This window comes from Stappia sp. BW2, from assembly GCF_008107695.1.
Lineage (GTDB): Bacteria > Pseudomonadota > Alphaproteobacteria > Rhizobiales > Stappiaceae > Roseibium.
On sequence record NZ_VIRG01000052.1, the window covers coordinates 57672 to 152839 of the forward strand.

Genomic DNA, 95168 nt, shown 5'->3' on the forward strand with positions numbered 1-95168 from the left:
CGCTGCGAAGTCCGGGTGAAGGGCCCCAACATCATGCCGGGCTACTTCAACGATCCGGAAAAGACGGCTGCCGCCTTCGATGACGAAGGCTTCTTCATCACCGGGGATGCAATGCTGTTCGTCGATCCGGCAGACCCGAACAAGGGCATGCGCTTCGATGGACGGATATCGGAAGACTTCAAGCTGCAGTCCGGCACATGGGTGCGGGCAGCGCAGCTCAAGATCGACATGCTGTCCCGCCTCGCGCCGCTGGCCGCCGATCTGATCATCACCGGCGCCGACCGCAAGCAGATCGGCGTAATGATCTTCCCAAACATTGCGGAACTGAAACGGGAAGGGTTCGACCTGCAGGATGACAGCGGCGCTTTTCACTGTGGGCTGTTGCAGGGGGAACTGCACCGGCGGCTCAGTGCCCGTGCCCGCGAAATCAGCGGCAGCTCGACGCTGGTGTCCCGCGCCATCGTTCTGTCCGAGCCGGCCTCCATGCCGGAAGGCGAAATGACCGCCAAGGGCAATCTGAACATCCGCAAGGTTCTGGCACGCCGCGAGCGGCTGCTGGAACGACTTTACACCGACGATGACCCGGCTGTGGTCACACTCTGATTGAGGAGCGCTTGAAATGGTCGATATCACCAAGGTTCGCGCCATCGACATCCATACCCATGCCGAAGAGCCCTGCGGCTGCCACTCGGACGATGGCTATGACGATCTGCAGGCGACGATGGCAAAATACTTCCGCGCGCCGTGGAGCCATCCGCCGACCGTGCCGGAAACGGCGGCCCATTACCGCGAACAGAACATCGCGGCGGTGATCTTTCCGGTCGATGCCGAACGTGAGACCGGCTACCGTCGCTACAAGAACGAGGAAGTGGCGGAGCTTGCCGCCGAGAATGACGATGTGCTGATCCCCTTCGCTTCCATCGACCCTCACAAGGGCAAGATGGGTGCGCGCGAGGCGCGCCGCCTGATGAAGGATTTCGGCATCAAGGGGTTCAAGTTCCACCCGACGATGCAGGGCTTTTATCCGAACGACCGCATGGCCTACGAGCTTTATGAAGCGATTGCGGAAGAAGGCTCCATTGCGCTGTTCCACACCGGTCAGACCGGGGTCGGCAGCGGTATGCGCGCGGGCAACGGCATGCGCCTGAAATACTCCAACCCGATGTATATGGACGATGTCGCGGTCGACTTTCCCGACATGAAGATCATCCTCGCGCATCCTTCCTTCCCCTGGCAGGAAGAGGCTCTGGCGGTCGCTCAGCACAAGCCGAACGTCTATATCGATCTCTCCGGTTGGTCGCCGAAGTATTTCCCGGAAATCCTGGTGAAATACTGCAATTCGATCCTGAAGAAGAAGGTGCTGTTCGGCTCCGACTGGCCGATGATCACTCCGGAGCGTTGGCTGGCGGATTTCGAGAAGATCGCCATCAAGGACGAACTGCGTCCGGACATCATCAAGGGCAATGCGGCAAGGCTGCTGGGGCTGGCATGATCGCCCCGGACCTTACCCATTTCTGCGACCTCGAGGTCGAGCTGGGTCCTGTCCGGGAAATGGGCAAGGGCAGGGCGGGAACGCGGCGGATAATCCCGATCATCGGTGGCCGTGTGACCGGTCAGGTGTCCGGAACGGTGCTCGACATGGGCGCCGACTGGCAAACCATCCTTGATGACGGTTCGGCCGACATCGACACCCGCTATGCCTTTGAGACAGACGACGGCGCGGTGATCGAGATCATCAACAAGGGTGTGCGCCACGGTCCGCCGGACGTTCTGCAAGCTCTTACCCGGGGCAAGGATGTCGACCCGGCGCTCTATTACTTCCGCACGGTGGCGCGGCTGGAAACGGGAGACCCGCGTTACGAGTGGGTAAACCGTTCCCTGTTCCTCGGCACCGGCCGCCGCCTGGCGTCTGCCGTGCTGGTGTCGCTGTTTCGGGTGGAGTGAGGGAGTGAATGATGTCCAAGGTCTCGCAAGTTCCCGGAACGAAGTTCTTGGCCACCTATCTCCTCATCCTGAGGAGGACCTTCAGGTCCGTCTCGAAGGATGGGCCACTTGCGCCAGAGTTTGCCGCCCATCCTTCGAGACGGGCTGGCGCCCTCCTCAGGATGAGGGGGAAATTGCAGCAACCGCTCGTATTGCCGATCCATTGAAAGCCTGTAGCCCATGAAACCCTTTGCCGCACCGCTTGACGATATCCTGTTCTGCCTGACCCACATTGCCGGGGCGGGAGAACTACCGGACTTCGACGCAGACCTTGCCGCCGAGATAGGCGGCCACTTCGCCGCCTTCGCCGAGGGGCAACTGGCGCCCCTGAATGAGCCGGGCGACAGCCAGGGCTGCCGGCTGGAGGAGGGGCGGGTGCGGATGCCGGACGGGTTCCGCGAGGCCTATGCAGCCTATGCGGAGCAGGGCTGGCCGGGGCTGACAATTCCGGAACAGCTTGGCGGGCAGGGGCTCGATGCCGGCGCGCTTGCGATCACGTCTGAAATCTTCACCGGTGCCAACCACAGTCTGCAGATGGTGACCAGCCTTGCGGCCGGGGCGGCCCGCACCCTGCTTGCCTTCGGAACGGAAGATCAGCAGGCACGGGTGATCCCCCAGTTTGCCTCCGGTGAAGCCTTGGCCACCATGTGCCTGACCGAACCGGACGCCGGGTCGGACCTCTCCCGCATCCGCTGCCGCGCTGTGCAGGCGGACGACGGCTGGTCGATCAGCGGTGAGAAGATCTTCATTTCCGGCGGCGATCAGGACATGAGCGAAAAGATCTATCATCTGGTGCTGGCACGCACATCGGACGAGGGCGTGAAGGGGCTGTCGCTGTTTCTGTGCCCGTGTACCCGTACGGACGGCAGCCGGAATGCGGTGACTGTCACCCGCATTGAGGAAAAGATGGGTCTTCATGCCTCACCCACCTGCCAGCTTGCTTTTGATGGGACCGCGGCCGAACTGATCGGCCGGGAAGGCGAGGGCCTGAAAGCGATGTTCACGATGATGAACCACGCCCGCGTGGATGTGGCCTTGCAAGGCGTGGCTCATGCCGCCCGCGCCGCGGATATTGCCAGCACCTATGCGGCGGAGCGCAAGCAGGGCCGGGATGCGGCGGGCAAGCCCGTGACACTGGATGGCCATGCGGATGTCCGGCGCATGCTGGACGAGATCGACGCCCTGGCCCTTGGGGGCCGGGCCATCGCGCATCTGGCGCTGGTGACGGTCGAGGCTGGCGAGAACCGGGCGCTGGCGGAATTCCTGACCCCGATTGCGAAGACCTATTGCACACAGGCCGGAATGCAGGCGACGGAACTCGGCATGCAGGTGCTGGGCGGCTATGGCTATCTGAAGGAGTATTTCCTGGAACAGTGCTACCGGGATGTGCGGATTACCGCGATCTATGAAGGTGCCAACGCCATTCACGAACGGGCGCTGGTGACACGCCTGCTGGCGGGCAAGGAAGGCAAGGCGTTTGAGGACTTCCTGCGTGCCGAATGCCAGCGCAATGATACGGCGTATCCGCAACTGGGCGAGGTCGCGTCCAACTGGTGCCAGGCCCGCGACCAGGTGCTGCAGAGCGAGGACGCGACGGCTTTTGCCCATGATTTCATGGAAGTGACGAGCGCTGCCCTCTTGAAAGTCCTGTGGGCACGTATGGCCGAAAAGGCGGACCACCATCCGGAGCCGGATCGGATCCGGCGTCTGGCGGAGAAAATGCTGGCGCGATCCGATCTGGCTCTGAGCGCCTGAGCTTCCGGAAAACACAGGGACAGGGTTTCGGCAGTTACGCTGAATACGTTGCAGCGGGCCCTTCTTTCCGAGCGGTGGATATCTCCCTGCAAGGGGGAGGCTGGAGCAAGGTGCGGAAAGGGTGAGGTTGCCAGGAGGATCGCTTTCGAACCCCGGTCTTTTCTCGAAAGCTTTTCAATTTCTGCAGCTTCGCGCACAGTAGCCCAAACCGATCACGCCGGGACCTTTCATGCATCCGCTCAATCTCGATCAGCTCAGGGCCTTTCTGGCCGTTGTCCGCCATGGCGGCGTCAACAAGGCGGCGGGCAGTTTGAACCTGACTCAGCCGGCGGTGACGACGCGGATCAAGCGGTTGGAAGAATCGCTGGGCACCGAGTTGTTCGAGCGTTCTCCCGGCAGGCTGAAGCTGACCAAGCGCGGCGAGCTGTTGCAGACCTTTGCCGAGCAGTTCGAGCGTCTGTCGGACAAGGTCGAGGAGACTGTGGTTTCCCGCGAGGGAATTGACCGGCATCTGCGCATTGGGGCCTCGGAAACCATTGCGCAGTGCTGGCTGCCGGATCTGGTGGCCGCGCTGCGGGCCGACTTTCCGAACCTGATCGTGGAAATCAACGTCGATATCTCGGTGAACCTGCGCGCTGGGCTGCTCGACAGGGAAATAGACCTCGCGTTGCTGCTGGGGCCGATTTCCGAATATTCCATCGACAATATCGAGCTGCCGGGCTTCGACCTCGGCTGGTATGTTGCAGCTGGCTGTCCGGTGGAGGCAGAGCGGGCCAAGGCGCTTTTGTTCGAAAAACCGGTGATCACCTATGCAAGGCACACGCGCCCTTACCGCGAGCTGAAAACGCTCTTGTTCGAACGGGTGGCCCCCGACGTGCAGATGTTCCCGTCGTCCTCGCTTTCGGCCTGTTTCCGACTGGTGGAAGCCGGGCTCGGGGTTGCGGCGTTGCCGAAGGCGCTTGCGCGGCCCTATGTGGAGGCCGGGAGCATCGTCGAGTTCGATCCGGGGTGGGTGCCGGACGCCCTGAGGTTCTCCGCGAGCTACCTTGGTGACCCGCGCAGCCACGTTGTGGCGACCGCGGCTCAAAAAGCGCTTGAGGTTGCCATGGCCTACTCAGCTTATAAAAATCCTTTATAAGATCTGCTAAATTCATTCTATTTGAGTTTATATGTGCAATGCGGGAGCATTTCTCCAGTCAAGGAGAGCCCCGGTGTTGCAGTCTTATGAAGCCCTACGACAGGAAAGCATCGAAACACTTCGGGCGCAGATAAGGTCCGGCGACTATCGCTCGCACACGGCGGGGCTCGGCAAGAACCTTCTTCAGGCCAATCTGGCGATCATTCCGCAAGCCTATGCGCTGGATTTCATGCGCTTCTGCCAGCGCAACCCCAAGCCCTGTCCGCTGATCGGTGCCTCGGATACGGGAGATCCGATCCTGTCCACCCTGGGACATGACCTGGATATTCGCACTGACGTACCGGCCTACAACATCTATCGCAGCGGACAGCTGGAAGGGTCCGTCACGGATATCAGCGCCCTGTGGTCTGATGATCTTGTTGCCTTTGCGTTGGGCTGTTCCTTTACCTTCGAACATGCGCTGATCGAGGCGGGGATCGACCTCTGGCACATTTCCAGCAACGTGACCGTACCCATGTTCCGCTCGAACCTGGAAACGATACCGGCCGGTCCGTTTCAGGGACCAATGGTGGTGTCCATGCGGATGATCCCGGATGAGCGGGTGCGGGACGCGGTTGCCATTTCAGCCCGCTTTCCGCTGGCTCATGGTTCGCCTGTGCATGTCGGCGATCCCGCCGCCATCGGCATTTCTGATCTCGGCAAGCCGGACTGGGGCGATGCGGTGCCGGTGGAGGCCGGACACACGCCTGTCTTCTGGGCCTGCGGAGTGACGCCGCAGGCGATCATCCAGAACGCGGCCCTGCCGTTGCTGATTACCCATAAACCGGGACACATGCTGATCACCGACATCCCGGATGATGCTGTAATTCCAATCATAACAAAAAAGACGCTGTAAGCTCGAACCTTCACGGAGTGGACACATGAAAAGATTTCTGACTTTCCTCATGGCCGGTGTCGCCATGTCCTCTGCCGCCGCCGCGGAAGACCTGTCTGTCGTCGGCAGCTGGTCAAGCCTGCCTCTTCACAAGGAGTACGAGGCGCCGTTCTGGGAAACCACCTTGCCTGAGGCGTCCGGTGGCACCATCCATACCACTGTCACCACCCACAACCAGATGAACCTCGGCGTTGGTGAAGTGTTCCGCCTGCTGGGCCAGGGCGTGTTTGATGTCGGCATGACGGTGGGTGATTATGCCGTTGCCGATGCTCCGGAACTGGAAGGCCTCGATGTGCCGCTGGTGGCCATGTCGGCAGACAAGGCCCATGCCGCTGTCGACGCCGCCCGGCCGATGGTGGAGGAGATCTTCGAGAAACGGTTCAATTCCAAGGTGCTGGCCATTGCGCCCTATCCGCCGCAGGTGGTGTTCTGCAACGCGGAAGTCGGCTCGCTGGATGACCTGAAGGGCAAGAAGATCCGCGCATCCGGCCGCATGACCGCCAAATTCCTGGAAGCGCTGGGCGCGGAGGGCATTACGGTTGCCTTTTCCGAAGTTCCCGGCGCGCTGCAGAAAGGCGTCGTTGATTGCGCCGTGACCGGGGCAGGCTCCGGCTATAGTGCCGGGTGGTGGGAAGTGAGCACCCATCTGTTGCCGATCCCGCTGGGTGGCTGGGATCCGGTGGTGACCGCGCTCAATCTCGACAAGTGGAATTCCCTGTCCGGCGAGACCCAGGCCCTGATCCAAAAGGAAATTGCCGAGAAGTTCGAGGCTCCCGCCTGGGCATCGGCTGAAGGTGCACTGTCCAATGACATTGCCTGCCTGACCGGCAAGGGGGAATGCGCTTCGGGCGATGCGCGTAACATGGTTCTGGTCGAAGCCAGCGATGGCGACATCGAGCGGGCGCGCCAGATCCTGGAAACGGAGGTTCTGCCGGAATGGGCGGAGCGGGCCGGTGGTGACTGGGCTGCACGCTGGAACGACAGTGTCGGCACAGTCGTCGGCGTTCAGATCAAGACCAACTAGTCTCGGGAGACATCGAGGTGGCGGAGAAACTCCTGTCAATCCTGTCGAGGATCAACCGGACGATTGCGATTTCGGTCGGTGTTCTGTTCCTCACCTGTGCAGGTCTTGTTCTGATTGATATCTGTCTCCGCCGCGTCGGCGCCTCCTTCGGTGGCACCGACGAAATATCCGGCTACGTGATGGCCATCGGTACGGCCTGGGCCATGGCTTTCGGATTGAGCGAACTGTCGCACATCCGGATCGATTTCCTGCGCCGCTCCGTCAACCTTCCGAAATGGCGGGCGATGCTGGATCTTCTGTCCATCTTCGCTCTCTCTTCGACCGTTTCCATCATCGCGATCAAATGCTGGCCGGTGGTGGAGACGAGCCTGCGAAATTCGTCCAGAGCCAATACGCCACTGGAAACGCCGCTGGCTCTGGTACAATTGCCCTGGTTCGCCGGTTGGGTGTGGTTTGCCATCAGCGCATGGCTCACCTTCATCGCCGGTGTGCTGCTGGTATCGCGCGGCGAATTCGCCAAATCCGAACAGGCCATTGGCGCCTTTCCGGAAGGGGAGACCGCCTGATGCTTCCCTTTGTTTCCGTCGGTCTTCTCGGTCTCCTGAGCCTTTCCATTCCCGTCGGCATCGTGCTGTTTCTGCTGGGGTTCGGCATCGACCAGTTCTTCAGTGCCTTTCCGCTCACGCGCGGCTTGGGCTCAATGGTCTGGTCGACTTCAGAAAATGCGGCGCTGATTGCCATTCCGTTCTTCGTGCTGCTGGGAGAGATCCTGGTGCGCACAGGTATTGCCGCGCGCACCTATTCGGCACTCGACCGTTGGGTCTCCTGGCTGCCCGGCGGGCTGGTGCATGCCAATGTTGCGACCGCCACCATGTTCTCGGCCACTTCGGGTTCGTCGGTGGCAACCGCTGCCACGGTGGCGACGGTGGCCATGCCGCAGGCCGAACGGCTGGGCTATGACCAGAAGCTCTTTTCCGGTGCGATTGCCGCCGGAGGAACGCTCGGCATCATGATCCCGCCGTCGATCAACCTGATCGTTTACGGCTTTCTGACGCAGACATCGATCCCGCAACTGTTTCTGGCCGGGCTGGTGCCCGGCATCCTTCTGGCGGTTGCCTTTCTGGCCGTCACGGCGCTGGTCTGCCTGGTCAACCCGAAGCTTGGCGGGGCACGGCGGACGTTCCCCTTGCGGGAGATGGCGCTGGGGCTTGCCGATCTCGTGCCGATCATTCTGCTGTTCAGCGCCATCATCGGGTCGATTTACAAGGGGTGGGCCACCCCGACCGAAGCTGCCTCCGTCGGTGTCGCGGGAGCGTTGGTGATTGCCGCGTTCTTCGGCGGTCTCGACATGCGCATGATCGGTGAAGCGCTGATCGGCACCGTGCGGGTCACGGCGATGATCATGCTGGTGGTGATCGGGGCGTCGTTTCTCAACTTCACGCTCTCGGCCGCTGGCTTGTCGCAGGAGTTGCGCGGATTTCTGGAGGGTCTCGGGTTCGATCCCCTGCAGACGCTGCTGGTGATCGTCGCGATGTATATCGTGCTCGGCTTCTTCATCGAAACGCTGTCACTGATGGTTATCACCATCCCGATCGTGGTGCCGATCGTCATCAGTCTCGGCTATGATCCGGTCTGGTTCGGTATTCTGATGATCGTGCTGATCGAGATGGCCCTGATCACCCCGCCCGTCGGCCTCAATCTGTTCGTGGTCCAGAGCGCGCGGGGCGGGGGCTCCATTGCGGAGGTGATGTTGGGAGCCATTCCCTATGTGCTGGCGATGCTGGCCATGGTCGTGGCATTGATCGCCCTGCCGCAAATTGCGCTGTATCTGCCGATGGCCATGCGCTGACGAGATAATTGCAAATTATTTTGGAACTGACTGACGGGGCAGGCGTTTCCACCGTGATGAAGGCGGACCGGAGCACTCCGGAAGGCTCATACACGAAGGAGACTTTGATGAAACAGTTTACCAAACTCGCGCTGATGCTGACTGGTGTGTCGCTTCTGGCGACCCCTGTCATGGCTCAGGACAAGCCTGCTGGCGTTGAGGTCGGAAAACTGACCTGTGTTACCGAAGAGGAAACCAATTTCATCGTCGGTTCCAAGACAGTCATGAACTGCACCTTCGACCGGGCCGGTGGCGGCGCTGCCAGCTACTACACGGCGACCGTGAGCGAATACGGTCTTGATATCGGAACCACGGACTCGGCCACGCTTGTGTGGGGTGTCGTTGCCCCGACTGCCGATCTGGAAGTTGGTGCTCTTGAAGGGACATACGCCGGCGTAACGGCAGGCGCCAGCCTGGGTGCAGGCGTGAAGGCCAACGCTCTTGTCGGCGGTTTCGACAAGTCGATCGCGCTGAACCCGGTGAGTGTCGAAAGCCAGACAGGCACGAACATTACCCTTGGTGTGAGCAAGCTTTCGCTGGAAGCGATCAAGTGAACCAAGTGACATAGACATTTTGTCAGGAAGGGCCGGCTTTGCCGGCCCTTTTTCTTTTTCCGGCTTCAGGCGTGGCCGCACAGGCTGCAGCGCTCCAAAAGACAAATCGAACTCGAGGGGTAACGAAATGGCGTCCGGTCAGGCGACGACAATCAAAGGCGTTCTCACCAACTGGGAAGACGAAATCGAAGAGGAAGGCCGCGCCGATGTCGGCTCGCTGCTGAAGGCCTCCGGCAGCCGTGCGGCGGGGCCCTTGCTGTTTCTGCCGGCCCTCATAATGGTGTCTCCCATCGGCGCCATACCAGGCGTGCCTATTGTTCTCACAACGTTGACCCTTCTGGTCGCAGGCCAGCTTGTTGTTGGCAGAAGCTCGATCTGGTTGCCGTCGTTCGTGCGCAGTTGTGGTCTTCCCAAACAGAAGGTGACGTCGACCATCGACAAGCTCACGCCTTATGCGGAGCGCGCCGACCGTTATCTCGGACAGCGCCTGTCCCTGTTCGCCGGCGAGACCGCCGCGCGGATCGTCGCGGCCTTTTGCATAATACTGTCTCTTCTTGTCTACCCGGCCACCCTGTTGCCCTTTGCCGTCGCCTTGCCCGGCTCCGCAATCCTGCTGCTGAGCCTCGGACTTCTCGTGCGCGATGGCGTTGTTACGCTGGTGGGCCTGCTCGTGGCCTTGGCAGCGGTCGGGACGGTCTTATATTGGCTCGCCTGAAGCCATTTTGTCCGAGCCTCTATCGCGGACCGGGAAAGCCTGCCCGTGACGGGCTGGAGGGCATATGGAGGGTGAGGCTGGCATTTTGCGCGTCACAGCCCTTACGAAGTGCCATTTTACCACCTCCAAGCCGCTTCATTCTGGTTGTTGGAGCGTAGCCCCACGCTCGGCATAAAAAAACGGGCCGCCGAAGCGACCCGTTTCTTTCAGTTTTCCGTAGTTGCCGTTCAGCCTTTCAGCAGAACCGAATCCGGATTGGATTTGTAGACGGCCGGCTCATAGGTCGGTGCATTTTCAAGCTGTTCCTTGGTGAAGGGAGCGGTCACCAGCAGGTCGCCATTCTCCGTTTCGAACATCTTGAGGCTGGAATAGGACACGGCTACCGGCTTCGCGTTGAAGCCAAGGAAACCACCCACATCGATGACAACCGCCTGTGCCTTGCCGTCGTTGCCGATCAGAACCTCGGCGACTTCGCCGATGTCATTGTCCTGGCTGGTGTAGACAGGGGAATCGATCAGCTCATCGGTAGATACACTGGCCGTGTCGACCTGTGTTTTTTCAGCGGTCCAGGGATCGGCCATCGCTTCGTCCAGCTTCTGTTTTGCCGGGTCGATTGCTTCCTTGCGGACGGTTTCATAGGTGTCCTTGGCGCTTGCAGCGACCTTGTCCATCTGCTCGCGGGCGCCTTCCGACGTCATCCAGTGCGGAATATAGTCCGGACGCTCATAGGCGGTCGCATCTTCCAGTTCCTTGCGAGAAACGTCGGTGACGACAAGAAGCTGGTTATCCTGGCCGGACACGAAGTTGAGGCGGGCAAAGTCGAGTGCGACTTCCTTTTCACCCATGCCGAGGAACCCTCCGACACCCACGATGACCGCACGCACGGTTCCATCGCGGCCAAAGACGACGTCGTTGATGTCGCCGACTTCTTCGCCGTCAGCATTCCTGCTGGTCAGGACCGGCTTGCCGATCATGTTGGTGGCAAGAATGCCGGTGGTCATGTCCGGAGCAAGGGTGTGAAGTTCGAATTCATAGACGCCGGTGTCATTTTTTGCACCGGTCTGGGTGCCGTCCTTCATCGCAGCGGTGTCACCGGCGACGGCGGCCGTCGAAATGGCTGCAACAAGTGCGGTGGTGGCGAGTAGATGGCGAAGCATTTAAGCATCTCCCTTTGGATTTGGAAATTTTGGGTGTGCCTGGAAGAGGATTGAACTTTCAGGAACTTCCAGAAACCGCGCCACGATGAGACGCACTTTCGTGCGTGATCATGGCGCGGGAATTCAGGCCAGCTTGCCGGCGCTTTTCGGTCCTGCCAGCAGCCAGACGATAAAGCCGACAACCGGGAAGATCAGGATGCCGAGGACCCACAGCAGCTTTGCACCGGTGGAGGACCCGCTTCCGAGAACCTGGATGATCGCATAGACATCCACGACGAGAATTAAGAGGCCAACGATTCCATATTCCATGACAGATCTCCGGGTTGTGTAACTGGATTGGAAACGGTCAGGCGTGCAGAAGGTTCCGTGTTCTTCTTATCGGCGGCCAAAATAAATCTGAAAAAATATTGGGAACCAATTTCAGAACGGTGCGTTGAACCTGCATATCTTAAATATCGGAGGTTCCAATGCTTTCTTGGGCACTGTTGTTCTTGGTGGTTGCTATCGTTGCAGCCGTACTTGGTTTTGGTGGTATTGCCGGCACGGCAGTCGGCATCGCAAAACTGATCTTCTTCGTCGCTATTGCGCTGTTCCTGATTTCGGCAGTCGCACACGCGATCAGAGGCCGCAGGGTCTAACACGAGAAAAACGGGCGCTTCGGCGCCCTTTTTTGTGTCTTCTTAAGGCCCGGATGGAAGGGAAGGGCAGACCGCTTGCGCTTCCCTTCATTGTCTCCAATCGCAATGGTTCCACCGCGTCACATCCCAAGCGTGTCCTGCGTGTTTCAGCGTGCGGCACGCTTTTTCTTTCAGTAAAATCAGAACCTGCTCTTCGCAGTATGCGCTAGCCGGCTTTTTCCTGTTCGTGCAACGTCTTGCGCGCGGCCCAGAGCTTTCGGGCTATCTGCTGTCTGTCCGGCTTGCCTTCAATGGAAAAGACCGCGTCCTGCGCGATATTGAACAACTGCGTGGAAACAAGTGGCAAATGTTCCTTGCGGCAAACCAGCGATGCCTTTTCCAGAGCGGAAATGAAGTGATGCAGGACGAGGACATTGCCTCTCGCGGCCTGGCGCAGCGGGCCAACTGCCGTGTCCAGCAGGTCGTGCATTTCCAGGATGGTCAGCCAGAGGCGAGGTGTGTCTTCGTCATCTGTGATGAGCGAGCTCGGAGCGCCGCGCTGAAGGATCCGCGCAACGGAGGCTGACAGGTGATCGATTGCGCTGATGGCCGTGTAGCTGTCGTTGACGCCGGGCGATAGCGCACGCAGGGCTATCTCCACCATCAGGTGGACCGAAAACTGGATGTCCCCTTCAGGAGCCCGCGCCTTCTCGATCTGGAACGTTTTCTCTAGTCGTTTCAGATCCGGCTCTTCTTCGGCCGTGCGAACCTTCGCAATCGGCATGCCTTCGATGACGTAGGTTCCGGGGCTGACCGTAACCTCGATGAAACCGTCGAGAGACTTCGCGATTTCAATGAGCTGGTTGCTGTCGATGAAGGTTATGTAGCCGCTGTACGTGGCATTGTAGATCCAGATCGGCAGATCGGGAATCTCGTTACAGTCATTCGGCTGTTCACGCGGTTCTTTGGTCAGAAGGTCATCGATCGAGAACCGGAGCGAGGAATGGATTCTGCCGATTTCCGCATCGACCCGGATCCGTCCGGCGACGTCGTTTACGAAATAGACCAGCCAGAAAAAGCTGGCGGAGGCCAGGATGATGCACAGGATGACGGAAAATCGCAGGTCCTCGTTTTCGTCGACGCCAAACAAGGCGATCATCGAATAAAGGAAGGTCGCGCCCAACAGGCCGATGGTGATCTGCGTCGTCCGGTTGCTGGCGAAGGTTTCCAGAAGACGCGCCGAAATATTGCCGGCCGCAAGTGTGAACACGACAAGCGTCAGGGAATAGACCAAGCTGATGACGGACATCATGGCGCCGGCAATGGTCGACAGGACCGACCGCGCGCCGTCAACGCTTATGGTGTCATAGCTGAAGAGTTTAAAGGCACCGTCCATCAGACCCATGTCGTCTATCAGGAAGGCGGCAAACGCGAGCATCGCTCCTAACAGGGTGATGCAAATAGGGATGAACAGAAATCCCTTGGTCAGGCGAACAAGCGCATGTTCGCGGGCATTCTCCTGATAGATCATCTGCATCGCGGTTCCCCTCAGACAGGCAGGGCTCCATCCTGGATGGAACCCTGTTTGTCGCTGTTTCTATTGCGCGCTCCAGTCAATCTCGCCTGCCCGCTCCGGAAACCATGCGCGGGTCTTTTCCGGGCGCAGAAGCGGTCAATGGGGGAGGTTCTCGTTTGGTCGAGATTGATCAGACGGTAAGGGCGTCCCTGATCAGGGAAGCGGATGCGGCGGCGGCAATTTCGGACCGTTCGAACTGTTCGGTCCCGTTCATGAGTTCTTCCAGGCGCAGGCGAGCACGAGAGACGCGGCTTTTGACCGTGCCAACCTTCACACCGAGGATTTCGGCAGCTTCCTCATAAGAAAAGCCACTGGCCCCGATCAGAATGAGGGCTTCGCGCTGATCGTCGGCAAGCACCTGAAGGGCACTCAGAAAATCCTTCAGCTCCAGATGACCCGTCTGCTGCGGTTTGCTTTCCAGAGTGGCGGCGTGTTCACCGTCCGGGTCTGAAACCTCGCGCTGCATCTTTCTGCCGACAGAATAATACTGGTTGCGGAGAATGGTGATAAGCCAGGCAGTGAGATTGGTGCCTTCGGTGAACTTGTCCTTGTTGGCAATCGCCTTTGCCAGTGTTTCCTGAACCAGGTCGTCCGCACGGTCGCGGTCGCCACTGATGGATCTGGCAAAGGCGCGCAATCGGGGAATGGCGTCGACGAGATCCTGCTTGAACTGTGCGACGTTCATTCTGCGGCCTCCTCGTCCGATCCTCTGGAGTCCAGAGCGGACAACAAATCCATCATATCGTCGGGTATGTCTTCCGACAGGGCCTCGTCATAAACTTTTTTGAGCTGGCTGCCGATCCAGTCCTCTTTGGACTTTGATCCCGCAGCCGGCGTGATGACACCGAAGGCGGCGTCGGGCACTTCGGGATTGAGCTTGGTTGCCATGACAAATTTCCGATTTTCGCTTCTTCGAAGATGGGCTTTATTGGGACGTAAACGCAGTGACGAAAAAAAAGTTCCTCGCGTTGGGAACTTTTTTTTGCCGAATGCATTTTCGAGTCACGGGCGCGCGTGAAAGTGCGCCGTTCGGCCGCTTCCGGGCGGCAACACATTAAGGAACTTATTTATGTCCGTGAGCCTTTCGATAGAGATCACACCGCTGCTTCCATACCTGCGCAGATATGCAAGAGCTTTGGCGGGAAGCCAGAAAAGTGGCGATGCCTATGTCAGGGCATGCTTGCAGGCACTGGTGGCAGATCAGACCATTATCGACACCACCCATGGGGTGAAAATCGGTCTGTACCGGCTTTTCCACGTTCTGTGGAACGCAAGTGTGGTTCCACCAACCGCAAACGACGGAACTGTATCCATCTTCGAGCAGACTGCCCAGCAGCGGCTGGCCAACATGGCCCCGGAAAGCCGGCAAACGCTGCTGCTTTCCACGCTGGAAGGTTTCTCGCTTTCTGATACGGCGCTCATCATCCAGCGCAGCGAAGAAGACGTTACGGGGCTGGTTCAAGATGCAATCGCGGAAATCGACCGCCAGACCAAGACAGATGTGCTGATCATCGAGGATGAGCCGCTTATTTCAATGGATCTGATCCAGATCGTAGAATCCCTTGGTCATGGCGTCACCAGCGTGGCCCGTACAGCAAGCGACGCCATCGCTGCCGCGAAGGAACATACGCCTGGTCTCGTTCTTGCCGATATCCAGCTCGCAGACGGTTCGTCCGGCATCGACGCGGTAAAGGAAATTCTCTCGGAAATGTCCGTTCCGGTCATCTTTATCACGTCCTTCCCCGAACGTCTTCTGACTGGGGAGCGGCCAGAGCCGACATTCCTCATCACCAAGCCGTTCAACCCGAACACGGTCAAGGCTGGTATTAGCCAGGCACTGTTTTTCAAGGGGGCCGACGAGGTCGTCGCTGCCTGAGGCAACTGGTTCAAGCTGAGCGAGCTCGCCTGATTTTCATACACGCGCTCCGCGAGCGCGAAGCACGAAATCGTTAAGAGCCGCTTTTCTGCCGCTTCAGAACGGAGCAAAGTTAATCCCGAAGGAAGAGGCGGGCCATCAGGCCCGCTCTTTTCCCTCATTGCCGTGAAAGCCAGTCGTCAATGTCCTTCTCGGCTTCTTCGCGGGTCTTGCCATATTTTTGTTGGATGAGGCCAGCAAGTTCGGTTCGGCGGCCTTCGGCCCGATCGACTTCGTCGTCGGTCAGCTTGCCCCACTGGGCGATAGCCTTGCCCTTGAATTCTTTCCAGTTTCCTTCAATCCGGTCCCAATTCATTGGTCGTTCTCTCCTTGTCTTGGTGACACCAGGAAAACGACTGCTGCGGTCGATGGTTCCCAATGAATTGCGGCCAGCGCGAGCGTCGAGGATGGACTGGCACACTGGTGCAAAAGCGGCGTTCTTTTTGCGGAACTTTTGCGCAAGGACATATGCCCGGATAACGGAGCAAAACCGAAATGTCTGATATTTTTACTTATCTTTTTGGCGCGGCGTCGTTCATGCCGCACGGATATTGCCTGCTCTGGCGTCCGGATCTCGTGGCGCTCCACGCGATCTCGGACGGTTTGATCGCGCTGGCCTATTTTACCATTCCCCTGATGATCCTCGATTTCCTGCGTAAACGTCCGGACTTTCAAGGGAATTCCCGCAGGGTCGCGTATCTGTTCATCGCATTCATCCTGGCCTGTGCTCTCAGCCATCTGGTTGCCCTGGTGACACTCTGGTGGCCCGTCTACGGCGCGCAAGGCCTTGTCAAGCTGCTCACTGCTGTTGTCTCGGTCGCGACCGCGGTCGTCATCTGGCGGGTGCGGCCGATGCTGCTCGCCATTCCCTCGCTGCAGGATCTTGAGCAGGACAACGACATGCTGAAAGCTGAAAATATCGAGCTTTCCGACAAGGTCGGCAGAACGCGGCGGGAGATCAAACGGATCAACGAACGTTTTGAGACCGCCCTGACCGGTTCCAACATCTCCGTTTTCACCCAGGACAAGGATCTGCGCTACACCTGGATCCATAATCCGCGGTTCGGCAGGAAACCGGAAGACGTCATCGGTTGCACGGATCAGGACCTACTGCCGGAAGAGACCGCTGCTGACCTGGAGGAGGTGAAGCGCCAGGTTCTGGAGACCGGCGAGACCGCTTCGACCTACTTTGCGCTGGACAGCGAAGAGACGGGAACGATCTCCCTGGATCTGATCGTGCATCCGACGCGCAACAACAGCGGGGATATCGACGGCGTCCTGTGTACGGCCATCGATATGACCGAGAAGAACCTCTACGAAATCCGGCTCGGTTCTCTCGCAAGGCAGCTTGCGGAGGCCAACCGGCGTTTCGAGAAGGCGCTCGACGGCTCGCTCACAACCGTTTTCGAGCAGGATCTCGACCTGAAATATATTCAGGTCGTCAATCCATCACCGGGCCTTACACCAGATTTCTTCACTGGCAAGAGTGACGCGGAGCTGTTTCCCGAGGAAGGCCAGTTAAAGCTCATTCCGGCAAAGAAGAAGGTGCTGGAAACAGGCGAAAGCACCGTTATCGAATTCGACATGGAATTGGGTGGCGTCAATCGCAGCTACAACATGCGTATCGAGCCGGCAAGAGATACGGAGGGACGGATTACCGGCCTGATCGGCATCTCCATCGACATGACGCTTCAGCGGGAAAACGAACGTCAGATGCACCTTGTGATGCGGGAGCTGACACATCGGTCCAAGAACCTTCTTGCGGTTATTCAGGCCATGGCCCGGCAAACCGCAGCACGTTCGGACAACACGGAGGATTTCGTCGAGAGTTTCGCAGCGAGACTTCAGGCGATGGCAGCCAGTCATGATCTGCTGGTGTCACAGTCATGGTATGGCGCGGATCTGAAGGAGCTGGTTCTGGCGCATCTGGCGCAATCCATCGATCCGGGAAGCTCGCAGATCGAGATCAAGGGCGACCCGCATTCGATCACGGCGGATTCAGCGCAGAACCTTGGCCTGGCTCTGCATGAGCTGACGACCAATGCCGCCAAATATGGTGCTCTGTCAGTGCTCGGGGGTAAATTGTCCGTGTCGTGGACAACGGAAGACGGCAAGATCCGACTGGTGTGGAAGGAAAGCGGTGGTCCGGAAGTTGTGCCGCCAGAGCGCAACGGTTTCGGGCGAATGTTGCTGGAACGGTTGGTTGGGCCTGCCCTCAATGGTGATGTCACAATCGACTTCGCGCCGGAAGGCGTGCGTTGCGTTATCGAGTTTCCGGTCAAGCAAACCCAAAGCTGATCTTGCGTGCTGTCAGGGGGGCACACACCCTCATGCCTTGGAAGCGGAAGCTCCCAAGGCTGATGCCTGTTGTTCAGGACGCGTCTCCGCGCGGGGGCTTGTCGCGGCGCAGGGCCTTCAGCGCTTCATCGATTTCCGAGATCAGCTCTTGTGGTGACCGACCTTGTTCGGAACTGGCCTGTGGCGCCTTTCGCAGGGTTGCCCGCCAGGACAGCAACGCTGTCCGCTTTTGCTTGTCCGAGAGGGACCGGTCTTCCAGAACGCTTGCGGCGGTTCTGAACCCGGCAAATCGTTTCGGTACGCTGATCATGATTTCTTACAATTTGGAATGTGGGGCTTCGATCGCGCAAAGGGCCGCTTACCGCACAGCGGCAAACGGCCCTTCCGCTTTCTTAATTTGCTTCAAGCTGGCGGCCGGGCCGTTCACTCGGTGATGACAGCCCTCAGCATCCACGAAGCCTTGTCGTGGAAAGTGATGCGCTGGGTCAGTAGATCTTCCGTCACGGGGTCGCTGTTCTCACCAGCGTAAGCTGCCATGTCGCGCATTTCCGCGGCAATCATTTCGTGGCTGTGCACCAGATCCTCGATCATTTCGAAGGCGTTGGGCATGCCGCCCGCCGGCAGACTGATGGTCAGGTTGAGCTTGCCTTCGTCGACATTGACCGGTGCCATGTGACCAAGGGCACGGATACGCTCTGCAATCACGTCGGTTGCGGCGAAAAGGTCCTCGTAATGCTCTTCGGTCAGATCATGGATCGATTTGAAGAGCGGGCCGACGACGTTCCAGTGATAAAGGTGGGACTTGATCGTGAGGATGTAGGTCTCGGCCAGGATAACTGAAAGATGTTTCGCAAGCTGCTCGCGCACCTCGTCCGAAACGCCCGTCTTGATCTGGTCGACCTTCGGGGTTTCGATGTTCAGAACCTTGCTCGTCGACATTGTTTTTCCTTTCGTTCAGTCGCTGGGCGCTATCGCTTGATGAGCTCTATGGCTGACAAGGGCGCCTTGTGATCGTTCGGTAAGGAAAGTCTTCAATTCGCCATCAGTTCCATATTTTCGGCAAAATTTCTTTTTTTGCATGGAGGGAGAATATCCCTTGAAATTTCTTCAAGAAGTTCAATGGTATTCGATCGATGGTCAGTGAAGGCGCTATTGCGTGTCGTGCTCCAGGTGCCTTTGTCTGCTTAAGTGATTTCACATCTTGGAAAACGATAATTGGAACCTGTGCGCACGATGCAGCGTTAAATCTTACGTGTTGGGTCACACTCTGACCCTTGTTCATGGGTTTTTCTGCCTTCGTCGATCTCATTCTTGGGGCGTGCTCAAAGGGCCGTTCTCGTCAACGTAGGTAACAACTGAAAGGAGACTGAGATGGCTTCGAAATCCAGTTCCAGCATCAAGAATGAAGACACTTACGAAGCCTTGCGTGACAAGGGTTACAGCAAGGAAAAGTCGGCGAGAATTGCAAATGCCCAGGCAAACGACAGCCAGTCTCCTTCCGTGAAGGGGGGAAAGGCTTTGCCTTACGAATCCTGGACCAAGGAAGAGCTCTACGAACGGGCGCAGGAGCTGGACGTGGATGGTCGCTCCAACATGTCCAAATCGGAGCTGATCGAAGCTCTGCGCAAATAGGATTTGCGTCTGAAAATGAGGCCGCGGTTCGTTTGCGTTGTCTCATTTTCTTTCTCTGGAACTATTCCCGCGGCGATACCAATAGGCCAGGCGATAAATCATTCTGATTTGTCTGGAACCAAATCAACGCCAGATCGTTTACAGCTCAGTCCGCGCAATTGCATTGCGCGGTCTTCACGTGCCCGAATTCCGGGCTCCATCCCATTTACGCATTGCGCGCCGTCCGTCGTCAGGGCCGCCCGCTATTGAGAACAGGAGCGACAAGATGGCAACCGCGAAGACTGCCTCGGCATCCACTTCCAATCCTGCTAACGACACCGTAAGCGCCCGCGAAATCGAAGAAAACATCGAACGCATTCGTGGCGACATCGCCTCTTTGGCCGGTTCGCTGAAGAGATACGGTTCCGGCAAGACGGACGAATACAAAACCAAGGCCGCTGCCGCCAGTGACGATCTGACCAAGATGTCCCAGGATGCGTTGAGCGACCTGACCGCCGAATTGCAGAAGTATGAACGGGCCTTCGTTTCGGAAGTTCGCAAGCGTCCTCTGCAGTCCATCGGTATCGCCGCCGGCATCGGCTTTCTGATCGCAGCGCTGGTACGCCGCTAATGGTGATGCGCGCCTTTCCAATGGCGTTCGGGGCTCTTAGGCGAGACATAAATGGCATGGTTCGCCGTGCCAAGCGCAATGCCGTGTTGAGCGGCATTGCGGCTGTTTGTTTCGCAACGGCTTACGTCGCCGGGGTGGTGGCAGCCGGTGCCTATTTGGCGCCGATTTACGGCCCTGCCATGGCGGCCTTGCTGATTGCCGCGATCATGCTGGTTACAGGATTGTTTTTTGTTTCGGTGCTCAGCTTCCTGAAGTACAGGGACCGCAAGCGGAAGGCGCGTTCACAAGTTGCCAAGCAGCTTACAGTGGCTGCTGCCGTTTCCATTCTGCCACAGCTTACCAAGAACAAGGGCCTGATGATTACCGCCGCTCTGGGCGGCCTGGCCTTTCTGGCAGCTCAGGCATTGGGTGACGACGACGAGGGTGGCGGCTAACACTCTGCCGCGCGGTCTCGCCGGCCTTTGGAGCTAACAGTGATGACAGCGCAGGCAGACCGAGCAGTCGCGACCGCAGAAGGTGCCGTGGCTACAGTGACCGAGACCCTGAGAGCGGACCCTATTGTCCGTGTGTCGATGGTCATCATGTGTGCCATTGCGGTGACCGCCGCGCTGGACATCGGGCAAGTCATTTTCGCACCTGTCTGTCTTTCCGTGGTTGTCGGCACGATTTTCGCGCCGACAGTGGAAAGGCTTTCGCGCCTCGGCGTTCCCGGCTGGGTATCCGCCGGCGGTATGGTGCTGGTTTTTATCTTCCTGATCCTGACTGCCGGGGCCGCTTTCGTCGTGCCTCTTTCCGACTGGCTGGACAGGTTGCCGCTTATCTGGGCGCGCCTACAGGCCCAATTGACCAGTTGGCAGGGGTTCTTTTCCTCAGTTGCCAGCCTGCAGGAGGACCTGCGCAATGCCATGGGCCAGAACGGCGGCATGCAGGTCAGTGTGGAAGACAACTCCGCAGTCGAAAGCGTCTTCTATTTCGCACCGGCCTTCGTGGCGCAGGTGATCCTGTTTCTGGCCAGTCTCTACTTCTTCCTGTTGACGGGCCCGCATTTGCGCCGGGCTGCGCTCCAGCTTTCCTCCAACGGTGAAGGAAGGCGTTGCATCGTATCCGCGTTTCGCACCATCGAGGCGCGTCTTTCCACCTATCTCGTCTCCATAAGCCTCATCAATATCGGGTTGGGCGTCGCCGTGAGCTCGACCATGTGGTTTCTTGGTGTGCCATCGCCGTTGCTGTGGGGCATGTTGGCCGGTGTGCTGAATTATGTTGTCTATCTTGGACCGGCGATCATGGTGCTTGTGATGGCCGGTGTCGGCCTGGCAACCGGAAACACGCCGTTGGCGATCCTCACGCCTCCGCTGGCGTATCTGGCGCTCAACCTGATCGAAGCGCAATTCGTCACGCCGACCGTCCTCGGGCGAACGATGACGTTGAATCCCTTCCTGGTTTTTCTTGCCATTGCCTTCTGGATCTGGCTGTGGGGGCCAATCGGCGGATTTGTCGCCGTCCCCTTGCTGCTTGTCGTGGGGACGCTGCTTGAGATCGTGAGCCAGCCCTCGGAGGCAAGCCAGCCTGTACAGCCTGTATCTTCAGACTCTGACGCCTAGCCCGAAAACCTGGCAGCAAGCCCGCTGACGGCACAAGGTTCAACTTGTCAGGGCTGATTTGCAGGCTGGAATTTCGCTCTGCTTTGATCCTGGGCCCGGCGCTGTTCCAGTCGGCAACCTGGGAATACCATTCAGGGCGTACGATCTGTGACCAAGCAGTCAAAGACAGAAAGCAGTTCGGAGGCATGTCGTGCCGGCTGTTTTACTGCGGAGGCACGCAGACAAAACAAAAGCCGCCCGGAAGAGGCGGCTTTTCAAAACTCTGGTAGCAAGGATTTTTACTCTTCGTTGTACGCCAGCATTCCGTGGGCGATGGGCCAGCCGGTGCATGTGGTTACGCCAACTCCGGAGACACAACGCGTCGGGCGTCCGTGAATATCGGCCAGTTCAACCTGCAGGTCGCCTTTGGCAGCGGCCTTCTGTTCAACTTCTGCTGCAGCGGTCATGTCGCCCTTTTGAGCGGTTTCTGCGTCAGCCTCTTTGGTGAAGAAAGGCTCTGCAACAATCAGGCTGGATGCCAGAAGAGCAGCGACTGCGATTGCAGCAGGGGCTTTAGTCGGAATGCGTTTGCGTAGCGTGAACATAATGTCTACCTCCACCCTGTAAACGCCCAAGTTAAGAAAAGGTTTCATGCCGCTCGATAATTTCCGAACGGACCGGGATCGAAGTAGAAAATAAACTGCTCTTATAACTTATGTTAATGCAGGCTGGCTGGTTTCGTGTCATCTTGCGGATAGTCAACCTAACTGACAATGAGATCCCTCGTGACACCGCAAACTTATCAAGCCGCAGCGCAAACGCGCGGCGCGGCACTGGTTGTCGAAGACAATCCGATCATCGCGCTCGATACGCAGATGATGCTGGAAGAGCTCGGGTTCTCGCCAGTCGAGACGCTCGCAAGCCTTGCCGAAGCGGCAGAGGCGCTGGCAGCGCATCTGTTCAGCTTCGTCATTCTGGACGTGAAGATCGGTGACGACACAAGTCTGGCTTTCGCCAAGCAGCTTCTGGAAAAGGGGACGAAGTTCATCTTTGCCAGCGGCTACAGCGATCTTGGCCCTCTGCCGACGGACTTCGAAGGACATGTCATTCTGAGCAAGCCCTATACCAAAGCCCAGATCGGCGCCCTGATCTGATCCGCGGGCGCGGGAAGACTGCTCTTTGGCAGCAGTTGAAGATGCAGGCCTGCCTCAGATAAGCGGGCGAGGATCTTCCGAAATGGATTCATAAGAGGCGAGCTTTTCCAGGGCGTCCCTGTCCAGGACGCGAATTTGGTCCTTTGACCAGCTTATCAGCTCTTTTTCCTGAAGCTTTCGAAGTGTCCGGCTGGTGTGCACCGGGGTAATCCCGAGCGCGTCGGACAAATGGCTTTGGGAGAACGGGGCATCGAGCGCCTGATTGCCGGCGTAGCCGACGTGCTGCGCCCGGTCATAAAGGTGCAGGATGAGATAGGAGAGCCGCTCCAGTGCGGTGCGCTGGCCGAGGCTGATAATCTGTCCATCAAGTATCTGTTCCTCGCGCGCGGCAATCCACGTCATTGAAAAGGCGAGGGTTGGATGGTCCTTGAATATCGACCAGACCTTGTCACGTTGAAAGACACATAATGTGGTGTCTGTGAGAGCCGTGACGGAGTGCTGCATATCTTTCAGGACGGCAAGCTGAAGGCCGACGAGGTCCCCCGGCAGGGCAAAATTCAACAATTGCCGCCTGCCGTCGGCCAGAGCCTTGTGACGGAAGGCCCAGCCTTCCAGAATGGTGTAGAGATGCGGGGTCTTGTTCTCTTCCTGAAGGATGGTTGCCCCGGCTTCGACTGTCAGCTCACCGGTTTTGAAATCCGAAATGAAATCCAGTTCCTTGCCTTCCAGAGATCGGAACGCTGGTTTCTGCCTCAGGGGGCAAGCTCGACAATTGGTTTGAAACGGGACGGTTTCGGTCATACAAACGGCATCTCCATTGCAATTCATGAAAACGCCTTGAACAGCCGCAGGTTCCAATTTGAATTGGACTGGCTGGAGAATGCAGTTCCCAGCCGCCGGACAGTCCGGCGGCCATGTGCCGGGATCCAATGCGGCCGTAAGGGCGGTTGACCCGTCCGCACGGCGATCACCACAGGCTTACGGACGCAAAATGGTATAGCCGTCCGCGTCCAGCTCCATCAGCGTAACGGCCCCGGCAGGAACGACTTCGACGCCTTCGAGGAACGGAATGTCCTTGCCTTCGTTCCTAGCCATGGCCTGACGGGTGTTATCGCAAGCCTCGAAGGCGACATTCGGCATGCTCTGCACGAAGGATTTCATGCGGTCCGACACGGGAGACGTATCTGCACGGAACATGTGCAGGCCGGCATTGAAGGCAACGATCTTGATGTCGGCTTCCTCGCCAATTTCCGAGTAATGGCGGGCAACATTGGCGGCGACATTCAAAACGGTGTTCATCTTCTGCGGATCGTTGTCGCTGATCTGCAGGGCAAGCTTGTGGATGCCATCGTCCGCCAATACGGCAGAGCCAAGCATCAGCAGGGCCGAAGCGGCCACTGCCAGTCTTGAAAACAGTCCCATCGTTTTTCCTCCTAACGCCGCAGGGTGTCCTGCGGCGGCCTTGCGCGGGCGGCCTTTCTTTCGTGGGCCGTTGCCGCAAAACGATGTCAGTCGACGCTTCCCATGCCTGAGGCGTCGTCATCATCGACGGAGCCGGGAGTGACGTCGAGAATGCGGGCACGCATGGTGATCTCGACAGCGCTGTCCTTGCAGTTGCTCATGCAAGGTTCGGCCTTGGCAGCATAATGCGGCTCTTCGGCCCGGGTGTCCGCAATGAAATTTTCCTCATTGGGAAGACGGATCTCCAGGAAGTTGTCTTTCGACAATTCGAAGTCCTCGTCGTCAACGAGGTCGTTCAGATACAGGAGGTAGGCCGTCAACGCATAAACATCGTCGTCCGACAGGGAGCGGGCATTGCCGTAAGGCATGGCGCGGCGGACATAGTCATAGACCGTGGACAGATACGGCCAGTAGGAGCCGATAGTCTTTTCCGGGCGTTCCTCGGTAAGCGTGTCCTGCCCGCCTGCCAGAACCGGCCAGCGGCCGACACCTTCGCCGAAGTCGCCGTGACAGACAGCGCAATTGTCGGTGAACAACACTTCACCCTCGGCAACCGTGCCGGAGCCTTCCGGCAGGCCGGTGCCATCGGGCCGAATGTCGATGTTCCAGGCTGCAACCTCGTCGTCTGTCGCCACGCGGCCGAGACCCAAGACACCGCCATCACGGGTTTCGGACACGGGCGCTGCGTGAGCTGCCGCTGAAGTGTCTGCGCTGGCGGTTTCCGTTTCGCCAGCCGCCGCTTCCTCGGCAGCCGGTTCTGCGGCGCCCTGCTGGTCAGCCGGGGCGGCGGCGCTGGAGTATGTCGCCAGATAGGCGATCACGTTTTCCAAATCGTCCTGCTTCTTCAAACCGGCGAAGGCCATCTTGGTGCCTTTGACCATGTCCCTTGGTTTGGTCAGATAGGTGGTCAGTGTCGCTTCGTCCCAGACAAGGCCACCGTTACCGGCTTCGATCATCGCCTTGGAGTATTTGTAATCGCCGAGCGACCCTGCGGTGCGGCCGAAAACGTCGTTCAGTTCCGGTCCGACCTTGTTCTTTGCGCCTTCGCCCACCGCGTGGCAGGCAGCGCATTTCTTGAAGACCTTTTCCCCCTTTTGGGCGTCTCCCGCATGGGCTGTCGCGGCAAGCAGGGGCAGGGTGGCGATCAGGGTTCCAAGGCTGAGGGCTTTAAGAAACTTCGACATTTTCCACCATTCCGTCTGCTTTGACATACCAGGTCTGGATGCCGTTGTTGTGGTAGATCGAGTTTTCACCACGGGCGGCACGCAGCTCGTTCTTGGTCGGCTGGAAGAAGCCATGCTCGTCCATCGCGCGGGACTGGATCAACATGTCCGAGCCGTCCCAGTCGATGTCGAGGTAAAAGCGGTGCATGGCTTTGGACAGGCTCGGTCCGTCCAGACGGGCCGTCTTCCAGTTTCGGCCGCCATCAAGCGAGACATCGACCCGTTTGATCCGCCCGTTGCCGGACCAGGCGACGCCGGAGATGACCATCGGTCCCTTGCCGTGACTGATCGGGGCCTGCGGGCTCGGCGAGGTGATGACGGATTTGGGATCCATCACCCAGGTGAAGCGGCGGGCCTTGCCGTTTTCCAGAAGGTCCGTGTATTTGGACGTTTCCTCGCGCTGGTGCCAGGGCTCGTCGCCGACTTCGATCCGGCGCAGCCATTTCACCCACATGTTGCCTTCCCAGCCGGGCACGACCAGGCGCAGAGGATAGCCCTGTTCGGGGCGCAGGGCCTCACCGTTCATCTTGAAGGCGACAAGGCAGTCGTCGAGAGCCTTTTCCATCGGGATGGAGCGGGTCATGGCCGAGGCATCGGCACCTTCCGGCATCACCCATTTGGCGTTGGTCTTGAGGCCGGCCTCTTCCAGGATCAGCTTCAGCGGAACGCCGGTATACATGACGCAGTGGACCATGCCGTGGGTATACTGGCAGCCGTTGAGCTGGGAGCCGCGCCACTCCATGCCGGAATTGGCGGCGCATTCCAGGAAGTAGACCCTGTTCTCACGCGGGAAGCGCTTCAGGTCTTCCATTGTGAAGACCAGCGGCGTGTCGACAAGTCCGTTGATCATCAGCCGGTGATCGGCCGGGTTGATCTCGGCAATGCCGCCATGGTGACGCTCGAAACACAGGCCGTTGGGCGTGATGATGCCGTCCAGATCGTGCAAGGGGGTGAAGTTCACCGAGCTTTCGGTGGAGGCTGTCAGCCATTCCACATCGCGGCGGACCACATCGGCCTCGAATTCCGAGGGCATGCCGTAGGGGCGCGATTGAACACCGTCGCCGAGATAGCGGTTCCAGTCCTGTATCTCGGTGATCAGCGGATCACCGGCGGCACGCGCCGCACCTGCGGTGCCTGCAACGGCTCCCGCTGCGAACCCTGCTTTCAGGAGGGAGCGCCTGGACAGGCCCGGCACTTTGGAAATGGTTTTGTCAGTCATGATCGTGTCCTCAGGATCTCTGAAGAAAAGGCGTCATCCTGCCAGCTTGACGGACTGGTTGTCCGGCAGGCTGACCACGGGATTGCTTGTGAGATAGGCTTCGATGACTTCGGCGATGGGTGGGCCTTCGGTGCCTTCGTTGACCGAAGCCCAGCCGGCAACGACATATTCCCTGGCCGGGTCGATGGGCTCGCCGGTGGCAAGCAGGGTCATACCCGAAATGCGCTCGCCGATGTCCTTGTTGGGGTCGATGGTGTAGCCCATGCCCCCCACGCGGACCATGTCACCGCCCTGCTGGTAGTAGGGGTCCTTGTTGAAGAGGTTGTCGCCGACGTCTTCCAGAATGTCCTTCAGCATCTGACCCGTCATCGGCGAGCGGTAGGCCGCCGGATAGGTCATGGCGCAGGCGTTGTGGACGTCCTCGAAGGTGATGTCCTGGCCCGGCAGAACCGATGTCCCCCAGCGGAAGCCGGGCGACAGGGCAATTTCGGCGTCGCGTTCGCTCAGGAGTGCCTGGCAGATCAGATCGTCGAAGGTGCCGTTGAAGTTGCCGCGTCGGTAGAGAAGGCTCTCGGTCTTGCCGAGAACGCGGGCGAGATCCGCTTCGTAGGGTGCGCGGACCTCATCGATCAGCGCTGCCATATCCGCATCCGGCGTGATCACGTCGGAGAAGATCGGGATCAGGCGGTAGGCATAGCCCGCCAGTTTGCCGTCCTGAACATCGAGATCGACCCGGGACACGAATTTACCGTTTGAGCCGGAGGCGATCACCAGCGTGTCGTTGACGATCACCGGCTCGGGCAGGGCATCATGGGTATGTCCTGTCAGAATGACGTCGATGCCGTCGACACGCGACGCCAGCTTGCGGTCGACGTCAAAGCCGTTGTGCGACAGAAGCACAACGATCTCAGCGCCTTCGTCGCGTGCCTCGGCCACATGTTTGGCAATGTCTTCTTCACGGATGCCGAAAGACCAGCCGGGGATCATCCAGCGCGGATTGGCAATGGGCGTATAGGGGAAGGCCTGGCCGATGACGGCAACCTTTGAGCCGCCGCGCTCGAACATCTTCCAGGCTTCGAAGGCCGGTTCGTCCCATTCGTTGTCGTAGATGTTGGAGCCGAGGAAGGCGAAGGGCAGGCTGTCGATGACTTCCTGGACGCGGTCGGTGCCATAGGTGAATTCCCAGTGGCCGGTCATTGCGTCCGGTTCCAGCGAATTCATGATCGTGATCATGTCTTCGCCCTCGGTCACATTCGACGTGTAGCTGCCCTGCCAGGTGTCGCCGCCATCCAGAAGAAGAACGTTATCAGCGCCGCGCTCGGCACGAATGCGTTTGATGACCGTCGCGACCCGGTCCATGCCCCCCATCTTGCCGTAGGTTCTGGCCAGCGCGACAAAGTCTTCAGACGTGAGCGCATAGGCATCCGGAGACCCGGCTTCGATGTTGTAAAGCTTCAGGAAATCCGCGCCGGTCACATGGGGTGGTTTGCCTTTGACAGCGCCGATGCCCAGGTTGATGGACGGCTCGCGGAAGTAGATCGGCTTCAGCTGGGCGTGGATGTCGGTGATGTGCACCAGCGTGAGCGTGCCCTTGGCCTCCATTCCCAGGAGCTGGTCCTCTGTCAGGGCTTGCTGCGCCATCAGCCGCGACCAAGAACCCGCCATGCCCGATCCGAGCAAGGCGCTTGTCGCGGTTGCTGCCATCAGGAACTCACGTCTTGAGAACATTCTCAGTTTCTCCAAACCAACGGCCACTGACGGACCGGTTGCACAGTTTTCCCGTTGGTGCGCGGCAATGCCGTGCACCCCGGTTATCCCACGTGGGGGACGGTGATCTTTTCAGCCTGCACTTTCAGCCTGTTGCCACAACAGAGAAGAAACCGGCGCGGCGACTGTGACCGCGCCGGAGGGGAACGGTCAGCCTATTGGCGAACCGCCGGGGTTTCGATGTCGAGCCCGGTCCCGCGCCAGGTCACATAGACCTCCAGAGCCATCAGATCGTCGGAGAAGGCTGGCGGGAAGGCTGCCCGGGTATCGCGAATACAGCCGCGGAAGCGGTTGTGCAGGGACACCATCGCGCTCTGCTTCAGACGGTAGGTCGGGAAGCCGTTGACGTTGCCCTGGCTGAGGTGATCGGCCCGGATGTAGTTGCCGTTGTAGTTTTCGTGGCAGGTGGCGCAGGCCAGGTTCAACTGACCCGTACGGGTGTAGTAGAGTTCCTTGCCTTTTTCCCACCAGTCCTGCATCTCGCCCTCGCTCAGGTCGACGTGCATCGGCATGCCGAGCGACTGGTGCTTGATGTAGGTCGTCAGAGCCTTCTGATCGTCGGCGTCGAACTTGTAGGGCTCTGCCTGCATGTTCTGTTCGCGGCACTGGTTGATCTGCAGCTCGATGTTGAACGGCTTGCCGGCCTCCTCATTCCACTTGGGATAGCTGGCACCAAGGCCCTTGAGGAAGGTTTCGGCATCCTCGTGACAGGACGCACAGGATTTTCCTGCAGCGCCATCCACCGTGTTCCAGATTTCCTCACCGCGCTCGACATAGAGCATGCCCGGGTTCTGGAAGCTGTCGGCTTCAAGGTCACGGGTCTCGGGCGTGCGGTAATGCCAACCGGAGATCAGTTCATCGAAAGGGTGTCCTTCCGGTGCCGGAACCCGGGTGTTGATTTCCAGTTCACCGTCGATAACGAGTTTATCGTCAACCGGCCCCCCGGCCAGGCTAGCGCTTGTGCCGACCATCATTGCTGCGAACATGGTGGCTATGCGTTTCGTTCTATTGGCCAAATCGTCTCCTCCCGATTTCAGCGACCCCAGGAACAGCCCGTCGTCAAACGATGGCAGATGGGATGTTCCGACACTCCCGAAGAAATCTGCTTCCAGCTGCGCAACCGGTTCCGGTGGCACAGCCGCAGATTCTGGGCCGCTGCCTATTCAACAGTGATCTTTTTCTCGGTTTCGTAGACGCTGCCGTCGTCATCGACCCAGGTGAATTTGAATGTGCCGGGCTCGTTCACCTTGGCACTGAACTCCATGTAGGGGTTTGCCGAGACTGCCGGGTCCATGTCGCAGGAGAAGACCACCTGTCCGTTGAACTCGCAGGTGAACTTGTTGATGATCTGGCGCGGAATGAGGTTGCCCTGCTTGTCCTTGCGCTGACCGGATTCCATCGGGTGGCTGATAAGCGTCTTGATGGTGATGACTTCGCCCGCAGCTGCCTTCTTGGGCACTTTCACGCGCGGTTTCGGTTCTGCCATGACTTTATTCCTTCGTGTCCCTGATCTGCTTGCCGGGCGGCAGTTCGGCTGAACGCCGGTGCCGGTCCTGCGGGCAAGCCGCTTGCACTGTTGCGGATCAGCCGCCGCAGCCGCCGATTGTGACTTTCACTTCCTTGCTGTCGATGAAGGAGGACCCGTCGTTCATCTTGGCGACTGCAATGACATTCTGCGTCTTGGCCAGCCGGATGCGCGTCTTGGCTTCGGCAGCTCCGCTCATGGCGGTGAAGTGGAATGTCGCGACAGCGGGGTTCGGGTTGCCGTCTGCAAGGATCAGGACGGATTCAACATAGTTGTCTGCCGTCATGGGGCTGTCGACGGATACGCCGACCGGCACCGTGTTGCCGTTTTCGGCGATTTCCGGCGTATCGAGCGACACCGTGCCCTTCTTGGGCTCAGCTCCGCCGGTAAAGGCCTTGATTGCTTCTTCGGTCTGGTCGGTGGCGGCGAAGGAAACCCGCGACCCGGCAGCCACGAATGCGGCGGCTCCGATCGTGAGGCCAAACACCTGGCGTCTTGTAAAGCTCATCTCTTGCTCCTTGAAACCCGAGATCAATTCTCTTTCAGCGTCAGGAGATAGGCGACGACGTCCTCTACCTCTTGCGCTGACAGGATGGTTTTGCCGGCGAATTTTTCGTCGACGTTGATGCCCACCTTCAGGGTGTAGAAACCGGGCATGATGGTCTGCTCGCCAAAGACGTCCTTGCTGTTGACCACGATGGCGCGCAGTTGCGCCTCGCTCCAGCGGTCGGCAGCGCCGTCCAGGACGGGGCCAACTTCGCCGTGGAACAGCTGCGCGCTGAGATCGGCATTGGCATGACAGGCCAGGCAATTGCCCTTTTTGCGGTCGGCGAAGGCTTCGCGCCCGGCCAGCGGGTCTCCCGGAACACCCGTCAGGGACTGGGACATTTCCATATCCTCGATGGGAACGCTGTCCGGAGCAACCGTCCCGGCGGCCGCTGCCGAAGCGGCCAGAATGGCCAGACCGGCAAAGGCCGCCGGCAGGCTGAATTGTGTCGCGCCCTTGAACATTGTGTCGGCTTTCCTCCTCAGTGCGGAACGGCCGGCTGTGGTGCCGTTTGCGTTCCTTCGGCAGGTCCGATTCCCCAGCCTGCCTGTCCTCCTCATATTAAAAGATATGATTTTTTGCATATGTTATGCAATAGGCCTTTTGCCATATGAGGCATAAACCTGAATTCTCCTTGCCTGTCATTCCGCGTCGAGACGGCCTTCTGCGCGCAACTCATTGATTTTACGGGCATGATACTTCTGGAAATGCTCATCGCCCTCGTAGCCTTTTTCCCGGACCCAGCGGAACATGTCCAGGAATGTCCATTTGCCGAAGGCGCCGGGCATGGTTGCGACTGCCACTTCCGAAACGGTTCCTTCGCTTGGAACGTCCTCTGGCAGGAACACGATGGTCGGTGTGAAAACATAGCCCCACTTGCGGGCGGCGGTCTTTTCGGTCAGCTCTTCGCCGTCCAGATCGATCACCTCCTCATCGCCGAACATGTTGTACTGAACGACCATGAAGTTCTCTTTGATGTAATCGGTCACCTCCGGATCGGAGAGGATCTTCTCGTGCATCTGGCGGCAATAGATGCAGCCGCGTTGTTCAAAGATGATCGCCAGACGCTTGCCTTCTCCGGCGGCGGTTTCAATGTCCTCGCCAATGTCGCGAAAAGTCACGGTGAACCACGGCTGCTTGTGAAGGCCATCGTCGCCGAGCGTTGCGGCGAGCGCCGTCGTGGTCAGGGCCGCCAAGAGTTCGACTGCCAGAATCATATGTTTCCAGATACGCATGTCATTGTCCTCCCTGGACCGGATATCGGCCGGTCAGCCGATTTGCGTGAAAATCGGGAACGTTTCGAGCAACCAGAAGGCGATGGCCGACATCTGCCCGGTGATGAACAGCAGGCCGGTGAGCACCAGAAGGCCACCCATGATCTTTTCCACCGTGCCCATGTGTTTGCGAAAACGGCCGGCCACCTTCAGGAAGCGACTGGCAAAAGCCGCTGCCAGGATGAATGGCAGACCGATGCCGAGTGCATAGACCGCAAGCAGGCCGGCACCGTTCCATATGGTGTCCGACGACCCGGCCACGAACAGGATTGCGGCCAGAACCGGGCCGACGCAGGGTGTCCAGCCGAAGGCAAATGCCAGACCCATGACAAAGGCCCCCACAAGGCCCGCGGGCTTGCGTTCCACATGGATGCGCGCTTCGCGAAACAGGAGGCCGATGCGAAAGACACCGAGAAAATGCAGGCCCATGACGATGATGATCGCGCCGGCCACATACGACAGGATGTCGTAGTAACGGGCAATCGACTGGCCGATGACGCTGGCCGTCGCGCCAAGGGCGACAAAGACCAGCGAGAAGCCGAGCACGAAAGCGATGGCGGCCAGAATCACCCGGCGCCCCGTTTCCGCGGTTGCCGTTTCGCCCTTCAGTTCATCGACGCTGACACCGGCCAGATAACACAGATAGGGCGGCACAATCGGCAAGACACAGGGTGAAATGAACGAGAGCAGACCTGCCAGAAAGGCAGCGCCCAGAGAAACATCGAGCATTCATTTCCTCCCAGTGAAACTCGATCTTTGGTTGCTTTAAAATATTCAAAAGTTCCTATATATTGCAATGGAAGAAATGTGGAGATTGCAAAATGTCCGTCGCGACTCGTGCGATGATCCTTGCCGGAGCGCTGATTTCCGGCCTGTTTCAGGCCTTTCCGGCATGGAGTGCCGAACTGGTGATGCTGGAACAACCTGGGTGTGTATGGTGCAAACGCTGGAATGAGGAAATCGGCATTGCCTATCCGAAAACGGCGGAAGGCCGGCAGGCCCCGTTGCGCCGTGTCGACATTACCGACACCTGGCCGCAGGATCTTTCCGGCATCGCAAAGGAGCGCATGACGCCAACCTTCATTTTGCTGGCCGATGGCGTTGAGATCGACCGGCTGCGCGGCTACCCGGGAGAAAACTTCTTCTGGCCCATGCTGGACGATATGCTGGGAAAGCTTCCGGATGCGACGAAGTGAGGTTGTTGATCCGCTGCTGAAGTTAAGGCATGAATTGGTAATGTGAATTGTGCGCTGCAATGGCGGTTGCTTGAAGAGGGTGTGGGTTCCGGATGATACTGCCGGCCATGGACAAGAACCTGGATGCGAAGGACCTCGACCTGCTGATGGAGCAGGCGCGGAAGGCGAGCGATCTGCTCAAGGCCCTTTCGCACGAGGTACGGCTCGTGATCCTGTGTTTGCTGTCGGAGGGCGAAAAGTCGGTTTCCGAGCTTGAGGAAATCCTGACCATGCCTCAGGCAGCGGTATCCCAGCAGCTTGCCCGGCTCCGGCTGGAAGGTCTGGTGCAGTCGCGGCGCGACGGGCGCATGATTTACTACAGCCTGATGAATGACGAAGTGAGTTCGATCATCTCGAGCCTCTACGACCTGTTCTGCAAGGACGTGCGCGCGCCGGAGAAATAGGCACAGGCAGTGTGCCTGCACGCGTGCGTTGCAGCAAGGTCTCCGATTGCTGCGATTTTAGCAGCCTGCTACGGTTTATGAAAATCGCCGACAGAGCGATGACTGGAAACGCGGCCGGGTAATCCGGCGGAGGGTAGGACGCGCATGGTCAATCTCGATCCGGTGATGCTGACACCGATTCTCGGCGTGCTTGCGGGGTGCGTATTGGGGTTCGTTGCCCGGTCGAACCATTTCTGCACCCTGTCTGCGCTGGAGCGGCATTGGTATGCAGGCGACAGCAGCGCGCTCAGAACCTGGGTGCTTGCGTCCGTATCGGCCCTCGTTGGCACGCAGTTGCTTGTTGCCTTCGGTTTGGCCGACACAGCTGCCTCCTTCTATCTGTCACCTGAATTTGGCTGGACCGGCGCCATCGTGGGCGGGTTCATGTTCGGCATCGGCATGGCACTTGTCGGCACCTGCGGCTTTGGCGCCGTATTGCGTCTGGGCGGCGGCAGCCTGCGGGCGCTGGTGGTGCTGACGGTGATCGGCCTGTCGGCACTCGCTGCCCAACGCGGCATTGTCGGCATGCTGCGGGTGCCGCTGGTCGATGATCTCGCCGTTTCCTTCGGCGCAAGCGGCAGCCAGTCCATGGGCGATATTGTTTCCAACCTGTTCGGCATGAGGCTGCAGGGCGTGGTCGCCATCGTGATCGCGCTTGCGGGGCTGGTCTGGATCTTCAAGTCGGCATCCTATCGCCGTCAATGGAGCAAGATCGGAACCGGTGTCGCGATTGGCAGTGTGATTGCCTTCGGCTGGTGGGCGACGACCTTCCTTGCCGGGCGTTCCTTCGATCCCATTCAGATCGAAGCCGGGTCTTTCGTGGTGCCAGTGGGTGACACCATCATGCAGCTGATCACCTACACGGGAACCCTGCCGGATTATGGCGTCGGCCTGATTGTCGGGACGCTTTTCGGTGCCGTGATAGCAGCCCTTTGGAAGCGGGATATCCGCTGGGAAGCGTGCGACGATGCCCGCGAACTTGGCCGGCATCTTCTGGGTGGCACGCTGATGGGCGTTGGCGGTGTATTCGCCATGGGCTGCACGGTGGGGCAGGGCATCACCGGCTTTTCCGCGCTGGCGGTCTCGGCGCCGATCGTGATGGTGTCGATGGCGCTCGGTGCGCGGGTCGGGCTTGCCTGGCTTGTGGAAGGCAACGTTCTCGCCGCCTTCCAGCGCAATCAGGGCAGTGTGCATCACTCAGCGGCAGAATGACTCCCCGCCGCCTTTCATGTAGGCGTGGGCGCTTACGCCGCAACGAACCTGTAGGCATCGCCTGATCGTTCCACGTGCCCCCCGGCGGGGTGCGGGAAGTGGTAGCCGATGACGCGGGTCTGATCCTGCGCCAGCCGGTCGAGCAGCACCTTGCGCGTGGCAACGCCCATGTCGCGATCCTGATCGGAGCCGGAAGCCCAGCCGGGTTTTTCGAACGAAATAATTGTATTGGAAATCGCGTCGCCCACCACCAGCATGCTCTCGGAACCGCCGTGCAGCATGTAGGACATGTGCCCCGGGGTGTGCCCCGCCGTGTCGACGGCCTCAACGCCCGGCAGCACTTCCTGACCCGGCTTGATCATGTTCACCCGATCCTCGATCACGTCGAAACGAGATTGCGCCCCGACCACGAAGCTCTTGCGCTCATCTGGCGTCTTGGCCAGCGTATCGTCGGCGCGCCAATAGTCCCATTCGGCCTGCGGCATCCAGATCTGGGCGTCCGGGTAAAGCGGGTCATCGAAATCGTCCAGAATACCCCACAGGTGATCGGGGTGGGCATGGGTGAAGATGACATCGGTGATGTCCGACGGGTCGATGCCGGCTTCCGCCAGATGGTCCGGCAAGTCACCAGCTGTTGGCTGGAAGTTGGCCCCTGAACCGACATCGAACAGCACTGTGCGGTCGCCGGTCCGGAGCAATGTGATGTTGCAGTCCGGTGTCAGCGCGTCTGTGGCCAGGCCACGGGGTTTCAGCAGCGCCGCGATCTCCGCTTCGTCTTGTTCGGGCAGGATGAAGCTCATCGGCAGGGTCAGGTGGCCGTCGGAAAAGACCGTAATGTCGAGTGGGCCCAGGGTCATGTTCGCGGTGGCAAAGGCAGGTGTTATCCGTCCAGCCAGTCCCGTGGCCGCAAGCGCGAGGCCTCCGGCCAGAACGTTGCGTCTCGTCAGATCTTTCCGAAATTGTCCGGACATGGCATCCTCCACACATTCAAACTTTTGAATTTATCTATGTTTCATTGAGAGAGGTCAATGCCTGCCGCTAGGAAACGGCACAAAGCTGGCGGAACGTGAGGACGCAATTTGGCCGGGAGAGGCTCATGGATCTGACATTTCTTCTGGATGAATTTTCCGAGCCCTGGCTGCTGGCCATCGGTGGTCTCGTTGTCGGGATCCTGTTTGGCGCCTTTGCCCAGCAGAGCCGCTTCTGCCTGCGCGCCGCCAGTCTGGAGTTCTCACGCGGGGCGCCAAAGGACCGGCTGCCGGTCTGGCTGTTGACCTTTTCCGCTGCTGTTCTGTGCACGCAGCTTCTGGTCCATCTGGGCGAGATACAGGCCAATGAAGCGCGGCAGCTTGCGTCGCCGCAGAGCCTCTCCGGAGCGCTTCTTGGCGGGCTGATGTTCGGCACCGGCATGGTGCTGGCGCGCGGGTGTGCCAGCCGCTTGCTGGTGCTTTCTGCCACGGGCAACCTGCGAGCGCTCCTGTCCGGTTTGGTCTTTGCCGTTGTTGCCCAGGCCAGCCTGCGCGGCCTGTTGAAGCCGTTGCGCGAATGGTTCGCGGGCCTTTGGACGACTGGGGACATCGGCGGCAATGACCTGACCGAGATGTTGGGCCTGAGCACATCCGTGACCTTTGGTTTCACCGCCCTGTGGCTGGCAGCTGGGCTTGTCTTTGCCTGGCGCTCGCGGGTGAAGCTCTGGCAACTTGTGGCGGCGGCGGGCGCGGGGCTGGCAATCCCGCTGGCCTGGTGGTTCACCTCGGCCATGGCGCGGCAGGCGTTCGATCCCGTGCAGGTGGAAGGGGTGACCTTCACCGGTCCTTCCGCCGACGCCCTGATGCTGGTTCTGTCACCGCCGGGCGATCTGCTCGACTTCGATGTCGGCCTGGTGCCGGGCGTTTTTCTCGGCTCGTTCCTGGCGGCTCTCCTGACGCGGGAACTGGCCCTTCAGGGCTTTGAGGGTGGCAAGTCGATGGCGCGTTATCTCACCGGAGCAACGCTCATGGGCTTCGGCGGCATGCTGGCCGGTGGCTGTGCCGTCGGGGCGGGGATCACCGGGGCTTCCATCTTCGCGCTGACGGCATGGATCACGCTGACCGCGATCTGGCTGTCCGCCGGCGTCGCCGACCGCCTGCTGACCAGCTATGATGCGCGTGACCAAGTGGCTGGGGTGGCGTCTGCTGTGGAACCGGTGAAAGTGGCCTCGTAACGGCAGGCAAGTAAGCAATCGCTGAACCGCGCCGAACCCTGTTGTCATCGACCCGCCGTTTTTGAACGCGCTCGCATGCCCCAGGACGAGGTTCGCGGGCACCCCCAAGTAGCGGCTAGGCCGGTGCGGCTCGGGCGGCCGTCAGACCCGCGATCACGCCGCGCAATTCGGCGAGGCCGCGCATTCGCCCGATCAGGGGATAGCCTGGATGCGCCCCGCGTTCGGCATCGGTCAGAAGCTCGTGACCATGATCGGGCCGGAAGACGATTTCGGCATCTACCCGGCCTTCGTGCCGGCGTCTGGCTTCTTCGCCCAGCAGCACACCGAGCAATGCGGGCATGTCGGTGTCGCCGCCAAGGTGGGCGGCCTCCTCGAACGAGCCGTCCGGGTCTTTTGCGACATTGCGCAGATGGGCGAAGTGGATCTTGCCGGCAAAACGTTGCGCAATTGCGGGCACATCGTTTTTCGGGTTGGCACCAAGGGAGCCGGAGCAGAGCGTAAGGCCGTTGGAAGGGCTGTCCACCGCCGACAGGATCCAGTCGATGTCGTTGGCATCCGAGACGATACGCGGCAGGCCGAGAAGATCCCGGGGCGGGTCGTCCGGGTGGACGGCCAGCTTCAGGCCAAGCTCTTCCGCGGTGGGAACGACTTCCTGAAGAAAACGCTTGTGGTTCTGCCTGAGTGCGGCGCGGTCGAGCCCCTGATAGGGGAGGAGTGCCTCGCGCAGGCCATTGGCGTCGTATCGGTCGTAAGCGCCGGGAAGGCCAGCCATGATGGCGGTTGTCAACCGGTCGAGATCCGGCTGGGTCGCGCTGTCGAACCAGCGTTTCGCTTTGGTCAGGAGCTCCGGACAATAGTCTTCTTCCGCTCCGGGCCGCTTGACCATATAGAGCTCGAAGGCCGCCATCCTGGCGGCGGAAAACCGCAGGCAGGTGCCTCCGCGCGCAACCGGGGCGGTCAGGTCCGTTCGTGTCCAGTCGAGCAGTGGCATGAAGTTGTAGCAGATGACCTTGATGCCTTCGGCAGCCAGGTTGGCCATGGACTGCCGATAGTTGGCGAAGAGCTCGGACAGATCGCCTTCACCACGCTTGATGGCCTCGTGAACCGGCAGGCTTTCCACCACCGTCCAGTCGAAGCCAGCCGCGTGAAGCTGTGCGCAGGTGTTTGCGATGGTCTCGCGCGGCCAGATCTGTCCGTAGGGGATTTCGTGCAGCGCCGTGACGATGCTGACAGCACCGGTCTGGGCGATTTCGCGAAGCGAGATGCGGTCATAGCCGCCATACCAGCGCCAGCCTTCGATCATGACAGAGCCCCGATTGTGTTGCGGACGCCGTCGGCCTTCAAGGCGGCGTAGGCGGAGGTGATGGACGGCCGCAGGGCTGCGGCCAGTTTGGCGTCGAAGATCTCAGTGACACCCAGGAGTGCGTCCACCTTGCCGGCGTCGCCATCGCCATCGCGGACAAGCGATTTCAGGCGATCGCTCAGCGGATCGCGCACGTCAATCGGCTTGCCGCCAAGATCGGTGCCGCCGACATAGATCATCCAGGCAGCAATGGCGAGGCAAAGCCCCGGGCAGCTTCGCCCGCTTGCAAGGTTGTCATGCACGGTTCCCAGAATGCGCTGCGGCAGTTTCTGGCTGCCGTCCATGGCAATCTGCCAGGTGCGGTGCCGGATGCCGGGATTGGCGTAGCGGGCGAACAGCGCATCCGCATAATCTTCCAGGTCCGTTCCCGGGGGCGCTTCGAGGGACGGAATGATCTCGCGGCGCCACAAGCCTTTGACGAAACGGGCGAACAACGGATCGGCGACGGTTTCGGCAATCGTCTCGTGCCCGGCGAGATAGCCGAGATAGGCAAGCGCGGAATGGGTGCCGTTGAGCATGCGCAGCTTCATGTGCTCGAAGACCGTGACGCTGTCGACAAGTTCGACGCCAACCGCTCCCAGATCCGGTCTGGCGTCCGTGCCGTAGGCCGGAACGAAGTCATCTTCCACCACCCATTGCCGGAACGGTTCGTGCATCACCGGCGCTGCATCGTAGCGGCCTGTCTTCCGGGCGAGGGCTTCGACATCTTCCGGTTTCGTGGCCGGCACGATCCGGTCGACCATGGTCGCCGGGAAACGGCCCTCGGCTTCAATCCAGGTGGCCAGATCCGGATCGAGCCTTTCGGCAAGGTCCAGCACGATGCGGCGGACAAGCCGGCCGTTGTCCGGAAGGTTGTCGCAGGTAAGAACTGTGAAGGGCGGAACGCCGGCCGCTTTCCGCCTCGCGAGTGCCCGGACAAGATATCCCGGCGCGGAGACGGGCTGCGCGGCCTTGAGATCATGTGCGATGTCTGGATGGGTGGCATTGAGCCTGCCGGTTGCCGGGTCGTGGCAATAGCCCTTTTCCGTCACGGTCAGGGTTACGATCCGGATGGCGGGGTCAGCCATCGCGGCCAGGACAGCTTCCGGGTTCTCCCGTGCCACCAGCACATCACGGATGATCTCCACCTGGCGCAGGGTTTCGTCCTCCGGGCCGAGTTCCTGCGCGGTGTAGACAAAGTCCTGCGGAGCCAGCTGGTCATGCATGCGCGGGCTTTGCAGGCTGACGCCTATAATGCCCCAATTGTCCCCTCCGGCACTGCCTGATGCCTTCATGGCTTCTTCGATGTAGATGGCTCCAAAGGCCCGGAAAAAGGCGCCGAGACCGAGGTGAACGATGCCGGCTTTCGCCATTGGTGTCGTTCTGGAAAGACGTGGGAGATCAGCGTGCAAGCCAGCCTCCATCAACGTTCAGAACGGTGCCGTGAATGTATTTGGCAGCCGGTGAGGCGAGAAAGACTGCTGCCTCGCCGATGTCGCTGGCTTCGCCCCAGCGGCCGGCCGGAATGCGTTCCAGGATCTGGCGGCTGCGCTCGGGATCGTTGCGTAGCGCTTCGGTATTGTTGGTGGCGATATAGCCGGGGGCAATCGCGTTGACGTTGATGCCCTTTGCAGCCCATTCGTTTGCAAGCAGCCTTGTGAGGCCGGCGACACCATGTTTGGCGGCAGTGTAGGACGCCACCTTGATGCCGCCCTGGAATGACAGCAGCGAGGCGATGTTGACGACCGCGCCCGTGCGGCCAGCGTTCAACACCGCGTTGCCGAAGGCCTGACAGGAGAAGAACACCGCCTTCAGGTTCACGTCCATGACGTCGTCCCAGTCGGCCTCGCTGAAGCTGACCGCGTTCTCGCGGCGGATGATGCCTGCGTTATTGACCAGGATGTCGATCTGTTCCGCTTCGAACAACGGCGTTGCGGCCATCGGGTCGGACAGGTCGAGCGGCACGTGGCGGCCCTTTGCGATCCGGGCCAGGGTTTCGTCACAGTCGCGACGGGCGGCGCACAGAACTTCGGCGCCCGCATTGCTCATGGCTATGGCGATGGCCTGACCGATGCCGGTGTTGGCACCCGTTACCAGCGCGCGTTTGCCCTCAAGAGAAAAGGGGGTCATCTGAGGTCTCCCATTGCAACCATGTCCATGTCTGTGAAGTCGACATTGTCGCCGGCCATGGCCCAGCAGAAGGTGTAGGCACCTGTGCCGGCGCCGCAATGGATGGACCACGGCGGGGAGACCACTGCGTCCTCGTTGGCCATCACGAGGTGCCGGGTCTCGTCCGGCTTGCCCATGAAGTGGAACACACGCTGGTCCGGACCAAGTTCGAAATAGAGGTAGGCTTCCATGCGGCGGTCATGGACATGGGCCGGCATGGTGTTCCAGACCGAACCAGGCGCAAACTGGGTGTAGCCCATCAGCAACTGGCAGCTTTCGGCGACTTCCGGATGCAGAAACTGCAGGATGACGCGTTCATTGGAAGTTTCCGCCGAGCCGAGTTCCACCCGGCGGGCGTCCTGGACAGTGATCAGCCGGTTGGGGCACGTGCGGTGCGCGGGGGCGGACAGGATGTAGAAACGGCCCGACCCGGAAAAGGTGACGGGTCCCGCGCCCATGCCGATGTAAAGCACATCGCCCTTGCCGACCTCGTAGGTTTCGCCCCCCGCCTTCACGGTGCCCGCTTCGCCAATATTGAGAATGCCGAGCTCGCGGCGGTCAAGAAGGGACGGGGTGCCGGCTTCCTTGACCTCGTCCAGCACAAGTTCGCCGGAACCTGGCACGGCGCCGCCCAGGATCAGCCGGTCATAGTGGGTGTAGATCAGGTTGATCCTGCCATCCTCAAAAAGGCCCGAGGCGTGGAAGTGTTTGCGCAGACCTGCGGTGTCGAGGGTCTTGGCGGTGTCCGGGTCGATGGCGTAGCGGGTTTCAACGGTCAGCATGGCAAAATCCTTGGAGAAGGCTGTCTTTAAAGAAAGTCGTCGCGGCGGGGCGTGAAGGTGTCGATCAGCCGTCCCGGTTCCAGGCAGAGGCACCCGTGCAACGCATTGGAGGGGATGACGAAACTGTCGCCGGAGCTGACGTCGAAGGCTTCGCCGTCAATCGTGAAACGGAATCGACCGCTTTCGACATAGGTCGACTGGACGTGCGGATGGTTGTGCAGCTTGCCTTCCGCGCCCTCTTCAAGAAAACGGAAGGCGACGACCATCAGATCCGGACTGTCGGACAGGACCTGCCGGCGGACACCTGGATCGGCGGTCACTTCGGGAAAGGATTTCACGAACATTGAATGGGCCTCAATGGAACAGGGATGGCAGCCACAGCGACAGGGACGGGATGTAGGTCACCAGGAGCAATGTGAAGACAGCGGCACCATAGAAGGGCCAGATCGTCCTGATCGCATCCCAGACCGATATCCGGCCGACGGCGCAGCCGACAAAGAGCACGGTGCCCACCGGCGGCGTGCACAGGCCGATGCCGAGGTTGAGCACCAGGATGACGCCGAAATGAACCGGGTCGACGCCGAAGGCAGTGGCGACCGGCAGGAAGATGGGCGTCGTGATGACGATGAGTGGCGACATGTCCATGAAGGTGCCGAGGAACAGCAGAACGATGTTGATCATCAAGAGGATGATCAGCGGGTTCTCGGAGATCCCCTTCATGAACGCCACCAGTTGAGCGGGGATATGCAGGAAGGCCAGCAGCCAGCCGAAGGAGGCCGCGCAGCCGATGACGAGCAGCACCATGGCGGTGGTGCGCACGGCGGCCTTGGTGGCGGCGACGAATTCCGGCCAGTGCATTGTGCGGTAGGCAAGCGTGGTCACCAGTAGGGCATAGACGGCAGCGATGCAGGAGCTTTCCGACGCGGTGAAGACGCCCGAGCGCACGCCGCCGAAGATGATGCCGATCAGGAGAAGTCCCGGAATGGCGTTGATGAACAGGGCGCCGAGGGCTGACCAGCCGGGAAAGCGTTCCGTCGGATAGCCGGCGCGGCGTGCGACGAACCAGGCGGTGACCATCAGCGACACGGCGAGCATCAGGCCGGGCAGGATACCCGCGGTGAAGAGATCGGCGATGGAAAGACGCCCGCCGGCGGAGATCGAATAGATGATCATGTTGTGCGAGGGCGGCAACATCAGCGCGATGATCGAGGAGACGACGGTAACGTTGACGCCGTATTCCACCGAATAGCCCTTTTCCTTCATTTGCGGGATCATCAGGCCGCCGATGGCGGTCGCATCCGCAGCGGCGGAGCCGGAGATGCCGCCGAAGAGCACGGAGGCGGCGATGTTCACCTGGCCGAGGCCGCCGCGCATATGCCCGACAACCGCCCCGGCAAGCGCCACCAGCCTTCGGGCGATGTCGCCGCGCACCATCAGTTCGCCGGCAAAGATGAAGAAGGGGATCGCCATCAGCGCGAAGACGGAGACGCCGGAGTTGAGGCGCTGGAAGACGACGACGGGCGGCAGGTCCATGTAGAGCACTGTGGCCAGCGAGGCCGCGCCCAGGCAGAAGGCGACCGGGGTGCCGATCAGCAGCAGTATCGTGAATGTGCCGAAGAGGATAAAGGGTTCCATATCATGCAGCCTCTTCGATAGGGTCTTCGCCGAAGCGTGCGGTCGGCAGACCGGCCGCGCGGCGCATCAGGCGTTCGATGGAAAAGAGAAAGACCAGGCAGCCGCCACCGACCAGTGGCAGGAAGTCGACCGCGCCGGAAACCCCGAGTGACGGCAGTTTCACATCCCAGGCTGAGAGCGCCAGTTCCGCGCCGTACCAGGCCATGCCTGCGCCAAAGGCGGCGACCACGGCATCGGAGATGCTGTAAAGCACCAGCTTGGCCCCCTGCGGCAGGAAGTAGAGCAGGACGTCGAAACTGAGGTGATAGCCTTCACGGATGCCGACTGCAGCCCCCAGGAAGATGAACCAGCCCATCAGGATGACGGACGCCGGTTCCGACCAGACGAGGCTGTCGTTCATCACGTAGCGCATGAACACCTGGGCGGTGATGAAAACTGTCATGAGAATGAGGCCGCCTCCGGCAAGCCAGAGAGCTGCCGTGGAGACAAGGCGCAACATCTGCGCGGCGAACTTGAGATGAGGCTGCACGTCGAGATCCTGAAGCGGGGAGCCGGGGCAAGGCGGATCCTGAAAAACGGCCCGCAGCCGACCGGACCGTTCCGCGGTCGATGAACCGCGAAACAGCACTTCCGGCAGCGGGTTTTGTGAAGATCAGTCGGTTGCGCGAATGCGGGCGACAAGATCCTTCAGCTTTTCGGAGGTCACGTGCTTTTCGTAGACGCTGTCCATGGCTGCCATGAACGGCTCCTTGTCGATTTCGGTGACGACTTCGACACCGGAAGCGCGGACTTTTTCTTCAGACGCCTTTTCGCGGGCCTGCCACTGTTCGCGCATGAAGGGCACGGAGTCCTTTGCAGCCTGGCGGACGGCCGCCTGGTCTTCCGGAGACAGCTTGTCCCAGGACTTCTTCGACATGACCAGCACTTCCGGCACGATCAGGTGTTCGTCGAGGGTGTAATACCCTGCGACTTCGAAGTGACCGGAAGACTCATAGGACGGCCAGTTGTTTTCCGCCCCGTCGATGACGCCGGTCTGGATGGACGAATAGACTTCGCCATAGGGCATCGGGGTCGCGTTGGCGCCGAGCGCCGACATCATGTCGACGAAGATATCGGACTGCATGACGCGAACCTTCATGCCCTGAAGGTCTTCAATCGATTTAATCGGTTTGACTTTATTGTAGAAGCTGCGCGAGCCTCCGTCATAAAAGGCAAGGCCGACATAGCCGTGCGGTTCGAATGCCGCCAGGATCTCTTCGCCGATCGGGCCGTCCATCACGGTGTGCATGTGATCCACGCCCTTGAAGACGTAGGGCAACGAGACGACCTTGGTCTCCTCCACAAGGTTGTTGAACGGGCCCATGGACACGCGGTTCAGGTCGATGACGCCGAACTTGGTCTGTTCGATGGTGTCCTTTTCCTCGCCCAGCTGGGCGGAGTGGAACACTTCAACGCAGATGCGGCCGTCCGTGCGCTCTTCGAGCAACTTGCCCATCTGCTTGACGGCCTCCACCGTCGGATAGCCGTCCGGATGAGTGTCGGACGACTTCAGGGTCACTTCGCATGCGAGCGATGCGGTCGTGAGGGCAGCTGTCGCCAACAGCGATGCCGCAAGGGTCTTCAATACTTTCATACTCTCCTCCCGAAATTGGCTCGTCAGAGCCGGTAGGCCTGCTTGGCAAGCCTGTAAGTGAGGTCGTGAGCGACCTCATATGCCTCGTCCTCGTCCAGCCTCCCGGATGTCACGAGTGAAGCGAGGTAAGCGCAATCAACCCGGCGGGCCACGTCGTGGCGGGCGGGGATCGAGCAGAACGCGCGGGTGTCGTCGTTGAAGCCGACTGTGTTGTAAAAACCCGCGGTTTCCGTGGTCAGTTCCCGGAAGCGGCGCATGCCCTCCGGACTGTCGTAGAACCACCAGGCCGGACCAAGCTTGAGCGTCGGGTAGACACCGGCGAGTGGCGCCAGTTCCCGTGCAAGGGCGGTCTCGTCCAGGGTGAAGAGAATGATCGACAGGTTCTTTTCCAGGCCGACCGCGTCCAGCAGCGGCTTGAGCGCCTTGACGTAGCCGGTCTGGGTCGGGATATCGAACCCCTTGTCCCGGCCGTGGGCCGCCATGATGCCGGCCGAATGGTTGCGGTAGCTGCCTGGGTGGATCTGCAGGACCAGCCCGTCTTCCAGGCTCATGCGGGCCATTTCCGTCAGCATGTGCCCCCGAAAGGCGTCGGCTTCCTCCGGTGAGCAACCGCCCTTGAGGGCCTTCTGGAACAGAGCCTGGGCTTCCGAAGGCGAAAGGTTTTCGGTTCGGGCGGTGGCGTGGCCGTGATCGGACGACGTCGCGCCAAAGGATTTGAAGTAGGCGCGGCGTTCTCGGTGAGCGTTGAGATAGCCCTGCCAGGTGGTGGCGTCCTCACCGGCGATTTCGCCGAATTTTTCGATGTTGGTGGCAAAGCCCTCGAATTCCGGGTCGACGACCGGATCGGGGCGATAGGCCGTGACGACGCGGCCATTCCAGCCGCTGTCGTGGATCTGGCGGTGCCATTTCAGGTCATCGAGCGGCGATTCCGTGGTCGCGATCACCTCGATATTGAACCGCTCGAAAAGCGCACGAGGGCGGAATTCCGGACGGGTCAGGCAATCGGCGATGTGGTCATAGGCTTCATCCGCAGTGTCGGCGGAGATCCGTTTTGTCCAGCCGAACACTTCCTGGAAGGAATGCTCCAGCCACATGCGAGAGGGCGTCGCGCGGAAAAGGTGGAAATTCTCGGCGAAGATCCTCCAGATCTTGCGGCTGTCGGTTTCGCTCAGACCGCCGTCGATGCGCGGTACACCCAGGTCGCTCAAGTCGATCCCCTGCGAGAACAACATGCGGAAAACGTAATGGTCAGGAACGATGAACAGTTGTGCCGGGTCGGGGAAAGCCTCGTTTTCAGCGTACCAGCGCGGATCCGTGTGGCCATGCGGGCTGACGATCGGCAGGTCCTTGACGGTGGCGTAAAGCTCTGCGGCGATCTTGCGCGAGGCTGCATCGGCGGGAAACAGGCGGTGCGGGTCCAGGCCCTGTCCCGAGATATCCGGTGCATCCGCTCTTTCCAGTGACATTCGTTTCTCCCAGGGCTGCCTTCAGACAGGCTAATGTTGCGACTAGTAAACTGATATGCTAGTTGATTAGTCGAGTCAACGGAGACGAATGCCGATGTCAGAAAGCAGCGCCCTGAAGGTGCTTGAGCCCATCAAGATTCCGAGCGTCGCAGATACGGTGTTCGAAGAATTGCACCAGCAGATCCTGTCACTGGATCTGGCGCCGGGAACGCGCATGTCGGAAGCGGAAGTGGCCAAAGCCTTCGGCGTGTCCCGCCAGCCGGTCCGCGATGCGTTCTACCGTCTGTCGCAGCTCGGCTTTCTGCTTATCCGCCCGCAACGGGCAACGGTCATCTCCAAGATCTCGGAAGCCGCGGTGCTGAAGGCGAAATTCGTGCGCACAGCGCTGGAGGTCGCCTGCATGCGGGCGGCCATCGAGGTGATCACAGACGAACAGATCGACGATCTGGAAGAGCTTCTCGCGCAGCAGCAGGTGGCGGTGGATGCCAATGAACGCCAGCTGTTTCATTCGCTCGACGACATCTTTCACCGCCGGATCTGCGAAATCTCCGGTCACGACTACGTCTGGGCGCTGATCCGCGAACAGAAAGCGCATATGGACCGGGTCCGGTTCCTGTCTCTGGCCTCCGGGGCTCAGGCCGCGCTCGATGACCATTACCGCATCGTTTCGGCCATGCGCCTGCGGGACGGCCAACTGACCGAAGCCATTCTGACTGAACACCTGGGCCGCATTGCCACCATCCTCGGCCGCATCCGCGCCGAGAACCAGGATCATTTCGAGGAATAAGCATTCCAAAGCGGTTCCCGGGCAATGGACGGGTCCTGTCGAAGCCGTCGTTACCCGCCCTCTGATAGCCCGGGTGCCATGCGCAATGCCGGTGCCGGTGATCAGTATCGCTCTGATTGGCTGCCGCAACAGGCCGCGTGCCTGAGGTCTTCTGTGACCTTACGGCAGAAAAGCCCCAGTTTTAATCAACCGTTTACCATAATTGTGTTGCTTTCGGTTTCGGATCGCGTGATGTGTCTTTAAAATTTTCTGATCCGGTCAGAACCGTATTATTGCAAGTGCTGACGGTTCGAATATGCCGCTGAAAGGACGCGAATATGGCTTCCAAGATGAGCCGACGCACGTTTGTTGCTGCAATACCCCTGCTGTTGGCCGCCTGCCAAAGCCAGCAAAGTTCAACTGTGCAGGCGGGATTGAACCCGCTGGCCGATGGCACGCCGGACTATGCGACGGCCTATGCCGCCAGAACAGACGGCGGGTTTGCAATCCCTGCCATCCAGTACCAGAAATTCGACCCCAAATTTCTGCGTCAGGTGGTGTTCTATCCCAGCAAGTATCCCTCCGGCACAATCGTCGTTGATCCGAAGAACAAATTTCTCTACCTGATCCAGCCAGGCGGCCGAGCCATCCGGTATGGCATTGGTGTAGGTCGAGCCGGTTTTGCGTGGAACGGCGAAGCGGAAATCCGCTTCAAGCGCGAGTGGCCGAAATGGTTCCCGCCGGAAGAGATGATCGAGCGCGATCCGAAGCTGGCGAAATATCGCGACGGGCAGGATGGCGGTCCTCGTAATCCGATCGGCGCGCGCGGGCTGTATCTGTGGCAGAACAACAAGGACACGCTCTACCGCATCCACAGCACCAACCACCCCTCCAGTATCGGCACCAACGCCTCCAGCGGCTGCATCCGCATGTGGCATCAGGACATCATCGACCTGTATAACCGCGTCAATGTCGGCACCAAGGTGGTCGTGCTGGGCTAAGTCTATCGCACGAGCCGCTTCGGGCTTCTGTTTGAAGAGCCGCTAGGTCCGTTCAGATGGACCGGCGGCTCTTTTGCGTTCCGGCGGCCCATCCTTCGCGACAGCGCTACGCGCTTCCTCAGGATGAGGAGGGGGATTGGGAGGTTCTTCGGTGAAGGTGCTCTCGGGGGCGGAAAGTCCGACATGGTGACGTGTCTGACGTGGTGACCGGGATTCTGGCAGGCAGGCGTCTCAGATCCGGACGGTCAAGGACAGTTCATATTCCCGCCCCAAAAGCCTCATCCTGAGGAGGGTCGTCAGGCCCGTCTCGAAGGATGGGCACCTTGTTCCGATGTTGCCAGCTTTCCGGCCCCGCCTCGCTTTGCATACGGACGGGACCAGACCGGGAGCCGGCGCCCGCCAGACGTTATCCTTCCACCGACCCAAGTAGCTCCTTCGCCTGCCGGGCTGCGCCTCGGATGGCGGCGGCGTAGAGGGTGACGTCGATAGACGTGGCGACGAAGGTTGCGCCCAGTTCCAGACAGGTGCGGGCGAAATCGAGATTGGTGGTCAGGATGCCCGGTGCCTTGCCAGCGGCCTTGATACGCTTCATGGCGTCCAGGATCGCGGCCACGACTTCCGGGTGCATGGGCTCGCCAAGATGGCCCATATCGGCAGCCAGATCCGACGGGCCGATGAAGACGCCGTCAACGCCTTCGACTGACAGGATGCCGTCAAGTTCTGCCAGCCCGGCGCGGTTTTCCACTTGAACCAGCAGGCAGATCTCGCCGTCGGCGGTGGTCAGGTAATCGGGGATGGCGGAAAATCGGGACGCGCGGGCGAGGGCTGCCCCAACGCCGCGCACGCCAACGGGCGGATAGCGTACGGCGCTGACGAGATCTTCCGCCTGGGCCTTGCTTTCCACCATGGGGACCAGCAGAGTTTGCGCGCCGGCATCCAGGAACTGCTTGATCATCCAGGTTTCGCCGATGGGCACCCGGACCACCGGCTTGCTGCCCGAGGCCTCGACCATGGTCAATTGCGCCATCATGGATCTGAGATCGTTGGGTGCGTGTTCGCAATCGATCAGCAGCCAGTCGAAACCGGCGCTTGCGGTGATCTCTGCCGTGTAGGCATCGGCAAGCCCAACCCAGCAGCCCATCTGCGGCTGACCGGATTTCATGGTGGCTTTGAAGGCGTTTTGAGGCGCTGGCATGGTTTTCCCAATTATGCGAAAGAGCAGGAAACGGACCCGAACGGGCCGAAGTCGGCGTGAACCTTCGAACCGGGCGGGCATTCCACCGGCCTGATGAAGGATCCGGAGAGAATAATCTGTCCGGCTTCGATTGTCTGTCCGTAATCGGCCATGCGCCTCGCCAGCCAGACGACGGCCTCGACCGGATCGTTGAGAACGCCAGCGCCAAGACCGGTTTCCTCAACTTCGTTATTGCGGCTGACGATGGCTCCGATCCAACGCAGGTCGGTGGTGGCGGGGGCGTGTTTCTCCACACCCAGCACTAGACCGGCATTGGCAGCGTTGTCGGCGATAGTGTCGAAGATCTTGCGGGCCTGACCGGTTTCCGGGTCGACCCGCTGGATACGGGTATCGAGAATTTCCAGGCTCGGGCAGACGTAATCCGTTGCCGCCAGAACGTCTTCTCGCGTGACATCGGCACCGCCAATTGAAGCCTTCATGACGAAGGCGATTTCCGCTTCGATCCGCGGCTGGATGAACCGGCCCTTGGGGACAGTGGCTCCGGTTTGAAACAGCATGTCGTCGAAGAGGACGCCGCTGTCCGGCGTGTCGATCTTGAGCGCATCCTGCATGGCTTTTGATGTCAGGCCGATCTTCCAGCCAATGGTCTTGCGGCCGTCGGCGAGCTTTGCCTTCGCAAATTCCTTCTGGATCGCATAGGCCCCGTCCATGTCGAGGTCCGGATGGCGCAGGGTCAGAAGGCCGATCTGCTCACGCGTCTTTTCCGCGTTCAGGAGATCGCCTGCCGCTTTGGAGATGTCTGCTTTGCTCAGGCTCATTTTTCGTCCTCCACCCCATTGCGCAAGATGCCGATGCCTTCGACCTCGATCTCGACCACGTCACCGGGTTTCAGATAACGGGGAGGGTCGAAACGGGCGCCGGCGCCTGTCGGTGTTCCGGTGACGATGATGTCGCCGGGCTGAAGTGTCATGAAGGTCGAGATGTAGGCGATTTCCTCGCGGATCGGGAAGGTCATGCGCTTGAGGTAGTCGTCCTGGCGCAGCTCTCCGTTGACGCGGGTCTGAATGCGGGCCTCATCCAGTTGCGCAGCGTTTTCGAAAGGAACCAGCCAGGGGCCGATGGACCCAGACCTGTCCCAGTTCTTGCCCTGGGTGACGTTGAATTTCGCGTGCCGAACCCAGTCGCGGATGGAGCCTTCGTTGCACAGCGTCAGGGCGCAGATATGGTCGTAGGCGTCTTCCGCCCTGATCCGCCGGCCGGCCTTGCCGATGACGATGGCGACTTCACCCTCATAATCGAGCGTATGGTTTTCCGGTGGCCGGATCAGCGGCTGCTCGTGGCCGGTAAACCCGCTGGCAAACCGCGGGAACAGCGACATGTATTTCGGCTGCGCGCTGCCGTCCTTGTATTCCGCATTGCGGTCGGGAAAGTTGACGCCGACACACAGGATCCGCGGTGCATTCGGCAGCACCATTTCATAGGTGAAATCGGACTGCGTGACCGGTTTGTCCATTGCGGCTGCAACGAGATCCCGCAGGCCATCGGCGTGGATGGCGTCGTAAAGCGTTGGCCACTGCGGAAAGTCTGGCGACAGGGCGATCATGCCGGTATCGGTGACGGCACCGTAATATTGTTTGCCGTCGGCGCTGTAAGTCGCGAGCCGGGTCATGCGGGCTCCCTGTTTCTGGCAATTTCAAGGATGACGCCAAAGGCGAAGTCGACATCTTCCTGTGTGCAGTCGAACTGTCCGACCTGAAATCGGATCACTTTAGCGCCGTCGAGCAAGGTCTGGGTCAGGTAGATCCGCCCATCATCATTGATGGCATCGACAAGCGTCTGGTTGAGTGTGTCGAGGTCCTGCGCACCTGCTGGGGCGTAGCGAAAGCTGAACAGGGACAGGACAGGCTCGGAGGTTATCTCGAAATCGGGTTCGGCGCGCAGGCGTTCGGCGAGCGCGACCGACCAGTCGACGTGGTTGCGCAGTCGCTGCCGCAGGTCTTCAAGGCCATAGGAGCGTAGCAGGAACCAGAGTTTCAGCGCCCGGAACCGGCGGCCGAGCGGAATGGACCATTCGGAATAGTTGACGATGCCGTCATGGCCGTGTGTCTTCAGATATTCCGGCCGGATTGCCAGCGTGCGCACGAGGTCTTCCGGATCGCGGACGAAATGAGCGGAACAATCGAACTGGGCGCCGAGCCATTTGTGTGGATTGAAGACCATGGAATCGACCCTCTCGACACCAGCCCAGAGGTCCCGGTATTCGGGCGCGATCATGGCTGCGCCCGCCCAGGCAGCGTCGAGATGGACATAAAGGCCGAAGTCCTTCGCGACGGCGACGACAGAGGCAACATCGTCGGACGCGCCGACGCCGGTTCCGCCGGTACAGGCGATAATGCCCGCAGGACGGTATCCGGCAGCAAGATCCACTTCGATAGCGGTGCGCAGGGCGACCGGATCCATGGACCGGTGTTGCCCCTGAACCGGGATCCGCACCAGATTGTCCTGCCCGATGCCGGAGATCCAGATGGCTCTGTCGATGGAGGTGTGGACCTCGTTGGAGGAATAGACCCGCAGGCGCGGCTGGCCGCTGAGACCGGCCTTGTTGCCGTCCCACGAAAGGGCGCGCTCGCGCATGGTCAGCACGGCGGCCAGCGTTGCGGTGGACGCGCTGTCCTGGATCACCCCGGTAAAGCTCTCGGGCAGTCCGACGGCCTGGCGCAGCCAGTCCATCATCCTCGTTTCCATCTCGGTGGCGGCAGGAGAGGTCTGCCACAGCATGCACTGGGCCGCCATGGCGGTGACGAGATATTCCGCCAGCATTGACGGCGGAGAGGCATTGGCCGGGAAATAGGCAAAGAAGCGCGGGTGCTGCCAATGGGTCATGCCCGGTAGCACGATCTTCTCGAAATCCGCGAAGATTTTCTCCATCTCCTCGGCAAGCTCCGGCGGAGCCTCGGGGAGTGCGTTGAGGATCTCGCCAGGTTTCACCTGGGCGCGGACAGGCCGCTGCCGGAGGGTCTGGTGATAGTCTGCGGCCCAGTCGGCCACACGCCGGCTCCAGCCGGCAAAATCAGTCCAGTTCATTGCGTTGGTCCAACCGTTGTCTCTCTCACCTATGGCGCAACAATCGGTTGTGCGGCAAGGCTGGGGGGCTGAACTTCCGTTCCCTCGAAGAGAGAGCCTTCCTCGAACCAGCTTCTGGGAGCCGGCGCGCCCCACAATGTCTGGCGCTGCGGATCCTTCAGGTCCCACTTGATCGGTTCCAGATCCGGATCGACCGTCTGGTAGTCCGAGCAGTAGATCTCGATCCGGTGGCCGTCCGGATCACGGATGTAGAGGAAGAAGGCGTTGGAAATGCCGTGGCGGCCCGGGCCGCGTTCGATGTTGGACACCCAGCCGGTGGTAGCCATCAAATCCAGAAGATCGATGATGTTGAGCGGGGTCGGCACCCAGAACGCGGTGTGATGCAGGCGCGGCCCCTTGCCGTTGGTGAAGGCAATGTCGTGGACACCGCCCTTGCGGTGGGTCCAGGCGGCCCACAGGCGGCCGCTTTCCTCGTCCTCGGTATATTCGGTCACCCGGAAGCCGAGCTCGTTGTAGAAGGCGACAGAGGCATCGACGTCCGGCGAGAAGCAGTTGAAATGATCAATCCTGAGCGGCTTCACGCCCTTGTAGAGTGCGTATTTCTGATGGATCGGCGGCAGGCGGTCCATCTTCGCATAGAATTCCAGCGGTATGCCGTGCGGGTCGCGAGTGCGGAAGGTGCGTGACTGGTAGGGCCGCTCGACCCAGTCGACCAGAAGGCCCTTGCCCTTGAAATAGGCGGCTGCCTTGTCGAGATTTTCCTCGTCGAACACCTTGAAGCCGAGATCGCGCGCGGAGGCTTCCGCCGATTTGCGTAACACCAGGCAATGGTGGCCGCGCTCTTCCATGGCGCGCAGATAGATGGCGTCGCCGGTTTCGTCCGTCACCTGAAGGCCAAGCGTATCGACGTAGAAGGCCCGGCTTCTGGCCAGATCCGTAACGCCGAGTTCCACATGGCTGAGGCGGACGATGTTGAAGGGCGGGTAGAGATTGGGTGCCGGAATGGGCATGAGGTCCTCCCAGAAGATTTATTTTTATCAGGCCCCGAGGCGCGGGATTGCGTGCTGTCCCGTCGCAAAGCCGATGTGTTTCTGTTCCATGTAGAATTCAAACGACCAGTCGCCGCCGTCGCGGCCGATACCGCTGGCCTTGACGCCGCCAAAGGGCGTGGGCAGGTGACGGACGTTTTCCGAGTTCACCCAGATCATGCCCGCTTCCAGACTGTTGGTGAACCGCAATGCCCGCGTCAGGTCGTTGGTCCAGACGTAACCGGTCAGGCCATAGGGGATGTCGTTGGCGATCTGCAGCGCTTCTTCCTCCGAGCCGAAGCGGATGGAGGTCAGAACGGGGCCGAAGATTTCCTCCTGGGCGATCTTCATGTCGTTGTTCGCGCCGGTGAAGAGGGTGGGGCGCACGAAGCAGCCTTCGGTGCCGACGCGGGTTCCTCCGGCGGCAATCGTTGCGCCATCCTGTCGGGCCGTTTCGAAGTATCCGGTGACCTTGTCGAAATGGGTCTTGTGGATCAGTGGGCCAATTTCGGTCGTCGGGTCGAGCGGATGACCGACCTTGATGTTGTTGACGCGTTCGATGAGCTTTGCTTCGAATTCATCGGCAATCGTGTCCTGCACCAGAAGGCGCGAGGACGAGGTGCAGCGTTCGCCGTTCAGCGAATAGATCATGAAGACCGCCGCATCCAGTGCGCGGGCGAGATCGGCATCGTCGAAGACGATGACGGGGTTCTTGCCGCCAAGTTCGAAATGGACCCGCTTCAGGGTTTCCGCGCCCTGACGCATGATCATGGATCCGGTGCGGCTCTCGCCGACAAAGGCGATGGCCTTGATGTCCGGATGCTCGGTCAAGGCCTTGCCGGCTTCCTCACCCGGCCCGTTGACCAGGTTCCAGACACCTTTCGGCAGGCCGGCTTCCTCAGCGATTTCCATCAGGATGCGAGCGGTTATGGGGGAGAACTCCGCTGGCTTGTGCACCACGGTGCAGCCTGCCGCCAGGGCCGGAGCGATTTTCCAGGTCGACAGCATGAAGGGCGTGTTCCAGGGGGTGATCACGCCGACCGGGCCGATGGGCACGCGTGTCGTGATGTTCATGAGGGTCGGTGAGGGCAGGGCCTGGCCGTCGCGGGCACCCGGCGCCTTGTCGGCGAAGAAGCGGAAATTCTCGGCGCCGCGCAGGGCCGCCTTCGACATGAAACGCAGCGCCTGACCGGTATCCCAGCATTCGCAAAAGGCGATTTCCTCCGCGCGGGCAACAATGCCGTCTGCGATCTTGTGCAGGATCTTCTTGCGGTCCGCCGCGGCCATGTCGCGCCAGGCGGGAAAGGCGTCTTTTGCGGCCCTGGCGGCCGCATCGATATCGGCGGCATCGCCCTGGGCCACCTGGCAGATCAAGCTGTCGTCCACCGGGGAAGTGGTTTCGAAACTCGCACCGGAGGTAGCAGAGCAGGCCTTGCCGCCGATCTGGTTGAGGACGCCGGTTTCCCGGAACCGGGCGAGATAGGTTTCAAGCTTGTCGATGTTGTTCTGTAGATCGGACATGGATCAGGCAGTCCCCAAATGGTCGCGAATGGTGCCCGTCTTGGGCGAAAGGTCCGGGTCGATGTCGCGCATCTCGAGCGATAGCGCGAGCGAACTGCTTGTCAGGACAGGTTCCAGAAATGCCTTTGCCGCATCGAACAGGCGCTCGGCTGCTTCGCGCTTGACGTCGTCCGACCGCCCGCCGCGCAGACGCACGGAAATGTCGATGAAGGCATGTTTCGGGTCGCCATCGGCAATTGAATAGTGGTCGCACCGAATGGCCCGCACGCGCAGGCCGGGCATTGGCAAGGCCTCTATAGCGGCCGCCTGGGCGCGCAGATGCTCACACAAGCCCTGGATGTCTGCCCGCTGGTCCAGGTTGGCGGAATATTCCAGCGATATGTGCGGCATGGGATTTCCTTAACAGTGCAATATTTGTTATGTTAAATATATGAGATGGAAACTGTCAAACTTTTTGTGTCCAACAATCTGCCAATTCGCTATGGACCTTGCATGACCGACGACACTGAAATCGCAGGTAGCCCCGTGCTGCCGTCCACAAGACGCTCCATCCCGATTGCGCTGATCCGGGCGCGGGAAAAGGTCATGGGGCCGATCCGGGAAATGCTCTCCGACTGCGGCATCACCGAGCAGCAGTGGCGCATCTTGCGGGTGCTGGAAGAGTTTGGACCCCAGGATGCTTCAACCCTGGCGGAGCGCGCCTGCCTGCTGCTGCCCAGTCAGACGAGAATCGTTCAGACACTTCTGGAAAAGGGATTTGTGACCCGTCAGGTGGACGAGAAGGACCGGCGCAAGCAGACGGTTGCGATTACACCGGCCGGGCAGGCGATCATTGATGACAAGCTTCAGGACGCCAAGGCCATTGCAGCCCGTATCGAAGAGGTGATCGGCAAGGAGAAGCTGGCCCAACTGCTGGACATTCTGGAGGATTTCCAGAAGCTTTGAAGGCCGGGCGCATCGCTGCCAGGCACCCGGAGCGCATAGGCTCCGGGTTCTGGACTGCGAGTGACAGTGACCGCCCCGTCACAGTGAGCGTTTGAGGACGCCTCTGCGGCAATTAGCCGGAAACCGCCTTCAGGCCGGTTTCGACACCCGAAAGGATCTTCTGCACATTGTCCTCGGTTACGATCAGCGGCGGTGAGAAGATGGCGTTGTTGCCCGAGACGCGGATCATGACACCGTCCGCATAGGCGGCCTGCTGGAGTTTCATCGGCACGTCCTTCGCGCAAGGCTTCTTGCTGGCACGGTCGGAGACGAGTTCGATGGCACACATCAGGCCTTCGCCGCGCACATCGCCGATCAGCTCGAAGCGTTCCTGCAGACCCTTCAGGCCACCAAGCAGTTCCTTGCCGCGCGCAGCGGCGTTTTCATGCACTTTCAGGCGGCGGATTTCAGCAAGGGCGGCCAGGGCAGCTGCGGCACCGACAGGGTGGCCCGAATAGGTGTAGCCGGTGTCGATGGAAGCGATGCCACTGGTGTCCTTTTCGAAGACCTCTGCCACATGGCCGGCGATCATCACCGCGCCGAACGGAAAGTAACCGTTGGTGATGGCTTTTGCCGTGCACATGAAGTCCGGCTGAACGCCCCAGTGACGCGCGCCGCTTTCGCTGCCGGTGCGGCCGAAGGCGGTGATGACTTCGTCGGAGATCAGCAGGATGCCGTTGCGGTCGCAGATCTCGCGCACCATCGGCATGAAGCTCGGGTGCGGTGGCATGACGCCGCCGGCGCCGAGCACGGGTTCCATGATGAAGGCGGCAATGGTGCCGGCGCCTTGGAAGGCGATCTCGTCTTCAAGGGCAGAGGCACAAAGCTGGGCGAGCTTGGCCGGATCGCTCTCGTTGAACGGATTGCGGTAGGTGTATGGCGCGGGAATGTGGAAGCAGCCAGGCAGCAGCGGCTCATAGGCATTGCGGAACTTGCCGTTGCCGTTGACGCTGGCGCCGCCGAAATGGGTGCCGTGATAGCCTTTCTTCAGGCTGAGGAACTTGGTGCGGCCGGCTTCGCCGCGAATGCGGTGATACTGGCGAGCGAGCTTGAGGGCGACTTCGACCGAATCCGATCCACCGGACGTGAAGAAGGCGCGTGTCAGCCCATCCGGGCCGAAGAAATCGGCCAGTTCGTAGGAGAGTTCGATCACCTTGTCGTTCGAAGTGCCGCGGAAGATCGAATAATAGGGCAGGGCGTTCAACTGGTCGGCAATGGCCTGTTTCACCGGTTCGCAGGAATAGCCCAGGTTGACGTTCCACAGCCCGCCGACGGCATCGAGGACTTCGTGACCGTCAACATCGGTGATGAAAACGTCGCGGCCGCCGGTCACGATCGTCGGCAGGTTGTTCTGGCTGTCCGCTGGGTGCGCCATCGGATGCCAGACATGGCGGGCGTTGTTTTCCTTCAGGAAGTTGGAATCCTTCATGTCATGTCTCCTTGGGTAATTTGGTCAGGCCGAGCAGTGACAGCGCCTGGTCATATGAGGATCGGGGGGAAAGAACGTTGAAGTGGACCGTCTGGAGGCCGGCTGCCTCTGCACCGCGAATATTGCGCAACTGATCGTCGACGAAGACGCAGGCGGACGCGGGCAGGCCGAGTTCATCCAGGCACAACTGGTAGGCGCGCGGGTCAGGTTTCAGAATTCCGGTGTAGGTCGCGTCGACGATGACGTCGAAATCATCCAGAAAGGTGAGCTTTTTTCTGAAGTCCGCGCCGTAGAAGAGGTCCAGCTCATTGGACAGGACAGCAAGCTTGCAGCCCGCCTGTTTGGCGAGGCGGATGGCGGCGAGCGCTTCCGCCCGCATGACGGCATCCGGATCAGCGCCGCGCGCAGCCTTCACGAATTCGGCCATTTTCGTCCAGCTGTTGCCAGTCAGCTCGGCAACCTCCTGCGTGCGCCGGTGCCAGTAGTCACGCTCGGAAATTTGGTCCCGCTGCATGGCCTGCCAGAGACTGTCCGTTTCCGGTTCGAACGGACCACGCCAGGTGAGTGTGCCTGGGGCGAGCCCGAGGGCTTGTTCGGTCAGGTCGTGGGTCTCGAACAGCGTGCGGGTGACAACCCCGCCGAAATCGAGCACCAGAGCTTTGGTGTCATGCGGCATTGCGCCAGATCCTTCTCAAATCGACTGGAACAACACCGCCGAGCTTTTCCGTCACTTCCGTTGCCGCGAGTGGCAGGGTGGCACGGATCTTTGCTTTCAATTCGTCGGTCATGCGGACGGAGGGAGCGGCGACCGCAATGGTGCCGATGGCTTCTGGCAAGTCGCCGAAGACCGGGGAAGCGAAGGAAGAAACGTGTTCTTCAAACCCCTGATCGACAAAGGCAATGCCGTCGTTTCGAACCTGATCGACCGTCTGTTTCAGCAGCTCGCTGTCGGTAATGGTGTGGCCGGTGGAGGGCTTGAGTTTTGTCTTCAGGAGTTTCGGCAGCAGATCTGTCGGGCCAAAGGCCAGCATGGCAAGACCTGAAGCTGTGGCGTGAAGAGGCAGCAGTTCGGCTTCGTCGAAATAGACCCGCGTGCCGTGAATGAGCGCGTCGAAATGGTAGAGCGGCGACAGGTGGTCGCCTTCTCTCAACGAAACATGCACCAGCTCTCCCAGCTCTCCTGCCAGTTTTTCCACCAGCGGTGCGACCAGCCGGCGTGCAGGAAACAGGCGCTCGCGGACAGCGGCCAGGCGCAGGATGGCGGGGCCGAGGCGGTAGCCTTTGGTGCCGGGGTTCTGCTCCAGAAAACCGTTCGCCGTCAGTTCGCTCAGGTGCCGGTGCACGGTTGCCTTGTCCTGGCCCGACAGGTTGCGGAATTCGGTCAGGCCGATTTCCGAGCGGCTTGCCGAAAAGTGGTTCAGCAGGCTCAGCGCTTTTGTGATCGTGCCCATGCTTCAGCATTTCCTTTCCCGCAGGTGCCGGATTGAACCTCCGGCATTCGACGAGACAATGTTGACATGTAGTTTCATTTGAAACAATATATTTTTAAACCGATGGTTTGATATTTGAACCAGTTCGCGAGGTGAGCAAAAGCGTCAGCGCTTCGATTGAAGGTTGACATCTAATTATTTAAGATCACAATAATTAACAAAGCAAATAAAAAATGACCAAGACCGGCGCAAAGTCCGGCTGTCACCTGACCAGAAAAGGGACTGTTGAAATGAAGAAGCAAGTGATCGCCCTGGCGGCCGCGACATTGATGTCGGCAACGGCCGCTCTGGCCGAATATCCGGAAAAGCCCGTGTCGTTCATCGTGCCGTGGCCTCCGGGAGACCTGGAAGATGTCCTGACCCGCCTGATCGCGGACAAGTTTCAGGAAATGTACGGCGTGCCGGCTGCAGTGGTGAACAAGCCGGGCGGCGGCGGTGGCCCGTTCCCCGGTGCGGTCGAAGTCGCAACGGCTCCGGCTGACGGCTACACGGTTGGCTCCTTCGTCACCGACGTGCCAGTTGGCGGTCCGCAGATTGGCATTCCCGAGCTTTCACCGAACCCGTTCGAGCCGATCGGCATTTTCATGACCTATCCGTTCGTGATCGCAGCCGGTGCCGACGCGCCTTACAGCACCTGGGCCGAACTGGCTGACTATGCCAAGGAAAATGAGGTTGCCCTCGGTCATTTCGGCTCCTTCCTGCCGCCCACCCAGATCACCTTTGCAGCCGCCAAGACGTCCGGCTTCGACTTTGCCAGCGAAGCGGCCTTTGACGAATTGAACTGCAACACGCTGGCCTCTGGAGATGTCGACGTCATCAATACGACGCTGCAGCAGATCCAGCCGTGCCTGGGGGACGTGAAGATCCTGGCCAGCATCGGCAAGGAACGCACATCCCTGACACCGAATGTGCCGACCATGCAGGAAATCAATCCTGAGCTATCGGTGGCTTTGTGGAACGGGCTGTTCGTACGCAAGGACGTTCCGGAAGACGCGCGGATCAAGATATCCGCAGCCGCGCAGGCCGCGCTCAAGTCGCCAAAAGCGCTTGAATTGATCGGTCAGACCGGTGTGCTGATCTACTGGCAGGATCCGGTTCAGTCCGAGCAGCAGATCGAGGCGGATGCCGCGGCTCTCCAGAAGATCTCCGAGCTGATCGAACAGTAAAGCGATCTTTCCGGCCGGCACTGTTTGTGCCGGCCGGTTGCCTTCAGCTTCCAGGGAGGGTTCGGCTTGGCCCGCATCAAGACGTTGCAGGAATTGTTCAAACGGTACCGCCGTCCAGGCGACATCGTGTTTGCGACCCTGTTTCTGGTATTTTCCGTGTTTCTTCTGACGCAGGTTCCCGGCGAAACCGTCTGGGCCAAGCGCACCAAATGGTTCGCTCAACCAAGGTTCTGGCCGACCGTTGCCATCGGCGGCATGGTGTTGTTTGCCAGTCTGCATTTCATCGGGTCGCTCTGTTCCCAGCGCATTCCGGGGCGATGGCGCGAAGTCGGCTTCTGGCTGAAGTCGTTTGAGTTCGTGGCCTATTTCCTGATCTACGTGCTCCTGGTGCCGCAAATCGGCTATCTGCCGGCAACGCTTGCCTTCACCTTGTTCCTGTGTGTGCGGATCGGCGAGGCGACACCTCTCAATCTGGGCGCGGCGGTTGTTTTCAGTATTTCGGTGGTGGTGATCTTCCGGGCCTTCTTGCAGGTCAAGGTTCCCGCCGGTCATATCTACGAGGCGCTGCCTGACGGCATCCGCGCCTTTGCCCTGACCTATCTGTGAGGCAAGAATGGAACTGATCCTCTCCAGCCTGTCCATGCTTGCCCATTGGGACGTTCTTGCTGCTCTGCTGATCGGCTCCATCGGTGGTGTCATCATTGGCGCGATTCCCGGTGTCGGGGCGGCGGTTGCCATCGCGATCCTGCTGCCGGCGACCTTTTCCTTCGAGCCGATCGTCGGGTTGACGCTGCTGCTCGGCGTCTATGGCTCTTCCATGTATGGCGGTGCCATTCCGGCGGTGCTGATCAACACACCGGGAACGGCGGTCAACGCGTTGACCACCTATGACGGTTACCCCATGACCAAGAAGGGGCAAGGGCACCGGGCGCTGTCGCTTGCCTATTCGGCGTCCTTTTTCGGCGGCATGTTTTCGATCCTGTGCCTGATCGTGCTTTCGCCGGTTCTGGCGATGATCGCACCGCATTTCGGCAGCCGAGAGATCTTCCTGGCTGCCCTGATGGGTATCATCCTGGTGGTGGTGGCGCACCGGGGGCAGGTCTTTGCTGCCGGCATGCTGGCCTGTTTCGGCATCTTCCTGAACACGATCGGGCTGGAGCCCGCCAAATACACCAAGCGTTTCACATTCGACCAGAGCTGGCTGACCTCGGGGGTCGATCTGATTGTGGTGGTGCTCGGTCTCTTTGCGATCTCGCAGGCATTGCTGCTGCTGGTCGACAAGGAGCATCAACCCGGATCTGCCAAGGTCGACGGCAATCTCTTTTCCGGGCTCAGGGAGCTGTTCGCGTTCAAGCGGGTGGCAACCGTTTCGTCAAGCTTTGGCGTGCTCATGGGCATGATCCCGGGCGTGGGCGAATTCACGGCCCAGTTCCTTTCCTATACCTATGCCCAGAAGACCTCCAAGGACCCGGACCTTTTTGGCAAAGGCTCGCCGGAGGGTCTGATCGCATCGGAGGCTGCCAACAACGCGGTGCCCGGTGCGGCGATGATCCCGCTGCTTGCGCTCGGCATTCCGGGAGAAGCGCTGACGGCCATGATGCTGTCCGTGTTCTATGTCCATAATGTCATCCCCGGACCACAGTTGTTCCAGGGGAAGCTCGACTTTGTGGTCGCGCTTTATCTCGCCCTGTTCCTTCTGAACATCATTGTTCTGATCTTCCTCCTGTCCTCCACGGGGCTGCTGCTCAAGATCATCCAGATCCCGACGCGGTTCCTGGGCGTGATGATCATGACGCTGTCCTTCGTCGGCGTCTTCTCGCTGCGCAACTCGGTGACCGACTGCGCGATTGCCGCCGGTTTCGGCGTCTTTGGTCTGGTGCTGAAGCGGCTCAACCTGCCCATCGTGCCGATCATCCTGGGCATGGTGCTTGGCGGCATCATGGAAGTGAAGCTTCGCAGCGCCATGGCGCGGGTGCATTCGCCGCTCGACTTCATCGACCGGCCGATCGCCGCCATCCTCTTCATCGCCATCATTCTCATTCTCGTCCTGCACGTGCGCACGGTCATACGCGAACACAAGGTGCGGCTGGAACGTGAAGAGGACACCTCCGAAACCTCAACCCAGCAAGGGTAACATTCATGATGCTTGATCAGGCCGCAATCGATGCCTTGCGCAACCAACCCGTTGCCGAGCAGGGGCATTTCATAAACGGTGCCTTTGCCGCGTCCCGGGACGGGGCAACGCTGGAGGTACTTTCTCCCATCGACGGAAAGCCGCTGACGAAGATCGCAAGCGGAACACCCGCCGATGTGGCACTTGCCGTTGAGGGCGCGCGCAAGGCGTTCGAGGATGGCCGCTGGTCAAAAGCCGCCCCGGCCCATCGCAAGAAGGTTCTGCTGAAGCTGGCCGACCTGATCGAGGCGAAAGCGCTTGAGCTTGCCGTTCTCGGCGTGCGCGATAACGGCACCGAGATCAACATGGCCTTCAAGGCCGAGGCTTTGTCCGCGGCCGGAACTTTCCGCTATTACGCTGAAGCGCTCGACAAGATCTATGGCGAGATCGCGCCGACTGCGGACAATGTGCTGGGGCTCATCCACCGGGCGCCTGTGGGTGTGGTGGGGGCCATCGTTCCCTGGAATTTTCCGCTGATGATCGGAGCCTGGAAAATTGCCCCGGCGCTCGCCATGGGAAATTCCATCGTGCTGAAGCCGGCGGAAACAGCCTCGCTCAGCCTGCTCAGGATTGCCGAACTGGCATCTGAGGCAGGGGTTCCGGACGGCGTCTTCAACGTCGTGACCGGACCGGGTGCGGTTGTCGGCGAGGCTTTGGCCCTGTCGATGGATGTCGATATTCTGGTCTTTACCGGGTCCGGTGCGACCGGGCGCCGGCTTCTGGAATATTCCGCCAGATCCAACCTGAAACGCTGCTATCTGGAACTGGGTGGCAAGTCCCCCAACATCGTCTTCAACGATGCAGCTGATCTGGCGAAAGCCGCCAAGGTGTCCGCAGCGGGGATCTTCCGCAATTCCGGTCAGGTGTGTGTCGCCGGGTCGCGCCTTCTGGTGCAGGAGGAAATCCACGATGATTTCGTTGCCGCGATCTGCCGGGAGGCGGAGGCTTTCAAGGTGGGCGATCCGCTGGACCTTTCCAGCCAGATCGGCGCAGTGCATTCGCTGCCCCAGCTGGAAGCCGATCTGAAATTCGTGGAGACCGCGGAAACCGAAGGCGCGGAGCGCCGCACAGGAGGCGCGCGCATCCTGAAGGAGACCGGCGGTTATTACATGGCGCCCACCGTCGTGGCCGGTGTCAAACCGCAAGACACGATTGCGCAGAAGGAAGTGTTCGGGCCCGTGCTGGCTGTAACTGCCTTCAAGGACGAGGAAGACGCGATCCGGATCGCCAACGGCACCGAATACGGTCTTGCTGCAGGTGTATGGACATCCGATCTCGGCCGGGCGCACCGGATGATTGCCGGTGTCCGGTCCGGCGTCATTCATGTGAACACCTATGGCGGTTCGGATATGACCGTCCCGCTTGGCGGCATGAAGCAGTCCGGCAATGGGCATGACAAGTCGCTGCACGCACTCGACAAGTATGTCGACCTGAAAACCGCCTGGATCCAGCTCTGAGGATAGACATGACCAAAACGATCCTGTCCATCGGGACCTACGACACCAAGAATGCCGAACTGGAGTTCATCGAGCAGACCATTCGAGATCAGGGCGGCGAGGTGCTGACGATGGATGTCAGCGTGCTGGGCAATCCGGCCAGGCCGACCGGCATTTCCAAGCATGAGGTTGCCGAGGCGGGCGGCATGTCCATCGAGGACGTGTTCGGGCAAGGCGATGAGAACAAGGCTTTTCAGGTGATGGCGCGGGGGGCAGCAAAACTGGTTGCTGACCTTTATGCGCAGGGCCGCATTGACGGCATGATTGCGCTCGGCGGAACCATGGGAACGGATCTGGCGCTCGATTGCGCGCAAGCGCTGCCCATGGGCGTGCCGAAATTCATCGTCTCCACGGTCAGCTTCTCGTCGCTGATCCCGCCGGAGCGGCTGGCACCCGATATCCAGATGATCTTGTGGGCTGGTGGCCTTTATGGCCTCAATGAAATCTGCAAGTCGTCGCTGGCGCAGGCCGCAGGCGCGGTTCTGGGAGCGGCAAAGGCTGCGCAGATGCCGGATCGCTCAAAGCCGCTGATCGGAATGACATCACTCGGCTCCAGTTGTCTTTCCTATATGAAACTGCTGAAACCGGCGCTCGAACGGCGCGGCTACGAAGTGGCCGTCTTCCATTCCACCGGCATGGGCGGCATGGCTTTCGAGAGCCTTGCGCGGGAAGGGGCCTTCTGCTGCGTCATGGATTTCTGCCTGCAGGAATTCGGCAACCTGCTGGCTGGGTCACTGGTCAGCAGCGGGCCTGACAGGCTGCAGAATGCAGGCAGGCAGGGCACGCCCCAGATCGTGGCGCCGGGCGCGCTCGATCTGGTGGACTTTGCAGGCTGGCAGGAAATCCCGGCGCAATACACCGACAGGCCGTTTCACGAGCACAATCGCCTGATCAAGAGTTCCGTCTTCAATCCGCAAGAGCGCCGCCAATGGGCGAACGCGCTTGCCGATCGGCTGGAAGCGGCCACAGGGCCAACCCATTTCCTGCTGCCGCTTGGTGGTATCGAAGCCTGGGACAGGGAAGGCGAGGAAGCGCATGATCCCGAGGGCCTTGAAGCCTTTATCGACGAAGTCAGGACGGTCTTTCCTGGCCGTGTCGATATGAGCGAGGTGTCAGCCCACATCAATGACCAGGCCTTTGCGGAGGCAGCGCTTGGCGTCTTCGACAGATGGGTCAGCGAGGGAATTGTCGTGCCGAGCGCTTAAGGCTCCCGCACTCGCCACAAAAGGAAAAGCGCCGGTAAGGGCGTCTCGCGTTTACCGGAAAATCCCGCATCGCTTTTTGCGGTGAAATCTCTGATTTCAGGCAGCGAAAAACGAGTCCGATAAAACGCGTTTTGCCCTGGCGGCGCTTTTGGGGAGGGAGATGGGGCTTTGCTTGTTCTTTTGATCTGTTGACAGCCCGTGACACGCCTTTGCCTGTCACGGGCCTTGTTCATCAGGACCGCGGCTTCAGGTTTTCCGGGTCGTAGAGTGGCTGATAGCCGACACCGGCGACTTCCACCGGGTAGGTTTCCGAGAAATACTCGACGTTCAGCTTGCGGCCGACCTGGCAGTATTCCTGCGGCAGGTAGGCAAGTGCGATGTTCTTGCCGATGGTCGGGCCGAAGGCGACCGAGGTGGTGTAGGAAATACGGCCCAGGCTATCGACCAGCGTCTTGCCCGTGTCCGGATCCTGAACCGGCATGGCGCCGACCGGGTAGCGCTTGACGCCGTTTGCATCGGTGTTTTCAAGCATCACCAGCGTGCAGAGCATGGCCGGCTGCTTGTCGCGTTCCCGATATTCGACGTGCTTGGCCTTGCCGCGGAAGTCTGCTTCCTTGACCTTCGGACGGGCCAGATCGGCCTCATAGAGGTTGTACTGGGTCAGGAGGTCAGCGTTCTGCAGGCGCAGGGATTTTTCCATGCGGCGCGAGTTGGCATAGGTTTCGACACCGACGGCGATGACACCTGTGGAGCGCAGCGCATCCCAGACCGCCAGACCGTCTTCGTACTTCATGTGCAGTTCCCAGCCCTGTTCACCGACGTAGGACAGGCGGAGAGCCATCACGGATTTGCCGGCGATCTCGATCTGGCGGATACCTGCGAAGGGGAAGTTTTCCGGATCGAGCGCAGCCGGATCGGAAACGACCTTCTTCAGGTTTTCGCGGGCGTTCGGACCCCAGATGCCGATGGTGGTGTATTGCTCGCTGACGTCGGTCACCGTGACGTCGAAGCCTTTGTCCTCGGCGATGCGTTTCACATATTGATAGTCACGCGGGCCGGCGTCTGCACCGTCAACGATGCGGCAGCGGTCTGCCATACGGAAGACGGTGAGGTCGGCACGCACATTGCCTTCGTCATCGAGGAAGTGGGTGTAGATCCCCTTGCCGATGTTGGCATCGCCGCCGATCTTCGCGGCACACAGCCATTCCAGCAGGGCCTCATGGTCCGGGCCTTCGACGTCGAACATGTAGAAGTGCGACAGGTTGATGATGCCGCAGTTTTCACTGAGTTCGAGCTGTTCAGCGTTGGAGACACGCCAGAAATGGCGGCTGTCCCATTCGTTTTCGCGGACCGGAACCTGGTCGCCGTATTTTTCCAGCAGGTGCTCGTTGGCGGCATACCCATGCGCGCGCTCCCAGCCGCCCAGCTCCATGAAGTAACCGCCGAGTTCAACCTCACGGTCATAGAACGGCGACCGCTTCACGCTGCGGCTTGTCAGGTAGGGCTCACGCGGGTGAACCGCCGGGAAATAGATTTTCTGCGCGGCTTCGTAGCAGCGGTCCTCAATGTATTTCTCGGTGAGCTGATGAGAATAGAAGCGCGAATAATCGATGGACGCGTGGTCGATTTCGGTCCGGCCATCGGTGATCCAGTCAGCGAGGAGCTTGCCGTAGCCCGGTCCGTCCTTGACCCAGATGGCGACGCAGTACCACAGGCCACGCACCTTCTGGCTTTCCCCGCAGGACGGGCCGCCTGCGGCCGACACCTGCAGCAGGCCGTTGAAGGAATGGCTTTCGTTATATCCGATTTCGCCCAGGATCGGCGTCAGTTCCATGGCGCGTTCCAGAGGCTCCATGACCTGTTCCATTTCCAGATCGCGCTGGGAGGGAGACAGGCGGGCCTGATCCTTTTCCAGAAGATCGCGCGGGTGGCACATGCGCGGATGGTTCGGCTCGTAATATCCCCATTCGATCTGGCCGCCTTCGGCCGTCTTGGGATCGCCGGTGTCGCGCATGTAGGCGGAGTTGCCCTGGTCACGCATCAGCGGATAGCCGATGTCCTTGCCAGTGCCTTCGAATTCATTGTACGGGCCGAAGAAGGTCAGCGGGTGGTCGACCGGCATCACCGGCAGGTCTTCGCCGACCATTTCGGCAATCAGGCGGCCCCAGAGACCGGCGCAAACGATGACATGATCGGCCATGATCGTGCCGCGATGGGTCTTCACACCCTTGATGTGGCCGTCCTCAACAATGAGGGACTGTGCCGGGGTGTTGGCGAAAGCCTTCAGCTTGCCGGTTTTCTCGCCTTCATCGACGAGCTTGCCGGCAACAGTCTGCGAGCGCGGAATGACAAGGCCGGCATCCGGATCCCACATGCCGCCCTGGACCATGTCCTCTTCGATCAGCGGGAACTTTTCCTTGATCTCCGCCGGGCTCACCAGGCGCACATTGGTGCCGAAAGCCTTGCCCGAGGTCACCTTGCGCTTGATTTCCTCCATCCAGGCATCGTCGCCTGTGCGTGCGACTTCCAGGCCACCGACGCGGGCGTAGTGTCCCATCTTGTCGAAGAAGTCGATGGAATACTGGGTGGTCCAGACGGACAGATAGTCGTGGCTGGTGGTGTAGCAGAAGTCGGAGGCGTGGGCTGTCGAGCCGATATCGGTCGGAATGCCGGACTTGTCGATGCCGACAATGTCGGTCCAGCCGCGTTCAATGAGGTGATGGGCGATCGACGCGCCGACAATACCGCCGAGGCCGACGATGACGATCTGTGCCTTGTCAGGAAATGCTGACATGTCTCATTCCTTTTCCATCGACCGGAACGCAATCGCTCTGCTTCCGGTCCGTGCGCCTGCAACGAAGGTCCGTTTCCTGGCGGCAGTATCGCGACTGATCGAAAGGCAAAATAGCGTAATTGCGTCATGGGGCATTATCGCCACGACACGCGGGCGCAAATCACGGTTTCGCCTGGTGGGCGAACGGCCGAAAAAAACGCAAGCGCGCGCGTTGCCGGGCATGGAAATCCGCGCCAGGCGAGTTCACGATTTATTGAACGCGAGTCGCTGGTGCGGATCCGCCGGTCAACTGTTCGCCACGGCGTTTCCCGGATAGCGCCGTCGCGGTTCCCTGTCCCGATCTTCAGAAGGAAAAGACCTCGATGGGGCACGGCTTTCCATAAAGGTATCCTTGCCCGATGGTGCAGCCGAGAAGTGTCAGAGCCTGTTCCTGTTCGGGGGTTTCGATGCCTTCGGCGACGCATTGCAGGTCCAGCGTCTTCGTGGTCGACAAAATGATTGCCGCCATGCTGCGCCGGGCGTTGTCCATGGTCAGATTGTCGACAAAGCTGCGGTCGATTTTCAGAACATCAACGGGCAGGTCTTGTAGCTGCGACAGCGAGGAATATCCGGTTCCGAAGTCATCGAGCGCGATGGTGCCGCCCGCCTCTCGCAACATCTCAAGCTGCGATATCGCGGTGCCCTGGTTTTTCATGGCGATTCCCTCGGTCACCTCGAACTCGAAGGTTTCCGCAGGCAGGCCTGTCTTTTCGATGGTTCGCAAAAGCCTTCTGGCAAATCCTGGCAGGTTGAGGTCGTACATGGACAGATTGATCGAGATCTTGACCCCTTCTTTGCGCATTCCCGCCTTGAACCATTCAGCGGATTTCTGCACGACGATATCGGTCAGGGCGGCCGTTGTGCCGATCGATTCCGAGATAGGGATGAATTCCCCCGGCATGATCATTTCACCGCCATTTTGCCAGCGCACGAGGGCTTCCGCGCCAATGCAGACTTTGCTTTCAAGGTCGATCTTGGGCTGCATGTAGACAAGGATGCCGTCATGCTGTTCGACAGCTTTTTTCAAGGCACACTTCAGTTTGTTCTGCCGTTCAATATCAGACCGTAACTTCTGATCGTAGTAGGTGACCTTGCCAACGCCCGCAGCCCGTTCATGAAGCAGGGCAGCCACGGCTTCGCGGAGGATTTCGAGAGGAAGGGTTTCGCTCTTGTCGAGATTGCGAAAGAGCATCCGGCACAGCGGGGCGATTTCAACGCCCTCGATCATGTAGCTTTGTTGCAGAAAATTCTGGAGATCGTCACTGGAGAGCTGATCAGGATCCCCCAGAATGGCAAGCGTGCCATCCCCAACCCGGGCCACGATTTCCAGGCCGTTGAGCCGTGACAGCGTCGCATGCATCTGGCGCAGGCATTCCAGTGCCAGGTGGAGACCGTGATCGGCGACCAATTCGTCGAAGCGGTCGATCTGGATCAGCCCCAGGCCCAAAGGCGTTTTTGTCCGTTTCAGGCAGGCTTCGAAGGACCGGTAGAAGGCGTTCAGGTTGGGAACCTGAAGCGTGGTGTCGAGAAAGGCCAGTTCGTCCAGACGCTCGACAAGCGAGATATTGTCGAAGGCAATCTTGATGTTGCCGCAGTAGAGTTTCACCAGCGACATGTCGGTTTCCGTGACCGGGCCGTCAAGCTCGATCACCGCGACGAGTTTCCGGCGCGACCTGTTGCTGATCGAAAGGAACAGGTGGTTTCCGGACAGTACGGGACCCTCCTGGTCGTGAAGAGAGCTCAGATTATCGAGGATCGCCTGATCGAGGACATCGCTGACGCGTCTGCCTGAAAAGTGCAGAAACGGGCCGGCGGCACAGAGCACCTCACTTTCCAGCACAGAGCTGTCGGTCTGCCAGGCGCAGACGAAGCCCTTTGGGCTGGTTTTTGCCAACGTGGCGACCTGGAGCAGGATGCCCCAGGCAAACATCTCCAGATTGGTCGGCTTGAACAGCTGTTGGGTGCTCTTGATGATCATTTCGAGGCCTTTGCGGCTTGAATTGATCGCGCGATATTGACTGTAGGTGCGAAGGCAGGAGGTAACGACGGTGATCAGGTGATTGCGGCTCAGCTCCGTTTTGGTGCGATAGTCATCGATGTCGTAACGGGCAACGACGGAAAGCTCGGGCGCCACGCCAGGCTGCCCGGTTCGCAGGATAATCCGCATCTCCTCAAGACCGGCATTGCGCATGTCGTGGATCAGATCCAGGCCCGCTGTCTGATTTTCCATGACAACATCTATGATTGCCAGGGCGATGTTATCGAACTCGGCCATTCTGGCGCGGGCTTCGGCTGCGGAATAGGCATGTAACAATTCGATTGGCCGGCCGAAAAACGTCTCGTTCGTCAAGGCGTAGAGGGTTGCCTCATGCACGTCCTTGTCGTCATCGACAATGAGGATCTTCCAGGGCGTTGCGGTGTGGCTCGAGCGGACTGACGAGCGCTCTTCCACCACTTCGACCAGGACGCCGTCAGGCTGCTTTTTGAGGTTCGACATAGTCTTTTTCCTGTGCATTGTCTGCCGCGCCAAATGGGGAGACTCTCGGGAAACGGATTGTCAGCGTCGCGCCACCGCCCTGTGTATTGGAGGCTGAGACAGTCCCTCCCAGAATGGATTCGACGATGTTGCGAACAATACTCAAGCCCAGGCCGTTGCCCCCGGAAGCGAGCTTGGTGGTGAAGAACTGTTCGAATACCAGTTGCTTCAAATCTTGGGGTATGCCGCGCCCGTTGTCGGCAACAACAAGCTCGATCTCGTCACGACCGGCAGCCTTGCCGATAATCGTGATCTGGCCTGACTGGCCTTCGTCAAAGGCATGTATCTGTGCATTCGTAATGAGATTGATGAGCACCTGTGCCAAGGCGCCGGGAAAGGAAACGAGGGTGAGGCCTGGATCAATCTTCGGAACGATGACGATCTTCCTGCCACGGATTTGCGGCGAGATGCTTGCCAGCACATCCTGAACACAGTTGCTGAGTTCGAATTCCCGCAGCCGTTCACTGCTCTGGTCTATGGCCACCTGCTTGAAGTGACCGATGAGATCGGCAGCTCTTTCGAGATTGCGCAACAGAATTGCCATGCCGGAATCGAGATCATTTTCAAACATCTGTAGGTCGGACCGGTGGATCTTGCCGGATTTGATGGTCTCCAGAAATTCCGCAACGCGGCTGGAGAGGGTGCTGCCGATCAGCACGGCGCTGCCGATCGGAGTGTTCAGTTCGTGGGCGATCCCGGCCACAAGGCCTCCAAGGCTTGCCAGGCGTTCCCGGCGCACCATTTCCGACTGCGCTGCCTCCTTGTCTTGCATTGCGAGGTGACGTGCTTCGGCAGTCCGTGCCCAGCTGAAGCAGATCACAGCGAGGATGGCCGTCAGCACCGCCGTGAGCATCACCGAAGCGATGTTCCAGCTGCCTGCGATTGTCGGCGACGGGAGCTTGGAGAAAGCGACCAGAGATACATTTCTGAACGATGGCGATATATGCCCGGCCAGGGACGGCGCAAAACTTCCCTTAAAGATCGTGCGAAAGACGTAATAGACCCCGTCTTGCTCAACTTCGCCGTCACCGTGCCGAGAGATCCTGGACCAGAGCCTTGGATTTTCCACGCTCAAACGGGTTTCCCGTCCGAACATGAAACCCCAAAGTTTTGCTTCAGGCGCTCCCCGCAGCCAGTAACCATCCATGTTTGCCAGTTGAACGGGGCTCGCGGTGACGGCTTGCGTATCGATCACATCATTCAGCAATTTTTCCGCGTTGATGTTCATGACGAGAACACTGCGCTTGCCAGTTTCGTCAGCCGGCAGTGGCGTCGCCAGACGCAGAACTGGTCGCCAGGGCGTTTCGATCTGGCCGTTTTCAATGTTCAGGTCGATAGGGGAAAAATAGATTTGCCCCGTCTTCAGCTTCAATGCCTCGGTGAAATAGTATCTGCTGGATTTTTTCTGCAGACTTTCTTGCGGAACCTCTAGCAGGTGCCCGTTTTTCCGTTCAACTCGAATGATTTCCTGGCCGTCGCCGCTGATGATACGGAGTTGCGCGATGGAAGGCTTTTCTTCGACAAAAGTCATGAAATCCCGAGCGGTCGGCTGGTACATGTCCGCATTTCCGATGGCAAAGTCGAGCAGCCGGTCGTCGTGTGACAGAATGCGAAGATCCGTCGCGAATGCGGACAGTTGGGATTGGATGATGGTTTCCGAGCGTTCCAATGCAGCCAGTATCGACGCCCGGCGCTCCTCGAAGTGCGACTTCTCCGACATGAAAAACGAGGTCTGGAGAATGACAAACAGGAGCGCGGCAGCCACCAGAAACCTGGTTAGAAAGAACCTGGTTCTGTTAAAAGTGACCAAGGTATAGGCCATGGAGCTCTTTAGATTCCCCGTGTTGCCTGAGTTGTAATTCCTGTGATGATCAATCATATCGACGAAAAATTGATTAATTTCGTAGAATAAAATAGACGAGCAGGATTTATTATTTCTCTATTTTATTGCCAATATTAATATTGTTGTTTTTTACTATAGTATTTATTCAAGGGGAGTCTTCGGGCGATGGTGGGAGGCGCCGGAAACGCGGGTTTGAGACCACCTGGTGATCAAACACACTCACATTCGGGATTGTAGAAATGAGCAGCCGTTGGCAGGCCGTCCGAAGAGCGTCATTTGGACGGTGGCGAAGATCTGCGGTTCTAGTTTGGGTGCTGTTGCGGGCGGCCACCCTGACACGCGGTTTCAGTGCGGGCCTGGCGTGTGACTACCGGTATTCGGCCCGGGAGGCGCCGTGAGTGGCTGTGCCGGCCGACTGGCAAGCTTGCTGAGCAGCGCCTGAAGACGCAGGACACAGCCAGACAGTTCATATCTTGAAACAACGGTGCGGCGGGCAGCCTCGCGCATGGCTTGCCGCTCTGCCGGTGCCCGCAATGCCGCGCAAACCTCCGCCGCGATGGTTCCGGTATCCCAGAAATCGACCAGTCTGCCATTGACGCCGTCGCGGATCACTTCCTGCACCGGCGGGGTTTTGGACGCTATGACCGGCGCCTCGCACGCCATGGCCTCGAGAAACGACCAGGACAGCACGAACGGGTAGGTCAGATAGACATGGGCTGCCGATACCTGAAACAGATGCAGGAGATCCCTGTGCGGGATCTGGCCCAGAAAGTGAATCCGCTCAGGCGGCAGGCCGGTTTCCTGAAGAAGTCGGGCGCGCCACGTGTCGCCACGAGACGGTGCGCGCCCGTAGCTGACACCATCGCCACCGGCAACGACGAATGTGGCATCCGGATTGTCGTGCGCAACCTGAGCTGCGGTTTGCATGAATTGCGGAAATCCGCGGTAGGGTTCGAGATCCCGCGCCGCGAAGGTCACCACGGGGTCGCCCGCGCTCAGGTACCTGCCGTCCGGCAGACGGAACCCGGCCATTGGGTCGGGCCGCGCACGGGTCGTGTCGATACCTTCGTGCTGAACGATGATCTTTGACTGATATTCGGTGGGATAACGGCTTTTCTGCCAGGCGGTCGGGCTGATGCCGGCATCAAGCTGATCCAGCGTGGAGAGCTGGATCGCATTGCGAAGCCTCATTGTCTGGCGCTGCTGCAGCGTCATCTCGTCGGAGGGAGCAAAGCCGGCATCACCGCCTTGGGGCTGGAAGTAATATTCGCAAAATCCGACCACAGGCACGTCCGGCAAGGCATCCTTGACGAACATCATGCCACCCCAACCGATATGTCCCATAACGATGTCGGGCTTGCGCCCGGACAGGCTCAGACGTTGAAGGATGTCGGCAACTTTGCGGCCTGCCTCAATGTAGGGAACCGAAGTCCGCGCGTTCGGGTCACCTGCCTGATGGTGGCTGCTCTGATAGCGCAGCACACGCAACCCGGGCACCGGCCGGTCCAGGGTTTCGCAAATCAGTGTGGCGGTCCAGCCATCGGCGATCAGGCGCCGCGCAAGATGAACGAACTGACCGGGTCCATGCCGGTGTACGAACACGATATGCATGCGCCAAACCTTCGTTCAATAACCGGAGCCGTCCAGACGCAAGGGGGATTGTTGAAGGTCCGTCGCCCAGATGACTTCCATCCTGCGCAGCAAGGCAAATGTTTCCTCAAGAGCTCTCAGGTCCTTATCGGACTGGACAATCTGGTTCTGATTGACCTCGTCGGCAGCCTTGATGGCTCTGCAAAGCGTCTTTCCCTTGTCCGTCAGCCGGATGCGGGCGGATCGCCTGTCCCTTGCGGAGGCGGTCCGGTCGACGTAGTCGGACTGGACAAGTTGTTTGAGGCTGTAGGAGGCGTTCGACCCGAGGTAGTGACCCCGGTCCATCAGGTCTCGCACCGACAGATCGTCGTCGCCGATGGTGAACAGCAGCATGGCGTGGGCGGGGGAGATGTCGTCCGCACCAATCCGGATGAGGTCGACACGCAAGCGATCCAGATAGCGGCGATACATTCGCTCGATGACCCGGACGAGTTCGAAATGGTTCGCCTGAGAGGTCTGGACCGTACTTTTTTCCCGGTCTCCGTAACTTGAATGAGTGTGGGTTTCTTCAACCACAGGTTCAACCGGTGATACGTGTTGGTTCATTTCTCTTGTCACATCTTCCAAGACTTTGTGCATTTGCCCCAAACTCCCACTTAATTTCGAACTAAATTCGAAATAACTTCATTGCTATTCTGCTCCCTTTTTATGCATATTTATGCATTCATTAGTTTTGTTTTTTCATTTATTCTCTTTGTCAATCGATCGCCATAATTAAAGTCCCTATATACACCCAGTTAGTCTATATGCTTTCGTCATTCCTATGGAAAAGATGTGTCGTTTTCTAGGCAAAAAGCGCTTTTTTTCGCACGTGCGAACACACCTATCGGTTGAGGTCTCGGAGAATCTTGAATGACTGACAAGACAACACCGGATGCAATCGATCCGTTCCGCCTCATCAGAGAGGCCCGTGTCACCTTTGCAACCGGCCTCGCGGCGGCAGCGGCCCTAAGTGGCTTTATTACGCTGCTACAGATGATCGTGCCGCTGTTTATGCTGCAAGTTCATGATCGGGTTCTGAACAGTCAGAGTCTCGATACATTGACAATGTTACTGATCATCGCCTGTGGCGGGCTGATCCTGTTTGCGATTCTGGAATACATCCGTAGCCAGATCTTTCAGGTGATGGGCAGTGAACTGGTTCGGCGTCTCAACCTGACGGCAATCGAGGCGGGGGTGAAGTCGTCGCTGGAAAAGGGGGGCGGCATGGCCTCCGAAGTGTTGCGGGATCTGAACGATCTGCGCACTTTCGTCACCAGCAACGCCATCAGCGCTCCGCTGGAAGCCATGTGGGTGCCGCTGTTCCTGCTTGTACTGTTTGCCCTACATCCTCTCTACGGGCTCCTGGCGGTTGTTTCCGCAGTCACGCTGATTGGGCTCAATCTCTTGTCCGACATGCTGACACGTTCGTTGCTGAAGGAGGCGAGCACCGCCAACCTTCAGAATGTTGCCACGATCGCCTCCACGCTTCGCCATGCGGAGACCATCGAGGCTATGGGATTGATGCCCGCGCTGACGCGCCGGTGGCGCAAGGGGCAGCTGCACGCCACGGAGCTGATGGCCATGGGCAGCCGGCGCGGCAAGGCGATCCATGCGATGACACGAAGCCTCCGGTTCGGAATGCAGATCGCGGTTCTGGCGCTTGGCGCCGACCTCGTCATCAAGGGCGAAGTGACCGCCGGCACAATGATTGCCGCCAGCATTCTGATGGGGCGCCTGCTGACCCCTTTCGATAATCTGACCGAGAACTGGCGCCAGTGGGTGTTCGCGTCAACCGCCTGGAGCCGGGTGCGCGAGGTTCTGGAGAACCATTCTTCCATTCGCCAGACCGTGCCGACCCCGCCCAGCCAGGGGACGCTCAAGGTGGACAAGCTGGTCTATGCACCGCCCAATGCGCCTGTGCCGGTCATCAAGGGGATTTCGTTCGAGCTCGAGCCCGGCGATGTGCTGGGCATTGTCGGACCGTCGGCGGCCGGAAAATCGACCCTGGCCCGCCTGCTGGTCGGTGTTCTTCAGCCAACCACCGGCGGTGTCTTTCTGGACGGGCACAATGCCTACCTCTGGGAGCGGGCGTCCTTCGGAGCGATGGTTGGGTATCTGCCGCAATCGGTTTCGCTTCTGGATGGAACGGTTCGGGACAATATCTCGCGCATGTATGAAGCCGATCCGCAGATGGTGATCGACGCCGCGCGGGCCGCCGGTGTCCACGAGATGATCGGCCGGATGCCACTTGGATACGACACTCCTGTCGGTGACAACCGCTACACCCTGTCGGGCGGACAGAAACAGCGAGTGGCCCTTGCGCGGGCCCTGTTCGGACGTCCGCGTCTGCTCGTGCTCGATGAACCCAATGCCAATCTGGATACGGAAGGGGAGGTTGCCCTGCTGCGGGCCATTTCACAGGCGAAAGCGGACGATGCCATCGTCATCGTCATCGCGCATCGTCCGGCGATCATGGAAGCGGCCGACAAGATCCTGGTGCTGGAAGACGGCCGGATCGGCCAGTTCGGCGACCGCACGGATGTCGTCAGCACCATTTCCAGGCGTCTCCCTGCTCCTTCTACCCCCCGTGCCTTGCCGGCAAGCGGAGAAGTGGCATGACCAGGCGTTCCGAGCGGGCAGACCCACCAGCTACTTCGTCCTCTTCCGGGGGCACCTCAAAACCCGGACACTCCTATTGGATGGCCGCGCTGAAGGCCGACGACAGCCGTCCGCCCAGCTTGCGCAAGCCCCTGCTGGCGGCGGTTCTGGCCGTCTCGATCGGGTTTGGCGGCTTTCTGCTTTGGGGATTTACCGCCGATCTCGACAGTGCTGCGGTTGCTACCGGCAAGGTTATCGTCGACAGCAAACGCAAGACCATCAGCCATCTGGAAGGGGGCATCCTGCGGCGGTTGCTGGTTCAGGAAGGTGATTATGTCGACGCCGGCCAGCCGCTGGTAGAACTGGACGACACAAGAGCGCGCGCCGAACTGGCGCAGCTTAACGCCAAACGGGTGAGCCTCCTGGCGAGGCTTGCCCGCCTCAGGGCGGAGCGGGATCTGGAGGAGGAGGTCGTGTTCCCGAAGGAGATCAGCAACAGCGACGCGCCGCTGATTGCGGAAGTGGTTGCGGCCGAGCGAGGCGTGTTCGAAAGGCGCCGCCAGGTCTACAGCGGCAAGATTGCCTTTCAGCAGAAAGAGATCGAGCAATATGTCGCCCAGATTGAAGCTAATCAGGCTCAGATCGAGGCCACGGGTCATCGGCGCCAGCTGCTGGAGGAGCGTGTCAGCGCGCTCAGCGGTCTGGAGAAAAAGGGGTTCACGTCAAAGGCTATCCTCAGCGAGGTTCAGCTGGAACTGAGCCAGATGATCGGCGATGGCGGCGAGCTCGCCGCCCAGAAGGCGCGAGCTGAAAAAGCGCGCCAGGGCGCCGAGGTGGCCCTTCTGCAGGCCGAACAGGAATGGCAGAGCGATATCGCCGGCAAGATCCTTGACGCGCAGTTGGAACTCAACGTCACCAACGAGCAGATCATTTCTTCCAAGGATGTGCTCGACCGGCTGGTGGTCCATTCTCCCCAGGCCGGTATTGTCTCCAACATCGAAATGAGAACGCCGGGCGGGGTGGTCGAGCCCGGCAAGGCGATCATGGATATCGTCCCGCGCGATGAAAAGATGCTCGTCGAGGTCCGGATGAACCTCAATGATATCGATTCCGTTCATGTCGGCTCAGAAGCGCGTATCCGTCTGACTGCCTACGACCGGCATGACACCAGCCCGCTTGAGGGCGAGGTGACCTATGTCGCCGCCGACCAGACCGTCGATCCGCAGACGCAGGCAGCCTACTACATTGTGCGTGCGCAGGTTCGCGCCGATGAACTTGAGGACAATCCCACCCTGACTCTTTACCCGGGCATGTCGGCGGAAGTCCTGATCGTGAGGCGCGCCCGCAAGGCGATGGAGTATCTGCTCGAGCCGATTACCGAGAGCCTGGACCGCGCTTTCAGGGAAGATTGACGGGCTTTTTTGCATTCAACCAAAAAATAATAAGGCGTGGTGGCAATGTCGAAGTGCCGTCCCACCGGTTCCGTCGTCGTCTGCGGGTGCTGACGTGCAAGCCGGATGGTCTGTGGAAAATTACACCTATAGCGCGAATGCTGCGTTGCAAAACGACTATGTCGAGCTTTTTCGTGGCTTTCCGGTTGAGTGGTGTTTTTCCGCGAACTTCCGACGATTTCAAGTATCTGAAAAACCCAAGGAATTGGATTTCAATCTATGAGGGAGCGGCCGGTTTCATTGATTTTATTTTGAATTTCGAAATGAAATATAAGTAAAAGAATTGTATTTTCGAATTACTATTAAATAAAAAGTAGAATTAGTTTATGTCATTCAAAATATTGCCGTATTTTTTTCACTATTCTTCACTTTGAAGCGATTGGTAATTGTGTATTGTACTTCTTGCGCTGCAAAATTATGGGGTTTGTGCAGTGCGGTGTGCCGCGGTTCGCGGGGCGTCAATTTAACGAGGCGAACTTCAGGAGTTAGCTACATGGCCACGATTGAAGGCAGTGCTTTCCAGGATTTCCTGCAAGGTACGAATGCCCAGGACTTTATTTTCGGACTGGGCTCATCCGATGTTCTGCTCGGCAATGAAGGGGACGACTTCCTCTTCGGCGGTCGCGGCAGTGACCTCATTGCCGGCGGAGAGGGTGCCGACAAGCTTTTCGGGCAGGGTGGCGAAGATGTCATTCTGGGTGGTGAAGGAAGTGACACCATCTTCGGTGGTGCGGGGTCCGACTACATCGAAGGCGGAGCTGGCGGCGATATCATATTCGGCGGTGCGGACTCCGATATCATTGACGGCGGTGCCGGCAATGACGTGATGTTCGGCGGCGGCGACAACGATGTCTTCGTGTTCACAGGCGGTGGCGGCAACGACATCGTCATGGATTTCCAGGCCGGCGACCTGGTGCAGATTTCCACCAACATCAACGAAACCGGTGTGTCCTCCGCCGCCGATGTTGCCGCACGGGCGACGCAGGTTGGCAACAACACCGTCATCGATCTCGGCAACGGCGACACCGTCACGCTCAACAACGTCGATGCCGACGATCTTCAGGACAATCCCGACGGCTACATCGTCGTTACCTGATGATCCCGCACCCGGGCACGTGGCTTTCCGTGTGCCTGGGTACCGGCGTTTGACCTGGAGCCCTTCGGAGCTCAGGTCTTCAATAGCGATGGACAAATATGCTCGAGACCTTGGGCCAATACGCCGAGGCGAAGTTTGGTTCGCCGCATTTCTTTCAGCTCACGCCGGAGGTTCTCCTGCTGGTCTGGGACCCGGCCCATCAGGTCAATGCAGCGCCCAGGCTGGTGGAGCAGGGTGGACTGGCTTTCGGCTCTATCGCGAGTGTCAGGCTGGCGCGGCTGGATGGCGGGTCACGTGTTGTATGGGCCGTTACTCTGAAGGAAAAAGCGCGGCTCAGCCTGAAGCTGAGCGCCGGTGCAGTTGGGGCCGAGGCAACGCTTGCCGTGGATGCCACGCGACCAGGCCCTCCCGCCGATGCCTTTGCCATTACCAACGGTCTCAGCCAGGCGGCCTGTGCAGTTTTCGTCACCACTTTCCTGAGCGCCTGGTCCGGCATGTTCCGGCTGGGGCGCTCCCGCAGCTTCGTCAATTTTGCACGGGAGTTGCTGCGGTCCGTCAACGACACGCCGCCTGTGGTGGAGGCGGTCGCCAGCATCGGGTCGGTCCGGTTGCTGGAAACCCTGATCAACAGCGACAGTACAGAGATCAAGACCGCGGTGCTGATCGGTGACGCCGGTGTCGTACGGCTGGACAGCGCGGTCTGCAACACGCCCTACAACAGCGGCAAAAGCAGGTTGTTTCTGGGCACCGTCGACACGCCGCAAACACCGGCCAACGCTTTCCTGGTGCTGTCCGGAAACTGGGGACTGGCGATCCGGCGGCTGGCAACGGACAACGTGAAACGCACGGTCGGCCAGTGGTGGGCCGCCAATTCCCGCAAGCTGCCGGAGGTGCGCGACTATCTGGTGGCGGACGTCGGCACGAAATCAGACGAGGCCCGCGCGGCTATCCGCGATCTGCAGGTGAATGATCCCCTGCCTGCGCGTCGGCACGGCGTCCTGTCGGAAGCCGGGTCCTTCTGCGCGGTCGAAACGGCTGTCGCCTGTGAAACCGGTGTGCTGGTTGGCGGCTGGTTGCGCGATCCCGGTCATGTCTACCGGGGCATTGATATCCTGGCCGGCAGTTCCGCACCGGTTCCCCTCAAATTGCACACATTCGACGGCGTTCTGCCGGAAACCCAGGGCGGCTATGCCATCAGGCGGTTTGTCGCGTTTGCGCCGGTCGGCAGGGTGTTGCAGCACAATCTGCAGCCCCGGTTCGAGGTCCGCCTGGCATCGGGTGAACGTGAAGTGCTGGTGCCACCGCCGCAGCCGGGCGACATTCCCGGCATAAGGGCAAAGGCGCTGTCGGTGGTCACGCCGCGCCACGCGGGCGACGATGTTCTCTCGGGCTGCCTGTCGCCTGTTCTGGCGGATGTCCAGTCGCGGTTCCGGCAGTCGGTCGGTACGCCGTCCGAAGTCCGGTTCGGCAAACCGCTTGCCGAGCCCACGGTGTCCATCGTGATCCCGCTCTACAAGGTTTTCGAGTTCATCAAGGCACAGCTTGCAGCCTTTGCCGCCGACAGTTGGCTGGCCGGGAACGCCGAGGTGATTTATGTGCTCGATTCTCCCGAGCAGGTGACCCATGTCGAGGATCTGCTGGCCGGGTTCCATCTTCTCTACGGCCTTCCCGTGCGCCTTGTCGTCATGGAGCGCAACGGCGGTTATGCGCTTGCCTGCAATGCCGGCGCCGAGGCGGCACGCGGGCGCTATCTGGCGATGATCAATTCCGATGTCGTGCCGGTGGAGGCTGGCTGGCTGGAACAGCTTTGCGCCAGTCTGATGATGGACGAGCAGGTGGCCGCCGTCGGTGGCAAGCTGCTGTATGCGGACAACGCCATCCAGCACGCCGGTTTGAAGTTCATTCAGGACGACAAGGGCCGCTGGTTCAACCACCACTACTTCAAGGGGTTTCCACGCCAGTTTCCCGAAGCCAGTTCTTCGCGCGAAGTGCCGGGGGTAACCGGTGCTTGCCTGGTGCTGTCGAAGGCCGATTTTAAGGCAGTCGAAGGCTTCACGACCGACTTCATCGTCGGCGACTACGAAGACAGCGACCTGTGCCTGAAGCTGCGCAAGCTGAACCGCAAGATCTACTACCTGGGCGACGTCGAACTTTATCACTTCGAGCGCGTCTCCATTCGCAAGAACGAAGACTACACGCGCGGCGTCGCCTCTCAATACAATCGCTGGCTCCACCAGTCCCGATGGCAGGACGACATCATTGCCCTGATGGAAGCTGCGGAGCAGCGTGAAAAAGGGCTGAGTGCATGAATTCGCCGGTTCTCATCAAGGATGCTGCCAGACTGGTGTCGTCGCCGCTCAACGCCGAACGGCTTGCGGACCTTCAGAGACATATCGGCCGTAACCGGTTCCTGCCGGTTCCGCCCAGCGAGGACAACTTTGTTGGCGATGGTGATTATCTCGCCATCGGAACGGAATTTCTGGGTCATTTCATCGAACTTGGCGGCCTTCACGCACACGAGCGTGTGCTTGATGTCGGATGCGGGATTGGCCGGATGGCGGTGCCGTTGACCCAGTATCTCGATCCTGAAGCTGCCAGATATGTGGGAATAGATCCCGCGTCCGCAGGCATTCAGTGGTGCACGCGCAACATCGGGTCGGTCTATCCCAATTTTCGCTTCATGCATCTCGACATCGCAAATGCGCTTTACAATCCGGACGGTTACATCCGCGGCACGGAGATCGCGCTGCCGTTTGCCAACGGCTCGTTCGATTTTGCCATCATGACCTCCGTGGTCACGCATCTGCCTTCCGAAGAGATCCTGCCCTATTTTCGCGAAATCTCGCGGCTCATGGAGCTGGGAGGCAGGCTGTTTCTGTCCGCCTTCGTCATCGCGCCGGACCGCGGAGCAGGCCTGAGCCCACGTGTCGAGTTCCGTCGGGACGGCGAGGGGCCTGCCTGGTATGGCAACCCGCGAGCACCGCTCGCAGCCGTCGCCTTCGACGATGGTTTCCTCGACAAGGCACTGGAAGCCGCCGGGTTCGAAATTGCGCTGAAGCGGTTCGGTCACTGGCGCGGCAGCAACGGGGCCCCGCATTATCAGGACTTTTTCGTTGCCGTGAAAACCTCGCGGGGGGTGTCGTAATGCGGATCCTCGTTTTCGCGCACAATCATCCGGACCTTCACCCCGGTGGCACGGAGACCGTCGCGCTCGAATTGGCCAGGGCCTATCGCGAGGCCGGGCACCAGGCGTTGTTTGTGGGGGCAACCAACCACCTGCACCGCGACCCGCATCCGGGAACGAGCTTTCAGGCGATCAGCGACAGCGGCGACGAGTTGCTGATGTGGGCCGGTCATTTCGACCGGTTCAACATGAGCCAGATCGACCTGCAGGCATTTGTGCCGGACATGCGTACGCTGCTGGAAAGCTTCCGACCCGACGTCGTGCATATCCACCATCTGCTGCTGTTCGGCGTTGAGCTGCCGGTGCTTATCCGGCGTGTTCTGCCCGATGTGCGCATCGTGATGACGTTGCACGATTATTACGCCATCTGCGCCAATGACGGTGTCCTCATGAAAACTCCGGATGAGACCTGTGCGGCACTCGGGCCCGGGGGCTTGTGCAGGTGCCTGCCGGAGGCAACGCCGAATGACATGCGTCTGCGCGAACGGTTCATCAAGACACATCTGGAGGCCGTTGATGAGTTCGTTTCTCCAAGTGCGTTTCTGCGCGACACCTATGTGCGCTGGGGGCTGCCGCCGGAAAAAATCAGGATCATCCGCAACGGTCGGCCGGAGGTGACACCGGCGGCCAGCCGGGCGGGTGCCGACACGCCAAAGGCCGTGTTCGGCTATTTCGGCAATCTGACGCCCTGGAAGGGTGTCGAGGTACTGCTGCAGGCGGCAAAGCTGCTGGTGGAAAAGGACATGGATTTCGAGCTGCGGGTCCATGGCGGCGCACCGTTCCAGAACCAGGAGTTCGTCAAACGCATCGATACGCTGTTCGAGGAGACCGCGCCCAGGGTGTCGCGTCTGGGGCCTTACAAGCCAGAGGACGTGGCTGATCTGATGGAGCCGGTCGACTGGGTGGTGGTGCCGTCGCTCTGGTGGGAAAACGCCCCGCTTGTCATCGCCGAGGCGCAGCAGCACGGCCGGCCGGTGATCACCAGCGGGGTTGGCGGCATGGCCGAGGCCGTCACCGATGGTGTTGATGGCCTGCATGTGCGCAAGAACGATCCGGTTGGACTTGCCATTGCCATGGCAACGGCTGCCGGAGACGCGGCGCAGTACCGGAAGCTGGCCGCCAACACCCGTAAACCGCCCACCGTCGGCGCTGTTGCCGAACAGTATCTGCGTGTCTTTGCCGACAGGCAAAACGCGGCAAGCGAACCAGCAGCCTGAGGAGACTGGCATGAGCGTAACCCCTCTCGAACAGGTGAGACCCGGACCGGACGCAAAGCCGCAGCAAGCCGGTGCTGACGGCAGCGAGCAGACTGTGACCGCAAGGTTGCAGGGCCGTGTCGACGCTTTTGAAAACGGACGGTTGCACGGCTGGGCCTGGGATGCCTCGAGTCCCAGCGACCGCATGACCATTCACGTCTTCCACGACGGAGAACGGGTGCTCAGCAAGGTCGCCGAAACCCAGCGCATCGACTTGAAGCGCAACGGCATCGGTGACGGCAGCTATGCGTTCGACATCGAGTTGCCCCAGGCGGTTGCCTCAGCGCCCGCCGGTCTTACCGTGGTTGCGGAAACCCCAAAGGGGGAAGCGCAACTGAAACTGCCGCGCCCCAGCGCCGAAGAAAGGGCCGCGGAAGCTGCCGTCGCAATGCCTCTGGCGGTGGTGATGGAGAAGCTTGATCGGTTGATCGTGGCGCAGCGCCAAAGCGCCATTGGCCAGCGAGATGCGACCGCGGTGTTGCGGGAGACGGTGCAGCGGATCGATGCGCTGGCCTCCAATGAGGGTGAGCTTGGCGAGGCCATGTCCATTCTCAAGAGCGGTCAGGGGGACCTCGCCCAGCGGGTGAAGGAGCTGGAAGTCTTTCTGGTGCGCTTCGATACGACGCTGAAGGGCTTCGATGACCGATTGAAGGCTCTGGGGGAGCAGAGCCGCAACAATCTCAAGGTTCATATGCTGGTGCTGGCGATCCTGCTCGGATTTGTCGGCGGCATGCTGTTTGCCGCTGCCGGCGGCCTGTGGAGGTAAGGACAGATGGAGCCTGTCGTCACCCTGGAAGGTGTGAAGAAGCTGCCCGCAGGTGCAGAGCGGCAGGCATCCGCGTTCAAGGCGCAGGGGGCGGTGGAACCGCAGGTTCCGCTCGACGGACATTCGGTTCTCCATGTCAGTCTCGACCGCGAAACGCTGTTGATTGCCGGTGTGGGAGAGGCCTTCGCCGGTGGATTGCCGGCCATCCTCAATGAAGATCCCAAGTTGACGGTGCCTTGCACGGTTTCCGTTTTGCCAGCCGGCAATCGTCTTTCGGGAAAGAAACGTCCCTTCGTCGCGATCCTCTCGCTGGCCAACAGCCCGGTTCTTCGGCCGGAGCGGGTGACCATTCGAAGCCAGGGGCGCGCCTATCCCTTTGCTGTCAGACATCAGGCTGCGGATCTCAAGAGTTTCCTGCAAAGTGTGGGTGAGCTGACGCCTCAGTCAGTGTCCGACATCGTCGACGGCCTGGTCCAGGCATTGTTGGGGGCTGGCACGGCGCCTCAGGCGATGCAGACGGCTGCGAGAATTGTCGATGCGGTGGCAGGGCGTGACGGTTTCATCGAGGTTCTTGGCGTCTTTGATGCTGGAGATATCTATCTTCAGGGCTGGGCAAAGGGCATGCCGGCAGGCATCAGCCGGGTGTTTGTTTACGACGGGGCGCTGAAACTTGGCGAACTGGCGGGTAGTCTGTTCGAGCGCAAGGACACCGGCGGCAAGGCCCATGGTTTTGCCGGTTTGCTGGAGGTCGAGGGCGGTCTCGACGCCGGGCTGCTGCGCAAGGTTTTCTTTCGGGGCCGCGCGGGGTGGAGCGCGGTCGAGGTTCATGAACACAGGACGATGCCGCCGGCCCGAGCTCTTCCCTCCCACATACGGGCTCTGTTGCCGAAGCTTTCCCCGGCGGGTGACGGCAGGGCCCGATTGGAGCTTGCGGGCCGGCGGTTCGACGGCCGGGAAACCGTTAGCGAGCTCGACGTCCCGGTCAGGGTCGGTATCGATTTCAGTGCTTCGCTGGATCGCGCCGGCGTCCTGTTGTCGGGCTGGCTGCTTAATCCGGAGGATCGTGTCGAAGCGGTTCTCCTGCGCTCGGGGTGCAAGAGCTGCCGGCTCGATACCCGGTGGACGACGCAGCCACGGCCGGATGTGACGAGCGCATTTGAAACTCTTTCCCCCTTTCTCAGCGGACCGGATGCGCTTCAGCGACACGGCTTTCTGGTTCACGTGCCCGCGGAAGAAATGTCGGGTTCCGAGGGAAGCTACCTCGAGATCGTGCTGAAGGACAGCCGCGCCGCCTTTGCCCCGCTGGCACTCGGCAGGGCCACACCGCGTTCCGCGCTCCGCCGGCTTTTGTCCGGGCTTGATCCGGCAACGGCCTTCCGCCCCGACTTTCTGGAACGCCATCTCCTGCCGGTCCTTCAGGCGAACGATGCGCCAGATCCCGTTGTTGTCGAAACCATCGACTTCGGCCCCGTCGTGGAAGGTGCGGTCTTTGCTCTCGTGGTCGGGCTGGATGGCAATTTCGAGACATCGCGGGTCCTGTTGTCTCTGTGTGCTCTCGATCCGCTGTTGCGTGGTGTGCCTGTTGTTCTGGTCGCTTCCCAGGCAGATGCGGTGGAGCAGATCGAGGATTTCAGACAGCTTGCCGGTTTCTACGGTCTCGCCGTCCGCCTGGTGCTGGCGGACCATGTCGAGGATGCGCTCGACGCGCTTCAGGCGGGCGTCGAGGCTTCTCCATCGGAAACGATTGTCTGTCTGTCTTCCGCAGTGCTGCCGCGCGGAGCAGGGTGGGTGGAGCCCTTGCTCACCGCGTTTCAGGCGCATGATGCGGCCTGCATTGTGGCTCCCACGCTGCTCTACGAAGACGAAACCATCAGATGGGGCGGGGCCTGGATTGAACCGGAGGACGGCCGCCATCTGTTGAAGCAGCATTACCTCGGTTATCCGCGCCGGACCCTTCACGGGGCGGATGTCAGCCCGGTTGCCGCGGCTCCGTTCGATTGCTGTGTCCTGCCAAGATCGGCGCTGGCGGAAGCCGGGGGCTTTTCCAGGAAATATCTCGGCACGGACGAGAAGGGTCTCGATGGAGCCCTGCGGCTGAAGCTGTCGGGCATCGGTTCGCTCTGGGTGCCGCAGGTGGAAATGATCCATGCCGAGGACGGGCGTCCGGGCGAGCGCTCCTGGAAGAAGCTGGTTGCCGAACTGGATCGCCGCAGTTTCGAGCGGATCTGGTCTCCGGTTCTTCCCGATCTGGCAGAGGAGATCGCATGACGACAGTTTCGCAGGAAAGACCACCGGCGACCGGCGAGACACTACGTGTGCTCGTCATCTCTCACGGCCATCCGACGTTGTCGCTGGGCGGGGCGGAAGTGGCGTCCTACAATCTTCATCAGGGCCTGAAATCCCTGCCGGGAACGCAATCGTTCTTCCTGGCAAGGGTGGGAGACGGTTACCCCCGGCACGGCCAATCCGCCCTCATGGGCGTGGACGATGCCGATGACGAGTTGCTCTTTCATGCCGATGATTACGACCCGTTCCTGGTGTCCAACCGCAACACGGGAGATCTTTCCAGGGATCTGCGCCGGTTCGTCCGTACCTTGCGTCCGGACGTGGTGCATTTTCATCATTTTATCGGCTTTGGCCTCGAGGCGCTCTACACGGTGCGCGATGCCTTGCCTCATGCCGTCATTCTGGTGACCTTTCACGAGTTTCTCTCCATCTGCCACCATCACGGCCAGATGATCAAAGCAGGGGGGCACAAGCTCTGTGACGCGGCCTCGCCGATTGCCTGCAACGGCTGTTTTCCGAAGATTTCGCCGGCCAGCTTCCTGCGTCGCCGGCAGTTCATCAAGTCCATGCTCGGTCTTGCCGATGGCTATATTTCGCCCAGCCGTTTCCTGGCCGACCGCTATGTCGCCTGGGGGCTGCCAGCCGACAAGATGACCGTGATCGAAAACGGCCTGAACGTGGGTGAGCCCGCGGCGCCCCGCCCGGTGGCGGCTGGTGGGCGCCGGAACCGTTTCGGGTTCTTCGGCCAGATGACCCCTTACAAGGGCGTGGACGTGCTCCTGGATGCGGTTCAGCGCATTCCCGAAAAGGTCTGGGGAGACAACGCTGCATTGACCATCCACGGCGGCAATCTGGAGCGTCAGCCAGAAGCATTTCGAAGCCGCATTGCCGATCTCCTGGAGGCCGCCGGGCCGCGCGTGCGGTTCGCCGGCAGCTACCAGAACAAGGACATGCCCTCGCTGATCAGGCAGACCGACTGGGTGATGATGCCGTCGGTTTGGTGGGAAAACTCGCCGGTGATCATCCAGGAAGCGTTCTTTCACGGACGTCCGGTCATCTGCAGCGGCATCGGAGGTATGGCCGAAAAGGTTCGCGACGGCACCGACGGACTGCATGCCTGGCCGGCAAGTCCTGAAGACCTGGCCGACCGCATGAGCGAAGCCTTGAGCGATCCCGGTCTTTGGCAGCGTCTGCGGGCGGGAATCCGCCCCCCGAAAACACATCTGGAAAGTGCCGGCGAGCACGTGACCCTTTATCGCGAGGTTCTCGATGGCGGCCTCGCGTCTCGTCCCGGTGCCCTCAAGCAAAGCGCCTGAGAAGACAAAGGAATATGGAATGACACGCGTTCTGGTGATGATACCGTCCGGCGAAGTCTACGACCACAACAATGTCCGCTGGTACAGCCATCAGGACATTCAGCGGAACCTGGACCACTATCACAACATCGGCGATGCCTTCGTCTTCGATTCCTCGCTGAAACTGCTGAAATACGACCGCCTGGAAACCCTGACGATCCGGGAATTCGACCCGGCGGAGGTCGACCGTCTGCGGGATGAATTCGACTATGTCGTGCTACGCGGCTCGAACTACATTCACGGCGACATGGACTGGGAAATGGCCGAGCAGGTGCTTAGCCGGCTCGGGCTTCCGGTGCTGGCCTTCGGCATCGGTGCCCAGGCGCCGGTGAATGGCAAGCTGGTGCTGTCGGAGGCCACCAAGAACGTCCTGCGTCTGATCGCAGACTCGACGGCTTCGGTCGGCGTTCGGGGCACCTATACCGCCGAGGTGCTGGAAGATATCGGCATTTCGAATACGCGGATCATCGGCTGTCCGACGGCCTTTCGCCATAACGATCCGGGCCTCCGGATCACGCTGCCCGAGATCGGGCAGATCAGGAAAGTCGGCCTGACCGTGCGGCGCGAAGTGTCGCCTGCTTATGCCAGGGATATCCGGCAGTATCTCACGTTTCACCGCGACCTGATCAAGTCCGTCGCGGCCCGCTTCGATACGGTTCTGATGGCGCAGGGCGAGCTGGAGGAAAAGAAGCTGGTGCTTGGAACGCCGGAGCAGAAAGAGCAGGCAATTGCATCGCTTCGGGAAAACGCCTGGGTTGGCGAGTGGTATCTGGACGATGACATCGAAGCTCTCTACCGAAGTTCCATGTTCTATTCGGACGTGGTTGCGGACTACGACGCTTGCGTCAAAGCCTGCGATCTGGTGCTCGGCTATCGCCTGCACGGCAATCTGATGGCTTTGGCCAATGGGGTTCCGGCGCTTTACTTCACCTATGACAGCCGCACGCGCGAATTTGCCGAGACGTTCCGGATTCCGAGTTTCGATGTCTTCAGCGAGAAGGTGTTCCGCCTGAGCGACTATTGGGATCAGGGCCTCTTCGACCGGTTCAACCGGGCCTATGAGGCCACCTATTACGCCATGAGCGATTTCTTGAGTGAGAACAGCGTGCCGCATGTAATGCAGGTGCGAGAGCCCATGCAACAGCGGCGAGTGGTGGCTCTTGTGTGATGTTGAAATGAAATAATTTCGAAAATCGAAGTATATTACATGTATTATTTATATAATATTTCGAGATGTATGATTTTATAGTATGTTTGTATCGAGAAATATATAATTATGTTTACATAACTCTTTGTGCGCCGCATTATTGTCATAATAAAACTTAAAAAATGTGCGTGTATATAAATTGAGCAGGCGGACTCCGGCAGGGAGACGCTTCACCGTTCAGATGGGGGCTTGCATGACAGTCGTGGCGACACAAGACACATTTCCCGTTCACAACGCAGCGCGAGAGATGCTGTTGCTGAAAGAACTGACGTTGATCGTCGTCGGTGTTTCAAGGCAGGAGATTCCAGGATCGTTGCAGGAGGCGGTCAAGACGGTCTGGTTTGAAGGGGTAGAGGATGGTTACGCCTTGTTTTCCGACGAGAGCGCTGGTCGCTTCCAGGTGGCGGAAGCCCCCCTTCTGCCGCTGGCGGTGATCATGGATCCGGCGGCAACAGAGGCCAAGGACGAGCTGCTGAAGTGGCTTCAGCAACGCGGTGCCGTTCAGTCGCCGCCGATCATCGGCTGGGGCCGGGGCGGTGAAGTGGAGGCAGTGTCCTCAATGGTCGGGCTGGTCGCAGATCACGTGAAATCGGGTGCGCGGCGCCTCGTCCTGTCCAGCAAGGAGCTGAAGACGCTTCGCAGCCTGAACGACGATTTACAAAACCGGTTTGCCGCGCTTGAGGCGTTTCTCAACCGGCATGGCCTGCAGCCGCTGGATCTCCTCTTCAGCAACGAGCCGGCGGAAAATCCGCTCAATCCGAATGTGCTGGCTAGCGCGTCCATCGATGGCGTCAGCCAGATCCTGCCGGTGCCGAGTTCCGGCGTCAGCGGCGTGGCGGTGCATGTGGAGCAGACCGGCAGCCGTTCCGACATCAAATTGCGCGCCCAGTTGATGACGCTGGAGGACCAGAGGATCGTCGATACCTGGCATTTCTCCAGCGGTGATCTTTCCACGGGCTGGAACATCTTCGGCCTGTCGCGCTCAACGGCGGGTCTGCGCAGGACCCTGGAATTCCGCCTGCAGGTTGAAGAGACGGAGGATGAGGTGCCGCTTCTGTCCGTCGGTGGCCTGCAGCCGGTCGAGATGTTCCAGGTGCGGGACGCTTCCAACGACTTGCCGGTTCTGAAAAACAGCCTCGCGCTTCAGGTCTGGGGCGGCATTCCGGGCGTTTCCATGCCACCGCATGCGAATTACATCCCGGCGCAGTCGCAGCAGGTCAACCAGGACGAAGGCTTCCGCGACATGCCGATTGCCCCGGGCATTCTGGAGCATGCGAGCCTTGCCAATTCCGATGAGGTGTCCTTCGACTTCGAAGCCATCATGCCGCTGCCGACGGAACGGGCCATCGGTTGCCATCCGCCAGCGGAAGGCATGACAATCGGGCAATTGCCGGCGGCCTGTCCGCCTCAGGTCATCCGCATGTCGGCCAAGGCTTTCATCGACAACAGCCGGGCGGCCGATATCGATTTCGCCATCGTGGTTGCCAAGGATCTTGGCGCGGCCAAAGCCCTCTTCAAGGGAGAGCGGGAGCAGGCGGTCGGCGAAGCGTTTTCCGGCTGGAAAACCGTCAGCTTCGGCGAGACGGCTCACTTGAGCGCCTTTGCCGGCGAGCGGATCGGGGTTTGGCAGAACGTCTATTTCGCCACCCGGATGAGCGAAGCGGGCGGAAATGATTTTGCCTGGGCGAAATTCGCCAACTTCCGTGCTGTCGTGAGCGGGTAGGTGGGCATGCTCCAGCACACTGGTTCAAGACCGGGCCTGCCGAATGTGCGTTATGCACGTTTCGGCGGTACCGGCATGCCCTCAGCCACGGTCGCCATCGTCATTCCGGTCTACAAGCACTCTGTCCTTCTGACCGAGGCCATCGACGCGGCTCTGGCCCAGCAGGCGCCGTTCAATATCGCGGTTGTCATCGTTGACGATGGTTGCCCCTTTCCCGAAACCGGGCAGACAGGCCGGGCCTATGCGCTTGCCTACGACAATGTCTATTACCTCAGGAAAGCCAACGGAGGTCTGAGTTCGGCACGCAACCACGGCATCGACTTTGCCCTGCGCAGCTTTTCCGAACTGGAGGCGATCTACTTCCTGGATGCCGACAACCGGATCACGCCATCGGCGATCCGGACGCTGCTCGAGTTCATGCAGTCCAGCGACGGCGTGGATTGGGTCTATCCCAATATCGACAAGTTCGGGATCGAATGGAACGGCAACTACACGGCGGAATATTCGCGCCTTCTGCACGTTACCTTCGACAATATCTGCGAGGCCGGCAGCCTGGTCTCCAGATCCCTCCTCGATGCCGGAGTTCGTTTCGACGAGAGCATGAAGTCCGGCTTCGAGGATTGGGATTTCTGGCTGCAGGCGATCTCTCATGGTTTCAAGGGCGCGAACTATCCGTTCTTCGGCTTCGAGTACCGCCAGCGCGCCGAGAGCATGTTGCGGGATTCCAACCGCACCCGGGACAGCATCCTTGGCTACATCAAGGACAAGCACAAGAAGCTGTTCTCCACCGAGACGCTGCTTGGCTGGGAGCACGAAGAAGCGCCACGGTTCGTCGCCTTCGGAGCGGACACCTATCTGGTCGACCTCTTCACAGACCCGGCGGTTGCGCACAACAAGCGCAGTATCGAGGAGTTCGTGAAGACGTTCTGGGCGGCGCAGGCAGAACCTGAAACCTATGGGGTGCCGCCGTTCTGGCTGTGGATGTCGCCGGCGCACCGGGACGCGCTGAAGAGCTGCGGCCTTTTACACAACGTTCTGTGGCTGACCGAGCGCCTGTCGGCGACCCATCACTTTGTCGCTATCCGGTTCGAGAGCGACAAGGACCGGCTTGCAATCGAGGTGAACGAACTGGGCGAAGGCAAGGAACTTGCCAAGAAGCCGCTTGGATGGATGTGCTCCCTCGACATCATGAAGCAATGCGTCGAGGACAAGTCCGACGACTGGATCCGGACATTGCGCGGCGCCAATCCGGCACCGAAGATTGCCGAAGTCGTCGTGCGTGGCCCTTTCTCGGCGGAAGATATTCAGGGTACGGCCCTGTCCGCCACAAACAGTCTTCTGGCGACGCTCGGGGCCTTGCGCGAATCCGGTTACCGGCATGGGCCCGGCAAGCGCTGGATTTGGCGTTCGGCCTATTTCCCGAACCGCAGCAAGTATTTCGAACTGCTGCGCCACAGTGCAGGGGCGTCTCCGGTGATGCCGCGTCTCGCCCGTGAGGGCGCACCGCTGAGGGTCGGTCTGCTGTTGCCGATCGCAACGTTCGGCGGCGTCGAGAAGGTCGCCTACGCAGCTGCGCGGGTTCTGAAAAAGGCCGGCTGCGAAGTCCATCTCTATGTGTTCGGCAAGCCGGTCTACAACCACATCGCCGACAACGACGGGGTGTTCGAGACCATCAACTTTCTGGCCGACGACTATCCGCTGTGGGGCGGGCCCAACATGTTCTCGGGCCACGACCTGCTGATGGGGCACGATGAGAACGCGCGGGCCGAAGAGGTTCTCGGGTTCCTGTCCGGTCTCGACGTGGTGATCAACAACCAGCTTGCCCCGGCCAATGCCATCTTCGGCGAACTTCGCCGGCGCGGGGTCAAGGTCGTGAACTATGTGCATGTACTGGACAGTTCCGAACTCGGCCGCCCAGCTGGCCACCCTTACCTGACGCTTGCCTATGAGCATATCTACGACAGTGTTCTGACCTGCTCGCGCGATATGGCGGAATGGCTGCACGGCATGGGCGTGCCGGTTGCCAAGTTGCTTCACATACCCAATGCAGCCGGTTACCCGATGACGCCGGAAGACGTCAAACGCCTGTCGGACACCCGTCAGCAGGACCGCGACGGCCGACTGAGGGCGGTGTTCCTGGGCCGGTTGGACCGCCAGAAAGGCATCGAGCGCATCTTTGCCGCAGCACGTGCCCTGAAACGCAAGGCCGTCGACATCGATTGGCGCATTGTCGGATCGGACGTCATGGACGACGGCGCGGGCGGCTCGTGGAAAGAGCGGTTCGCCGAGCTTGGTATCCGGGTCGATCCGCCGATCTACGACAGCCGCCGGCTCAGCCGGTTGCTGGCCTGGGCGGATGCCTTTGTGCTGCCGTCCCGCTGGGAAGGTGCGCCGCTCACGATTATCGAGGCGCAGCGGCTCGGCTGTGTGCCTGTTGCCGCCGATGTGGGGGCTGTGGGCGAGCTGATCGAGAACAAGGTCGACGGTCTTTTGCTGCGTTCCAGCGATGACGGCGTGGTGACCCACGACCTGATCACCGCCCTGGAGACATTGGCCAAATCCGAAAGGCTGCTTCGCTCCCTGTCGGCCAATGCCGCGCAGCGCAGTGCCGAGCGCAGCTGGGACAAGAGCCTGCAGCCGTTCCTGCGGCAGTTGCACAACTGGTTCCCGGACCGTCTTCAAAGCATCCGCCGGACCAAGGCGCCCGTCGCCCATATTTCCGGTTCACCCGAAACACCGGGTGGGGGCGCAAAAGCTGAAGGCGCGCCGCTCTTTCAGCAACGGGGACGGCAGACGTCCGTCCGGTAATCGAAGGGCCCGAGCCCACATTTTTGAAAGGTGCAGTTCACATGAAGAAGCTCTTCGTTCTCAACGGCGGCGCTGCCGTCAAGCCGGGCAACAAGTCGGCATTCCTGAAAATCGACGACCCTTTGTCGACCTTTGCGCGTGGCGGGATCAACACGGGTGACGTTCTCGTCTATGACGCCATGCTGAAGGCACTGGCCTATGACCAGATCACCAACGTGCAGTTTGCCCATGCGGCCGACGAGAAACTGTGGCCTGCCGATGACTATGACGCCACCGTCATCCGCGGGTCCAACTACCTCACCGAGACAGTCGACATCGGCAATGTCATTCCGCTCCTGAAAAAGCTCAAGGGCCCGATTGTGCCGGTGGGTGTCGGGGCCCAGGCGGCAAAATACAAGAAGCTGGAGTTGCCCAAGGGCAGCGTCGAGGCGTGGAAGATCATCGCCGACAAATGCGAAACGATCGGGGTGCGCGGCGTTTACAGTGCCGAAGTCTTCAACGATATCGGCATCAAGAACATCCGGATCATCGGCTGCCCGAGCTTCTATCGCAATCTGAGGCCGTCCATCGAGATCAAGCCATTCGATCCGGCCAATGCCCGCGTCGGCCTGACGCTGAACAAGTATCTGTCCGCCGACTATGCGTCCAACGCGACCAAGACCAACCGCATGCAACGGGCGCTCATCGAGGCCGTCGCCAGGCGGTCGTCCAATCGTCTCTATTCGCAGGGCGAGCGCGAGGAAACGCTGGCGATCTTCGAGACCGGCGAGGCCAAGCAGAAGCACATCCGTTCGATCCTCGGGAAATACAATCTGGAGGGCGACAAGGATGTCGAGGCGTTGATGAGCGAGCGGATGCAGGCGTTCTTCGACGTTGACGAATGGGCAGCGGATGCGCGGGACAATGTCGACGTTCTGGTCGGCTTCCGCCTCCATGGCAACGTCATCGGCCTGCATCAGGGCATTCCGGCCGTCTTCTTCACCTACGATTCCCGTATTCGCGAGTTGTCGACGCTGTTCGCGATCCCGTCGGTGGAGATCGAAGACTACATGCCGATCAATCTGGAAAAGATCTTCGAGAGCGCCGACTTCTCAAAGGTTCAGCATGTCTACCGGCTGAACTACGCCGAGTATCATCGCTTCCTGACGGAGAACGGTCTCAACCACGTGCTGGCGAAACCGGTGGCTTCTCCGCCCGAGCAGCCGCTGGTCAAGCCGAACCTGGTGAAGATCGACCAGTCGACCGAAGAGGTGACCGACTGGTTCCGGGGCGAGGTCGATTACATGACCAGCGAGATCGAAACCCTGCGCAGCCGGGCCTGGAATCTGGAACTGAAATTGCGCGAGACCACGTCGCCGGAGCCCGGCGCGAAACTGGCGAGCTGACCGGTTCGCGTGATCATGACACCAACCAGTTCCATGTTGAGCCGCCGCCGGTTTCTGACCGGGGCGGCGGTTGGCGGTCTTGCCGGGGCGGCGCTTCTTGCGTCGCCCCGGCGCGTGCTGGCTCTGACCTCAAACAATCTGCCTGCGCCCCTGCAGCGGATGGAGGGCGACTGGCGGCTGACCTTTCAGGACGACTTCGACGATCTCAGCCGGTTCCAGCAGACCTGGGAGCGGATGCGGATCGGAGGGCACGGTCACCCGACTATGCGTTACCCGAAAAACGTCGTGATGCGAGATGGCGAACTGGACCTCATGTTGGGCCATCAGGCCGACCCGAAACGACCTTTCACCGGCGGATACGTCCGGACCCGGAGCTTCCGCCAGACCTATGGCTATTTCGAATGCGAGATGCGCATTGCGCGCGAGGCCGGTGTCAACAATGCCTTCTGGCTGATATCCGACCGCGCGACGGAGGGAGACACGCATTTTGAGCTGGATGTGGCGGAGGTCAAATACCCGAACATCGTGCAGGTGTCGGCCCGCCGCTGGAGCCCGGAAAAGAAGGTGCTGGCCGCCAGTTACCGGGCGCATATACGCTTGGATGACACGTTTCACCGCTATGCGATGCTCTGGACGAAACGGGGATTCCGGTTCTACGTCGACGACATGGAAGTCTTCGACGCTCCGAATGATTTTGCCTTTACGCCGGCGCTGCTGCTTCTCAGCAATGCAGTCGCGCCCTTTGCCGGCAAGAACGACGGCGATGTGGCCGGAGCTGCAACCAGCATCCGCGCGGTGAGGGTGTTTCAGAACACTTCAGCCTAGAAACGACTGGCATCTGCCAATGAATTGAGCCGGCAAGTTCACTTGCCGGCTCAATGTATGTGTCGGCTGCTGTTCGCAATCGAGAATTTGGCACGATTTCGGAAATCGCTCATATGTATCCGGCCTGTTAGTCGGCTCGCGGGCCGTGGCCTTGATGGGGTTACGCACGCGCCGTGGTCT

91 protein-coding genes (1 of these 91 only partly in view) are annotated in these 95168 nt (G+C 60.0%); 46 read left to right on the forward strand and 45 right to left on the reverse strand.

The features are described 5' to 3' along the window. The 11 genes from FMN63_RS03890 to FMN63_RS03940 all read left to right on the forward strand — a co-directional run. Positions 1-603 carry the 3' end of a feruloyl-CoA synthase gene (locus tag FMN63_RS03890; RefSeq protein WP_148582640.1) on the forward strand. The gene continues 1212 nt to the left of window position 1, outside the view, so only the last 603 of its 1815 coding nucleotides appear in the window; its start codon lies beyond the left edge, outside the window; the stop codon is at positions 601-603. 16 nt (positions 604-619) lie between these two features. Beyond that, positions 620-1492 carry an amidohydrolase family protein gene (locus tag FMN63_RS03895; protein ID WP_148582641.1) on the forward strand — a complete coding sequence of 291 codons (873 nt, stop codon included), beginning with the start codon at positions 620-622 and terminating at the stop codon, positions 1490-1492. After that, the gene (locus FMN63_RS03900; protein WP_148582642.1) at positions 1489-1944 is read left to right on the forward strand and encodes a DUF3237 domain-containing protein; all 456 of its coding nucleotides are present in this window, start codon (positions 1489-1491) and stop codon (positions 1942-1944) included. The genes FMN63_RS03895 and FMN63_RS03900 overlap by 4 nt, the downstream gene beginning before the upstream one ends. Positions 1945-2163: 219 nt before the next feature. Continuing rightward, complete coding sequence (locus FMN63_RS03905) at positions 2164-3738, forward strand: acyl-CoA dehydrogenase family protein (RefSeq protein WP_148582643.1); 1575 nt, start codon at positions 2164-2166, stop codon at positions 3736-3738. A gap of 229 nt (positions 3739-3967) precedes the next feature. Then, positions 3968-4876: a LysR family transcriptional regulator gene (locus tag FMN63_RS03910; RefSeq protein ID WP_148582644.1), complete on the forward strand. Its 909-nt coding sequence runs from the start codon at positions 3968-3970 to the stop codon at positions 4874-4876. 73 nt (positions 4877-4949) lie between these two features. After that, entirely contained in the window at positions 4950-5771 is an 822-nt protein-coding gene (locus FMN63_RS03915; RefSeq protein ID WP_148582645.1) for a putative hydro-lyase, read from the forward strand. Positions 5772-5796: 25 nt separating this feature from the next. Beyond that, on the forward strand, positions 5797-6834 hold the full coding sequence (locus tag FMN63_RS03920) for a TRAP transporter substrate-binding protein (protein WP_148582646.1): 1038 nt from the start codon (positions 5797-5799) through the stop codon (positions 6832-6834). 17 nt (positions 6835-6851) lie between these two features. Then, positions 6852-7400 (forward strand): TRAP transporter small permease subunit, encoded by a 549-nt coding sequence (locus FMN63_RS03925; protein ID WP_148582647.1) that lies wholly within the window; start codon positions 6852-6854, stop codon positions 7398-7400. Then, positions 7400-8683, forward strand: coding sequence for a TRAP transporter large permease (locus tag FMN63_RS03930; RefSeq protein ID WP_148582648.1), 1284 nt, complete (start codon positions 7400-7402; stop codon positions 8681-8683). Before FMN63_RS03925 ends, FMN63_RS03930 begins: the two co-directional genes overlap by 1 nt. Before the next feature lie 107 nt (positions 8684-8790). Next, positions 8791-9276, forward strand: a complete 486-nt coding sequence (locus FMN63_RS03935) for a DUF992 domain-containing protein (protein WP_209000925.1) — start codon at positions 8791-8793, stop codon at positions 9274-9276. A 127-nt stretch (positions 9277-9403) separates the two neighbouring features. Continuing rightward, a complete protein-coding gene (locus tag FMN63_RS03940; protein WP_148582650.1) occupies positions 9404-9991 on the forward strand; it encodes an exopolysaccharide biosynthesis protein in 588 nt (195 codons plus the stop codon). Between the two features lie 227 nt (positions 9992-10218). Here the strand turns inward: FMN63_RS03940 and FMN63_RS03945 are convergent, their stop codons facing one another. Continuing rightward, on the reverse strand, positions 10219-11148 hold the full coding sequence (locus tag FMN63_RS03945; protein ID WP_148582651.1) for a PRC-barrel domain-containing protein: 930 nt from the start codon (positions 11146-11148) through the stop codon (positions 10219-10221). Positions 11149-11271: 123 nt separating this feature from the next. Next, a complete protein-coding gene (locus FMN63_RS03950; protein ID WP_148582652.1) occupies positions 11272-11457 on the reverse strand; it encodes a PLD nuclease N-terminal domain-containing protein in 186 nt (61 codons plus the stop codon). 158 nt (positions 11458-11615) lie between these two features. Between FMN63_RS03950 and FMN63_RS03955 the strand changes: the two genes are divergently transcribed. Continuing rightward, positions 11616-11786: a DUF1328 domain-containing protein gene (locus FMN63_RS03955; protein WP_006937216.1), complete on the forward strand. Its 171-nt coding sequence runs from the start codon at positions 11616-11618 to the stop codon at positions 11784-11786. A 205-nt stretch (positions 11787-11991) separates the two neighbouring features. Here FMN63_RS03955 and FMN63_RS03960 read toward each other — a convergent pair whose 3' ends face one another. From FMN63_RS03960 to FMN63_RS03970, 3 genes are all read right to left on the reverse strand, one after another. Then, entirely contained in the window at positions 11992-13302 is a 1311-nt protein-coding gene (locus tag FMN63_RS03960; protein ID WP_148582653.1) for a DUF2254 domain-containing protein, read from the reverse strand. 169 nt (positions 13303-13471) lie between these two features. Further along, a complete protein-coding gene (locus FMN63_RS03965) occupies positions 13472-14026 on the reverse strand; it encodes a sigma-70 family RNA polymerase sigma factor (RefSeq protein ID WP_148582654.1) in 555 nt (184 codons plus the stop codon). Further along, positions 14023-14229, reverse strand: a complete 207-nt coding sequence (locus tag FMN63_RS03970) for a NepR family anti-sigma factor (RefSeq protein WP_148582655.1) — start codon at positions 14227-14229, stop codon at positions 14023-14025. Before FMN63_RS03970 ends, FMN63_RS03965 begins: the two co-directional genes overlap by 4 nt. 187 nt (positions 14230-14416) lie before the next feature. Between FMN63_RS03970 and FMN63_RS03975 the strand changes: the two genes are divergently transcribed. Then, on the forward strand, positions 14417-15217 hold the full coding sequence (locus tag FMN63_RS03975) for a response regulator (RefSeq protein ID WP_148582726.1): 801 nt from the start codon (positions 14417-14419) through the stop codon (positions 15215-15217). 157 nt (positions 15218-15374) lie between these two features. Here the strand turns inward: FMN63_RS03975 and FMN63_RS03980 are convergent, their stop codons facing one another. Further along, positions 15375-15572 carry a CsbD family protein gene (locus FMN63_RS03980; protein ID WP_148582727.1) on the reverse strand — a complete coding sequence of 66 codons (198 nt, stop codon included), beginning with the start codon at positions 15570-15572 and terminating at the stop codon, positions 15375-15377. A 179-nt stretch (positions 15573-15751) separates the two neighbouring features. On the opposite strand from FMN63_RS03980, the gene FMN63_RS03985 reads away from it, so the two are divergent. After that, entirely contained in the window at positions 15752-17554 is a 1803-nt protein-coding gene (locus FMN63_RS03985) for a sensor histidine kinase (protein ID WP_148582656.1), read from the forward strand. 73 nt (positions 17555-17627) lie between these two features. Here FMN63_RS03985 and FMN63_RS03990 read toward each other — a convergent pair whose 3' ends face one another. After that, positions 17628-17864: a hypothetical protein gene (locus FMN63_RS03990; protein WP_148582657.1), complete on the reverse strand. Its 237-nt coding sequence runs from the start codon at positions 17862-17864 to the stop codon at positions 17628-17630. 113 nt (positions 17865-17977) lie between these two features. Further along, a complete protein-coding gene (locus tag FMN63_RS03995) occupies positions 17978-18493 on the reverse strand; it encodes a Dps family protein (protein ID WP_148582658.1) in 516 nt (171 codons plus the stop codon). Between the two features lie 432 nt (positions 18494-18925). Here FMN63_RS03995 and FMN63_RS04000 point away from each other — a divergent pair, with 432 nt between their 5' ends. From FMN63_RS04000 to FMN63_RS04015, 4 genes are all read left to right on the forward strand, one after another. Further along, a complete protein-coding gene (locus FMN63_RS04000; RefSeq protein WP_148582659.1) occupies positions 18926-19186 on the forward strand; it encodes a DUF7218 family protein in 261 nt (86 codons plus the stop codon). Between the two features lie 265 nt (positions 19187-19451). Continuing rightward, the gene (locus tag FMN63_RS04005; protein WP_148582660.1) at positions 19452-19796 is read left to right on the forward strand and encodes an ElaB/YgaM/YqjD family protein; all 345 of its coding nucleotides are present in this window, start codon (positions 19452-19454) and stop codon (positions 19794-19796) included. Positions 19797-19852: 56 nt separating this feature from the next. After that, positions 19853-20230 carry a hypothetical protein gene (locus FMN63_RS04010; RefSeq protein ID WP_148582661.1) on the forward strand — a complete coding sequence of 126 codons (378 nt, stop codon included), beginning with the start codon at positions 19853-19855 and terminating at the stop codon, positions 20228-20230. A 42-nt stretch (positions 20231-20272) separates the two neighbouring features. After that, a complete protein-coding gene (locus FMN63_RS04015; protein WP_148582662.1) occupies positions 20273-21397 on the forward strand; it encodes an AI-2E family transporter in 1125 nt (374 codons plus the stop codon). Positions 21398-21675: 278 nt separating this feature from the next. Here FMN63_RS04015 and FMN63_RS04020 read toward each other — a convergent pair whose 3' ends face one another. Continuing rightward, complete coding sequence (locus FMN63_RS04020) at positions 21676-21981, reverse strand: hypothetical protein (protein ID WP_148582663.1); 306 nt, start codon at positions 21979-21981, stop codon at positions 21676-21678. A 180-nt stretch (positions 21982-22161) separates the two neighbouring features. On the opposite strand from FMN63_RS04020, the gene FMN63_RS04025 reads away from it, so the two are divergent. Further along, positions 22162-22530 carry a response regulator gene (locus tag FMN63_RS04025; RefSeq protein WP_209000926.1) on the forward strand — a complete coding sequence of 123 codons (369 nt, stop codon included), beginning with the start codon at positions 22162-22164 and terminating at the stop codon, positions 22528-22530. 54 nt (positions 22531-22584) lie between these two features. Here FMN63_RS04025 and FMN63_RS04030 read toward each other — a convergent pair whose 3' ends face one another. The 11 genes from FMN63_RS04030 to FMN63_RS04080 all read right to left on the reverse strand — a co-directional run bounded on the left by FMN63_RS04030 (position 22585) and on the right by FMN63_RS04080 (position 32275). After that, positions 22585-23331 (reverse strand): Crp/Fnr family transcriptional regulator, encoded by a 747-nt coding sequence (locus FMN63_RS04030; RefSeq protein ID WP_148582665.1) that lies wholly within the window; start codon positions 23329-23331, stop codon positions 22585-22587. A 177-nt stretch (positions 23332-23508) separates the two neighbouring features. Then, the gene (locus tag FMN63_RS04035) at positions 23509-23952 is read right to left on the reverse strand and encodes a DsrE family protein (protein ID WP_148582666.1); all 444 of its coding nucleotides are present in this window, start codon (positions 23950-23952) and stop codon (positions 23509-23511) included. 86 nt (positions 23953-24038) lie between these two features. Continuing rightward, positions 24039-25175 carry a c-type cytochrome gene (locus FMN63_RS04040; protein ID WP_148582667.1) on the reverse strand — a complete coding sequence of 379 codons (1137 nt, stop codon included), beginning with the start codon at positions 25173-25175 and terminating at the stop codon, positions 24039-24041. Continuing rightward, on the reverse strand, positions 25159-26433 hold the full coding sequence (gene soxC / locus FMN63_RS04045) for a sulfite dehydrogenase (protein ID WP_148582668.1): 1275 nt from the start codon (positions 26431-26433) through the stop codon (positions 25159-25161). Before soxC ends, FMN63_RS04040 begins: the two co-directional genes overlap by 17 nt. A gap of 33 nt (positions 26434-26466) precedes the next feature. Continuing rightward, complete coding sequence (gene soxB, locus FMN63_RS04050) at positions 26467-28161, reverse strand: thiosulfohydrolase SoxB (RefSeq protein WP_148582669.1); 1695 nt, start codon at positions 28159-28161, stop codon at positions 26467-26469. Between the two features lie 194 nt (positions 28162-28355). Next, a complete protein-coding gene (gene soxA, locus FMN63_RS04055; protein WP_148582728.1) occupies positions 28356-29186 on the reverse strand; it encodes a sulfur oxidation c-type cytochrome SoxA in 831 nt (276 codons plus the stop codon). Positions 29187-29359: 173 nt separating this feature from the next. Next, positions 29360-29686, reverse strand: coding sequence for a thiosulfate oxidation carrier complex protein SoxZ (soxZ, locus tag FMN63_RS04060; RefSeq protein ID WP_148582670.1), 327 nt, complete (start codon positions 29684-29686; stop codon positions 29360-29362). 97 nt (positions 29687-29783) lie between these two features. Next, positions 29784-30233 carry a thiosulfate oxidation carrier protein SoxY gene (soxY, locus tag FMN63_RS04065; protein WP_148582671.1) on the reverse strand — a complete coding sequence of 150 codons (450 nt, stop codon included), beginning with the start codon at positions 30231-30233 and terminating at the stop codon, positions 29784-29786. A gap of 23 nt (positions 30234-30256) precedes the next feature. Continuing rightward, the gene (gene soxX, locus FMN63_RS04070) at positions 30257-30736 is read right to left on the reverse strand and encodes a sulfur oxidation c-type cytochrome SoxX (protein WP_148582672.1); all 480 of its coding nucleotides are present in this window, start codon (positions 30734-30736) and stop codon (positions 30257-30259) included. 177 nt (positions 30737-30913) lie between these two features. Continuing rightward, complete coding sequence (locus FMN63_RS04075) at positions 30914-31507, reverse strand: SoxW family protein (protein WP_148582673.1); 594 nt, start codon at positions 31505-31507, stop codon at positions 30914-30916. Positions 31508-31540: 33 nt separating this feature from the next. After that, positions 31541-32275 (reverse strand): cytochrome c biogenesis CcdA family protein, encoded by a 735-nt coding sequence (locus tag FMN63_RS04080; protein WP_148582674.1) that lies wholly within the window; start codon positions 32273-32275, stop codon positions 31541-31543. Positions 32276-32367: 92 nt separating this feature from the next. On the opposite strand from FMN63_RS04080, the gene FMN63_RS04085 reads away from it, so the two are divergent. The 3 genes from FMN63_RS04085 (at position 32368) to FMN63_RS04095 (ending at position 34436) form a co-directional block, all read left to right on the forward strand. Then, positions 32368-32742: a thioredoxin domain-containing protein gene (locus tag FMN63_RS04085; RefSeq protein ID WP_148582675.1), complete on the forward strand. Its 375-nt coding sequence runs from the start codon at positions 32368-32370 to the stop codon at positions 32740-32742. 92 nt (positions 32743-32834) lie between these two features. Further along, positions 32835-33185: an ArsR/SmtB family transcription factor gene (locus tag FMN63_RS04090; RefSeq protein WP_148582676.1), complete on the forward strand. Its 351-nt coding sequence runs from the start codon at positions 32835-32837 to the stop codon at positions 33183-33185. Positions 33186-33329: 144 nt separating this feature from the next. After that, positions 33330-34436 carry a YeeE/YedE family protein gene (locus tag FMN63_RS04095; RefSeq protein WP_148582677.1) on the forward strand — a complete coding sequence of 369 codons (1107 nt, stop codon included), beginning with the start codon at positions 33330-33332 and terminating at the stop codon, positions 34434-34436. 32 nt (positions 34437-34468) lie between these two features. Here the strand turns inward: FMN63_RS04095 and FMN63_RS04100 are convergent, their stop codons facing one another. After that, the gene (locus FMN63_RS04100) at positions 34469-35407 is read right to left on the reverse strand and encodes an MBL fold metallo-hydrolase (protein WP_148582678.1); all 939 of its coding nucleotides are present in this window, start codon (positions 35405-35407) and stop codon (positions 34469-34471) included. A gap of 125 nt (positions 35408-35532) precedes the next feature. Here FMN63_RS04100 and FMN63_RS04105 point away from each other — a divergent pair, with 125 nt between their 5' ends. Next, the gene (locus FMN63_RS04105; protein WP_148582679.1) at positions 35533-36639 is read left to right on the forward strand and encodes a YeeE/YedE family protein; all 1107 of its coding nucleotides are present in this window, start codon (positions 35533-35535) and stop codon (positions 36637-36639) included. Between the two features lie 115 nt (positions 36640-36754). On the opposite strand, the gene uxuA is transcribed toward FMN63_RS04105, so the two are convergent. The 9 genes from uxuA to uxaC form a co-directional block, all read right to left on the reverse strand. Then, complete coding sequence (gene uxuA, locus FMN63_RS04110; RefSeq protein ID WP_148582680.1) at positions 36755-37942, reverse strand: mannonate dehydratase; 1188 nt, start codon at positions 37940-37942, stop codon at positions 36755-36757. Beyond that, positions 37939-39393: a mannitol dehydrogenase family protein gene (locus FMN63_RS04115; protein ID WP_286192540.1), complete on the reverse strand. Its 1455-nt coding sequence runs from the start codon at positions 39391-39393 to the stop codon at positions 37939-37941. The genes uxuA and FMN63_RS04115 overlap by 4 nt, the downstream gene beginning before the upstream one ends. Further along, positions 39383-40111, reverse strand: a complete 729-nt coding sequence (gene kduD / locus FMN63_RS04120; protein ID WP_148582682.1) for a 2-dehydro-3-deoxy-D-gluconate 5-dehydrogenase KduD — start codon at positions 40109-40111, stop codon at positions 39383-39385. The genes FMN63_RS04115 and kduD overlap by 11 nt, the downstream gene beginning before the upstream one ends. Continuing rightward, positions 40108-40932: a 5-dehydro-4-deoxy-D-glucuronate isomerase gene (gene kduI, locus FMN63_RS04125; RefSeq protein WP_148582683.1), complete on the reverse strand. Its 825-nt coding sequence runs from the start codon at positions 40930-40932 to the stop codon at positions 40108-40110. Before kduI ends, kduD begins: the two co-directional genes overlap by 4 nt. A gap of 26 nt (positions 40933-40958) precedes the next feature. After that, positions 40959-41276, reverse strand: coding sequence for a cupin domain-containing protein (locus FMN63_RS04130; RefSeq protein WP_148582684.1), 318 nt, complete (start codon positions 41274-41276; stop codon positions 40959-40961). Positions 41277-41286: 10 nt separating this feature from the next. After that, positions 41287-42567, reverse strand: coding sequence for a TRAP transporter large permease (locus FMN63_RS04135; protein WP_148582685.1), 1281 nt, complete (start codon positions 42565-42567; stop codon positions 41287-41289). A gap of 1 nt (position 42568) precedes the next feature. Continuing rightward, on the reverse strand, positions 42569-43066 hold the full coding sequence (locus FMN63_RS04140) for a TRAP transporter small permease (RefSeq protein WP_162529983.1): 498 nt from the start codon (positions 43064-43066) through the stop codon (positions 42569-42571). Between the two features lie 153 nt (positions 43067-43219). Then, complete coding sequence (locus FMN63_RS04145; RefSeq protein ID WP_148582687.1) at positions 43220-44200, reverse strand: TRAP transporter substrate-binding protein; 981 nt, start codon at positions 44198-44200, stop codon at positions 43220-43222. A 23-nt stretch (positions 44201-44223) separates the two neighbouring features. Beyond that, entirely contained in the window at positions 44224-45666 is a 1443-nt protein-coding gene (gene uxaC / locus FMN63_RS04150; protein WP_148582688.1) for a glucuronate isomerase, read from the reverse strand. Positions 45667-45760: 94 nt separating this feature from the next. Between uxaC and FMN63_RS04155 the strand changes: the two genes are divergently transcribed. Both FMN63_RS04155 and FMN63_RS04160 read left to right on the forward strand, forming a co-directional pair. After that, a complete protein-coding gene (locus FMN63_RS04155) occupies positions 45761-46453 on the forward strand; it encodes a GntR family transcriptional regulator (protein WP_148582689.1) in 693 nt (230 codons plus the stop codon). 317 nt (positions 46454-46770) lie between these two features. Next, positions 46771-47433 carry a L,D-transpeptidase gene (locus FMN63_RS04160; protein ID WP_148582690.1) on the forward strand — a complete coding sequence of 221 codons (663 nt, stop codon included), beginning with the start codon at positions 46771-46773 and terminating at the stop codon, positions 47431-47433. Between the two features lie 406 nt (positions 47434-47839). Here FMN63_RS04160 and hpaI read toward each other — a convergent pair whose 3' ends face one another. From hpaI to FMN63_RS04195, 7 genes are read right to left on the reverse strand one after another with little or no spacing between them, the layout of a single operon-like run. Beyond that, positions 47840-48628 carry a 4-hydroxy-2-oxoheptanedioate aldolase gene (gene hpaI / locus FMN63_RS04165; protein WP_148582691.1) on the reverse strand — a complete coding sequence of 263 codons (789 nt, stop codon included), beginning with the start codon at positions 48626-48628 and terminating at the stop codon, positions 47840-47842. Between the two features lie 11 nt (positions 48629-48639). After that, the gene (gene hpaH / locus FMN63_RS04170) at positions 48640-49446 is read right to left on the reverse strand and encodes a 2-oxo-hept-4-ene-1,7-dioate hydratase (protein ID WP_209000927.1); all 807 of its coding nucleotides are present in this window, start codon (positions 49444-49446) and stop codon (positions 48640-48642) included. After that, on the reverse strand, positions 49443-50297 hold the full coding sequence (locus FMN63_RS04175) for a fumarylacetoacetate hydrolase family protein (RefSeq protein ID WP_148582692.1): 855 nt from the start codon (positions 50295-50297) through the stop codon (positions 49443-49445). The genes hpaH and FMN63_RS04175 overlap by 4 nt, the downstream gene beginning before the upstream one ends. Next, positions 50294-51712, reverse strand: coding sequence for a pyridoxal phosphate-dependent decarboxylase family protein (locus tag FMN63_RS04180; RefSeq protein WP_148582693.1), 1419 nt, complete (start codon positions 51710-51712; stop codon positions 50294-50296). The genes FMN63_RS04175 and FMN63_RS04180 overlap by 4 nt, the downstream gene beginning before the upstream one ends. 29 nt (positions 51713-51741) lie before the next feature. Further along, positions 51742-52722 carry a 3,4-dihydroxyphenylacetate 2,3-dioxygenase gene (hpaD, locus tag FMN63_RS04185; protein WP_148582694.1) on the reverse strand — a complete coding sequence of 327 codons (981 nt, stop codon included), beginning with the start codon at positions 52720-52722 and terminating at the stop codon, positions 51742-51744. A gap of 27 nt (positions 52723-52749) precedes the next feature. Next, a complete protein-coding gene (gene hpaE / locus FMN63_RS04190; RefSeq protein WP_148582695.1) occupies positions 52750-54261 on the reverse strand; it encodes a 5-carboxymethyl-2-hydroxymuconate semialdehyde dehydrogenase in 1512 nt (503 codons plus the stop codon). Positions 54262-54264: 3 nt separating this feature from the next. Next, positions 54265-54651 carry a 5-carboxymethyl-2-hydroxymuconate Delta-isomerase gene (locus FMN63_RS04195; protein ID WP_148582696.1) on the reverse strand — a complete coding sequence of 129 codons (387 nt, stop codon included), beginning with the start codon at positions 54649-54651 and terminating at the stop codon, positions 54265-54267. Between the two features lie 102 nt (positions 54652-54753). Here FMN63_RS04195 and hpaR point away from each other — a divergent pair, with 102 nt between their 5' ends. Further along, positions 54754-55206: a homoprotocatechuate degradation operon regulator HpaR gene (hpaR, locus tag FMN63_RS04200; RefSeq protein WP_148582697.1), complete on the forward strand. Its 453-nt coding sequence runs from the start codon at positions 54754-54756 to the stop codon at positions 55204-55206. Between the two features lie 112 nt (positions 55207-55318). Here the strand turns inward: hpaR and FMN63_RS04205 are convergent, their stop codons facing one another. From FMN63_RS04205 to FMN63_RS04215, 3 genes are read right to left on the reverse strand one after another with little or no spacing between them, the layout of a single operon-like run. Then, positions 55319-56674 (reverse strand): aminotransferase class III-fold pyridoxal phosphate-dependent enzyme, encoded by a 1356-nt coding sequence (locus tag FMN63_RS04205; protein WP_148582698.1) that lies wholly within the window; start codon positions 56672-56674, stop codon positions 55319-55321. Position 56675: 1 nt separating this feature from the next. After that, positions 56676-57350, reverse strand: a complete 675-nt coding sequence (locus FMN63_RS04210) for an HAD-IA family hydrolase (protein WP_148582699.1) — start codon at positions 57348-57350, stop codon at positions 56676-56678. Further along, positions 57340-58125: an IclR family transcriptional regulator gene (locus FMN63_RS04215; protein WP_148582700.1), complete on the reverse strand. Its 786-nt coding sequence runs from the start codon at positions 58123-58125 to the stop codon at positions 57340-57342. Before FMN63_RS04215 ends, FMN63_RS04210 begins: the two co-directional genes overlap by 11 nt. Before the next feature lie 212 nt (positions 58126-58337). On the opposite strand from FMN63_RS04215, the gene FMN63_RS04220 reads away from it, so the two are divergent. From FMN63_RS04220 to FMN63_RS04240, 5 genes are all read left to right on the forward strand, one after another. Further along, positions 58338-59330 (forward strand): tripartite tricarboxylate transporter substrate binding protein, encoded by a 993-nt coding sequence (locus tag FMN63_RS04220; RefSeq protein WP_209000928.1) that lies wholly within the window; start codon positions 58338-58340, stop codon positions 59328-59330. A gap of 66 nt (positions 59331-59396) precedes the next feature. After that, the gene (locus tag FMN63_RS04225; protein WP_162854988.1) at positions 59397-59936 is read left to right on the forward strand and encodes a tripartite tricarboxylate transporter TctB family protein; all 540 of its coding nucleotides are present in this window, start codon (positions 59397-59399) and stop codon (positions 59934-59936) included. A 7-nt stretch (positions 59937-59943) separates the two neighbouring features. Further along, entirely contained in the window at positions 59944-61464 is a 1521-nt protein-coding gene (locus tag FMN63_RS04230) for a tripartite tricarboxylate transporter permease (RefSeq protein WP_148582702.1), read from the forward strand. An 8-nt stretch (positions 61465-61472) separates the two neighbouring features. After that, a complete protein-coding gene (locus FMN63_RS04235) occupies positions 61473-62960 on the forward strand; it encodes an aldehyde dehydrogenase (RefSeq protein ID WP_148582731.1) in 1488 nt (495 codons plus the stop codon). An 8-nt stretch (positions 62961-62968) separates the two neighbouring features. Next, positions 62969-64204 (forward strand): Tm-1-like ATP-binding domain-containing protein, encoded by a 1236-nt coding sequence (locus FMN63_RS04240; RefSeq protein WP_148582703.1) that lies wholly within the window; start codon positions 62969-62971, stop codon positions 64202-64204. A gap of 232 nt (positions 64205-64436) precedes the next feature. On the opposite strand, the gene FMN63_RS04245 is transcribed toward FMN63_RS04240, so the two are convergent. Beyond that, entirely contained in the window at positions 64437-66998 is a 2562-nt protein-coding gene (locus tag FMN63_RS04245) for a GcvT family protein (RefSeq protein WP_148582704.1), read from the reverse strand. Here FMN63_RS04245 and FMN63_RS04250 point away from each other — a divergent pair. Then, positions 66997-67314, forward strand: a complete 318-nt coding sequence (locus tag FMN63_RS04250; protein WP_148582705.1) for a hypothetical protein — start codon at positions 66997-66999, stop codon at positions 67312-67314. The two genes, FMN63_RS04245 and FMN63_RS04250, sit on opposite strands and share 2 nt — an antisense overlap. Before the next feature lie 27 nt (positions 67315-67341). On the opposite strand, the gene FMN63_RS04255 is transcribed toward FMN63_RS04250, so the two are convergent. From FMN63_RS04255 to FMN63_RS04270, 4 genes are all read right to left on the reverse strand, one after another. Then, positions 67342-69534 carry an EAL domain-containing protein gene (locus FMN63_RS04255; RefSeq protein ID WP_162529978.1) on the reverse strand — a complete coding sequence of 731 codons (2193 nt, stop codon included), beginning with the start codon at positions 69532-69534 and terminating at the stop codon, positions 67342-67344. Continuing rightward, positions 69509-71395 carry a sensor histidine kinase gene (locus tag FMN63_RS04260; protein ID WP_162529979.1) on the reverse strand — a complete coding sequence of 629 codons (1887 nt, stop codon included), beginning with the start codon at positions 71393-71395 and terminating at the stop codon, positions 69509-69511. Before FMN63_RS04260 ends, FMN63_RS04255 begins: the two co-directional genes overlap by 26 nt. Before the next feature lie 366 nt (positions 71396-71761). Beyond that, positions 71762-73027, reverse strand: coding sequence for a glycosyltransferase (locus tag FMN63_RS04265; RefSeq protein WP_148582708.1), 1266 nt, complete (start codon positions 73025-73027; stop codon positions 71762-71764). A gap of 15 nt (positions 73028-73042) precedes the next feature. Continuing rightward, positions 73043-73612, reverse strand: a complete 570-nt coding sequence (locus FMN63_RS04270; RefSeq protein ID WP_162854989.1) for a MarR family winged helix-turn-helix transcriptional regulator — start codon at positions 73610-73612, stop codon at positions 73043-73045. 306 nt (positions 73613-73918) lie between these two features. Here FMN63_RS04270 and FMN63_RS04275 point away from each other — a divergent pair, with 306 nt between their 5' ends. From FMN63_RS04275 to FMN63_RS04340, 14 genes are all read left to right on the forward strand, one after another. Then, complete coding sequence (locus tag FMN63_RS04275; protein ID WP_148582709.1) at positions 73919-75667, forward strand: type I secretion system permease/ATPase; 1749 nt, start codon at positions 73919-73921, stop codon at positions 75665-75667. Then, complete coding sequence (locus FMN63_RS04280) at positions 75664-77058, forward strand: HlyD family type I secretion periplasmic adaptor subunit (RefSeq protein ID WP_209000929.1); 1395 nt, start codon at positions 75664-75666, stop codon at positions 77056-77058. Before FMN63_RS04275 ends, FMN63_RS04280 begins: the two co-directional genes overlap by 4 nt. A 532-nt stretch (positions 77059-77590) precedes the next feature. Beyond that, entirely contained in the window at positions 77591-78193 is a 603-nt protein-coding gene (locus tag FMN63_RS04285) for a calcium-binding protein (RefSeq protein WP_148582710.1), read from the forward strand. 98 nt (positions 78194-78291) lie between these two features. After that, positions 78292-80502 carry a glycosyltransferase family 2 protein gene (locus tag FMN63_RS04290; protein WP_148582711.1) on the forward strand — a complete coding sequence of 737 codons (2211 nt, stop codon included), beginning with the start codon at positions 78292-78294 and terminating at the stop codon, positions 80500-80502. Then, positions 80499-81338 (forward strand): class I SAM-dependent methyltransferase, encoded by an 840-nt coding sequence (locus FMN63_RS04295; RefSeq protein WP_148582712.1) that lies wholly within the window; start codon positions 80499-80501, stop codon positions 81336-81338. Before FMN63_RS04290 ends, FMN63_RS04295 begins: the two co-directional genes overlap by 4 nt. Continuing rightward, positions 81338-82594 carry a glycosyltransferase family 4 protein gene (locus FMN63_RS04300; RefSeq protein ID WP_148582713.1) on the forward strand — a complete coding sequence of 419 codons (1257 nt, stop codon included), beginning with the start codon at positions 81338-81340 and terminating at the stop codon, positions 82592-82594. The genes FMN63_RS04295 and FMN63_RS04300 overlap by 1 nt, the downstream gene beginning before the upstream one ends. Positions 82595-82604: 10 nt before the next feature. Continuing rightward, positions 82605-83399 carry a hypothetical protein gene (locus tag FMN63_RS04305; RefSeq protein ID WP_148582714.1) on the forward strand — a complete coding sequence of 265 codons (795 nt, stop codon included), beginning with the start codon at positions 82605-82607 and terminating at the stop codon, positions 83397-83399. A 6-nt stretch (positions 83400-83405) separates the two neighbouring features. Continuing rightward, entirely contained in the window at positions 83406-85667 is a 2262-nt protein-coding gene (locus FMN63_RS04310) for a glycosyltransferase family 2 protein (RefSeq protein ID WP_148582715.1), read from the forward strand. After that, entirely contained in the window at positions 85664-87001 is a 1338-nt protein-coding gene (locus FMN63_RS04315) for a glycosyltransferase family 4 protein (protein WP_148582716.1), read from the forward strand. The genes FMN63_RS04310 and FMN63_RS04315 overlap by 4 nt, the downstream gene beginning before the upstream one ends. A 19-nt stretch (positions 87002-87020) precedes the next feature. Then, positions 87021-88208, forward strand: a complete 1188-nt coding sequence (locus tag FMN63_RS04320; RefSeq protein WP_162529980.1) for a polysaccharide pyruvyl transferase family protein — start codon at positions 87021-87023, stop codon at positions 88206-88208. A gap of 232 nt (positions 88209-88440) precedes the next feature. Beyond that, positions 88441-89970 (forward strand): DUF6212 domain-containing protein, encoded by a 1530-nt coding sequence (locus tag FMN63_RS04325; protein WP_148582718.1) that lies wholly within the window; start codon positions 88441-88443, stop codon positions 89968-89970. 6 nt (positions 89971-89976) lie between these two features. After that, complete coding sequence (locus tag FMN63_RS04330) at positions 89977-92778, forward strand: glycosyltransferase (protein WP_209000930.1); 2802 nt, start codon at positions 89977-89979, stop codon at positions 92776-92778. A 41-nt stretch (positions 92779-92819) separates the two neighbouring features. Next, positions 92820-94163, forward strand: coding sequence for a polysaccharide pyruvyl transferase family protein (locus tag FMN63_RS04335; RefSeq protein WP_148582720.1), 1344 nt, complete (start codon positions 92820-92822; stop codon positions 94161-94163). 15 nt (positions 94164-94178) lie between these two features. After that, positions 94179-94988, forward strand: a complete 810-nt coding sequence (locus FMN63_RS04340; RefSeq protein WP_148582721.1) for a glycoside hydrolase family 16 protein — start codon at positions 94179-94181, stop codon at positions 94986-94988. Positions 94989-95168 lie beyond the last annotated feature (180 nt).

Excerpts from the sequence above, each read along its gene's own strand:
- FMN63_RS03895 (WP_148582641.1), top strand. The coding sequence starts at position 620 with ATGGTCGATATCACCAAGGTTCGCGCCATCGACATCCATACCCATGCC.
- FMN63_RS03900 (WP_148582642.1), top strand. The coding sequence starts at position 1,489 with ATGATCGCCCCGGACCTTACCCATTTCTGCGACCTCGAGGTCGAGCTG.
- FMN63_RS03905 (WP_148582643.1), top strand. The coding sequence starts at position 2,164 with ATGAAACCCTTTGCCGCACCGCTTGACGATATCCTGTTCTGCCTGACC.
- FMN63_RS03910 (WP_148582644.1), top strand. The coding sequence starts at position 3,968 with ATGCATCCGCTCAATCTCGATCAGCTCAGGGCCTTTCTGGCCGTTGTC.
- FMN63_RS03920 (WP_148582646.1), top strand. The coding sequence starts at position 5,797 with ATGAAAAGATTTCTGACTTTCCTCATGGCCGGTGTCGCCATGTCCTCT.
- FMN63_RS03930 (WP_148582648.1), top strand. The coding sequence starts at position 7,400 with ATGCTTCCCTTTGTTTCCGTCGGTCTTCTCGGTCTCCTGAGCCTTTCC.
- FMN63_RS03935 (WP_209000925.1), top strand. The coding sequence starts at position 8,791 with ATGAAACAGTTTACCAAACTCGCGCTGATGCTGACTGGTGTGTCGCTT.
- FMN63_RS03940 (WP_148582650.1), top strand. The coding sequence starts at position 9,404 with ATGGCGTCCGGTCAGGCGACGACAATCAAAGGCGTTCTCACCAACTGG.
- FMN63_RS03945 (WP_148582651.1), bottom strand. The coding sequence starts at position 11,148 with ATGCTTCGCCATCTACTCGCCACCACCGCACTTGTTGCAGCCATTTCG.
- FMN63_RS03950 (WP_148582652.1), bottom strand. The coding sequence starts at position 11,457 with ATGGAATATGGAATCGTTGGCCTCTTAATTCTCGTCGTGGATGTCTAT.
- FMN63_RS03955 (WP_006937216.1), top strand. The coding sequence starts at position 11,616 with ATGCTTTCTTGGGCACTGTTGTTCTTGGTGGTTGCTATCGTTGCAGCC.
- FMN63_RS03960 (WP_148582653.1), bottom strand. The coding sequence starts at position 13,302 with ATGCAGATGATCTATCAGGAGAATGCCCGCGAACATGCGCTTGTTCGC.
- FMN63_RS03965 (WP_148582654.1), bottom strand. The coding sequence starts at position 14,026 with ATGAACGTCGCACAGTTCAAGCAGGATCTCGTCGACGCCATTCCCCGA.
- FMN63_RS03970 (WP_148582655.1), bottom strand. The coding sequence starts at position 14,229 with ATGGCAACCAAGCTCAATCCCGAAGTGCCCGACGCCGCCTTCGGTGTC.
- FMN63_RS03980 (WP_148582727.1), bottom strand. The coding sequence starts at position 15,572 with ATGAATTGGGACCGGATTGAAGGAAACTGGAAAGAATTCAAGGGCAAG.
- FMN63_RS03985 (WP_148582656.1), top strand. The coding sequence starts at position 15,752 with ATGTCTGATATTTTTACTTATCTTTTTGGCGCGGCGTCGTTCATGCCG.
- FMN63_RS03990 (WP_148582657.1), bottom strand. The coding sequence starts at position 17,864 with ATGATCAGCGTACCGAAACGATTTGCCGGGTTCAGAACCGCCGCAAGC.
- FMN63_RS03995 (WP_148582658.1), bottom strand. The coding sequence starts at position 18,493 with ATGTCGACGAGCAAGGTTCTGAACATCGAAACCCCGAAGGTCGACCAG.
- FMN63_RS04000 (WP_148582659.1), top strand. The coding sequence starts at position 18,926 with ATGGCTTCGAAATCCAGTTCCAGCATCAAGAATGAAGACACTTACGAA.
- FMN63_RS04005 (WP_148582660.1), top strand. The coding sequence starts at position 19,452 with ATGGCAACCGCGAAGACTGCCTCGGCATCCACTTCCAATCCTGCTAAC.
- FMN63_RS04010 (WP_148582661.1), top strand. The coding sequence starts at position 19,853 with ATGGTTCGCCGTGCCAAGCGCAATGCCGTGTTGAGCGGCATTGCGGCT.
- FMN63_RS04015 (WP_148582662.1), top strand. The coding sequence starts at position 20,273 with ATGACAGCGCAGGCAGACCGAGCAGTCGCGACCGCAGAAGGTGCCGTG.
- FMN63_RS04020 (WP_148582663.1), bottom strand. The coding sequence starts at position 21,981 with ATGTTCACGCTACGCAAACGCATTCCGACTAAAGCCCCTGCTGCAATC.
- FMN63_RS04030 (WP_148582665.1), bottom strand. The coding sequence starts at position 23,331 with ATGACCGAAACCGTCCCGTTTCAAACCAATTGTCGAGCTTGCCCCCTG.
- FMN63_RS04035 (WP_148582666.1), bottom strand. The coding sequence starts at position 23,952 with ATGGGACTGTTTTCAAGACTGGCAGTGGCCGCTTCGGCCCTGCTGATG.
- FMN63_RS04040 (WP_148582667.1), bottom strand. The coding sequence starts at position 25,175 with ATGTCGAAGTTTCTTAAAGCCCTCAGCCTTGGAACCCTGATCGCCACC.
- soxC (WP_148582668.1), bottom strand. The coding sequence starts at position 26,433 with ATGACTGACAAAACCATTTCCAAAGTGCCGGGCCTGTCCAGGCGCTCC.
- soxB (WP_148582669.1), bottom strand. The coding sequence starts at position 28,161 with ATGTTCTCAAGACGTGAGTTCCTGATGGCAGCAACCGCGACAAGCGCC.
- soxA (WP_148582728.1), bottom strand. The coding sequence starts at position 29,186 with ATGTTCGCAGCAATGATGGTCGGCACAAGCGCTAGCCTGGCCGGGGGG.
- soxZ (WP_148582670.1), bottom strand. The coding sequence starts at position 29,686 with ATGGCAGAACCGAAACCGCGCGTGAAAGTGCCCAAGAAGGCAGCTGCG.
- soxY (WP_148582671.1), bottom strand. The coding sequence starts at position 30,233 with ATGAGCTTTACAAGACGCCAGGTGTTTGGCCTCACGATCGGAGCCGCC.
- soxX (WP_148582672.1), bottom strand. The coding sequence starts at position 30,736 with ATGTTCAAGGGCGCGACACAATTCAGCCTGCCGGCGGCCTTTGCCGGT.
- FMN63_RS04075 (WP_148582673.1), bottom strand. The coding sequence starts at position 31,507 with ATGCGTATCTGGAAACATATGATTCTGGCAGTCGAACTCTTGGCGGCC.
- FMN63_RS04080 (WP_148582674.1), bottom strand. The coding sequence starts at position 32,275 with ATGCTCGATGTTTCTCTGGGCGCTGCCTTTCTGGCAGGTCTGCTCTCG.
- FMN63_RS04085 (WP_148582675.1), top strand. The coding sequence starts at position 32,368 with ATGTCCGTCGCGACTCGTGCGATGATCCTTGCCGGAGCGCTGATTTCC.
- FMN63_RS04090 (WP_148582676.1), top strand. The coding sequence starts at position 32,835 with ATGATACTGCCGGCCATGGACAAGAACCTGGATGCGAAGGACCTCGAC.
- FMN63_RS04095 (WP_148582677.1), top strand. The coding sequence starts at position 33,330 with ATGGTCAATCTCGATCCGGTGATGCTGACACCGATTCTCGGCGTGCTT.
- FMN63_RS04100 (WP_148582678.1), bottom strand. The coding sequence starts at position 35,407 with ATGTCCGGACAATTTCGGAAAGATCTGACGAGACGCAACGTTCTGGCC.
- FMN63_RS04105 (WP_148582679.1), top strand. The coding sequence starts at position 35,533 with ATGGATCTGACATTTCTTCTGGATGAATTTTCCGAGCCCTGGCTGCTG.
- uxuA (WP_148582680.1), bottom strand. The coding sequence starts at position 37,942 with ATGATCGAAGGCTGGCGCTGGTATGGCGGCTATGACCGCATCTCGCTT.
- kduD (WP_148582682.1), bottom strand. The coding sequence starts at position 40,111 with ATGACCCCCTTTTCTCTTGAGGGCAAACGCGCGCTGGTAACGGGTGCC.
- kduI (WP_148582683.1), bottom strand. The coding sequence starts at position 40,932 with ATGCTGACCGTTGAAACCCGCTACGCCATCGACCCGGACACCGCCAAG.
- FMN63_RS04130 (WP_148582684.1), bottom strand. The coding sequence starts at position 41,276 with ATGTTCGTGAAATCCTTTCCCGAAGTGACCGCCGATCCAGGTGTCCGC.
- FMN63_RS04135 (WP_148582685.1), bottom strand. The coding sequence starts at position 42,567 with ATGGAACCCTTTATCCTCTTCGGCACATTCACGATACTGCTGCTGATC.
- FMN63_RS04140 (WP_162529983.1), bottom strand. The coding sequence starts at position 43,066 with ATGTTGCGCCTTGTCTCCACGGCAGCTCTCTGGCTTGCCGGAGGCGGC.
- FMN63_RS04145 (WP_148582687.1), bottom strand. The coding sequence starts at position 44,200 with ATGAAAGTATTGAAGACCCTTGCGGCATCGCTGTTGGCGACAGCTGCC.
- uxaC (WP_148582688.1), bottom strand. The coding sequence starts at position 45,666 with ATGTCACTGGAAAGAGCGGATGCACCGGATATCTCGGGACAGGGCCTG.
- FMN63_RS04155 (WP_148582689.1), top strand. The coding sequence starts at position 45,761 with ATGTCAGAAAGCAGCGCCCTGAAGGTGCTTGAGCCCATCAAGATTCCG.
- FMN63_RS04160 (WP_148582690.1), top strand. The coding sequence starts at position 46,771 with ATGGCTTCCAAGATGAGCCGACGCACGTTTGTTGCTGCAATACCCCTG.
- hpaI (WP_148582691.1), bottom strand. The coding sequence starts at position 48,628 with ATGCCAGCGCCTCAAAACGCCTTCAAAGCCACCATGAAATCCGGTCAG.
- hpaH (WP_209000927.1), bottom strand. The coding sequence starts at position 49,446 with ATGAGCCTGAGCAAAGCAGACATCTCCAAAGCGGCAGGCGATCTCCTG.
- FMN63_RS04175 (WP_148582692.1), bottom strand. The coding sequence starts at position 50,297 with ATGACCCGGCTCGCGACTTACAGCGCCGACGGCAAACAATATTACGGT.
- FMN63_RS04180 (WP_148582693.1), bottom strand. The coding sequence starts at position 51,712 with ATGAACTGGACTGATTTTGCCGGCTGGAGCCGGCGTGTGGCCGACTGG.
- hpaD (WP_148582694.1), bottom strand. The coding sequence starts at position 52,722 with ATGCCCATTCCGGCACCCAATCTCTACCCGCCCTTCAACATCGTCCGC.
- hpaE (WP_148582695.1), bottom strand. The coding sequence starts at position 54,261 with ATGTCCGATCTACAGAACAACATCGACAAGCTTGAAACCTATCTCGCC.
- FMN63_RS04195 (WP_148582696.1), bottom strand. The coding sequence starts at position 54,651 with ATGCCGCACATATCGCTGGAATATTCCGCCAACCTGGACCAGCGGGCA.
- hpaR (WP_148582697.1), top strand. The coding sequence starts at position 54,754 with ATGACCGACGACACTGAAATCGCAGGTAGCCCCGTGCTGCCGTCCACA.
- FMN63_RS04205 (WP_148582698.1), bottom strand. The coding sequence starts at position 56,674 with ATGAAGGATTCCAACTTCCTGAAGGAAAACAACGCCCGCCATGTCTGG.
- FMN63_RS04210 (WP_148582699.1), bottom strand. The coding sequence starts at position 57,350 with ATGCCGCATGACACCAAAGCTCTGGTGCTCGATTTCGGCGGGGTTGTC.
- FMN63_RS04215 (WP_148582700.1), bottom strand. The coding sequence starts at position 58,125 with ATGGGCACGATCACAAAAGCGCTGAGCCTGCTGAACCACTTTTCGGCA.
- FMN63_RS04220 (WP_209000928.1), top strand. The coding sequence starts at position 58,338 with ATGACCAAGACCGGCGCAAAGTCCGGCTGTCACCTGACCAGAAAAGGG.
- FMN63_RS04230 (WP_148582702.1), top strand. The coding sequence starts at position 59,944 with ATGGAACTGATCCTCTCCAGCCTGTCCATGCTTGCCCATTGGGACGTT.
- FMN63_RS04235 (WP_148582731.1), top strand. The coding sequence starts at position 61,473 with ATGCTTGATCAGGCCGCAATCGATGCCTTGCGCAACCAACCCGTTGCC.
- FMN63_RS04240 (WP_148582703.1), top strand. The coding sequence starts at position 62,969 with ATGACCAAAACGATCCTGTCCATCGGGACCTACGACACCAAGAATGCC.
- FMN63_RS04250 (WP_148582705.1), top strand. The coding sequence starts at position 66,997 with ATGTCTCATTCCTTTTCCATCGACCGGAACGCAATCGCTCTGCTTCCG.
- FMN63_RS04245 (WP_148582704.1), bottom strand. The coding sequence starts at position 66,998 with ATGTCAGCATTTCCTGACAAGGCACAGATCGTCATCGTCGGCCTCGGC.
- FMN63_RS04255 (WP_162529978.1), bottom strand. The coding sequence starts at position 69,534 with ATGTCGAACCTCAAAAAGCAGCCTGACGGCGTCCTGGTCGAAGTGGTG.
- FMN63_RS04260 (WP_162529979.1), bottom strand. The coding sequence starts at position 71,395 with ATGGCCTATACCTTGGTCACTTTTAACAGAACCAGGTTCTTTCTAACC.
- FMN63_RS04265 (WP_148582708.1), bottom strand. The coding sequence starts at position 73,027 with ATGCATATCGTGTTCGTACACCGGCATGGACCCGGTCAGTTCGTTCAT.
- FMN63_RS04270 (WP_162854989.1), bottom strand. The coding sequence starts at position 73,612 with ATGAACCAACACGTATCACCGGTTGAACCTGTGGTTGAAGAAACCCAC.
- FMN63_RS04275 (WP_148582709.1), top strand. The coding sequence starts at position 73,919 with ATGACTGACAAGACAACACCGGATGCAATCGATCCGTTCCGCCTCATC.
- FMN63_RS04280 (WP_209000929.1), top strand. The coding sequence starts at position 75,664 with ATGACCAGGCGTTCCGAGCGGGCAGACCCACCAGCTACTTCGTCCTCT.
- FMN63_RS04285 (WP_148582710.1), top strand. The coding sequence starts at position 77,591 with ATGGCCACGATTGAAGGCAGTGCTTTCCAGGATTTCCTGCAAGGTACG.
- FMN63_RS04290 (WP_148582711.1), top strand. The coding sequence starts at position 78,292 with ATGCTCGAGACCTTGGGCCAATACGCCGAGGCGAAGTTTGGTTCGCCG.
- FMN63_RS04295 (WP_148582712.1), top strand. The coding sequence starts at position 80,499 with ATGAATTCGCCGGTTCTCATCAAGGATGCTGCCAGACTGGTGTCGTCG.
- FMN63_RS04300 (WP_148582713.1), top strand. The coding sequence starts at position 81,338 with ATGCGGATCCTCGTTTTCGCGCACAATCATCCGGACCTTCACCCCGGT.
- FMN63_RS04305 (WP_148582714.1), top strand. The coding sequence starts at position 82,605 with ATGAGCGTAACCCCTCTCGAACAGGTGAGACCCGGACCGGACGCAAAG.
- FMN63_RS04310 (WP_148582715.1), top strand. The coding sequence starts at position 83,406 with ATGGAGCCTGTCGTCACCCTGGAAGGTGTGAAGAAGCTGCCCGCAGGT.
- FMN63_RS04315 (WP_148582716.1), top strand. The coding sequence starts at position 85,664 with ATGACGACAGTTTCGCAGGAAAGACCACCGGCGACCGGCGAGACACTA.
- FMN63_RS04320 (WP_162529980.1), top strand. The coding sequence starts at position 87,021 with ATGACACGCGTTCTGGTGATGATACCGTCCGGCGAAGTCTACGACCAC.
- FMN63_RS04325 (WP_148582718.1), top strand. The coding sequence starts at position 88,441 with ATGACAGTCGTGGCGACACAAGACACATTTCCCGTTCACAACGCAGCG.
- FMN63_RS04330 (WP_209000930.1), top strand. The coding sequence starts at position 89,977 with ATGCTCCAGCACACTGGTTCAAGACCGGGCCTGCCGAATGTGCGTTAT.
- FMN63_RS04335 (WP_148582720.1), top strand. The coding sequence starts at position 92,820 with ATGAAGAAGCTCTTCGTTCTCAACGGCGGCGCTGCCGTCAAGCCGGGC.
- FMN63_RS04340 (WP_148582721.1), top strand. The coding sequence starts at position 94,179 with ATGACACCAACCAGTTCCATGTTGAGCCGCCGCCGGTTTCTGACCGGG.